This is a genomic window from Bradyrhizobium sp. Mp19 (assembly GCF_029952935.1).
Classification (GTDB): Bacteria; Pseudomonadota; Alphaproteobacteria; order Rhizobiales; family Xanthobacteraceae; genus Bradyrhizobium; species Bradyrhizobium elkanii.
Genome location: NZ_JASAUT010000007.1, coordinates 1 through 115,343, shown reverse-complemented (window position 1 = coordinate 115,343; position 115,343 = coordinate 1). Strand labels below are relative to the sequence as shown.

Below are 115,343 nucleotides of genomic sequence, written 5' to 3'. Positions count from 1 at the left end.
GGCATCATGCCGCGTGTGCTTTTCCGGGGATGGTCGTCTCGCCGTGCTGCGTCAGCGGCTTCATCCCGGTGAGGCTGCGCAGCAGCACATAGAACACCGGCGTCAAAAACAGGCCGAACACCGTGACGCCGATCATGCCGGAGAACACCGCGACGCCCATTGCGCGCCGCATCTCCGAGCCCGCGCCGGTCGACAGCACCAGCGGCAGCACGCCCATGATGAACGCCATCGAGGTCATCAGGATCGGCCGCAACCGCAGCCGGCTCGCCTCGATCGCGGCACGGATCGGTGACCGCCCGGCGAATTCGAGCTCGCGCGCGAATTCGACGATCAGGATGGCGTTCTTGGCCGACAATCCGACCAGCACGATCAGGCCGATCTGGGTGAAGACGTTGTTGTCGCCCTTCGACAGCCAGACCCCGAACATCGCGGCCAACAGCCCCATCGGCACGATCATGATGATCGAGAGCGGCAGCGCCAGGCTTTCATAGAGCGCGGCGAGCACCAGGAACACCAAGAGGATCGCCAGCGGAAACACCCAGATTCCGGAATTGCCGGCGATGAACTCCTGATAGGTCAGATCGGTCCATTCGAAAGCGAATCCGGGCGGCAGCACTTCGGCCGCGATCCGCGTCGCCGCCTCCTGCGCCTGGCCGGAGGAATAACCCGGCGCGGCGGCGGCGTTGATGTCCGACGACAGGAAGCCGTTGTAGCGGATCGCACGCTCCGGACCTGCGCTCTGGCGGACCTTCAGCAGCGCCGACAGCGGCACCATGTCACCCGACGACGAGCGCACCTTGAGCTGCCTGATGTCGTCGGCACGCGCGCGGAACGGCGCGTCGGCCTGCACATAGACCGAATAGGTGCGGCCGAATTTATTGAAGTCGTTGACATAGTAGGAGCCGAGATAGATCTGCAGCGTGTTGAAGACTTCCGTGACCGGCACGCCGAGCTGCAACGCCTTGGTACGGTCGATGTCGGCGAACAGCTGCGGCACGTTGACCTGGAAGCTCGAGAACACGCCGGCGATCTCCGGCGCCTTCTGCATCGCCGCCATGAATGCCTTGGTCGCGTCGTTCAGCGCCTCATAGCCGAGGCCGGCGCGGTCCTCGATCTGCAGCTTGAAGCCGCCGATGGTGCCGAGACCGTTGACCGGCGGCGGCGGGAACATGGCGATGAAGGCGTCCTGGATGCCGGCATATTTCTTGTTCAGCGCCGCCGCGATCGCCGGACCGCTGAGCGAGGGATCCTTGCGCTCGTCGAACGGCTTCAAGGTCGAGAACACGATGCCGGCGTTGGAGGAGTTGGTGAAGCCGGAGATCGACAGGCCGGGGAACGCCACTGAGCTTTCGACGCCGGGCTGGGTCAGCGCGATGTCGCTCATCTTGCGGATCACTTCCTCGGTGCGGTCAAGCGTCGCGCCGTCGGGCAGCCGGGCAAAGCCGACCAGATACTGCTTGTCCTGGCCCGGCACGAATCCACCAGGCACCTGCTTGAACAGCACGCCGGTGAGGCCGATCAGCAGCACATAGAGGCCGATCACCACGGCCTTGCCGTAGATCACCTTGGTGACGGTGCGGCCGTAGTTCTCGGAGGATTTCGTAAAGACCTTGTTGAAGCCACGGAAGAACCAGCCGAGCGACCTTTCCATGACCCGGGTCAGCCAGTCCTTCGGCTCGTGATGGCCCTTCAAGAGCAGCGCCGACAGCGCCGGCGACAGCGTCAGCGAATTGATCGCCGATATCACGGTCGAGATCGCGATGGTCAGCGCGAACTGCTTGTAGAACTGTCCGGTGAGGCCGGAGATGAAGGCGAGTGGCACGAACACCGCGATCAAGACCAGCGCGATCGCGATGATCGGGCCGGACACTTCGCGCATCGCCTGGTTGGTGGCGTCGCGCGGCGACAGGCCGGACTCGATGTTACGCTCGACGTTCTCGACCACGACGATGGCGTCGTCGACCACGATGCCGATCGCCAGCACCAGGCCGAACAGGCTGAGCGCGTTGATCGAGAATCCGAACACATGCATCACCGCGAAAGTGCCGACGATCGACACCGGGACCGCGATCAATGGAATGATCGAGGCGCGCCAGGTCTGCAGGAACAGGATCACGACCAGCACGACGAGCGCGACCGCCTCGAGCAGCGTGTGGATGACGGCCTCGATCGACGAGCGCACGAATTGCGTCGGATCGTAGACGATCTGGTACGACACGCCTTCCGGCATGTTCTTCTTGATCTCGGCCATCGTCGCGCGGACATGGTCGGAGATCTCCAGCGCGTTCGAACCGGGCGCCTGGAAGATCGGGATCGCGACCGCCTGCTTGTTGTCGAGCAGCGAGCGCAGGCCGTATTCGGAGGCGCCGAGCTCGACCCGCGCGACGTCGCGCAGCCGCACCACTTCGCCGGCCGAACCGGTCTTGACCACGATGTCGCCGAACTGCTCCTCGGTCGACAGCCGTCCCTCGGCGTTGACGGAGAGCTGGAGGTCGATGCCCTTGACGCTGGGCGAGGAGCCGACCACGCCGGCGGCGGCCTCGACGTTCTGGGCCTGGATCGCGCGCACGACGTCGCTCGCGGTCAACGAATGCTCGGCGGCCTTCTGCGGGTCGACCCAGACCCGCATCGAATAGTCGCCGGCGCCATAGAGCTGGACGTCGCCGACGCCGTCGATCCGCGCCAGCCGGTCCTTGACGTTGAGCACCGCGTAGTTGCGCAGATACGTCATGTCATAGCGGTTGTTTGGCGACAGCAGATGCACGACCATGGTGAGGTCGGGCGAGCTCTTCTTGGTGATGATGCCGAGCTGGCGCACCACGGCCGGCAGGCGCGGCTCGGCCTGCTGCACGCGGTTCTGCACCAGCTGCGTCGCCTTGTCGGGGTCGGTGCCGAGCCGGAACGTCACCGTCAGCGTCATCGCGCCGTCGGTGGTCGCCTGGCTCGACATATAGAGCATGCCCTCGACGCCGTTGATCTGCTCCTCGATCGGGGTCGCGACGGTCTCGGCGATCACCTTCGGATTGGCGCCGGGATAGGTCGCGCGCACCACGACCGACGGCGGCACCACGTCGGGATATTCCGAGATCGGCATCGCCAGCAGCGAAATCAGGCCGGCCAGGAAGATCAGGATCGAAAGCACGCCGGCGAAGATCGGCCGGTCGATGAAGAATTTTGAGAGATTCATGGCTCCGCCCCCGTGCGCAGCGCCTAGCGCTGCACGACGTGCTGGTTGGTTTCAGTGGATGCCTGCTGCATGTCGCGTGCGCCCATTTCGGCGACTTCCATCTTCAGAAGCGCACCCGGACGCACGCGCTGCAGGCCGTTGACGACGATGCGGTCGCCGGATTTAAGGCCGGCGGTCACAATCCGCAGGCCATCGACCGCGCCGCCAAGCGTGACGGAGCGATAGACCGCGCGGCTGTCGTCGCCGACCAGCATGACGAACTTCTTGTCCTGGTCGGTGCCGACGGCGCGCTCGTCGATCAGCACCAGCGTCTGCTGCTTGGGCTGGCCCATGCGCACGCGGGCGAATTGCCCCGGGATCAGCCGGCCGTCATCGTTCTTGAACACGGCGCGGACGCGGATGGTGCCGCTCTGCCCGTTGACCTGGTTGTCGATCAGCTGGATGTGCCCCTTGGCGCCGAGGCCGCCCGACGTCACCATGTCGACCGGAATCTGGTCGAGATTGCCGCGCTTGCCGGAGGCGTCCGCGATCGAGTTCAGCGCGCGCAGCACGACTTCCTCGTCGGCATCGAAGCTCGCATAGATCGGATTGACCGAGACCAGCGAGGTCAGGACCGGCGAAGACGTACCTGCCGCGACGAGATTGCCGACGGTGACCTCGATCCTGCCGACCCGGCCGTCGACCGGTGCCCGCACCTCGGTGTAGTCGAGATTGAGTTTGGCCGTCTGGAGCGCGGCCTCGGCGGCCTTAACGTTGGCGACTGCCTCGCGATTGGCGTTGTCGCGCTGGTCGAAATCGCGCTTGGTCACGATGTTGTTGCCAACCAGCTGCGCGCCGCGCTCGACTTCGCTCGTGGTGAACACGACGCGGGCCTTGGCGGCCTCGAGCTGCGCCTGGGCGCGATCGACCTCGGCGGCGTAGGGCGCAGGGTCGATCTTGAACAGAATATCGCCGGACTTCACCAGCGCGCCCTCGGTGAAGTTGGTCGAAAGGATCGCACCGGCCACCCGCGGCCGGAGCTGGACACGATCGACGGCTTCGAGCCGGCCCGAAAAGTCATCGAACAAGGTGGTCGGCCGCGGCTGGATCACGGCAACGGTGACCGGGACCGCCGGCTCGGGAGCCGCGGCAGTCGCGGTCGCCTGTGCGGCATGAAAATAGTGGCCGGTCGCGATCGAACCGGCCACCGCGACGGCGCCAAGGATCACGATACCGCCGACGACACGTCGGAAGCGGCCGGAACGGGGATTTTGGGTTGACGAGGGCATTCACGCGCTCCAGATATCTGTAGTGTTCGCTACAGATGTGGAGCTGGACGCCGGTTCGCAAGATACTTATGTATCGAGCACTATGAATTTCTTATCTCATTCATGGGGAAATGGGAAGTCGCGGAAAAACATCACGTGCAACAAGAGGATAAGCCAGGGACAATCCGTCATAGAAACGGCACCCGGCTTACGGAGCAACGAAATATGGGAATGGGACGCCCCCGCGCTTTCGACGCGGACGCCGCTTTGGACCAGGCCATGGATGTGTTCTGGCGTCACGGTTACGAGGGCGCGACGATCGCCCAGCTCACCGAGGCGATGAACATCAATCCCCCGAGTCTCTACGCCGCCTTCGGCAGCAAGGAGGGTCTGCTGAAGGCCGCGCTCGACCGCTACACCGAGAAACGCGACGCCTGGATGGAAAAGGTTTTGGGCGCCGCCACCGCCCGAGAGGTAGCCGAACGATTTCTGATGGAGCACGCGGACGCCCAGACCGATCCCGCCAACCCGCCCGGCTGTCTGCTGGTCCAGGGCGGCCTTGCCTGCGGCACCGGCTCGGAGAATGTTCCATTTGAACTGGCAGCGCGCCGCACCCGAACCGAGGACCAGTTGCATGAACGTTTTGTCCGCGCAAAGGCCGAACGCGACCTGGGTGAAAGCGCCGATCCGGCCACCCTTGCCCGCTATCTCTCCGCGGTAACATCAGGCATGTGCGTGATGGCCTCCTCGGGCGCCGACCGCAACGCGCTGCGCGAGATTGCAGCGGTGTCGCTGAAAGCGTTTGATGAGCAGGCGAAGGGGTAGAGCGGTTCACGTCAAGCGCCTGCGAGCCCCAACGAAGTTGGGAGTGACCGGGGATGAATCATTGGACCGGCTGGCTGCCGGGTCTCGACACGCTGCGTCGATATCAAGCGGCTTGGCTCCCACACGACATCGTCGCCGGGCTGGTGCTCGCGACCATGCTGGTCCCGGTCGGCATCGCCTATGCGGAAGCATCCGGCCTGCCCGGCATCTACGGGCTCTATGCGACGATCGTTCCGCTGCTCGTGTACGCGTTGTTCGGGCCGAGCCGCATCCTTGTCCTTGGACCGGACTCGGCGCTTGCGGCCATCATCCTCGGCGTCGTGGTTCCGCTGTCGGGCGGCGATCCCCTGCGCGCGGCAACCTTGGCCGCCATGATGGCCGTCGTCTCCGGAACGATATGCATCGTGGCGGGCATCGCGCGGTTGGGATTCCTGACCGAGCTTCTCTCCAAGCCGATCCGCTACGGCTACATGAACGGAATAGCCCTGACCGTGCTGATCAGCCAGCTGCCAAAGCTGTTCGGCTTTTCCATTGAAGGCGATGGACCTCTGCGCAGCCTCTGGGCGGTCGTCGGAGCAATCGTCGACGGAAAGACGCATTGGGCGACCCTCGGGATCGGCACAGCGACGCTGGCGGTGATCCTGCTGCTCGCCCGGAACAAGCGGCTGCCGGGCATTCTGATTGCCGTCGTCGCGGCGACGGTCATCACCGGCGTTTTCGATCTCGGGGCACGCTTCGGCGTGACAGTCCTGGGTTCGCTTCCCCAGGGCCTGCCGGGATTTGCCATTCCCCGGATCAGCTATGGCGACATCGTGCAGGTGCTGATCGGCGGCAGCGCCGTCGCGCTGGTGTCGTTCGCCGACACCAGCGTGCTTTCGCGCGCCTATGCGGGACGATTGGGCGATCGTGTTGATCCCAACCAGGAGATGGTGGGGCTCGGCGCGGCCAATCTGGCGGCCGGCTTTTTTCAGGGTTTTCCGATCAGCAGCAGCGGATCGCGCACGCCTGTAGCGGAAGCTGCCGGAGCGCGCACTCAATTGACCAGCGTCATCGGCGCGCTGGCCATCGCCTTTCTGCTGCTGATGGCGCCGAATTTGCTGCAGCACCTGCCCAACGCCGCATTGGCCGCCGTCGTCATCGCCGCCGCGCTCGGCCTGTTTGAGATCGGCGACCTCAGGCGAATCTACCGCATTCAGCAGTGGGAGTTCTGGCTATCGATGGTCTGTTTTGTCGGTGTGGCCGTGCTCGGCGTGATTCCCGGAATAGGCCTCGCCATCGTGCTCGCCATCGTCGAGTTCTTGTGGGACGGCTGGCGGCCGCATTCCGCGGTGCTGGGCCGCGCCTCCGGCGTGAAGGGCTATCACGACATCACGCGATACCCGGATGCGCGCCAGATCCCCGGGCTGGTGCTGTTCCGGTGGGATGCGCCGCTGTTCTTTGCCAATGCCGAGTTCTTCAAGGAACGCGCGCTGGATGCGGTGGCGAAATCTCCGACCCCGGTGCGCTGGCTGGTGGTCACGGCCGAGCCGGTCACCAGCGTGGACGTGACCGCGGGCGACATTCTCGCCGAGCTGGACGAGGCGTTGCACGCACAGAAGATCGAGCTGTGCTTTGCCGAGCTCAAGGATCCCGTCAAGGACAAGCTGAAGAAATTCGGCCTGCTGGCGCAACTCGGCGAAAACAACTTCTTCCCGACGATCGGCGTCGCCGTTGCGCGCTACCTCGAGATCAACAACGACGTGACCTGGGAAGACTGGGAAGACCGGGCTGAAGCCTAAAGCGCGATGGGTTCAATCGTCAGCGCGCTATAGCGCTTTTGTTTGAGCATGATCTCCGCGCAAACGCTTCGCGTTTGTCGCAGGGAAAACCGCTTCGCACTTTTCCGGATCATGCTTCCCAGCCATCCGCGCGGATTACCACATCGTCTGCCGCGCGCGCTCCGGCCATTCCCGATCGTATTTGTCGCCGCCGACCGTGTGCTCGCTCATCTCGGCGAGGATCTGGCCCGGCGTCGGCAACGCCTCCGGATCGACCCGCTTGTCCGGATTCCAGAGATCGGAGCGCACGATCGCGCGCGCACACTGGAAGTAGATCTCCTCCACATGCATTACGATCACCGTGCGCGGCGCCTTGCCTTCCATCATGAAGGAAGCGAGCAGTTCCGGTTCGGCCGTGACATAAGCGCGGCCGTTGATGCGCAGCGTGCTGCCCGAGCCGGGAATCAGGAACAGCAAGCCGACGCGGGGATCGCGAACGATGTTGCGCAGCGAATCGCAGCGATTGTTGCCGCGGCGATCCGGTATCATCAGCGTCTTCGCATCATGGATGCGCACGAAGCCCGGCAGGTCGCCGCGCGGCGAGCAATCGAGCCCTTCGGGGCCTGCGGTCGCAAGCGACACGAACGGCGACTTCTCGATGAGCACACGATAGAGCGGAGTCACGTGATCGGCGACCTTCACGGTCGACGCGTCGTTCGGGAAGCCGTAGATCGCCTCAAGTTGCTCGACCGTTTCGATCACCGACATTCGTGCCGTTCTCCTCTGCTTCCTTTTCGACGCGTTTTCTTCACGCGAACCGGGATCCACTTCGCTCGAAAACGCTCTAGTCGTCCCAGCGTTCGCCCTTGATGATGCGGACAAGTTGTCGCGCATGATAGTCGGCGGTGCCGGAATTGACGATGGTGAAATCGGGCATCGACGTGCTCTCGTCGACGGTACGGGCCAGCCGCTGCTCGAGAAGGCCGTCGCTGCTGCGCGCCCGCATTGCGAGCCGCGCGGCCAGCACATCCGGCGGCGCCGTGACCAGCACCACGACAGCATTGGCATAGTTGCGGCGCGCCGCCGCGATCACGGTGCGCGAGACGTTCGCGATCACGGTGCGTCTTGCACCGATATCGTCGTTGATCGACCGCGACAGCGCGTAGCGATGGCCGTGCGCTTCCCAGTGCATGGCGTAGTCACCGGCGGCCACCGCGCGCTGGAAGCTTTCCGCGCTGACCTCCTCATTGTCCTCCGACGCCGAGGCCTGGCGGGTGATCAGCCGGCGGGGAAACACGACATCGCGATCATCGCGACAGGCCGCCTTGGCGAACCCAAGCAGCGTATCCTTGCCGGCACCGCTCGGGCCGACCACCAGGATCAGCCGGCCGGGACCGATTCCGGCGCGCCGATCGGCGACGACGGATGCATCGGTCATGCGACCCTCCCCCCTTCGCGCCAGACGCTGCGCACGACAGGCAGATCGCGCGCGACGTGCACGCGGATCAGGTCGGCGCGCCGGCCGATCGCGATCTCGCCGCGGTCGTTGAGCCCGACCGCCTCGGCCGGTGTCTTGGTCACGGTGCGCACGGCGGAAGCGAGATCGATCGCCGGCACATGCCGCGGCAATTGCAGCGCCGCCATCAGCAGGCTGGACGGGATGTAGTCCGACGACAGGATATCGAGCATGCCCTCATTGGCGAGATCGACGGCCGCGATATTGCCGGAGTGCGAGCCGCCACGCACCACATTCGGCGCGCCCATCAGGATGTCGATGCCGGCGGCATGCAGCCCGCGCGCGGCTTCCATCGTTGTCGGGAACTCCGCCACCGCGACCTTGTCGTTGACGGCGTCGACCACGTTTTCATCCGTGGTGTCGTCATGGCTCGCCAGCGGGATCCTGTACTCATGCGCCAGCGCGACGATGGCGCGGGTGTTCGCAACAGCATATTCCTTCTGATAGGCGAAGCGGCGCGCGAACAGCACGTCGAGCTGGGCGTCGGTCATGCCGCCGCCCTTGCCGCGATAGTAGTCGCGCAGCTTCACCTCGTCGCGGAACTGGCGCTGGCCGGGCGTGTGGTCCATCAGCGACATCAGCCGCACGTCCGGCCGGTCGATCAGTTCCTTGGCCTCGGCGACGACATCAGGCATCGGCACCTCGCAGCGCAGATGCAGGAAGTGATCGGCGCGCAGCAGATTCTCCTCGCGCGCCGCCGCGATCGCCGCCGCCAGCACGCCGGCGCGGCCGTCGACATCCTCGGCACCGTCCTCGCGCCAGACCCGCAGCGAATCCAGCACCGTGGTGATGCCTGAGGTCGCGAGCTGACCATCATAGGAGATCACGGCCGCGACCGGATTCCAGAACACCTTCGGTCGCGGCACATAGTGCATCTCGAGATGGTCGGTGTGCAGCTCGATCAGCCCGGGCATCAGGAGGTCGCCGCCGGCATCCTCGGCGGCCTCGGGCGCCCTGCCCTCGCCGAATTCCGCGATCCTGCCGTCTGATATCGCGACCCAGCCCTGCTCGATCACGCGATCGGCGAGGACCAGCCGGGCGTTGCCGATGATGGTGTCTTGCTTGGCGGTCATTTCAAACGGTCCTTCAGGCAGCAGCGGCGAACGAGGTCACATCGACGATGCGGTCGGCAATCAGATGACGGATTTCGTCGTCATGGACAATCGCGACCATCGCGACGCCCTTGGTTTTCTTCTCCGCGATCAGCTCGACCACCACGGCGCGATTCGCCGCGTCGAGCGAAGCGGTCGGCTCGTCCAGCAGCAGGATCGGCAGGTCCGAGATGAAGCCGCGCGCAATGTTGACCCGCTGCTGCTCGCCGCCGGAGAAGGTCGAGGGCGGCAAGGTCCACAGCCGCTCCGGAATGTTGAGCCGGCGCAGCAGCTGGCCGGCGCGCGTGCGGGCCTCCTCGCGCGCCACGCCGTTGACGATCAAGGGTTCGGCGACGACGTCGATCGTCGCCACCCGCGGCACGGCACGCAGGAACTGGCTGACATAGCCGATGGTCGAGCGGCGGATGCTGAGCACCTGGCGCGGCTCGGCGGTGGCAAGGTCGACAACCTTGCCGTGATGGCGGATGCCGATCCGGCCGTTGTCACAGCGGTAGTTGCCGAAGATCATCTTCAGGATCGAGGATTTGCCGGCGCCCGACGGGCCCGACAGCACCACGCACTCACCCGGATCGGCATGGAACGAGACGCCGCGCACCACGGGCAGTTCGACGCCGCCCTGCAGATGCATGGTGAAGGTCTTCTCGGCGTTGGCGAGTTCGATCATCGCGGTCATTGGCACGCTCATGGCGGAAGAATCGAGGAAACGAGCAGCTGCGTGTAAGGCTCGCGCGGATCGTCGAGCACCTGGTCGGTGAGGCCGGTCTCGATGACGCGGCCGCCCTTCATCACCATCACGCGATGCGAGAGCAACCGCGCCACCGCAAGATCGTGGGTCACGACGATCGCGGCAAGTCCGAGCTCGCTGACGAGGTTGCGCATCAGGTCGAGCAAACGCGCCTGCACCGAAACATCGAGGCCGCCGGTCGGCTCGTCCATGAACACCAGCCGCGGCTCGGTGACGAGGTTGCGTGCGATCTGCAGCCGCTGCCGCATGCCGCCGGAATAGGTCTTCGGCGCGTCGTCGATGCGGCCGGTATCGATCTCGACCCGCTCCAGCCAGGTCGACGCGGTGTCGCGGATGCGGCCGTAATGATTCCAGCCGACCGCCATCAGCCGCTCGCCGACATTGGCGCCGGCCGACACGCCCATGCGCAGGCCTTGCGCCGGGTCCTGGTGCACGAAGCCCCAGTCGGTGCGAAACAGGAAGCGCCGCTCGGCCTCGCCGAGCTCGGCGAGATCGCGCAGCACGCCGTCGCGCATCCGGTAGCACACCCGGCCGGCGCTCGGCGCGAGCTGCGCCGAGAGCAGCTGCAGCAGCGTCGACTTGCCCGAGCCGGACTCGCCGACGATCGCCAGCACCTCGCCCGGATAGAGCGCGAACGAGACGTCGCGACAGGCGGCAAGCCGGCCGTAATTCTTGGCAAGCCCCTCGGCCACCAGCAGCGGCTCATCGTTGTCGAGGCTCGAGAGCTCAGACATGCGCCTTCTCCTTGTGCGGCGCTGCGCTCTCGGTGCCGTGATGGCCGGCGGCCTGGCGCTGCTCGCAGAAGTCCGTGTCGGAGCAGACAAACATCCGACCGCCCTTGTCGTCGGTGACGATCTCGTCGAGATAGGAATTGTCGGCGCCGCACAGCGCGCAGGGCGCGTTGAAGCGGTAGCGCGTGAACGGGTGATCCTCGAAATCCAGCGAGACCACGGTGGTGTAGGGCGGGATCGCGTAGATGCGCTTTTCGCGGCCGGCGCCGAACAGCTGCAGCGCCGAGCAATTGTCCATCTTCGGATTGTCGAATTTCGGTGTCGGCGACGGGTCCATCACGTAGCGTGCGTTCACCTTCACCGGATAGGCGTAGGCGGTGGCGATATGGCCAAAGCGCGCGATGTCCTCGTAGAGCTTGACGTGCATCAGCCCGTATTCGGCGAGCGCGTGCATGCGCCGTGTCTCGGTCTCGCGCGGCTCGAGGAAGCGCAGCGGCTCGGGGATCGGCACCTGATAGACCAGCACCTGTCCGGCATGCAGCGACGCCTCGGGAATGCGATGCCGGGTCTGGATCACGGTCGCGTCCGTGGTCGAGGTCGTGGTCGCGACACCCGCGGTCTTGCCGAAGAACTTCCGGATCGAGATCGCATTGGTGGTGTCGTCCGAGCCCTGGTCGATCACCTTCAGCACGTCGTCGGGACCGAGGATCGCCGCCGTCACCTGCACGCCGCCGGTGCCCCAGCCATAGGGCATCGGCATCTCGCGGCTCGCAAACGGCACCTGGTAGCCGGGGATCGCGATCGCCTTGAGGATCGCGCGGCGGATCATCCGCTTGGTCTGCTCGTCGAGATAGGCGAAATTGTACGTCGGCGCGTTCATTCCGCGGCCTCCTGCATTTCCACGGCCTCGTTTGCTTCCGCAAACTCCTGCCGCAGCTTGCGCAAGAGGCCGAGCTCGGACTGGAAGTCGACATAGTGCGGCAGCTTGAGATGCTCGACGAAGCCGGTCGACTGGACATTGTCGGAGTGCGACATCACGAACTCCTCGTCCTGCGCTGGCGCCGCCGCCTCCTCGCCGAGCTCGCGCGCACGCAGCGCACGATCGACCAGCGCCATCGACATGGTCTTGCGTTCGCTCTGCCCGAAGGCGAGGCCATAGCCGCGGGTAAAGCACGGCGCCTCGGTGGTCGAGCCCTTGAACTGGTTGACCATCTGGCACTCGGTCAATTCGATCGAGCCCAGCGGCACGGCAAAGCCCGCGTCCTCGGCGAAGAACTCGACCTCGACCTCACCGAAGCGGATCTCGCCGGCGAAGGGATGATTGCGGCCGTAGCCGCGCTGCGTCGAGTAGCCGAGCGCGAGCAGGAAGCCCTCGTCGCCGCGCGCCAGGTTCTGCAGCCGCAAATCGCGATCTGCCGGAAAGCTCAGCGGCTCGCGCGTGAGGTCGCCGACCGGCGTTTCGCTATCTGCCTGCGGCGAGGGTTCGATCAGGCCGTCGCGGCCGAGGATGTCGGTGACCCGCGGCGTGGCGGCCTGCGAGGCCTCCGCGGTCGCCGGCTGCTCCGGCACAAAGCCTTCCGCGAGCTGCGGATCGAGCAGGCGATGGGTGTAGTCGAAGGTCGGCCCCAGGATCTGGCCGCCCGGAACGTCCTTGAAGGTCGAGGAGATCCGCCGCCGCACCTGCATCTCGCCGGTGTTGATCGGCTCGGCGGCGCCAAAGCGCGGCAACGTGGCGCGAAAGGCGCGGACCAGGAAGATCGCCTCGATCATGTCGCCGCGCGCCTGCTTGATCGCGAGCGCCGCGAGCTCGCGGTCGTAGAGCGAGCCTTCGGTCATCACGCGATCGACACCAAGCGCGAGCTGCTCGGAGATCTGCGCCAGCGTCACCTCGGGCACGTCGCGGTCGCCGCGCCGCTCATGCGCGAGCAGACGATGGGCGTTCTCGATGGCGCGCTCGCCTCCCTTGACGGCTACATACATCGCTCACACTCCGCTTGCGATCAGCCGCGTGGTGCGCGGGATCGCCACAATGGCATCGTCATGGACCAGCACGACATCGATGCCGCGCGGGAACAGGGTTTCGTTGATCGCAAGCCGCTGGAACAGGTCGCGCGGCTTGATCATCGCCTGCAGCACGGCGCTGCCGTCGATGCCGGGCCCTTTCAGCTCGAAGGCCGGGCCCTGCGACAGGCTGTCGACTTGCAGGATCAGCGTGGTCGACCGGTCAGGATATTCGCTGCTGCCGAATGCGAAGCGATCCAGCGCCGGCAGGCTCGCGGCATCGCCGATCAAAGCGAAGCTCGCGATCGAGGAATCGGCCACCACCGGCGCGCTGGCGTGAAACTTCAGCCAGCGGGCGACGTCCGGCGTCGCCGACATCGCAGCGTCAAGCCAGATCGGCGTGTCGTGATCGAACAGCGTCAGCGCGATCGCGGCCGAGCCGCGCATCATGCCGGCGGGCGTTCCCACGCTCGCGGCGACGTGCTGCACGCTACCCGGGCGCGCCATCGCATCCATCACGGAACGGAAAGTCGACTGCGCCGACAGCACCTTGTCGGCAAAGCCCGCGGGCATTTCGGCAATCGTCGTCATTGCATCATCCCTCACCGCGCACCATCGTGTAGAAATCGACCCGCGTCGCCGCGGTTTCCGCCGCCTTGCGGTCGCGTTCGGCGTTCATGGCGACGCGCAGCGGCGCGATCACCTTGGCCTCCACCTCGCCGGACAGCTCCGCCGACTGCACCATGGCGTCGCACAGCGCGATCATCTGCGCCTTCCGCGCGTCGCGGCCGAGCGTGTAGCCGAAGCCGACCTCGCCGGTCGCGAGCCGCACCGCCGCGCGCGACACCGTCGCCTCGCCGAGATTGAACGGCGCACCGTCGCCGCCGATCCGTCCGCGCAGCATCACAAGGCCATTTTCCGGCTCGCGCAGGTTCTCATGCGCGGGCACCGCGATCGCTGCCAGCCTGCCTGCGATGTCGGTCGCGGCGGCGTGCGCCAGCACCGTCATCGCGGCCTTGCGCTGGGCCTGTTTGCTGTTTGGTCCGGTCGAACTCATGAGCAACCTTTGGGCAACCTTGCTTGCATCAAGTTGTCTATGATACTAGACAACTTGATAGCGGAGCGCCATGACTGTTTCGTGACAAACCAAAGATTTCTGGTATCACCGCGCCATGAGCATGCAGGAAAGTTCCGGCGTCGCCTTGTGGCGGCAGGTCGCCGACGGCATCGAGCGCGGCATCGCTGACGGCCGCTTTGCCGCCGGCGAAAAGCTGCCCGGCGAGATGGAGATCGCCGAGACGTACCGGGTCAACCGCCACACCGTGCGGCGGGCGCTCGCCGCATTGGCCGAGCGCGGCCTGGTGCGCGCGGAGCGCGGCAGCGGCACCTATGTCGAAGCCCAGCGCCTCGCCTATCCCTTGCGCTCACGCACGCGATTTTCCGAGATCGTCGGCGCCGGCGGTCACGAGCCGCGCGGCCAGCTGATCGAGGCAGGCGACGACATTGCCAACCGCGAGATCGCACGCGAACTGGGCCTGAAGATCGGCGCGCCACTGATCCGGATCGAAGCGGTGCGGCTCGCCGACCGGACGCCGATCTGCGTTTCCACCACCTGGCTGTCGGCCGAGCGGTTTCCCGATGCCGGCAGCGTGTTCGCCAACGTTCGCTCGATGACCAAGCTGCTCGGACATTACGGCGTCAAGGACTACCACCGCGCCTCGACCCGGATCACCGCGGCGATCGTCGATGCGACCGACGCCGCGCGGCTCGACCTGCCGCTGGGACGGCCGGTGCTGGTGGTCGACGCCACCGACGTCGACATGCTGGACCGGCCACTGGTGACCAAGCGCTCGCGCTTCGCTGCCGAGCGCGTCGAGTTTCTGGTCGAGAATGGTTGACGTGCTTCTGCTCCCTCGCCCCGCTCTTGCGGGGAGAGGGTTGGGGTGAGGGGCTGTCTCCGCGACTTCGAAAGCTTTGAGTGTGCGGAGAGTCCCCCTCACCCGGAATTTGCGCTGCGCGAAAATTCCCGCCTCTCCCCGCACGCGGGGAGAGGCGAAGAAGAAGCTACACCACCGCCCTTTGCCCGATGATCGCAAAGCGCAGCTTGCTGGAGATGAAATCGATCGCGGCAACCGCGATCAGGATCATCAGGATCAGGAACGACACCTTCTGCCATTCCAGCACGCGGATCTGCTCGGCGAGCTGCAAGCCGATGCCGCCGGCGCCGACGATGCCGATGATGGTCGCCGAACGCGTGTTCGACTCGATGAAGTAGAGCACCTGCCCGGCGATCACGGGCAACACCTGCGGCAGCAGGCCGAAGCGGATCTCGTGCAGCGCGTTGCCACCGGAGGCGCGGATACCCTCGACCTGCTTGCGATCCGCCGCCTCGATCGCCTCCGAGAACAGTTTTCCGAACGCGCCGAAGTCGGACACCATGATCGCGAGCACGCCGGCGAACGGGCCGAGACCGACGACGTTGATCCAGACCAGCGCCCAGATCAGCGTGTCGACGCCGCGGATCGAGTCCAGGAAGCGGCGCACCGGAAAGCGGATCAGATTCGAGGGGATGATGTTGCGCGCCGCCAGCAGGCTGACCGGCAGCGCCAGCAGCGCGGCGAGCGTGGTGCCGAGCACCGCGATCGACAGCGTCTCGCCGAGCGCTTGCATGTAGAGCGGGAACGACGAGCCCGGATTCGGCGGGAGCATCAGCATGGTGATCCAGCCGAGCTGGCCGAGGCCCGCGATCAGCCTGGACGGCGAGAAATCGAGATCGACCAGTCCGAACACGAAGATCGCGAGCGCCGCCGCGATCATGGCCGGCATCGCCAGCCGTGCCGATGCGGGACGTTCGAAGACGCCGGGGTACTTCGCGCGCAGTTCCGTGGTGTCCGGCCTCGGCATCTTGCTCATCGACGGGTCTCCTTGCCGAACAGCCGGCCGCGCAGCCAACCGGTCGAGATGTCGATGATGAAGACGGTGACGATGATGGTGATGAGGATGGCACTGACGTCGGAATAGTAGAACTTGCGGATCGCGACCACCAGCTCCTGGCCGATGCCGCCGGCGCCGACGAAGCCCATCACCGACGCCTCGCGGACGTTGATCTCGAAGCGCAGCAGCGCATAGCTGGCATAGCCGGCCGAGACCTGCGGCAGCACGGCAAAGCGCATGCAGGACAGCCAGCTCGCGCCGGTGGAGCGGATGCCCTCGACCGGCTTCATGTCGGCGTTCTCGACGATCTCGGCGAACAGCTTGCCGAGCGCCCCGGTGGTGTGGATCGCGATCGCCAGTACGCCGGCCATCGGCCCGAGGCCGAACGCGATCACGAAGATCAGCGCGAACACGATGCCGGGAACGGTGCGCGCGAATTCCAGCAGGCGGGGGATCGCGAAACGTACCCACGGGCCCGGCGACGTATTCTGGGCCGCGAAGAAATTGAGCGTGAAGGCGAGCACGGCCCCCGTCAGCGTGCCGACATAGCTGATCAGGATCGTCTCGCCGAGCATCTTCAGCCATTTATGCCAACCCCAGAACCATTCGGCGGGATCGGTCCAGACCCGCGCGCCGGAATCCAGCGTCAGGATGCGATCGAAATAGCTGACGAAATTGCCGAAATAGGTGAACAGCGTGCGCAGGTTCACTTCCGCGCCGAACGCCGCGATCACCAGCACCGCACAGAATGCCGCCGTTGCCAGCGCGGCCTTCAGCCGCTTGCGTGCGACGGACTTGCGGTAGGCGTCCTCCAGCGTCGCCAGTTGCTGCGCTGGAAGAATGGATACGGCGGTCGCCATCGACGCGTGCCAGTCCGGTTCGGAGTTGAGTGGAGAGAAAGGGCCGGGCTATGCGCCCGGCCCTCGTGACGTCAGGCGTGCGATCAGCTCGCCTTCTTGCGCAAACCGTCGACGAACTTGATCAGCTCGATGGTGCCGTCCCAATCCTTGGTGGCGGCGGGATGGAAGCCCTTCTTCTGGCCGTCGGACAGACGGTCGAAGGCGGCCTTGTCCTTGGTCGGGGCGTCGAAAAAGGCCTTTGCGATCGCAGCCTTCAGATCCTCCGGAAGATCGGTGTTGTACGCATAGGGGCCGTTGATGATCAGCGCCGACTTGTGGATGATGCGGAAATCATCCTTCTTCATCGCCGAGCCGTCGGCATTCTTCAGCATGCCCTTGGTCAGCATCTGGGCGAGCGTGGAATCGTCCTCGTTGGTCCACTGGTTGGCGGCCACATCAACGGTTCCCTGCGACAGCGCCAGGACGGCGTTCTCGTGGCTGCCGGTGAACACGACCTTGCCGAAATAGCCCTCGGCGTTCGCGATGCCCATCTTGTTGAGTTCGAAGCGCGGCACGTTGTTGCCGGATGTCGAGTTGGGATCGACCAGGCCGAGATTCTTGCCTTTCAGGTCCTCGACGGTCTTGTACGGGCTCGACGCCTTGACGAAGAACACCGAGTAATAGCCGGTCGAACCGTCAGCGTTCATATCGTTGGCGAACGCGTCGGTCTTGACGCCGGTCAAGCGCGCGCGAGAGAACGAGGCCGAGCCGTAGCTGGCGAGCTGGATGTTGCCGGCGCGCTGGCCTTCGATGACGGCCGCGTAGTCGTTGGCAATGCGCAGCGTGACCTTCACGCCGAGTTCCTTCGACAGGTATGCGACGAACGGCGTCCAGCGCTCGGTGACGCCGGAGGCGTTCTCGGCCGGCACCACCGCGAAGGTGAGCTCCGGATATTTTGCTTTCCAGTCCTGCGCGAATGCCGAACCGGTGAACGCCAGCACGGCGGCGCCAGCCAGAATGATGCGACGAGTGAACATGACTACCCCTCTTTTGTCGTAGTTGCACCTGTTGGCCGGGCAAAATGCTCGGCCTCCCAGATTGAAAAGTGCGCGACGCTCAGGCCGCGGCTGCGGCCGGCGCAGTTGCACCGTCGGGCGCGGGCAGCGGTGCCGCGCCGATGACGTCATTGGCCTCGAGGTCATAGAGCTCGCGGGCGATATGGTCGGTGAGCGCCGCGGGGGCGCCATCGAACACCACGCGTCCCGCCGCCATGCCGACCAGGCGGTCGCAATAGGTCCGCGCCAGGTCGAGCGAGTGCAGATTGCAGAGCACAGTGATGCCGAAATGCTTGTTGATGCGCAGCAGCGCATCCATCACGATCTTGGTGTTGCGCGGATCGAGCGAGGCGATCGGCTCGTCGGCGAGAATGATGTCGGGCTCCTGCACCAGCGCGCGGGCAATCGCGACACGCTGCTGCTGGCCGCCGGAGAGCTGGTCGGCGCGCTGTGCCGCGAGCTGGGCGATGTCGAATTGCTCGAGCGCCGACAGCGCCAGCGCCCTGTCCTGCTCCGGCCAGACCTGCGCCAGCGAGCGCCATGACGGAATCTGGGCCAGCCGGCCCATCAGCACGTTGGTCAGCACATCAAGGCGACCGACCAGATTGAACTGCTGGAAGATCATCGCCGAGCGCGCGCGCCACCGCCGCAGTTCCTTGCCTCGTAAAGCGGTGACGTTGGTGCCTTCGAACAGGATACGGCCGGAGGTCGGATCGGCGAGACGGTTGATCATCCGAAGCAGCGTCGACTTGCCGGCACCGGAACGGCCGATCACGCCGACAAAGCTGCCCGGCGCGATCGAAAAGGACGCGTTGTCGACTGCGGCTTTCGTGCCGAACCGGCACGTCAAACCTTCCACCACCAGCATGTAATGCTCCAACCGCGCCTCGTTGGGCCATCGCTATCCCCGGCGTTTTACAGTTATGTGACGACAGCGCTGCGGTGCGGCGATCGTCCACACCCCTCCCTTGTCGCTCCCTTGCCGTCATCGCAACGTCATGATGTTGTCATCAAGCGTCCCGATGACGAGCACACATCCCCGGAAGCCAAAGATTCTTGAAGATTTGCGGAGGCCCTGATGCCCGGAAAAACACTCTCGGTTGTGCCGACCGTCGACCCGACTGCGTCGGTCCGTGAGAGCAAGCTCGGCAAATATACCGAGGTCGGCGCGCGCACGATCCTGCTTGAAGTGAGCATGGATGACTATTCCTACGTCGTGAACGACAGCCAGATCACCTACACCTCGATCGGCAAGTTCTGCTCGATCGCGGCGATGACCCGCATCAACCCCGGCAACCACCCGATGCATCGCGCGACCCAGGCGCATTTCACCTATCGCGCCAGCGCGTATTTTCCCGGAGAGAGCGACGACACCGACTTCTTCAACTGGCGACGTGCGCATCACGTGCATATCGGCCATGACGTCTGGATCGGGCATGGTGCGATCCTGTTACCAGGACGGAACATCGGAACCGGCGCTGTCGTCGCCGCCGGCGCGATCGTGACCAAGGACGTCCCCGCCTACACCATCGTCGCCGGTAATCCGGCGCGGCCGGTGAAGCGGCGTTTCTCCGAGACGATCGCCGACCGCCTTGCCGCGCTCGCATGGTGGGACTGGGATCACGAAACACTTCGGCGTGTCCTGCCCGACTTTCGCAAGCTTGCGGTCGAGGAATTCCTCGACAAGCATGAGGCCGAGGCCGTATCCCAATCACAAGCCAAACAACGGAGCGCCGCATCGTGACGGACATTTTCATCGAGGGCGGGCGCACGCTGGTTGACGGCGCCTTGGTCGAGACCTCGCTGCGGACCGCGGGCCGCGACATCGGCGCGCTCGACGCCGAGCAGGGTCGCGCCGCGCTTCACATCGATGCCACCGGCCTCCTGGTGCTGCCCGGCATCATCGACCTGCACGGCGATGCGTTCGAGCGGCAGATGATGCCGCGCCCAAGCGTCGACTTCCCGACCGACGTGGCGCTGATCGACAGCGACCGGCAGGCGATCGCCAACGGCATCACCACCGTGTTCCATGGCACGACCTGGTCGTGGGAGCCCGGCCTGCGCAGCGCGGAGAATGCGCGCAAGCTGCTCGACGCGATCGAGGCGCTGCGGCCGCAGCTCGGCGCCGACACGCGCTTCCACCTGCGTCACGAGACCCACAATCTCGAAGCCGAGGCCGAGATCATTCAATGGCTCACCGAAGGCCGCATCGACCTGTTCGCCTTCAACGACCACAGCAACGTCAAGCCGAAGAAGCGCAACCAGCTGGCCGAACGCACCGGGCTCTCCGTCGAGGCCGTCAACGACATGCTCGACCGGGTCGTGGCGCGCCGTCCCGAAGTGCCCGCCTCGATCGCGCGACTGGCCGCCGCCGCACGCGCGGCCGATATCCGCATGCTGTCGCATGACGACAACAGTCCGTCGATGCGCCAGGAGTTTCGCGCGCTGGGCGCTGTGATCGCCGAATTCCCCGTCAATGAGGAGACCGCGCGCGATGCCGCTGGCGCGGGCGACTTCATCGTGTTCGGCGCGCCCAATGTGGTGCGCGGCGGCAGCCACACCGGCTGGACCAAGGCATCCGACATGATCGCACAGGGCCTCTGCTCGGTGCTGGCGTCGGACTACTATTATCCGGCGCAGCTGCTCGCGGCGTTCCGCCTCGTCGCCGACGGCATCCTGCCGCTCGCCAGGGCCTGGGACCTGATCTCGTCGGCACCGGCGCGCGCGGCAGGGCTCGCCGACCGCGGCGTGCTCGCCGCCGGCCGCCGTGCCGACATCGTCGTCGTCGACGACAAGGTGCCGCTGCGGCCGCGCATCGTCGCTGTGATCTCAGCCGGACGGCTGGTGCATCTGGCGGACGCGAGCTGCCTCGTTCATTCGCTCGCGCCGCGCAGGACGGTTGCGGCGGCGTAGCCCAGTCCCATGGCCAGCACTCCGCGCTACGCGATCTATTATGCACCGTCACCCGACAGCGTCCTGCACCGCTTCGGTTCGACACTGCTCGGTTACGATGCGGTGTCGGGCGACGACCTGCCGTTTCCCGAAGGCGTCACGCCCGACTGGCGCGAGATCACCGAAGATCCGCGCAAGTATGGATTCCACGCCACGCTGAAAGCGCCCACCGCGCTCGCCGACGGTCGAAGCGAGGCCGAGCTTCTCGACGCCTGTGCCGCCTTCGCCGGCCGCGCGCGGCGCATTCCGGTGATCGAACCGGTGGTCGACGCGATCAGCGGTTTCATCGCGGTGATCCCGGCCGGCCGCTCGGACGATCTGCAGCAGCTTGCCGCCGATTGCGTCACGGAATTCGACGCGTTCCGCACCCCGCTGACGGCCTCGGGTCGGGCGCGGCGCAAGCCCGAGCGGCTCACCGCGCGGCAGTGCGACAATCTCGATCGCTGGGGCTATCCCTACGTCATGGAGGAGTTCCGCTTCCATATGACGCTGACGGGGCGGCTGAGCGACGAGCGGCGCGGCCCGATCGTGGCGCAGCTGCGCACACGGTTCGCGGCGGTCGACCTCACGCGGCTCGCAATCGACCGCATCGCGCTGTTCAGGCAGACCGACAGCGCATCGCGCTTCCGCATCATCGGCAGCTGGCCGCTGCGGGCGGATCGGGATTAGGCCTCACACACCGGTGTCGTCCCCGCGAAAGCCGGGACGACGTGGGATAGATATCGCTATTCGTCGATCCGGGTGCGGGCGATGATCTCGGCGGCGCCCTTCTCGAGCAGCTCCATGCCCACGGCGCGGCCGAGTTCGCGCGGACGATCCGCCGGCCCGCGCCGCGTCACCTCGATGAAGCCGGCGCCGGCCTCGTCGAGCACGGAGGCGCGTAGCGTCATCTCGCTGCCCGCGAGCGTGGCGTGGCCGGCGATCGGCGAATTGCAATGGCCGTTGAGCACCCACAGCACCTCGCGCTCGGCCTCGGCGGCAAGCCGCGACGGCGCGTTGTCGATCCCGGCAAGCCGCGCACGCGTCGCCCAGTCGGTCTCGACGCATTCCACCGCGACAATGCCCTGGCCGACCGCCGGCAGCATCTCGCCGACCGAGAAATCATGCGCGATGCGCGCGGTCATGCCGATGCGCTCCAGACCCGAGCGCGCCATCACCAGCGCATCCGCCGGCCCGACCTCGCCGCCGCCGGGCAGCCGCTGCTTGTCGCCGCGATCGAGCTTGGCCACCCGCGTGTCAGCGGCGCCGCGATAATGGATCACGGTCGCTTCCGGAAACAGCCGGCGCAGATAGGCGGCGCGGCGCACCGCGTTGGTGCCGATCATGAATCCCTTGCCGCGTGCGGCGCGGAGGGTCTCGAGCGACAGCCCGGGACGCAGCACGAGGCTGTCGTTGGCGGCATCGCGCGCCAGCATCGCGGCGATGACGAGACCCGGCGTCTCCTCGTTGCCCGGCACGTCCTTCAGCGAATGCATCGCCGCCTGCAAGGTGCCGGCGCGCATGGCTTCGCGGATCTCGGCAACGAAGGCGCCGCCCTTGCCGCCATGGCGCAACAGCTTGCTGGTCTGGTCCTGGTCGCCGCGGGTCTCGAACTTGACGATGTCGACGGCAAGGTCCGGCGCCGAAGCGCGCAGCAGGCGCGCGACCTCATCCGTCTGCGCGAGCGCCATCGCGCTCTTGCGCGTCCCAATCCGCAAAACCTGTCCCGACACGAAAGCTCCGCTGCGCGTGATCATCAACGGCTGGGGATTAGAACAAAAAGCCAGTCAAAACAACGGTTTTTGCCCCTCCTTGGCCCCGCTCAGACGAGCTCCTCAACAAGCTCCACCCCGGCCTCGCGCATCGCCGCGGCGGCGACGGCAAGCGAGCCGCCGAGATCGATGGCGCGGCAGCCCGCCAGCACGACACTGGTCTCGAAACCGAGCCGGCGCGCATCGAGCGCCGAATACTGCACGCAATAGTCCGTGGCGAGCCCCGCCATCACGACGCGCCTGAGGCCACGCTCGCGCAGATAGCCGGCGAGCCCGGTCGGCGTCTTGCGGTCGTTCTCGAAGAACGCCGAGTAGGAATCGATCGCTGCCCGGAACCCCTTGCGGATCACGAGCTCGGCCCGCTCGGTCGCAAGGTCGGGATGAAACGCCGCGCCCGCGCTGCCCTGGATGCAATGATCCGGCCACAGCGTCTGCGGCCCATACGGCATGGCGATCTCGGAGAACGGCGCCGCGCTCGGATGCGAGGTCGCAAACGAGCTGTGGCCCGCCGGGTGCCAGTCCTGGGTCAGCACGACATGGTCGAAGCGGCCGGCCAGCCGGTTGACGACCGGCACGACGGCATCGCCGTCCGCGACCGCCAGCGCAAGTCGGATCGTAGCCATGTCGTTCTGTGAGCCAAGGAGTTGCCAGACATATTTGTCTTCCTAAGACCGCTTGGCCTCCGACTTCAATCCGCAACGACGCGCGCAGCTTGCGCAGGCAGGCGATGACCGACAGCGCGGTGATGCGGCCGGTCTTCGGGTTCTCCGAGGGAATGTTCTCGATCATCATCGAGAACCGCGCGGAATCGGAATCGACCTCGATCCGGTGGGTGTTGCGGGTCACGGTCGGATCCGCCCAGATCTCGACTCTTGTGCGGTCGGGGCCGATGCCGGCCAGCGACAGCGCCACCGCGACGTTGAGGTTGGCCGGAAAGCCCTTTGCGGCGTCGCGCGCACTGCCCTCGAAGATGCGCAGCGGCTCGGTGATCCCCTCGATCCGGATGTTGTTCTCGACCAGATGCGGCGCGCCGACGAGGCCCGCGACCGGCTTGCGCGTCACCAGCTTCGCCGAATGAATGGTTCCGATCGCCGCGGCGGTCACGGCATCGAGCCCGATCAGCGCGCCGGTCGGCACGATGATCTGGCCGCCATGGGCTCTCGCAAGATCGACGAGGTCCTCGTTCTGCAGCAGCGCGCCGACGCTGAGCACGAGCGCGGTCTTGCCGCGCTCGACCACCGGCGCCACGATCGAACGGACCACCTTGCTCGGCGCGCACTCGACCACGATGTCGGCAACCTCGGCCAGCTGCTCGATCGGCACCAGCTTCGGCGCCGACTTGAGCTCCGCCACCCAGCCGCGGTGCTTGTCCGGATCGTTCGCCGACACCGCGACCAGCGTCAGGCCCTCGATGCCCTGATCGAGCGCCTTGACGACGTCGATGCCGATCGCGCCGAGGCCGGCGACCGCAACCCGTGTCTTTGCCTTGCTGTCAGCCATCATTTCCCGCCGGCGAGCATCTTGACCAGGCGATAGAGATACTCCTCGCCCTCGTAGAACGACTTGACGAGCACGCGCTCGTCCTTGCCATGGATCCGGTTGTCGTCGACATCGGCGGCCAGCCCGGAATGACCATAGGTCGGAATGCCCGCGTTCCGCAGATAGCTGCCGTCGGTCGCGCCGGTGCTCATGACCGGAACGATCGACGCATCCGGCCAGAACTCCTTCGACAGCTTCTCGATCGAACCCATGATCTCCTCGTTGAGGGGCGACGGCGGGCTCAGCACGGCCTTGCCGGTCGGAGCCACCGCGATCTGCTTGTCGGCGAGCACGCGCTCGATCGTCGCCTGCACGCCCTCGACCGGCTCGCCGGGCAGGATCCGGCAGTTCACCTTGGCGGTCGCCAGCTGCGGCAGCGCGTTGATGGCGTGGCCGCCCTCCAGCATGGTCGCGACGCAGGTGGTGCGGAGCTGCGCATTATAACCCGGATTCTCCGACAATCGCGCCAGCGCCGCCGGATCGGGCTGCGGCGCCAGGATCGCCCTGATGTCGTCGGCATGCGACGTCTCGACCTCGGCGGTCTTGGTGAAATAGATCCGCGTGGTCTCGTTGAGGTTCATCGGGAAGCTGTAATTGGAGAGCCGCACGAGGCCTTCGGCGAGGTGATAGATCGCATTTTCCTTGCGCGGCAGCGACGAGTGGCCGCCGCGATCCTTCACCGTGAGCTGGTAGCCGATCGAGACCTTCTCGCTGGTCTGCACGCTGTTGCGGATCGCCTTGCCGTTCTTCAGGCCGACGCCGCCGCCTTCATTGAGCGCGAACTCGGCATCGATCAGGTCGCGGTGGTTCTTGATCAGCCACTGCATGCCGAGACCGTTGGCGTCGAGGATTTCCTCGTCGGTCTCGAGCGCCACGATGATGTCGCGATCGGGCTTGTAGCCCTCCTTCCTGTAGCGGATCAGATTGGTGATGAAGGCGGATGCCATGTATTTGTCGTCGCTGGAACCGCGGCCGTAGAAATAGCCGTCCTGCTCGGTGAGCTTGAACGGATCGACCGACCAGTCCTCGCGGTTGGCGGGGACGACGTCGATATGGGCGACCAGGAGGATCGGCTTGCGCGCGCCGGAGCCGTGCAGCCGCGCCACCAGATTGCCCTTGTGCGGCGCCGGCGAGAACACGTGCACGTCGGCCTCGGGGAAACCCGCCGCGCGGAGCCGCGCGCCCATCGCCTCCGCCGCCTTCTGGGTATCCCCGGTCGCGGTGGTCGTGTTGATCTCGACCAGCTCCTGGTAGATGCCGCGGGCGAATTGCTGCTGCTCGGTCAATCCCTGCGCCGCGGCGCCGGTTGCGAGCAGCGCCGGTCCAAACGCCGCCGCGAGCCGCAGCGATCGAACCGTGTCTCTAGCCTTGTGCGACATCGTACTCTCCCAGAATTCCACCGCCTGATTGGAGCGAATTCAGACAGGCGACGTGCGCTTTGGCAAGACGGCGAGCCCTTCAATTTCCGCGCGCGTGCTCCGCAGTTTCGCGCACGCTATTTGCGGTCCTTATTTCGAATCCTTGTTGGTATCCTTGGCCGCGATCACCTCGATCTCGACCAGGAATCCGGGATTGGCGAGGGCGGCGACGCCGACCACCGAGCGCGCCGGCAGGTTCGGCTGGCTGCCGCCGAAGAACTGGGTGTAGCCCTCCATGAAGGCCTTGAAGTCCATCGGCGCCGATGCGTTGTGCACCAGGAACACCTGCATCTTGACGACGTCGCCCATGCCAAGGCCCTGGCCTTCCAGAATGGCCTTGATGCGGTTGAGCACGCCGACGGTCTGCGTCCTGGTATCGCCGTAGGCCTGCGGGCTCGACGGATCGGCGTCCTTGTTGATCGCCGGCGGCACCTGGCCGCTGACATAGACGGTCGTGGTGTTGCCGGTGACGGTCACGGCCTGCGCGATCGGGAATGTCGAATTGGGAATCGGATGCCTGACCACGTCAGCCGAGGCAGCGGTCGCCATCGCCGACAACGCGGCGCCCAGTGCGATACCGATGAATTTCATCAAACTCTCCCCGAGTGTTCTTGTCAGCGGCGGGCGTCCTGAACATCCTTGGTCGTCACCGCGTCCTCATAGCTGTTGCTGAAGTGCGTCCGCAGATAATTCACAACGGCGGCGATCTGACCATCGGTCATCATGTCGCCGAACGCCGGCATGCCGCGGCGGCCATTGATGACCAGGAAGACCGGATAGCTGCCGGCCTCGAGATTCTTGTTGCCGGCCAGCGACGGGTAGCTGCCCGCCCCGCTCGCGCCCGTCGCATCCGGCATGTGGCAGCCCTGGCACACATTGGCGAACAGCTCCTCGCCGGTCATCTCGACGAAGCGGTAGCCCGAAGAGAAGGTGCGCTTGCCCGCGCCACTGTCCTGCCCAAGGGCTGCCGTCGCCGACAGCAGCGCCAGTGCAGCGATGGCGGATGTTGCGGTCCGCATCATCATGTCTTCACCACGCGTTCGTGCAGCCGGGAGATGACGTCGAGCGCGGACAGGATGGCGCCCTCCTGCCAGGCCGGCAGCTGCGAGGCGTGCTCGCCCGCCAGCACGATACGGCCGTCGATCTGGCAGAGATTGCGGTAATGCTGCGCGCGGGCGGCTTCGGTCCATTCGCCGGCGCAGCCGAGCGTGAACGGCACGCGATGCCAGGCCACCGCGACACCGTTCTCGAATTCGTTTCTGTACTGCGGATGGATTGCGGCGCCGAATTCGACCGCGCTGGCGACCCGCTCGGCCGGCGTCATCGCGGTGAACTCGAAGGAATTGGCACCGCCATACATGTAGGCGCCGAGCAGGATGCCGCGGCCGCCGCGGTTGAAGCCATAGTTCGGATAGGCGATCTGCCGGATCGGCAGGTCGGTGTAGCTGATGCCGCCATAGATCGCGTCATCCTCCTCCCAGAACCGCCGCTTGAACTGCAGGCCGATCTTCACCGAGGCGGCATAGGGCACGGAGTCGATCGCACTCTTCATCGGCGCGCTGACATCGACCGGTAACTGGCTCAGGATCGGCAACGGGATGGTGCAGATGCACCAATCGGCGGTCGCCTGCTGCACCGTGGATGGACTGGCGGTGTCGACATAGCTGACGGTGACGCCGGAGCCGTTCTGCTGGATCTGCGTCACCTTGGCGCCATAGCGAATGAGATCGCCGACCTCGCGCGCGAACGCCTTGCCGATCATGTCCATGCCGCCGACCGGCTGGAACATGGTGGTCTGGAAATCGTAGCGCGCAAAGGTCTGCAGATAGCGCCACATCCGCGACCGCAGCAGCTCCTGCAGCGGGATCGGGTCGCTGGGCAGCGGATCGCCCATCAAGCCGCCGCCGGGATCGCGCGCATAACCGCGGAACTCGGCCGACACGAGGTTGGCATTGTACTTGTAGTCGCGATCCAGCGCGCCCCAGTCGCGCAGCGACTGCAGCAGGATCTCCTGATCTTCCTTGCCGACGATCTCGTCAAGCCGGCCCTGCTGGGTGATCTTTGCGAGCAGCTCCGAGACCCCGCCCTGGAAATCCGCCTTGATGCTGCGAAAGCGCTGCGGCTTGCCGCCGAATGCACGCGTCGCGTGCAGATAGGCGTTGTGATTGAGCTGGATGAAGGGTTCCAGCGTCACATTGAGCCGGCGGCAGTAATCGAGCAGCGCACGGTGATGATAGGGAATCCGCCACGGGCCGGGATTGAGATAGAGCCCCTGCTCGAACTGGCTGGTCTGCCTGAAGCCGCCGAGCTCGACAAAGCTGTCGCCGCCGCGGATCGACCAGTTGCGGCCGCCGGCGCGGTTGTTGAATTCGAGGATCTGGACCTTGTAGCCGGCCTTGCGCAGCTCCAGCGCCGCCGTCATCCCGGCAAGCCCCGCGCCGAGAATCAGCACCGAGGCGCCCTTCACGTCGCCCGCGAGCTTCAGCGGCCCCTTGTAGGCGGATTCGGACGCGAAGCCGAGGCTCGTCATCGCGTGATACATCGCCGAACTGCCGGCAATGGTGCCAATCAGCGCCAGCAGATCCCGCCGCCTGATCACAGATTCGTTCTGCACCCGCGCTCACCCAGCCGCTGACGTCGATGGCGAAGGGAAACGGTTGACGCGATCCGTGTCAAGAAAGGGCACACGCTTCCACATGCACCCACACGCGCTTTTGATGCATCACGCGACCGACACATCACACCACGCGCTCGCGATGCACGCGCCGGCAATCCATTTCGAAGTCGAGGCCAACCACCGGCGGCCTGTCGAAATGCCAGGTCAAGCCGTTGCGAAGCACGCCGCGGCGGCCGAGCTCGCTTTCCAGCACCGAATAGGCGTCGTACACGGTGTAGAGCTGCACCGCGGTGGTGTCCTGCCAACGGCCGCCGAACGCGCTCATCCGGCGTTCCATCTCGTCGGCCACGAATTTCGCCTTCGCCAGGAGGCCGGCCGGGCTGGTGTCGCCAAGGGCGACGGTGTGATCGCGATAATTGGCCTTGCCCTCGACCGACTCGCCGCTGCCGGCGACGACAAAGCTGGTTGGTGCGTCCTTGGCGGCCGGCACCGTGTAGCAGAAGGCGTGGAAGCTCGGCTCGCCGGGCGGATCGAGTTTTGGACAGACATTGCTGCGCGCCACCGGATTGACGCCGTCCCGCATCACACCCCAAGCCACCAGCGTCTTGATGTAGATTTCGTTGAAGGCCCTGAACCCGTCCTCGGTGAACGGCGCCGGGGAGCGCAGCTCGCAGGCGCCGAACGCCGTCAGCGGACGCCCCGCCGCTTTGATGATGTCGGCAATCCTAGCAAAACCCGCGCCCAGCGGCACCGGTTCAGAGAACCTGACGCGCTCGATGGCAAAGCCGGGCAGCGCACCGATGCCGCAGGAATACTGGCTGACGCCGGGCATGAAGCGGTAGCCGCAGTCGGAAGCCTCGATGGTGTTGGTCATGGTGCCTCGTGAACACGGTGATGGGGCCGCCGCGATGACGTCTCGCTTGATTTCACCACAGCTGTCGTCCCTGCGAAAGCAGGGACCCATACTCCGCGGCGGCTGTTGTTAAGGGGACTCGTCATTCCGGCGTCGTGAAACAATGACCATCGGTGGTTATGGGTCCCTGCTTTCGCAGGGACGACACTGAACTTGTTGCACGATCACCGGCGGAGGGCTCCCTTCCCCTCACGGTCGTCCCGCGACGAGCCGGGCGGTCGTCGGCCGACAGCGATCGTTAGTCGGCGGGGATGAAGCGGAGTGTGCCGGCCCGGCGCGTCGGCTTGCCGGTGTCGTTCGTATGATTGACGCCGTCCATCACAGGCACCTCGGGGAAATCGAATGGGCTTACGTCGTCCAGGCAGGCCACGTTGACGGCATACAGGTTCTGGTTGGATCGTCGTTGATGATGGGTGTAGATCCCGCAGCGCGAACAGAAGAAGTGCTGCACCGATCCGGTATGGAAGCGGTAGCTTGTTAACGCATCTTCGCCGTGCAAGACCTTGATCCCGCCCATTTCCGCCATGGCAACGACGGCGCCCCGCATCCGGCAGTAAGAGCAGGTGCAGCGGCGGATCGAATTGAAGCCGTCGCTGAGCGTCGCCTCGAAACGCACCGCGCCGCAATGGCACTGGCCAGCCCGAACACCCGTGTCGCCCGTCATGTTGCTGCGTCTCCTGTCCAGATCGCTTCTGCGCCCGGCCTTGCAGCACGGACGAGAAGGTCTCAGCGAGCTCAACGCGCCGCACGCCGCAGTTCGCTCGGAACTGCGCAGGAGCATGATCTGCCGACTGGGACCGATCTCAATCCGAACGTATCGTCAGGATCGGCGCCGGACAACCGATCAAAACTCGCGCATGATAGGAGAAAAACTCACGCGAGGGCTCGATCCAAAATCTTGACGACGCTAATGCGATTTGGCGACGTAAGGGCAGCCGCCTTCATCGAGCGGACGGAAGGCCTGGTCGCCCGGCACCGTCGCGAGATACTCGTAGAGATCCCACTTGCTCTTGGACTCTTCCGGCTTCTTGATGCGCATCAGATACATGTCATGCACCATCCGGCCGTCCTCGCGCACGACGCCATTCTGGGCAAAGAAATCATTGACCGGGGTCTTGCGCATCTGCGCAATCACGGTCTCCGAATCGACCGAGTTGGTCGCGGCGACCGCCTTGAAATAGTGCCGGAGCGCCGAGTTGACGCCGGCCTGATAGGCGGTCGGCATCGCGCCATGACGCTTGAAGAACTCCTGGGCGAAGACGCGCGTCTCCGGCGTGCGATCCCAATAGAAGGAATCGGTGAACAGCAGATCGTGCGCATGCGCGAGGCCAAGCGCAGGCACGTCGGTGAGCGTCACCTGCAGTGCGACGACCTGCATGCTGGCGCGGATGTTGAACTCGTCGGCCTGCGACACCGCGTTGCGGAAGTCGGAGCCGGCATTGGCAAGCGCCAGGATCTTGGCGCCGGAGGACTGGGCCTGCAGCAGGAAGGACGAGAAATCGGCGGTGTCGAAGGGATGGCGGACCGCGCCGAGCACCTTGCCGCCGGCCGATGTCACGGCCTTGCTCGCATCGCGCTCCAGCGCCTGGCCGAACGCATAATCCGCCGTCAGGAAGAACCAGGGCGTGCCGCCGCGCGCCACCACGGCCTTCGCCGTCGCGTTCGAGGAGGCATAGGTGTCATAAGTCCACTGCACGCTGGTCGGCGAGCATTGCTTGCCGGTGAGATCAGACGAACCGGAGCCCGAAATCAGGAACAGCTTCTTGCGTTCGCGCGTCACCGTCTGGATCGCGAGCGCCACCGCGGAATTGACGCCTTCGGCGACCACGTCGACACCCTTGTTGTCGATCCAGTTGCGCACAATGCCGGTCGCCACGTCAGGCTTGTTCTGGTGATCCGCCGAAATGATCTCGATCTTGCGTCCGGCGACCGTGCCGCCGATTTCCTCCGCCGCCATTTGTGCCGCGATCACCGATCCCGGGCCATTGCCGTCGGAATATTGCCCGCTCATGTCGGTGATGATGCCGACCCGCAGCACGCCATCCTCCGCGCGGGCAGCGCCGGCTGCAAATGAGAGACACACGGCGGCCATTGCGACCAGGACATGCGAGCGTTTCGTGATGGACATTTCGTTCCCAGGGGTTTCGACGTTTCGGACGATCTCCTGAAGCAATCAGGGATCGCCGACAACCCCGTCGCCGGCATGGCGCTCTGCGATTCCGTTCAGAAATTCCGGGAGAAGGAACACAGCCATTGCGTCGACACGCGCAAGGCCGATCGTGCGAACGCCGCGACGAAATTTCGCCGCGGCGTGCGCTGAATCATACGAATGGATAATGCGTGGCGCCGAGATCGCTCAGCGCCGCTGCCACAATTGTCGTGCCAGAATGCCGGCCTTGCGTTCGATCACCTCGGCGGCGTCGAGACACATGTCCTCGCGATAGCGCGAGCCGACGATCTGGACGCCGACCGGCAATCCCTCATCGAGGCCGACCGGCACCACGGCCGCCGGCAGCCCCAGCACGTTCATCGACGAAATGAAGCGCAGGTCGTTCCAGAACAAATCCTTGACGCGCTGATCGCCGCCGAGATCGGCATTGACCTCCGGCGTCTTGCGCACCGTGGTCGGCATCACGACCAGCGGATACTGCTCGAGGAAGGTCATCCAGTTCCTGATGTGGCGCGAGCGCTCCGCGATCGCCTTCATGTAGCCGGCTTGATCGAGCTGGTTGGCCAGCGCGATGAAGCCGCGGAACGTCTTCTGGAAGTCGGCGCTGGTGGTCGCCAGCATCTGGTCCTGCTGCAGGACGCGAACCTCGGTCATGATCAGGTCGCACCAGAGCTGCCAGACCTTGTTGAGGTCGGGAACCTCGACCTCACTGACCGCATAGCCGGCATTGGCGAGATGATCGGCCGCCTTGCGCTGGAGCGCGATAACGCCGCGATCGGTCGCCATGTCCTCGGGGATCTTTGCGAGCGCGACCTTGATCGGCCCAGCCGGCTTCGGCCCCGTCAGCGGCGCCGGCACATACCAGGGATCGCGCGGATCGCGCTGCGCCATCACCTCGAGGCCGAGGCGCACGTCGGCGACGTGGCGCGCCAGCGGCCCTTGCGACGACATGAACTGCGCCATCAGCGGCCGTTCTGCCGTGGCGCTGGGATTGAACGCGGGAATGCGGCCTTGGGTCGGCTTGATGGTGGCAATGCCGTTGCAATGCGCCGGCCAGCGCAGCGAGCCGCCGATGTCGTTGCCATGCGCGATGGTGCCGATGCCGGCGGCGATCGACGCGCCGGCGCCGCCGGAGGACCCGCCGCAGGTCACATCGGCATTCCAGGGATTGCGCGTCAGGCCGTGCAACGGGTTGTCGGTGAAGCCGCGCAGCGAGAACTCCGGCGTGTTGGTCAGGCCGATGATGATTGCGCCGGCCTTCTTGAGATTCGCCGTCACCGGCGAGTCGCCCGGCGCGATGTTGTCCTTGAATGCCACCACGCCGTTCGAATTGGCCTGGCCCTCGACGTCGATATTGATCTTGATCGTAACCGGCACGCCGTGCAGCGGCCCGACGGCGCCGCCCCCGCGCTTGCTCGCAGCCAGCGCCTCGTCCGCGGCCTTGGCGGCCTGCATCGCTGACGCGCCGAGATCGACCACGACGGCGTTGAGCGCCGGATTGGCTTCCTGCATGGGGTCGAGATGGGCGCGGACCACCTCCTCCGACGTCACTTGGTTGTTTCGGATCGCCGCGGCCGTGTCCACGGCGGACCATTGCCAGATCGGTGCGTTCGTCACGTGATGTTCTCCCATGATGTTCAGTGCTTTGTTGTTGTTGGTTCAATCTCGCGGGTCGATCGGCGTCAGCTTTGATGCACGCGCCTCGATCAGCTCGGCCACTGCGAGACAGACGTCTTCCCGGAAACGGCCGGCGATCACCTGCACGCCGACCGGCGCGCCGCCCGCGGTCCCGGTCGGCACGACGACCGACGGAAAGCCGAGCGCGGGCACCGCCAGCAGCGGCCGCTGCGCGTCGAGCAGCGCACGGACCACGGTCGCGTCTTCCTGGTCCTGATCGAAACGGAACGGCAGTTGCGCCGAGACCGGCAGGATGATGACGGGATAGCGCTCCTGGAACAGCTGCCAGGCCCGCACGATCGCCAGCCGCTGCTCGAAGCAGGAGAGCACCTGATCGCCGTCGAGCTCGGGCGCGTAGGCGATATGGCACTCGAGATTGTAGCGGCTCCGATCGTCGCCGAACTTGCGGATCATCGGCGCCAGCACGCGCCGCTCCTCGTTGATGACGAGGCGATGCCAGAGATCGGCGGCCTCCGCGAGCCGCGGCGGCAAGCTCTCCTCCACGGCAAAGCCGGCCTCCGCGAGCCAGCGCCCGGCGGCGCGCACCGCCGCGCTCACCTCGCCCGCCTCGTCGCCGAACGGCGCCGCTGCGATCGCAACGCCGATCGGACGCTTGAGCTCTGGACCCTGCAGCGGCACCGGCAGCCAGGTGCCGTCGCGCGCGTCCGCCTGCGCCATGGCGGCGAGGCCGATGCGCAAGTCTGCGACCGAGCGGGCAAGCGGCCCCTGCACCGACATCACCTGCGCGGTGATCGGGCGATCGCTGGTTGCCGACGGATTGAACGCGGGGATCCGTCCCGGCGTCGGACGCAGGCCGGCGACGCCGCAGGCGTAAGCGGGATAGCGGATCGAGCCGCCGAAATCATTGCCGTGCGCGATCGCGCCCATTCCGGAAGCAACGGCCGATGCGGCGCCACCGCTGGAGCCGCCCGGCGTCAGCCGACGGCTCCACGGATTGTAGGTCGCGCCGTGCAGATCGTTGTTGGTGAACCAGCGGTGCGAAAAGGCCGGCGTGTTGGTGCGCCCGACAATGACGGCGCCCGCCTTGCGAAGATTCGCGACCACAGGGCTGTCCTCGGTGGCGATCACATCGCGGAAGGCAACGACCCCGTTGGTGGTGGCGCAGCCGCGCTGGTCGACATTGACCTTGATGGTGACCGGAACGCCGTGCAGCACGCCGAGCTCCGCGCCTGACTTCACGGCGACGTCCGCCGCGTCCGCGGCGGCCAGCGCCTCGTCGGCGAGGACGGCGACAATGGCGTTCAAGGCCGGATTGACCTCGGCGATGCGATCGAAACTGGATTGCACGGCTTCCCGGCTGGAAATCGCGCGCGTCGCGATCGCACGGGCCAGATCGACGGCCGACCAGCTCCACAACTCATTCTCGCGCCGCGTGTCCATTGTCGTTTTCTCCAAGGCGTGATGCAGCAGTCGGCCGATGCGGTTCAATCGAGCCGCAACGGCTGGTGAAAGACGGGCAGATCGATGCGCCGGTCTTCCGCGGGAACGACCACCGCCTCGGCGCTCAGCACATGATCGAGCATCACGCGCCGGGCGCGCGCGGCATTGCCGGAGCGGAACGCAGCCAGCAGACGCTTGTGAAACTCGATATTCTCGCAGGTGAAGCTGGATGCGAATTCCTGTACGCCGAGCCTGCCGATCAGATGCCTGATCGCCTCGTTGACGAACCGGCACATCAGGCCGAGCAGCGGGTTGGGACAGGCCTCGATCAGGATGTCGTGGAAATCGATCTCGGCGTGGCGATGATGTTCCCAATCGGCATCGCCGTCGGGATGATGCTCCTGGACCGCGATCGCCTTTTCCAGTGCGGCGAAATGCTCCGCCGTGAGGTGTCCGACCACGCTGAACGCGAGCTCCGGCTCGATCAGCCGGCGGATCTGGTAGATCTGCGCGGTGCTGGTCGACTGGAAATAGAAGTAGTTGCTGAGCAGGCCGACGATCCGGTTGATCGAGACCGGCGCCACCCGCGCGCCGCCGCCGGGGCCGGTGGTGTTCTGCACCAGACCCTGCACTTCCAGCGATTTGAGCGCCTCGCGGATGGTGGAGCGGCTGCAGCCGAACATCTCGATCAGCTCCCCCTCCTGCGGCAGCCGGTCGCTCGGCTGCAAGCCGGCCTGGAAGATGTGGCTGCGGATCAGGTCGGCGACCGCGTCCGAGCGCTTGCGCTTGATCGAGGCGCGGCGCGAAGGGTCGAGGGACGGGAGAGCCGATTTATCCATTTTATGATCATAAATAGGATCGCGATCATTTTGCAAGCCATGTCGGTGTTCTCGGGATGCCGAGGGCCGCCATGATGGGGATACCCCGCTCGCCTGTCAGCGGTCCCGGGGGCGTAGCGCCTACGCGGTCAAAGGGCCGACCGGATGCGGGAGATGGTGATGATGATGAGGAGCCCGCGGAGCCGAGGCGGCGTCTCGCTCAAAGCGGACTATGGTTCACGGTGTGGCGCATCTGGCGACAGAAGCCCTCCACGAACTGCGCAAGCGCCTCGAAATTGACCAGCAGCCTTTCGGCCTGCTCACGGTCAGCCGAACCAGGGGCAAACGATTCCGCCAGACGCCGCTGGCGATCCGCGCGATCCCGGCAGGCTGCGGCCCTGCTTTCGGCAAACTCCAGTTGCTCGAGTCGGCGCCCGAGCTTGTCTTCTTCCTCAAGCAGCCGCTTGTTGAGCATCGATCTCGTGTTGGTTGGAACGTCCGGGCGCTTCAGCAGATCCAGATAGTGGTCGATGTTTGCGCGCGCGGTATACTCGTTCACGTATGTGCCTCCGGCCAGTCGCAGTCTCGGTCGGCGAGGCACAGCTTCAACACTCAGGAATTGCTCGATCTCCGCCAGGAGTTGGCGAAGCTCATCGGTCGAAAAGCCTTGCAGGGCATCGTGGACCTGGCTTCGGGTGCTTTCCGGATAGACGGCGTTGTCTTCGGCCATTGGCGTAAGGCAAAAATCAAAAAGTAAAGCCCTGTCAGGCACACACCAAATCAACAAATCAACGGCAGCTCGAACGATGCCGACGCGAACAATGATTCTGTCATCGCGCGCGCTCGCGAATCCAATGGCGTTCAAGATAAGTTACGGGCGGAACATCGCCTAGTGCACTCTGTGCCAGCCGCGCCCTGAGCCTGCCATCGGCCAAGTCTTGGTTGCCGCATCGTTAAGGCCAGAACAGGCCGCTCCAAAAATCAAAGCAGACGGCTGCGGATGCGAACAGGCGGGCACCGAAGGATGCAGCATGTGAGGGCAAGCGACGGAGAATCCGGATCGCTCAGCCGGAGGTGCGCTGCGCCTCGAGGCCGCGGCTGTAGCGCGACATCGCAAAGCAGAACACGAAGTAGATCACGCCGACGAATGCATAGACCTCGACGCTGAAGGCCCGCCAGGCCGGATCGACGATCGCGGTGTTGGCGGTGGTCCAGAGATCGAAGATGCCGATGATCAGGACCAGGCTGGTGTCCTTGAAGAAGGCGATGAAGGTGTTGACCAGCGGCGGGATGACGTGGCGGATCGCCTGCGGCAGCACGATCAGCGCGTTCTTCTCCCAGTAGGACAGCCCGAGCGCGTCGGCGGCCTCATATTGTCCGCGCGGCACCGCCTGCAGACCGCCGCGCACCACTTCCGCAAGATAGGCGCCGGCATGGAAGGTGGCGGCAGGCGAGCGATGGGCCGCTATTGTGAAAACGCCCAGTAAAGGTGCTTTTCGTCTTCCGACAACAGCCTCACATGGTTGATAAAGTCCCAGACCATTTCTCCGAAGGCACTGCCGCCGCCCTGGCTCGACTTGGCGGATACCATATCGAGCTCGTGCCAGCCCCTGTACATTTCCTCGTCGATGCTTTCCAAGCGGTCCTTCATGGCCTGAGCATTGAAAGCGCCGCAAGATTCGGTGAACAGGCTTCTGACCGGATGGATTTGCCACATGCCGCGATGGCGCTCTTCGCTGCCCTGCTGCCCGTAGACACCCGACTCTCCACTGAACGGAAACGCGCCGCGCGTCGCCTTGATCATCTCGCGGCGCTTGGCGTTGCCTTCCTTGATGTCGACATACACCGATATGACCATATCGTTGTAGTACCAGAGGTCCAGGCACGCCGGATATCCAGCGTTCAGGATCACTTGCACGAGCTTTTTGATACGCTGCCCCTTGTAGCCCTTCATGCCCTGCGCAAGCGCAAGCAGGCGCATCAGAAACGTCTTGGCATCATTTGGAGTCCAGACGCAGATATCCTCGGCCTCGAAATCGATCGGATCATGATCGACGGGCGGGATGTAGATGATGCCGGGATTGGCCGAATTGCTGAACATCCAGTTGTTGCCGCTGGGGCTGACCTTGACGCATCCCACATAGTGGCTGAGGTACCAGTTCACGACATCGGGGTCGTCGGTCATGAAGTTGAAATAGATCAGCTCCTTGACTCCGACACTGAACTTCTCGGCGACGGTGTACCAGTCTTCCTGCGGCCGGGTATCTCCCGGTCGGACGGGGCCGTGCGGCCGGTAGGGAATGCCGCCTTGCATCAATCCCCAATTGCGTGGGACGGGCATGCCCTTTGGCGGTCGCTCGATCGGGTGAGGCGAGCGTTTCGGGGGCGCCATGGCATCGATCTCCTCATATGCGGCGTGATCGCATCACATGAGTGCAAGTTGCCGCTGCCGGGGTTCACGCGCTCACGGAGATGTTTTCCACTTTCTCAAGCTTGTCCGGATGGGGCATCTCAGGTTCCGCGCAGAGCGGATCGATTCATCACGGCAGGCTCCAAAACGTCCCATGCGACGAAGGAAAATGCGATGCGACCCAGACAAACGCATAGAGGTCGAGGCTTCGCGCTCGAACGTGATCACCGCCTCAGCCGTGGGCGCGCTGCGCTTCGAGGCCGCGGCTGTAGCGCGACATCGCAAAGCAGAACACGAAGTAGATCACACCGACGAACACATAGACTTCGACGCTGAAGGCCTGCCAGGCCGGATCGACGATCGCGGTCTTGGCGGTGGTCAAGAGATCGAAGATGCCGATGATCAGCACCAGGCTGGTGTCCTTGAAGAAGGCGATGAAGGTGTTGACCAGCGGCGGGATGACGTGGCGGATCGCTTGCGGCAGCACGATCAGCGCGTTCTTCTCCCAGTAGGAGAGCCCGAGCGCGTCGGCGGCCTCATATTGTCCGCGCGGCACCGCCTGCAGGCCGCCGCGCACAACTTCCGCAAGGTAGGCGCCGGCATAGAGGATGAAGGCGATCTGGGCGCGCAGCAATTTGTCGATGTTGACGCCGTCCGGCATGAACAGCGGGAACATGACGCTCGCCATGAACAACAGGCTGATCAGCGGCACGCCGCGGATCAGCTCGACATAGAGCACGCAGAGCGAGCGGATCGCCGGCAATTTCGAGCGGCGGCCGAGCGCCACCAAAATTCCGAGCGGGAAGCCGAACGCCAATCCGAAAGTCGCGAGGATCAGCGTCACCGGCAGCCCGCCCCAGCGGTCCTGCGTGACAAAGGACATGCCGAGAAAGCCGCCCCACATCAGGCACCCGATCGCGATCAAGGAAGCGGCCCACACCAGGAACAGCTCCTTGCGCCAGAAGCTGCGGCGGCTCGAGACCACGAACAGTGCGATGAAGATCACGACCGCGAGCGCCGGCCGCCACTGCTCGCTGAACGGATAGGTGCCGAACAGGATGAAGCGGTACTTCTCGGGGATCACCGCCCAGCAGGCGCCGACGCCGCGCAGCGCGCGGCAGGCGCTGGTGTCGTTGCCGGAGACGATCCAGATCGCGTTGGCGATGCCCCATTGCCAGAGGCCGATGCACGCCTTGGCGAGCACGAACAGCAACAGCAGCGTCATGATGCTCGACGTCACGGACGCGAACAGGTTGGCGCGCAGCCAGGCCACGATCTGGCCGCCGAGCGTGCGCTGCACGCGGCGCCGGCCGATCGGCAGCGGATCCTGCGGGAGATGTGCGACCGAGCTCATGTCAGCGCTCCACCAGCGCGATCCGCGCGTTGTACCAGTTCATGAACAGGCTGATGCCGAGGCTGATGGTGAGGAACACCATCATGATCAGCGCGATCGACTCGATCGCCTGCCCGGTCTGGTTCAGCGTGGTGTTGGCGATCGAGACGATGTCCTGGTAGCCGACCGCGACCGCGAGCGAGGAATTCTTGGTCAGGTTCAGGTACTGGCTGGTCATCGGCGGGATGATGACGCGCAGCGCCTGCGGCAGCACGATGTGCTGCAGCACGAAGCTGCGCTTCAGCCCGAGCGCCTTGGCGGCGTCCGACTGGCCGCGCGGCACCGCCTGGATGCCGCTGCGCACGATCTCGGCGATGAACGCCGAAGTATACGTGACGAGCGCGATCAGCAGCGCGAAATATTCCGGCGCCAGGGTCAGCCCGCCGACGAAGTTGAAGCCGCGCAGTTCGGGCAGCATGACGCTCCAGCTCGCGCCCAGCAGCCACGACACCAGCGCCGGCAGCGCGATGATGAGGCCGAGCGCGTAGGGCCAGGCCGGCCGCGCCTTGCCATCGAGCATCTGCTGCGCGATCAGGCGGCGCCTGACGATGAGGAAGACGATCACGCCGGCGACCAGCGCAACGAGCGTCCAGCCATTGGCCTCATGCAGCGGCACCGACGGCAGCACCAGGCCGCGGTTGGACAGATAGACCCCGTCGACCGGCTTCCACGCCTGGCGCGCCGCCGGCAGGCCCTGCATCAGCACGTACCAGAACAACAGCTGTAGCAGCAGCGGCAGGTCGCGCAGCACCTCGACATAGACCGCGGCGAGCCGCGCCAGCAGCCAGTTCGACGACAGCCGCGCGATGCCGACCAGCGTGCCGATCACGGTCGCCAGCACGATGCCGATGACCGCGACGCGCAGCGTGTTGACGACGCCGACGATGAACGCGCGCAGATAAGTGTTCTTCGGCGTGTAGTCGATCCAGCTGTCGGCGATCGGCATGCCGGCCTCGCGGCCGAGGAAGGCAAAGCCGGTCGAGATGCGCCGCACCGAGAGGTTATGGACCGCGTTCGACCACAGCCAGGCGACGACGGCGACCGCGATGGCGACCACCAGGATCTGCCAGAACAGGCCTGCGACGCGGGGATCGCTGAGCGAAAGCCGCCAGGGCCGGGCGGGAGGGCGTTTCGGCGTCGATGTCGTCACAGCACAAGGACCCCAGTGAGAAGCGATCTTCTGCCATGCGCAAGAGCGTTTTCGGGCGAAGCGGATACCGGTTCGCGTGAAGAAAACGCGTCAACCTCAAATCCTGCGCGCGTCATATGTTGCACCAAATTAATATTTGTGCAACATATGTTTCATGGCCCAGGCTCAGCCGAAACCATCGCCCCTGAACGAATTGTGCAGCGCACTGCCGTCGCTGCCGATGCGCTTGCAGGAGGTCGGCCGGTTCGTCGCCGCCAATGATTACGACGCCACCACCCGCTCGATGCGCGAGCTCGCCTCGGTCGCCGGCGCCGATCCTGCCTCATTTACCCGTCTTGCCAAGGCACTCGGCTATTCCGGCTGGGACGAATTGCGCGCCGCGCTCACCGAGGCGCGCCGGCCGGCACAGGGCTCGCCGTTCTCCGGCCGCGCCAGGAGCCGCCGCGCCGGGCCGAATGCCGATGTCAAACTGGTGCACGACAAGTTGGAGGCCGAGGCCGCGGGCCTTGCGCGGATTTCAGCGAGCGCGATCGCGGAAGCCGCGCGTGCGCTGCACTCCGCTGACCGGATCTGGATATCGGGGTTTCGCAGCTGCCGCAGCGTCGCGGAACTGCTGACCTATCAGCTTCGCCTGTTCCGCCCCGATGCCGTGCAATTGGTCGGCGGCTCCGGCCCGTTCGATCTCGACCACGGCGCCTTCCGCTCAGGCGACGCCGTGGTCGTGATCGGCTTTGCGCCCTACACCCTGGTCAGCGTCGAGACGGCGCGCGCGGCGCATCAGGCGCGCGCCGCGCTGATTGCGATCGCCGACACCATCACAGCTCCGATGGCCGAAGGCGCCGATCATCTGCTGCTGTTCGAGGCCGCCTCCTCCCCCGGCTTCTTCCCGAGCCTCACCGGCGCGATCGCGGTCGCCCAGTCGCTGGCCGCCGTCGCTTTCACGCTGGGCGGCGCCGGGGCAAAGCGCAAGCTGGAGGAGACCGAGGGCCGGCTTGCCGAGATGTCGCAATATTTTGTCGAGAAAGGATGAGTGTCATGGCCGCCAACAAGAGCCGCGTGATGCATCGCAGCCTGCGCGAGACCCCACCGAAGGCGGTTGGCGGTGACGGCGTCTGGCTGATCGCGGAGGATGGCCACCGCATTCTGGATTCCTCCGGCGGCGCCGCGGTGTCGTGCCTCGGCCATCAGCATCCGCGGATCCTTGCCGCGATCGGCAAGCAGGCCTCGAAGATTGCCTATGCGCATACCGGCTTCTTCTCCTCCGAGCCTGCGGAAGAGCTCGCCGAGCGGCTGGTCGGCCACGAGCCCGGCGGCCTCGGCTATGTCTATTTCGTCAGCGGCGGGTCGGAGGCGATCGAGGCCTCGATCAAGCTGGCGCGGCAATATTTCATCGAGCGCGGCGAGCCGAAGCGCGCGCGCTTCATCGCGCGCCGCCAGAGCTATCACGGCAATACGCTCGGCGCGCTGTCGGCCGGCGGCAATGCCTGGCGCCGCGAGCCCTACGCGCCGCTGCTGTCGCCCTCGTTCAGCCATGTCACGCCGGCCTTCGCCTATCACGAGAAGCGCGACGATGAATCGGAGGCGGCGTTCGTGGCGCGGCTTGCCGCGGAGCTCGAGGCCGAATTCCAGCGGCTCGGCCCCGATACGGTCGCGGCGTTCATCGCCGAGCCCGTGGTCGGCGCCACCGCCGGCTGCGTGCCTGCGCCTGAGGGTTACTTCAAGGCGGTGCGCGAGATCTGCAACCGCCACGGCGCGCTCCTGATCCTCGACGAGGTGATGTGCGGCATGGGCCGCACCGGCACACTGCACGCATGGGAACAGGAGGGCATCTCGCCCGACATTCAGGCGGTCGCCAAGGGCCTCGGCGGCGGCTATCAGCCGATCGGCGCGATGCTTGCCAGCGGCACGATCGTCGACACGGTGCGCAACGGCTCCGGCGCGTTCCAGCACGGCCACACCTATCTGGCGCATCCGCTCGCCTGCGCCGCCGCGCTCGAAGTGCAGAAGGTGATCGCTGAGGAGAAGCTGCTCGACCAGGTCAAGGAGCGCGGCCGCCAGCTCGAGCAGCGGCTCACCGAACGGTTCGGCAATCACCGCCATGTCGGCGACATCCGCGGCCGCGGCCTGTTCTGGGGTATCGAGCTGGTCGCCGACCGTGCGACGCGGCAGCCGTTCGACCCCAAGCTGAAGCTGCATCAGCGGATCAAGTCCGCGGCCTTCGCCGGCGGGCTCGGCTGCTATCCGTCGGGCGGCACCGCCGACGGCCAGCGCGGCGATCACGTGCTGCTCGCCCCGCCCTATATCGCGACTTCCGGCGACATCGACATGATCGTCGAACGGCTAGGCGCTGCGGTCGACGGCGCGTTGAAGGATGTTGGTCACGGAGCATGATCCGGAAAAACGGGCACCGGTTTTCCCGCGACAAACGCGAAGCGTTTGCGCAGGGGTCATGCTCAAACGTTTGGAGGAGGAGGAAGACATGCTGAGGGGTATCATCACTCTAACCGTTCTCGCCGCAGGCATCGCGGGCGCGAGCGCGGCGACGCTCGACACCGTCAAGCAGCGCGGCACGCTGGTGTGCGGCGTCTCGACCGGCTTTGCCGGCTTCTCTGCGCCGGACTCGCAAGGCAACTTCAAGGGCCTCGACGTCGACTATTGCCGTGCGCTTGCCGCCGGCGTGCTCGGCGATCCCGCCAAGGTGCGCTACGTCGCGCTGACCGCGCAGAACCGCTTCACCGCGCTGCAGTCGGGCGAGATCGACGTGCTCTACCGCAACTCGACGCAGACCTTTCTGCGCGGCACCACGCTCGGGCTGCGGCAGGGACCGGTCAATTTCTACGACGGTCAGGGCTTTGTCGTGAAGAAGGACCTCGGCGTGAAGGAGCTGAAGGACCTCAAGGGCGCCACCGTGTGCGTCGCCCAGGGCACCACGCATGAAGTGACGCTCGGCGACTACGGCCGCGCCAACGGCATCGACTGGAAGCCGCTGGTGTTCGACCGCGTCGACACCATGTACCAGACCTTCTTCGGCGGCCGCTGCGATGCCATGACCCAGGATGCTTCCGCGCTCGCCGGCGCGGTCGCGACCGCAGCCCCGAAGGCCGATGACTATGTCGTGCTGCCGCAGACCATCAGCAAGGAGCCGCTCGGTCCGTTCACGCGCAACGGCGACGAGGTCTGGAGCGACATCATCACCTGGCTGCATTACGGCCTGATCGAGGCCGAAGAGCTCGGCGTCACCCAGGCCAATGCCGACGAGATGGCGAAGTCGCAGGTCCCGGCGATCCAGCGCCTGCTCGGCGCGTCGGGCGATCTCGGCTCGCGCCTCGGGCTCGACAACAAATGGCTGGTCGCCGCCATCAAGTCCGGCGGCAATTACGGCGAGATCTTCGAGCGCAATGTCGGCAAGGCAAGCCCGCTGAAGCTCGAGCGCGGCCTCAACGCCACCTGGAGCAAGGGCGGGTTGATGTACGCGATTCCGTTCAAGTGATGACCTGAGAAATCTCGAATCTATCCCTCCCGTCATTGCGAGCGAAGCGAAGCAATCCATCGCGCCACAAGTAGAGAGATGGATTGCTTCGTCGCTATCGCTCCTCGCAATGACGGGGTTGATAGGTTCATAGCCTCCGACCTCGCCCTGATTGCGGGGAGAGAGCCCCTCACCCCACCCCTCTCCCCGCGAAGGGCGGGGAGAGGGAGAAAAAGGAAGAGGCGGCAACAATCCCATGCGCATCACCCTGATTCACGCCCTGAAGCACTCGATCGTGCCGATCGAAGCATCATTCGCACGACATTGGCCGGAGGCGCGGCTGATGAACCTGCTCGACGACAGCCTGTCGGCGGACCTCGCGCGCGACGGCAAGCTTGACGAGCGCATGACCGAGCGGTTTCTGACCATGGGCCGCTATGCTGTCGGCACCGGCGCCAATGGCATTCTGTTCACCTGCTCGGCGTTCGGGCCGTGCATCGAGGCGGTGGCGCGCGAGCACGCGCCGATGCCGGTGCTGAAGCCGAACGAGGCGATGATCGAACAGGCGGTGGCGAAGGGCCAGCGGATCGGCCTGCTCTCGACCTTTCCGCCGACGCTGGTCTCGATGCCGCCGGAATTCCCGTCACGGGTCACGCTGGTGCCGAAGCTTGCCGAGGGCGCGCTGGCGGCGCTCGACCGCGGCGACCGCGCCGAGCATGACCGCATCGTGGTCGAGGCGTCCAAGGAGCTGCGCGACTGCGATCTGATCGCGCTCGCCCAGTACAGCATGGCCCCGGCCGCCGAGCGCGTCGCTGAAGCGACCGGCCGCGAAGTACTCACGACGCCCGACAGCGCGGTCAAGAAGCTGAAGGCGATGCTCGGAATCGCGTAGGCGCGTCCATGATCGCCAGGTTCGGCGGTAGTGGCTTTTGGCCCGTAGCCGACAAACAAGTCTATCGATAGTGTGCCTCGCGGCCTCGGCGGAGGCTCGTGTGACGTCTCCTTCTGCCGTCACATAAGCTTTCCAGGCTGAGGCGGCCAACTTCCGGCCGAGACGAGGGCAAACTACCGATGCGAAATACCCCTTTCCTTGCGATTGCGGCCATCGTTGCTTTCCTCGAACCTGCCGCCGCCCAACAGGCCCCGCCTGCATCATCGGCGAGCGCCTCCGCCGCGCAACTGACGCACAAGCTGAACGCCTATGTCGGGTGCATCAACCGTCTCTCGGCGCGCTCGTACGAATCCCGCGAACGTTACTTTTCCTGGGCCGCCAAGAACGGTCCGACCGGCAAGGAACGGATCATCTACGGAACCTACACGATCTACGACACGTCCGACTGCAAGACGAGCGTCGCGGCCGCCAATGCAGCGGACCCGCACGACGCCGAGCTTGAAGCCGCCGCGAACGCGTATGTTGCGGCCGTCACCACGCTTGAGCCGCTGTTGAAGGAGGCGGACGATTACTACACCCAGGAGAACTACAAGGACGACAAGATGGCCAAGGGCAAGGCGCTGCATCCGCGGCTGGTCGCGGCCTGGGATGCGTTTGCCGGCGCCGACACGGCGCTGCGCGCCGGCGTCGAGGCCATCAATGACAAGCGCGCCGCCGAGCAGCTGGCCGCGATCGAGGCCAGCGAAGGCCGCAAGTCGCACTACTATGTCGAGGCCCTTATGATCCAGGCCAAACGCGTGCTTCGCGCGCAGCAGGCCGATAAACCCGACCTCGACGCGATAACCCAGGCGCTCAACGAGTATGAGGCCACGGTGAAGGCGATGGACGAGGCCTCGGGCAAGGACGGCGACGCCAAGCTCGGCTCGATGTTCATCGGCAGCGCCAAATCATTCCTCACCACGGCGAAGCAGCTCATGCGCCGCGTTCGCGACAAGGTGCCTTACAGCTCCGGTGAGAAGATGATGCTGAGCAACGCCGGCGCCGGCTGGATGGTGGAAGGATCGCCGGCGCGGCTGATGCGCGACTACAATCAGCTCGTCGACGGCTACAACCGCGGCGCCCGCATCTGAATGGCCGCGCCGGACGTTGCGGTGCGGTGCCGGAATGGCAGGCGATGCTTCCCGTCGTTGCGAGCGCAGCGAAGCAATCCATCGCTCCGCATATCCGGATAATGGATTGCTTCGTCGCTTCAGCGCAAAATTGCTTCGCAATTTTGTCGCGAGCTCCTCGCAATAACGGAGCCGCCAATCTTCGTCAGGCCGCTCACGCCCCCGCGTCGTGCACGTTCAGATCGACGCCCTGCGGATCCCTAATCGTCGACACCGTGATCAGCGAGATCAGCGACAGCACCGCGATGTAGACGCCGACGCGCCAGGACTGGCCGTAGGTGCCGATGATCCACTGCGCGATCATCGGCGCGAAGGCGCCGCCGAAAATGGCGCCGAGCGCATAGCCGATCGAGACGCCGGAATAGCGCACCTTGGCTGGAAACAGCTCGGCATAGAGCGCCGCCTGCGGGCCGTAGGACAGGCCGAGCGCAATGGTGAGCCCGACGGCACTGACGAAGAACAGCAAGAGGTTCTTGCTGTCGATCAAGAACCACATCGGCACCGCCCACAGCACCATCAGGGTGTAGCCGATCTGGAAGCAGCGCACGCGGCCTATCTTGTCGCCGAGGATGCCGCCGAGCAGCGTGAAGATGAACCAGCTTACCGCCGCGAGCGTGCCGATCAGCAGCAGCTGCTCGGACGGCATCTTCAGCGTGTTGGCGCCGTAGCTGATGATGAACGCGATCAGGATGTAGCCGGCCGCATTGTTGGCCATGAAGATCAAGGCCGTGCGCAGGATCTCCTTGGCATGATTGCGCATCAGCTCCTTGAGCGGCGCGGAGGATTCCTTGTGCCGCCGCTGCATCGCTTTGAACACCGGAGACTCTTCGACCGTGCGGCGGATCACGATGCCGACGACGATCAGCACGATCGACAGCAGGAACGGAATCCGCCAGCCCCACTCGATCATCGCCTGCTTGCCAAGCGTCGCGGTGAGCACCCACAGCACGCCGGTCGCCAGGATCATGCCGAGCGGCGTGCCGATCTGCGGGAACGAGCCGAAGAAGCTGCGCTTGTCGACGGGAGCCGATTCCACCGACATCAGCGCCGCCCCGCCCCACTCGCCGCCGGCCGAGAAGCCTTGCAGGATGCGCAGCAGAATGAGGAGCGACGGCGCCCAGGCGCCGATCTGCGCGTAGGTCGGCAGCAGGCCGACCAGCGCGGTCGCCGCCCCCATCAACAGCAGCGTGACGACGAGCATGTTCTTGCGCCCGAAGCGGTCGCCGAGATGGCCGCAGACGATGGCTCCTAACGGGCGGAACAGGAATGACAGGCCGAGCGTCGCGAACGACACGATCTGCGCCAGCAGCGGATTGTTCGCATTCATCGGCGCGAAGAACAGCGCGCCGAACACCAGCCCCGCCGCCTGGGCGTAGACGAAGAAGTCGTACCACTCGATGGTGGTGCCGACGAGCGTTGCGGTGAGGACCTTGCGCTCCTCATCCGACAGTTCGGCGCCGCGCGAGCGCGCGGACAATTCGATGGACATGTCGCCTCCCCAAACCCGTTCTTGAACCTGTTCTTGGCCGCGCGGGCGTGGTCGGCGGCGATGCGCCTGCCCCGCACGGATGCTGGCCCCGGGATTAGCAGAGGTTTCCGCGCGGCACGAGAAAAATAGTTGCAGACGCAACGATATTCGACGAATTGTGCTTTTGGTCCCGGTTCCCGACCCCGTTACCTCGACCGCGACCGGCGGGCAGCCATCCCGAAACGCCGATTGTGCATCGCAGCAAGATCGCTACGATGCGAGGATTCCCAAGAGGTTGCTAAGTGTCTGACATCAATGCCGATGCCTGGGTTTCTTCAGGCCACCGCCCGATGGGCTTCCCGGAATTCGTCGTCGTCATCGCCTCGATCATGGCGCTGAACCCGCTGGCGATGGACATGATGCTGCCGGCGCTGCCGAACATCCGCTCCGCGTTCCAGATCGCCGACGCCAACCGCCCGCAGATGGTGCTGTCGATCTTCCTGGTCGGCTTCGGCGTCGGCCAGTTCGTGATGGGCCCGCTGTCGGACCGCTTCGGCCGCCGCCCGGTGCTGCTCGGCGGCATGACCGTCTACACCATCGCCGGCCTGCTCGCGATCATGGCGCCCTCGTTCGAGACGCTACTCCTGGCGCGCGCCCTGCAAGGGCTCGGCACCGCGGCGACCCGCGTGATCGCGACCTCGATCGTGCGCGACTGCTACGCGGGACGCCGGATGGCGAGCGTGATGTCGCTGGCGATGATGGTGTTCATCGCGGTCCCCGTGATCGCGCCGTCATTCGGCCAGGCGGTGATGCTGCTGACGCACTGGCGCGGCATCTTCGTGCTGCTGATGATCTACGGCGTGATCGCACTGGCCTGGAGCGCGATGCGGATGCCGGAGACGCTGCCCAGAGAGCTGCGCAAGTCGCTGGCGATTCCAGAGGTCTTGTCCGCGTTCCGTCAGACCATCACAAACCGCCAGACGTTCGGCTATGCGCTTGCCGCCGGCGGCGTGCAGGGCTCGCTGTTTGCCTTCGTGTTCTCCTCGCAGCAGATCTTCACCGAGATCTTCAAGCTCGGGCACTACTTCCCGGTCGCGTTCGCGGCCTGCGCGGTCGGCGTCGCGATCGCCGGATTCCTCAATTCGCGCATCGTCGGCCGCATCGGCATGCGGGTGATTTCGCACGCCGCGCTGACCGGCTTTGCCGTCGTCGCAGGCGCCCTGCTACTGGCGGTGAAGACCGACACGCTGTCGCTGCCGCTGTTCATGGTGCTGTCGGGCCTGATGATGTTCGCGTTCGGGCTGATGATGGCGAATTTCACCGCGCTCGCGATGGAGCCGCAGGGCAAGATCGCCGGTACCGCCTCGTCGCTGTACGGCACGATCACGACGTTGCTTGGGATCGGCGTCGGCACCACGATCGGCCAGGATTACGACGGCACCTTGCTGCCGTTCGCGACCGGCTTCTTCCTCTGCACGCTGGCCGCGCTCGCCGTTGTATTGGTGACGGAGAAGGGCCGGATGTTCCGGCCGCATCATCATCCGATTTGATCGTCGTAGCCCGGATGAAGCGAAGCGAAATCCGGGACGGTATCGCCTGCGGCACGAACCCCGGATTGCGCTTCGCTCCATCCGGGCTACGATTTTGAGATCGCGTCAGGCTTCGCGAGTCCGTCCGACGCTGCTTTGCGCCCGGGCGGGCGCCACCGCACGCCGCGTTACCGCAAATCCCTCCATCCCGAGCTGCCACTGCAGGCCCACGATCGCGCCCTTGGTCGGCTGCAGCAGCGCGAGCGCGCTGAACAACGTCACCGGCAGCCAGATCGCAAGTTGCAGCCAGGCCGGCGGCGCGTAGTTCATCTCGAGCCACAGCAGCGCCGGCACCACGACGTGGCCGACCACGACGATCACGAGATAGGCCGGGAAATCGTCCGCGCGCTGCGGGGTGAAGTCCTCGCTGCAGACTTCACAGTGATCGGCGACTTTGAGGAAGCGGCCGAACAGATGGCCGCGCCCGCAGTTCGGGCACTTCATGGTGAAGCCGCGCCACATCGCCTTTGGCAGGGAAACCGTCTCGGTCATCGTCGTTTTCCTTTGGCCGTTGTCCTTGACCTGATCTGATGATCCATACAATATGGATTATAGCACCTACAATCAAAGACAAAGCGTCAGATTGCATGGATTGGATCCCTACAGTTTCGGAATGGCACGGCCCGATGTTCCTGCGCATCGTCGATGCGCTAGCCGCCGACATCGCGAGCGGCCGGCTGGTCCGCGGCCAGCGGCTGCCGACCCATCGCGCGCTGGCCTCGGCGCTCGATATCGATCTGACCACGGTGACGCGGGCCTATGGCGAGGCGCGGCGGCGCGGACTGCTCGACGCCCGTGTCGGCCAGGGTACATTCGTCTCGGAGACCACCGCGCGCGCCGCCTCCGACCTGCCTGCGCCCGTCAACATCGACCTGTCGATGAACCTGCCGCCGCAGCCGGTCGAGGCCAATCTCGACCTGCGCATCGCGCAGGGACTTGCGACCATCCGCTCCGAGGCCGGGTTCTCCGCCTATCTCGGCTATGCGCGGCCCGGCGGCACCACTGAGGAGCGCGAGGCCGGCGCCGCGTGGCTCGCGCCGCGCGTGCCGCAGGCCTCGGCCGACCGCATCGTGATCTATCCGGGTTCGCAGGCGATCATCTTCAACGCGCTGCTGGCGCTGACATCGCCGGGCGATGTCGTGGTGACGGAGGCGTTGACGTTTCCCGGCATCAAGGCCGCGGCGGCGCGGCTCGATGTCCGCCTGGTCGGGGTTGCGATGGACGCCGAGGGCGCGCGGCCCGAAGCGCTCGACGAGGCCTGCCGCAAGCACAAGCCGAAGGCGGTCTATCTGGTGCCGACACAGCAAAACCCGACCACGGCGACGATGAGCGCGATCAGACGCAGGGCGATCGCCGATATCATCAGCAAGCGCGGCTGCGTCCTGATCGAGGACGACGTCTACGGGCCGCTCGAACCACAAGCGGCGCCGATCGCAACCCTGATTCCGGAGCGCACCTACTTCGCCGCGAGCATCGCAAAATGCATCGCGCCGGCCTTGCGCGTCGCCTATCTCCTGGCGCCCGATGCGAGCGCCGAGCAGCGCATGCGCGCCGGCATGCAGGCCACCATGCAGATGCCGCCATCGCTGATGGTCGCGCTGGTCACGCAATGGCTGCGCTCCGGCGTCGCCGCCGACATCATCCGCGCCATCCGCAACGAGGCGGCCGCGCGCCAGCAGCTTGCGGCCCGCGTCCTCAAGGGCGTCACTTACGCGGCACGGCCGGCGAGCCACCATCTCTGGATGCCGCTGCCGAAGCATTTCGACGGCACGGACCTGTTGTCGCATCTGATGCGCAACGGCCTCGCCGTGGTCGGCGAAGACGCCTTTGCGGCGGGCGAAGCCGCGCCGCGCGGCCTGCGCGTCTCGCTGGGCGCCGCGCGCAACCGCGCCGAGCTGAGCCAGGCGCTGCAGGTGCTGTCAAATGCGGTGCGCACGCCCGTCGGCGCTACCCAAATCGTATAATTCCGGCGATCGCCGGGAATAAATTCGCTCCAAAATGATTATGGTGCGCGGGGGCGCACGCCGTTAAAACTCTGCGCTCAGGGCATCAGGCAGGGGCGAGCTTTTCAATGTCGTGCGGATATGATCGGGCAGTCCACCGTGCTGTGCTGACGCTTCGCGGGGCAGTGACCGCGATCGGTTGTCTTGCAGTTGTCATATCAGGCGGGGCGCGCGCCTCCGATGCCCCTGCACCGGCACCGGAGAAACTCGAACGCATCACCGCGTTCTTTGACAACGAAGTTGCGACAGGAAAAATTCCGGGCGCAGTCATCCTGATCCAGCAGCACGGCAAGCCGGTCTATCTGAAGACCTTCGGCTATCGCGACGTCACGACCAAATCGCCGATGCGGCCGGACACGATGTTCGCGCTGCACTCGATGACCAAGCCGATCACCAACACCGCCGCGATGATGCTGGTCGACGAAGGTAAATTGTCGCCGCAGGATCCGCTGTCGAAATACATCCCGGCCTTCGCCGACGTGAAGGTCGCCATCGAACCGGATGGTGGAAACGATCCGGCCAAGGTTGAGCTGGTGCCGCCGATCCGGCCGGTGACCATTGAAGATATCATGCGCCACACTTCGGGCATCACTTACGAATATATCGGCGCCGACTGGATACAGAAGATCTACCGCGCAGGCCATCTGTTCAACGGCAAGTTCGACAACAAGGAATTCGCGGCGCGGCTGGCCAAGCTGCCGCTGTCGCGGCAGCCCGGCACGCTGTGGCGTTACGGTCATTCCACCGACGTGCTCGGCAGGGTGATCGAGATCGTCTCGGGCAAGACGCTCTATCAGTTCGAGAAGCAGCGCATCTTCGATCCCCTGGGGATGAACAACACCACATACGTGCTCGACGCCGAGACCGAACGGACGCGGCTGGCGGAGCCGCTGCCCTCGGACACGATCCTGATCGAGGGAGAGAATGACCGGCGCGCGCATCCGGAGTGGGAATCCGGCGGCGGCGGCCTGGTATCGACCATCCTCGACTACGCGCGCTTCGCGCAGATGCTGCTCAATGGCGGCGAGCTCGACGGCAAGCGCTATCTCAGCCCCGCAGCCTTCAAGGCCATGACGACGGACCATATCGGGCCGGGCTCCGGCGTCGGCCGCGACTACTGGTACTTCCCCGGCGACGGCTTCGGTTACGGCTACGGCATTGCCGTGCGCACCGATCCCGGCATTGCCAAGCCGCCACCGCCCGGCTCGATCGGCGAGTTGAAATGGGACAGCGGCAGCGGCACCTATTTCGGCGTCGATCCGAAGCTCGACATGATCTACATCATGCTCGAGCAGACCCAGAACGAGCGCCAACGCATCACGCCGGCATTCCGCAAGCTGGTCTACGACGCGTTCAGCCCGGATTGAAATCCCACCGTCATTGCGAGCGCAGCGAAGCAATCCATCTCGCCGCATGGGGATAGATGGATTGCTTCGTCGCTTCAGCGCAAAATTGCTTCGCAATTTTGTCGCGAGCTCCTCGCAATGACGCGGAAACCTCCCCGCCTTACGTCTTCCGCCGAACCGTTTCCTGCCTGCGCCGTGCTGCGGCCGCGATCAGGCTCGCGGTGCATTCGTTGCAGACGAACGCACACTCATCCGTAAACAAGCAAATCCGTGCATCGAGGCCAACCGCATCATCGTCGACGATCCCCTCGATAATGCCACCGCAGCACACGCATTGGTGGTGCGACGTCAATTCTCGTTCCATGACGCGCTCTCCAGCCGTCGCAGCTTCCCTCTCGCAGCTTCCCTCACGCTATATACTATCGTATATATCGAGACGACAAGGCAGGCGGGTGAACAATCCGGTCGGGAACCCTGCAGACAACAACCATCGACCGGAGACGATCGCCGAGAAAATCCTGCCTGGTCCAACCAGGTTCATTGAGGATACGCGATCATGATAAAAAACAATGGCGACGCGGGACGTCCGCGCGCAACGGGAGAACTGCTCAAGATCCGCCGCGCATCGCTGGAGCGTTTTCGAGCGAAGCGGATACAGGTTCGCGTGAAGAAAACGCGTCAAACCAAGTATCTAGCGAGCGCTGCGGCCATCATCCTCGCGCTCGGTGCGGCCGGCGCAGTGCGTGCCGAAACGGCTCCGGTCGGCGTTCCCGACAAGAGCTTTCCGGAGAGCGTGACCTCGACCTCCGACGGAACGCTTTACGTCGGCAGCTTCAACCATGGCGGCGTGACGAAGATCTCGGGCGGCAAGGCCGAGCAACTGGTCAAGCCGGGCGCCGCCGACAGCCGCTCGACGCTCGGCGTCCTCGCCGACGAGAAGAGCGGCACGCTCTATGTCTGCTCCAACGACATCAGCGCGATGGGCGTTGCGGGGCCAAGCGACGTTAAGGGCGCCTGGCTGAAAACCTTCGATCTCAAGAGCGGCGCGCCGAAGGGCAGCTTTGCCTTGAGCGATCCGAAATCGTTCTGCAACGACATCGTGGTCGGTGCGGACGGCACCGCCTATGTGAGCGATTCCTTTGCGCCGTTCGTCTACAGCCTGAAGCCGGGCGGCACGGCGCTGGCGACGTTCGCGACCGATCCGCAGCTCGCGCCCGCCAAGGACGGCGTCGGGCTCGACGGCATCGCGATCGGCGCCGACGGCAATCTTTACGTCACGACCTTCATTCCGGCCAAGCTGTTCAAGATCGAGGTGAAGGACGGCAAGGCCGGCGCCGTGACCGAGCTGAAGCCATCGCGGCCGCTCGACCACGCCGACGCGCTGCGGGCCCATGGCGGCGGCTTCCTGCTGATCGAGGGCAACGGCAAGCTCGACAAGGTCACGGTGAAGGGCAGCGAGGCCACCATCGACACCATCAAGGATGGCCTCGCCGAACCGGTCTCGGTGACGCAGGTCGGTGATGTCGGCTGGGTCGCCGAGGGCAAGCTGTCCTACGTGATCGGCGACAACAAGGGCAAGGACCCCGGCCCGTTCAAGCTGACGCCGATCGCGCTGCCGAAATAGCGGCGGGCTGAGTTACGCTTCGCAGCAAACTCGGTGTATCTCCCCGGCTGTTAGGTCGGGTCGCATCGACAGATGCGATCCGACTCCTCACGGCGTTCGTGCTTAAAGGCCGCGCCGTACTGGATGCCTGTGCGGGGCATGGCACCGGAGAGATGAGAGCCCGCGGCTCCTCCAACACGTCGTCCCTGCCTAGTGTGCAATTGCGCACGGGAGCAGGGACCCATACTCCGCGGCGGACCTTGTTGAAGGAATTCGTCGTTCCAGCATCGCCCAGCAATTGGCATTTGTGGTTATGGGTCCCTGCTTTCGCAGGGACGACCATGCCGGCACGATTTCTGAATAATGGAAGAATACCGCTGATTTGCCCGACGAGTCAAGTTGCGGTGTCGAACGCCGGCGGCGCCGGCTACTTTGCATGGGGTTGTTTTCGATATTTTGGCAGTGTGCCCCTGCGGCCTCGGCACCGACCGATGCGGTCGCACCGCCGTCATCACTGATCCGCTAGATCACATAGAACCCGTGCGTGCCGTCGCGGCGAAGCTGGTCGACGAGGCCGTACTCCCAGTCGAGATAGGCTTGCATCGCCTGCTCCGCGACGCCGGTGCCTTCATAGGGCCGCCGGTAGCGGTGCGCGGGATCGGGCCGCGGCACGACGCGCGGCGATCCGACTTCGAGCCTGCCGTCATAGCCGCCGTCGAGCACATAGACCTCCCAGCCCATCTGCGCCAGCCAGGACGCCGTCATGTCGGCGCGGATGCTCTTGTCGTCGGTCAGCACGATGCGCGCGCCGCGCACGGGCGCGGCCATGTCGATTTCCTGCACCAGCTGGCCGCCGGCATGGTGGCGAAAGCCGGCAAGGTGGCCGGCCGTGTATTCCTCGGCATCGCGCACGTCGAAGCGATACAGCGTACGGTGCGCGTCCTCGTCCAGCGCGGCGAGTTCATCGATCCCGATGTGACGGACGCCGGCGCGATAGGCGACGTCGCGCGCATTGTCGCCTGCGCCCTCGAACGGACCGATGCCGCCGCGCTTGCCGGCGCCGTGCTCGAGATCGTGCTTCGCCAGCGTCCAGCCGATCGTGCCGTTGCGCAGCGCCCGCACCCTGTTGGGCAGTCCGGCATTGATCAGCGACTGCGTGCCGATGATCGAGCGGGTGCGGCCGGCGCAGTTGACGATGATGGTGGTGTCGGGATCCGGCGCCGCGCCGCCGGCGCGCAGCACCAGCTCGGCGCCAGGCACGCTGACCGAGCCCGGGATGTTCATGGTGGCATATTCGTCGAAGCGGCGGACATCGAGGATCGCGATGTTGGCCTTGTCCGAGATCAGCGCGGCGACCTCGTCGGCGCTCAGCGACGGCGTGTACCTGCGCGACTCGACCAGCTCGCCAAACGCCTTGGCGTAGGAATTGACGTCCTCGAACACCTCGTAACCGGCCGCCTTCCAGCCCTGCAAGCCGCCCGCAAGCGCAGCAACGTCGCTATAGCCCAGCGCCCGCAACTGGTCGGCCGCGGCGACGACCAGCCCCTCGCCGTTGTCGTAAAGGACGATCGGCACGTCCTTGCGCGGCAGTCGCAGCTCGGCTTCGAGCGCGATCCGGCCGGCCGCCATGTTGGCGGCGAACAGCGGATGGCCGGTGGCGAACTCCGCCTCATGCCTGACGTCGAGCAGCGCGATCTCCCGGCGCAGCAGCAGCGTTGCGCGGATGGTCTGGGGCGTGACGGAAACAAGTGTCATGGAATGCTGGCCTCGGCAGGAAACGGGCAGGCTTGCTCTAGGCCGAAATCGCGCCTCGTCAATAGCTTTAACCGGCCCGCAACCCCGATCTCCGGGAGACGGGGGTCGGGGAACGAAAGCTCGCCATCCGCTTTGCTCAACCGGGGTGCACTTGCTACGTTCCCAATCGGCCCCGTTGGCGCCCGATCAGGCCTTCCGGACAAGAGAAGGCAGCGGGGCCGCGCCTGAAGTTCTGGGAGGATGACCATGAGATCAGTCGGAAATGAACCCTTGTCGCGTCACGCGCTCGCCTATGTGCTGGCCGGCGGACGCGGCAGCAGACTTCAGGAGCTCACCGACAGGCGCGCCAAGCCGGCCGTTTATTTCGGCGGCAAGTCGCGCATCATCGACTTCGCGCTCTCCAACGCGGTGAATTCCGGCATTCGCCGTATCGCGGTGGCGACCCAGTACAAGGCGCACAGCCTGATCCGGCATCTGCAGGGCGGCTGGAACTTCTTCCGTCCGGAACGAAACGAGAGCTTCGATATCCTGCCCGCAAGCCAGCGCGTCTCGGAGACCAACTGGTATCTCGGCACGGCGGATGCGGTGTACCAGAACATCGACATCCTCGAGGCGCATGGCACCAAATACATTCTGGTGCTCGCGGGCGACCACATCTACAAGATGGACTACGAGGTGATGCTGAAGCAGCATGTCGAGAGCGGCGCCGACGTCACGGTCGGCTGCCTCGAAATGCCGCGCACGGAATCCAGCGGCTTCGGCATCATGCATGTCGACGAGACCGGCCTGATCCAGTCCTTCCTCGAGAAGCCGGTCGATCCGCCGCCGATGCCCGGCAAGCCCGACAAGTCGCTCGCCAGCATGGGCATCTACGTGTTCGACTCGCAATTCCTGTACGATGAATTGCGCCGCGATGCCGCCGATCCGAATTCCAACCACGATTTCGGCAGGGACATCATCCCCTATATCGTCAAGCACGGCCGGGCCGTGGCGCATCAGTTCAACGATTCCTGCGTCCGCTCCGGCGACGATCCGCGCTCCTACTGGCGCGACGTCGGCACCGTCGACGCCTATTGGGGCGCCAACATCGACCTCACCGATGTCGTGCCGGAGCTCGATCTCTATGACCGCACCTGGCCAATCTGGACCTATGCCGAGATCACCCCGCCCGCCAAGTTCGTGCATGACGAGGACGGACGGCGCGGCCAGGCGGTGACCTCGCTGGTCTCGGGCGCCTGCATCATCTCGGGCGCGGCGCTGCGGCGCTCCCTGCTGTTCACCGGCGTGCACGTCAATTCCTACGCCAATATCGAGAATGCCGTGATCATGCCCTATGTGAATGTCGGCCGCGGCGCGCGGCTCAGAAACGTCGTGATCGATCGCGGGGTGCGGATTCCGGAAGGGCTCGTGGTCGGCGAGGATCCCGAGTTCGACGGCAAGCGCTTCCGCACCACCGAGAACGGGATTACGCTGATCACGCAGGCGATGATCGACAGGCTCGAGACATGACGCAACTGCGCGTCCTCGCGGTCGCTTCGGAAGTCTACCCGATCGTCAAGACCGGCGGCCTCGCCGACGTGGTCGGCGCGCTGCCGGCCGCGCTGCAGCAGCACGGCGTCGCGACGCGGACGCTGGTGCCCGGCTATCCCGACGTGCTCAAGGCGCTGGCTTCGGCGGAGACGCTGCTGCACTGGCCGGAATTCTACGGCGGACCGATCCGCGTGCTCGGCGGCACGCATGACGGCCTCGATCTGTTTGCGCTGGACGCGCCGCATCTCTATGCGCGGCCCGGCAATCCCTATGTCGGCCCGGACGGACGCGACTGGCCGGACAACGGCATCCGCTTTGCCGCGTTGTCGCGGATGGCGGCGGAGATCGGCCAGGGCGCGATCACATCCTTCGTCCCCGACATCGTGCATGCGCATGACTGGCAGGCGGGCCTCGCACCTGCCCTCCTGCATTATGCCGGGCAACCGCGCCCCGGCACGGTGATGACCGTGCACAACCTCGCCTACCAAGGCCAGTTCTCGCCGGACATGCTTGCCGCGTTCGGCCTGCCGGGCGAATCCTACGCGCTGCACGGCGTCGAATATTACGGCACCATCAGCCTGTTGAAGGCCGGCCTGCAATTCGCCGACCGCATCACCACGGTGTCGCCGACCTATGCGCGGGAGATTCAAAGCGACGAGGGCGGCATGGGGCTCAGCGGCCTCTTGCGCGAACGCGCCGACGTGCTGAGCGGCATCCTCAACGGCATCGACATATCGGTGTGGAATCCGGCGACCGATCCCGACATCGCGGCACGCTTCAGCGCCGAGCAGCCGGCGGAGCGCGCTGCCAACAAGGCGGCGCTGCAGCGGCGCTTCGGGCTCGATCCCATGCCGGATGCGATGCTGCTCGGTATCATCAGCCGGCTGTCATGGCAGAAGGGCCTCGACCTGCTGCTGGAGAACATCCCGACGCTGCTTAGCGAAGGCATTCAGCTTGCGCTGCTCGGCAGCGGCGATCGCGACCTGCAGGATCGCTACGCCGCGCTGGCGCACGACAATCCCGGACGGATCGCGGTCGTGATCGGCTACGACGAGGCGCTGGCGCATCTGATCCAGGCCGGCGCGGACGCGCTCGCGGTGCCGTCGCGCTTCGAGCCGTGCGGCCTCACCCAGCTGTGCGCGCTGCGCTACGGCGCGGTCCCTGTTGTCGCCAATGTCGGCGGCCTTGCCGACACCGTGCTCGACTTCGACGACGTCGCGATCACCGGCGATGCGCCGACCGGCGTCAAGTTCGCACCCGTGACCTCGGATGCGCTTGCCCATGGCTTGCGCAAGGCAAACCTGCTGTTCAACGACAAGGTGACGTGGCGCCGGCTGCAGCAAGCCGGCATGGCCACCGATGTGTCCTGGCACAATCGCGCCGGCCGCTACGCCGCCCTCTATCGCGAGCTCGCGACGACGCGGCGCTAAACCGCCGCGATCAATTCAGGAGATCGCAGGACGCGACGCGGTTGATGTCGGCCAGGCGCCGGTCAGGATTTCCCTTGAGATCAAGGCTTGCGACGAGATCGAGCAGCCGGCCATAGGCGCGGTCGGCGACCGCGACGGGCAGCGGCTCCTCGTCGAAAGTTTCGACGTAATTGCCGACGAGACCGCTCAGCAACCGGCAAACGCCGCGTTGCTCCGGGTCGTCCCTGCCGAGGATCTCGAGTTTTTGCTGGAAGGTCCTGAAGGTTCGCAACCCATGGGGCTGTTGCGAAAGCCAATTGTGCAAATCAGGATACAGATCGGTCATATCAGCCTCTTCAAAATGGAGAAGAAGCTATCGGCTTATACAGCCGATCACGGTTCCGCGCCATCGCGATTTTTGCATGCATCCCCTGCCCTGCCGCGCAGGCCGTGTCATTGAACCGGCACGTCCTGCGATTAAAGTCGCGCGAGGGCCGGCAGAATCCTGTAGCGCGCGATCTCGTGCGGATAGTCGCCGCGATTGGCGAGCAGCACGATGCCGAGCCTGCGCGCAGGCACCAGCCCGACATAGGCTGAGGCGTTATTGAGACCGCCCGGCTTGTCGATCACGGTGACGCCGTCCAGCCGCACATGCTCCCACGCCATCGCCTGGCCGAACTTCTCGTCGACGCGAAAACTCTCCCGCTCGGTCATCTGCAACGCCGCGCGCAATTCGGGATCGATCACCGCGCCGTCGAGGCAGGCGCCCAGCAATGTGCCGAGATCGCGCGCTGTTGAGAACATCTGGCCGGTGCCTGGAAAATCATAATAGCGCTGCTGATTGCCGGGCTGACCGATCGCCGTGCCGTCGTGGGAATAGCCCTGAACCACACGCTGCATCATCTCGGGCGCCATCCCCACGCGGTCGTCTCCGCTGCGGTCCGGAACGAAGGTCGACGTCATGCCGAGCGGCTTGAGGATTCGGCTCCCGATCAACGTCGCGATCGGCATGTCATAGCGCCGCTCCAATACCAGTTGCAGCAAAACATAGCCGGCATGGCTGTAGATGCGCTGCTTGCCCGGCTGCTCTCCTGCCGGTGGCGTCCATGCATTGAGCATCGCGATGAACTGATCACGGCTGAAGGTCCCGACCGGCCATGGCGGATGATCGGTCGGCAGCAGCAGCCCTGACGTATGATTGACGAGCTCGCCGATGGTGACGCGGCTGACGTAGTCCCCGTGCAACTCGGGCAGATATTTGTTGACAGGATCGTCCAGCCGCAATTCGCCGCGCTCCGTGCCGAGCGCGACCAGCGTCGCCTCGAACAGCTTGCGCAACGAGGCGAGGTTGAACAGCGTGTCCGGGGTGACCGGTCGCTTCGCGGCTGCGTCAGCGAAACCGTAGTTGAAGAAGGTGACCCGGCCGCCGGCATAGACCGCCGCGGCGAGGCCGCCCGGGTCGGCCGCAGTCGCGGTCGGCGCGAGTTCCGTCGTGACGATGTCCCTGATCTGCGCGTCCATGTCGGAATCCGCGCGCGCCATCCCAAGCGCGCTAACAGCGACGACGAGCAGGACGGCCGCGATCCGGACGGTGAGCCATTGTCTCATGAAGAACGAAGTCGGGACGGTGTTGCGATGTGACCCGCGAGCGAGTCTGTTCACCATCGAGAGATGGCGACATCACGATCCTAGCGATGGAACCGACGCGTCCGAATTCACGATTACGCGTCTTGCGCCGTTACCATCCCAGCTGGGGACGGGGCGGCCCGATCGCTGTTCCGGTGGTCACTTCCGGAAGCCGCGATCGCGACCGCCCTCCCACTCCAGCCACGGTGCGGGAACTGCAATCGAACTAAAAAATGCGGGACGTTTGAAAATGACGGGAGTGGGCTTCGACGAAAAGGCAAGATCGGCGCTTGCCGATCGGGCCGAGGATATTTCTGACTTCGTCACATTCCGCTCCCAACCGGGGACGTTTCGTCCTAGCAACAATTCGTCAATCGAAGGTTGCATAAGCCGATTGGATTCGATTTTCAAGACATAGTCGTCCGCGACGAAATGTCCTGTTCCAGATGCCGGATGCGCGCAATGCTTCGTTAAACATCGATTAACCATCGATCGCGCCGCGCGAGGCCTGTGTGGCGCGCGCGCGGACGATCGACCGCGGCAGCGACGCCAACAGCAGCACGAGGCAGACGCACAGCAGCACGATGTCCTTGAACAGGAACTCGCCGGCCAGGTTCCAGGCCATCGGATCGGTCGACAGGCTCCATTTGACCACCCCCGGCGTCGTGAAGAAGAACGACCACGTCACTGCGAAGGTGATGACGCCCATCAGCGCGCCGATCGCCGAGAGAAGCGGGCTGAACGCGCCGGCGACGAGCAGTGCCGCAATGCCGAACTCGGCCACCCCGAGCACGTAGGCCTCGCCCCGGAGACCGAACACCGACAGCCACGAGATGAACGGGCTGTTGCTGATGAACTGCGCGATGCCTTGCGCCGATTGCAGCGTGAATTTCTGCATGCCGAACGACACGAAGATCACGACCATGACCCAGCGCAGGATCGCGAGCGCTCGATAAGACCCCTCGCCCCGTTCGGCGATGTTGAACGACAGATTCATGTGGATGTATCTTCCCTCGCTGCGATGCCATCATCAGCCGCTGTTGCGGTGCTTGTCGGCTGGTCTACGCAGCGCGCCGCACAGGCGTTACGCGCGGGACAACGTCTCGGCCTTCACGATGATGTGCAGACGAGATGAGGAATAATCGATGCGAGAGATGCCTTCGGCGCGAAGCCGCAAAGTGCGCCGCATCGGCCTCAGGCGCGCTGGCGCAGCGGCCGCGCGGCGTCCTTTGCCGGCACCGGCATGGTGAAGCCGTACAGGAACAGGTCCACCACCATGTCGGCGAACTCCCCTGGATCGATCCCGCCCTTCGGATCGTACCAAGTGTGGCTGAAGTTCAGGATACCGAACAGCATCATGCTGTAGATCTTCTTGGTCCGCTTGACGATCTTGCCTTCCTTGTCGAGCTTGACCAGCAGATCCGAGACCGTGTCGACCAACTGGCGCTCCAGCGCCTTGATCGCATCCTGCTCGGTCTCGCCGAGGAACGAGAGGTCGTTGAGGATCACGCGCTGCTCGTCGCTCGAACGCGCATTCAGCGCGACGATGGCCTGGATCGCGGCGCGGAACTGCTCCAGCGTCGTCGCCTTTTCGGCCATTGCGGCCTCGACGTCGATGATCATCTCGCGGATATGGGCGTCGAGGATCGCGAACAGGATCGCTTCCTTGGAATCGAAATAATGGTACAGCGCGCCGCGCGACAGCTTGCAGGCATCCGCAAGGTCGGCGATCGAGGCACGCATATAGCCCTGCCGCGCGAACAGGCCGCAGGCGGTGGTGAGAATGTTCCGGTGAATCTCGTTGTAATTCTCTGAGCGCGTCCGCGCCATTGCCGTCTCTTTCATGCACCATCGGCGCCGCCGGAATCGGGCGACTGCCATCTCTCTATACTACCGCCGCCGCACGCTCTCCTCCCCTTTGCGGGCACCATCCACCAGAACTCTTATCGCCCTTGATGACGCGACCTGCGTCAAAAAATAATTTGAACGACCGGTCGGATTATATTAGACTGCCTTCCATCAAGCAAGCGGATTGCGCACGCCGGGACCAAACCCGGCGGCATCGAGGGAGGTTGTGCGTGGATTCTCAGAGGATCGATGCTGTCGTGATCGGAGCCGGTGCCGGCGGGCTGTGCGCCGCGGCGCGCCTTGCCCATGGCGGGCTGCATACGCTCGTCGTCGACGACAAGGACCGGCTCGGCGGCCGCGCCTCGACCGAGGAGATCGACGGCTTCAAGGTCAATATCGGGGCGATCGCGATCGAGTTCGGTGGCGTGTTCGAGGAAACCTTCCACACCGTCGGCGCTCCGCTCGACATCCGCGCGCCGGAGCCCGCAAGCTCGTTCTTCATCGACGGCAAGGTGATCGATGTCGGCCGCGGCGGCTGGTCGCTGCTGCTCGGCCAACTGACCAAGCAGGCCTCGCGCATCCTGGAGAAATTCGCCGACGCCCGCTCCGGCAATCTGCCCGACGGGCGGCAATCGACCGAAGACTGGCTGAAGGGCTACACCAGCAACGCCACGGTTCACGCGCTGTTCCGCAATCTCTGCGCGGCGATCTTCGCCTGCAACGCCGCCGAGCTGCCGGCCCGCGCCTTCCTCACTTATTTCACCAGCAAGGGTGCCTTCAAGAAATTCGGCTTTTGCCCGCAGGGCACGATCGGGGTCTGGAATAGTCTCGGCAACGCTGTCAGGCGCAATGGCGACATCTGGCTCGGAACGCCGGCGACGACGATCCACACCGCCAACGGCCGCGTCGAGGGCGTCACCGTGCTCAGGAATGGCGAGCGGGTACAGATCGACACCGATCTCGTGATCAGCAATGCCGGGCCAAAGGCCACGGTCGCGCTTGCCGGCAGCGAGGCGTTCCCGGCGGATTATATCGCCCGGGTGAAGAACGACCTTCGCCCGGCCGCCAACATCGTCATCAATGTCGCGAGCCGCGAGCCACTGATCAATCATCCCGGCATCGTCACCTTCGGCAAGACGCGCCGGCTCTGCAACATGGCCAACCTCTCTGCCACTTGTCCGGAATTGGCGCCGCCCGGCTGGCACCTCTACGTCGCCTATGCCGTGCCGGTGCCCGCGCTCGGCGATTTCGATGCGGACGCGGAGGTCGCGCTCGCGCTCGAGGACCTGCGCGAACAGTTCGCGAATTTTGACCAGGCCAGGATCCTGTCGATCCGGGTGATGCGCGACGACTGGCCGGCGCAACGCAGCTGCGCCGGCTACGATCTGCCGCGCGAGACCGGCATCGAGGGCCTGTGGTGCGTCGGCGACGCGGTGAAGCAATATGGCAATGGCGGCACGCAAGCTTGCGCCGAGACCGCGAAGCTCGTCACCGATGCCATCCTCGCCGCGCGTCCGCGCTTATCGGCCGGCCGGGTCTGAGCCCGATGCCGACGACCATCCCGCATCCGATGCCGCAAGCAGCGCCAGGGGCCATGCCGGCGCAGGATTGCCTGCTCGAATTCCGCAACATCCGGATCGTCTACGACAATGCGATCGAGGCGATCCGCGACGTCTCGATCGCGGTGCCCGAGGGCAGCATCGTCGCCCTCCTTGGCTCCAACGGCGCCGGCAAATCGACGCTGCTGAAGGCGATGTCCGGCATCCTCTATACCGAGGAAGGCGTGATCGAGAACGGCAGCATCCGCTTCCGCAATGACGAGGTGCATCGCCTTGCGCCGGACGAGCTGGTCCGCCGAGGCATCGTGCAGGTGCCGGAGGGCCGCCGCGTGTTCGCGGCACTCACCATCGACGAGAACCTGCAAATGGGCGGCTACACCAGGACCAGCGCCGAGGCGCGCGAGCGCCGCGACAAGGTGTTCGCGCTGTTTCCGCGGCTATATGAGCGGCGCGACCAGATCGCCGGCTACATGTCCGGCGGCGAACAGCAGATGCTCGCGATCGGCCGCGCGTTGATGACCAATCCCGTGCTGCTGGCGCTCGACGAGCCGTCGCTCGGCCTCGCGCCACTGATCATCGACCGCATCTACGAGGTGATCGTCCGGCTGCGCGACGAACTGAAGATGACGGTGCTGCTGGTCGAGCAGAACGCGCAGCGCGCACTCGATATCGCCGACTACGGCTACATCCTGGAGACCGGCCGCGTCGTGCTCGACGGCACGGCAGCGAGGCTCACCGCGCACGAGGACGTCCAGGAATTCTATCTCGGCGTCTCCTCCGCCGGTCGCAAGAGCCTGCGCGACGTCAAGCATTACAAGCGCCGCAAGCGGTGGCTGTCGTGACCGCGCTGCTCACGGTCGAGAACCTGTCAAAGCGCTTCGGCGGCCTGCAGGCAGTCGCCGATGTCAGCCTGCGCGTCGCGCCCGGCGAGATCTGCAGCGTGATCGGTCCGAACGGCGCCGGCAAGACCACGCTGTTCAACATGATCTCGGGCGTGCTGCGGCCGAGCGGCGGCCGCATCAGCTTCGACGGCATCGACCTCTCAACGATCTCGCCGTGGAAATTCGCCGCGGTCGGTATCGGCCGCACCTTCCAGAATCTCGCGCTGTTCAAGCACGGCACCGTGGTCGAGAACATCCTGACCGGCCGCCACACCCATCTGCGCTCGACCGTGGTCGATGCGGTGTGGTTTTACGGGCGTACCCGCAAGGAGGAAATCGCGGCACGGCGGCGTGTCGAGCACATCATCGAATTCCTCGAGATCGAGCACATCAGGGACGCTGTGGTCGGCACGCTGTCCTACGGCCAGCAGAAGCGCGTCGAGCTCGGCCGCGCGCTGGCCTGCGAGCCGAAGCTGTTGCTGCTCGACGAGATGGTCTCCGGCATGAACCAGGAGGAGACCGAGGACATCGCGCGCTTCGTGCTCGACATCCGCGACGAGCTCGGCATTACCGTCGTAATGATCGAGCACGAGATGCGCATCGTGATGGACATCTCCGACCGCGTCCATGTGCTGAATTTCGGCCGCAAGATCGCCGAAGGCACGCCCGGTGAGATCAGGCGCGATCCGGCGGTCGCGGAGGCCTATCTCGGCGGTCAGCGCACTGAAGCGATGGCAAAGGCAGGCGCGTGATGTCGACGCTGGACAGCCTGCGCACCGCTCATCCGCCGCTGCAAGCGAGCACGCCGCGGAATCCGCCGGTAACCGGCGCCGACGCGTTCCAAACCGCGCTTGCGGATGCGGCCATCACCATCCCGCAATTGCTGCGGCAGCGCGCCACCATGCACGGCGAGGCGCTGGCACTGCGCGAGAAGGATTACGGCATCTGGAATCCCTATTCCTGGCGCCACTATTACGACACCGCGCGGGCGGTGGCGCTCGGCCTGCTCTCGCTCGGCATCAAGCCGGGCGACCGGATCGCCATCGCCGGCGAGAACACGCCGGAATGGTTTTATGCCGATCTTGGTGCGCAGATGATCGGCGCGGTCGCGGTCGGCATCTATCCGACCAACCCCTGGGTCGAGCTGCAATATATCGTCAAGCATTCGGGTGCCCGCATCGTCGTCACCGGCGACCAGGAGCAGACCGACAAGGTGCTGGATGCGATGGCGGGCAATGGCGGCCTGCCGGACCTCGAGGCCATCGTCTGCATCGACATGAAGGGCCTGCGGCATTACCGGCAATCGGAGCTGATGTCGTTCGCCGCATTGTGCGAGCGCGGCAGGGCCTACGCGCAGCAGAACCCGGAGGCCGACGCCACGCTCGACCGCCTGATCAGCCAGGGCGCGCCCGACGACGTCTGCATCCTCGTCTACACCTCGGGCACAACCGGCCCGCCCAAGGGCGCGATGCTGACCCATCGCAATCTCGTCTACGCCGCCTATGCCTATGCCAAAACCGTCTGGATCGCCGACAAGCCGTTCGAGGCGGTGAGCTATCTGCCGCTGTGCCACGTCGCCGAGCGCTGCTACGGCACCGTGACCCATCTCGTACTCGGCGGCACCGTGTCCTTTGCTGAGTCGATCGACACGGTCGCGATCAACATCCGCGAGATCGCACCGACCTTCTTCGTCGGCGTTCCCCGCATCTACGAAAAGCTGCAGCAGGGCTTTCTGTTCCGCCTCGGCGAGAGCGGTCGCCTGCGCCAGAGCTTCACCAGGGCCTGTCTCGCCTGGGGCCGCACGCTGTCCGACCGCCGGCAGGCCGGCAACGATAATTGGCTCGATCGCGTGGCTTATGGGGTGCTCTATCTCCTGATGTTCCGCAATTTGCAGCGCCATCTCGGCTTCGCCTACAGCCAGCACCGGCTCTGTGCCGGCGCCTCGATCTCGCCGGAGACGCTGCGCTTCTTCGACATCATCGGCCGCCCGGTATCACAGGGCTACGGCCTCACCGAAAGCGGCGGCGTCGCCTTCATCCAGACCGAAAACCATCACCGGATCGGCGGCTGCGGCGTGCCGCTGCCGCAGACCGAATGGAAGTGTGATACCGACGGCGAGATCCTGCTGCGCAACCCGGGCGTCTTCAAGGGCTACTTCCTCGACGAGAAAGCCTCGACCGCCTCGCTGGAGCCCGGCGGCTGGCTGCGCACCGGCGACATCATCGATGTCCTCGACAATGGCGAGATCGCCGTGGTCGACCGCAAGAAAGCGATCATCATCACCGCCGGCGGCAAAAACATCGCGCCATCCGAGATCGAGAACGCGCTGAAGGATTCCGAGTTCATCAAGGAAGCGATCGTGGTCGGCGAGGCCAAGAAGTATCTCGGCGCCATCATCCAGGTCGACTACGACAATGTCGGCCGCTGGGCGCGCGACCGGGCGCTCGCCTACACCAACTACAAATCGCTGTCGCAGCTTCCCGAAGTGAATGAGCTGGTCGAGCGCGTCGTCAACGAGACCAACAAGCGGTTCGCCCGGGTCGAGAACATCAGGCGATTCGCCATCCTGGAAAAGGAGCTCGACCATGACGACGGCGAATTGACCGCCACCCAGAAGGTACGCCGCGCCATGATCGAGAAGAAGTTCGCCCGCGAGCTCGCCATCATCTACCGGGCGGAGGGCTGAATGCAGTATCTCATCCAGCTGCTGATCTCGGGGCTCGCGATCGGCGCGATCTACGGCCTGATCGCGATGGGTTTCGCGGTGATCTACAAGTCGACCGGGCTGGTCAATTTCGCGCAGGGCGAAATGACCATGATCACGGCTTACATCGCCTGGACGATCTCGACCACGGTCAGCGGCAATGTGTTCGTCGTCGCGGTGGGCTCGATTCTCGCCGCCATCCTGCTCGGGCTGATCATCGAGCGGCTCGTGATGCGGCCGATGCTGGGCGAGCCGGTATTCGCGACCGTGATGGTGACGATCGGGCTCGCCGTGATCCTGCGCTCCGCCATCAACTTCATCTGGGACGCCTACCCGCACGGCCTCGATATCGGCATGGGCCGCGGCATCGTGCATCTCGGCGGCATCGGCGTGCGCACCGGGCAGATTGCCGTGATCGCGACGCTGCTTCTGCTGCTTGCCGCGATCTGGGCGTTCTTCCGCTACAGCAAGGTCGGGGTCGCGATGCGGGCGGTCGCAGCCGACGACCGCACCGCGCTGCTGATGGGCATCAGCGCAACAAGAGTTCATGCGCTGGCCTGGGCCGCCTCCTCCGTGATCGCCGGCATCGGCGGCGTGTTCTTCGCGCTGTCCTATGATCTATCGCCGGCGATGTTTCAGCTCGGGCTGAAAGCGTTTCCGGCCACCATCCTGGGCGGCCTCGACGCCGTGCTCGGCTCCGGCCTCGGCGGCCTGCTGATCGGGATCACCGAAAACCTGGCCGGCGGCTATATCGGCTCCGGCATGAAGGAGGTCGCGGGCTTTGCCATGATCATCATCGTGCTGATGATCCGCCCGTTCGGCATCTTCGGCGAACGCGACATCGAGAGGGTGTGATGCGCACCGGCGATTACAAGCAGAGCTACGGCGAACTGGTTGCGCTGATCGATTCCCCGCCGGTGTGGCTATGGTCGGCCGTGCTGCTGCTGGCGCTGATCGCAGCGCCTTATGTTCTGAACTCTTACGCGCTGTCGTTCCTGATGATCATCCTGATCACGGTCACCGGCGCGCTCGGCCTCAACATCCTGACCGGCTACACCGGTCTGATCTCGCTCGGCCATGTCGGTTTCCTCGTCACCGGCGCCTATGCCTATGCGGTGCTGGTCTCGAAATACCACATGCCGCCGTTGGTCGGCTTCCTCGGCGCCGGCGTGGTGCCGGCGCTGGCGAGCCTGATCGTCGGCGCGCCGTCGCTGCGGCTCAAGGGACTTTACCTCGCCATCACCACGCTCGCCTTCTCCTTCATCATCAACACCGTAATCCTGGAGATGCGCTGGCTCACCAATGGCGCGCGCGGCATTCAGGTGCAGCGGCCCGAGATCTTCGGCATCAGCTTCGACAGCGATGCCGCCTTCACCTATCTCTGCCTCGGCATCGCGGGGCTGACGCTGTTCGCCACCCTCAACATCCGCCGCAGCCGGGTCGGCCGCGCCTTCGTCGCGATCAGGGACAACGACACCGCGGCGCGCGTCATGGGCATCAACCTGCATGCCTACAAGCTGTTCGCCTTCATCACCTCGGCGTTCATCACCGGCATCGCCGGCGCGCTGTACGGCATCTATCTCTCCTTCGTCAGCGTCGAGGGTTTTCCCTTCCTGCTCTCGATCGAGGCGCTGGCGATCCTGATCGTCGGCGGGCTCGGCTCCGCGCTCGGCGCGGTGCTCGGCACCATCCTGATCGTGCTGCTGCCGGAGGCGACACGGATCATCTTCAGCCTGTTCAGCGCACAGATGGACGCGACCTTCACGACCGGCGCACAGGAGCTGAAGAGCATGCTCTACGGCCTCGTCATCATCCTGTTCCTCCGCTTCCAGCCGAGGGGGCTGGTCGGCGCCTGGCACGACATCAGGCGGGCCTGGGTGCACTGGCCGCTGCGCTACTAACAAAAAAAGCAACACCATGAGGAGGAGACAATGATCAAACACCTGGCAGCGGCCTCGCTGCTGCTCACCACGGCCTGTCTTGCGGTCGGCCCGGCCGCTGCCGCCGATCCCGGGATCACCGACAGCGAGATCCTGATCGGCGACGTCGAGCCGCTGACCGGCCCGCCGGCGCTGCTCGGTGTCGCGGCCTCGATTGGCCACAAGATCGCGATCGCCGAAGCCAATGCCGCCGGCGGCATCAACGGCCGCAAGATCAAATATGTGCTGGAGGACGACGGCTACGTCACCGCGCGCACCATCCAGGGCGTCAAGAAGGTGATCGACGTCGACAAGGTCTTTGCGGTGCTCGGGATCTCCGGCTCGGGCCAGTCGATCGCCGTAATGCCGGTGCTGGAGAAATCCGGCATCCCGACCGTGATCGACGTCGCGCCGGTCAAATTCCTGTGGGAGCCGCCGCGCAAGAACGTGTTCGTGGTCGGCCAATCCTACGAGGAGGGCATCATCCACCTCGTCAACTTCCTCGCCGACAAGAACCCCGGCAAGAAATGGGGCCTGATCACCCAGGACGACGATTACGGCATCACCGTGCGCGACGGCTTCGATTCCGTGGTCAAGGCCAAGAAGCTGAACGTCGTCTACAGCGGCAACTACAAGAAGGGCCAGCAGGACTTTTCGTCCGACATGCTGCAGCTGAAGGATTCCGGCGCCGAGGTGTTTTTGGCCGGCGGCATCATCGCCGAGAACATCGCGATGACAAAGGAGCTCGAGAAATTGAACATCAAGCCGGTGACCGGCATCTTCTGGCCCGGCCGGATCGAGCCGGTGCTGAAGCTGATGGGCCCGGCCGGCGACGGCATCTACGCGGTCGACTATGTCGAGCCGTTCGCCGGCGAGGCGGGCAAGGCGTTCCTCGAGAAGGCCAAGCCGCTGGTGTCGGAGGCCGAGTTCAAGGGCATCAACCGCTACACCATGACCGGCTATGCCGCCGCGAAGGTCTTGATCGCGGCAATCGAGCGCTGCGGCAAGCAGCCGACCTGGGCCTGCACGATCTCGGAGCTGGAGAAGACCAGGAACGTCGAGACCGGCGTGATGGCGCCGATCAGCTTCGGTCCCGGCGTCCGCTTCTCCAACCAGAAGCTGCAGATCATGCAGGCCGACGCCGCGACGCTCAGCTTCAAGCCGGTGCAATGAACAGCTTCCGCAAACTCGTTCCACCTCTCCCGCTTGCGGGGGAGGTCGTATCGCATCGCAGATGCGATACGGGTGGGGCTCTCGCCACGCGAAGAGTGTAAGTCGGATCGTAGCCATGTCGTTCTGTGAGCCAAGGAGTTGCCAGACATATTTGTCTTCCTAAGACCGCTTGGCCTCCGATATGTGAGCCAAGGAGTTGCCAGACATATTTGTCTTCCTAAGACCGCTTGGCCTCCGACTTGCAGTCGTTCAACGCTGCACTGCTGGCGCGGTCGGTGGCGGAACTGACCACGCTCGGGCATACGGTCAGGATCTCCGATCTCTACGCCATGCGGTTCAACCCGGTGGCGACCGCCGAAGATTTTGGCGCGCGGCGGTTTCCCGACCGATTGCAATATGACCGCGAGCAGAAACACAATCTGCAGCACGGGGCGCTCAGCGGCGATATCGCCGCCGAGATCGAGAAGCTCCTGTGGTGCGACCTCTTGATCCTGCAGTTTCCGCTGTGGTGGTTCTCCGTCCCCGCCATCATGAAAGGCTGGATCGACCGCGTGTTCGTCAACGGCGCAATTTACGGCAGCGGCCGCCGCTACGACACCGGCGGCCTCAGCGGCCGCCGCGCCATGGTCGTGACCTCGACCGCCGCCTATCCCGGCATGTGCGCGCCCGACGGGCTGGTCGGCGCGCTCGATGTGGTGCTGTGGCCGATCCAGAACGGCATGCTCGCCTATGCCGGCTGCAAGGTGCTGCCGCCGTTTGTGTCGTATTCGGTGAATTTCGTCGACGAGGCCACACGGCACCGCTATCTCGACGGCTACGCCGAGCGACTGCGGCAGCTCGAGACCACCGAGCCGCTGTTCTTCCATCCGCTCGCGGATTTCGGCGAGGACTGGCGGCTGAAGCCGGGGATCATGTCGCAAACGGTCGGCCAGGTCCGGCCTTCACGCTAAGAGGCAGGTATCGTGAACGCGAACATGGACAATTGAATCTCGGGCGAAAATACGAAAGGCGTCATGCCGATCTTGATGGCGCCGAGACGGTCGTAGAATTCGACTGCGCGTGGGCTCGAATAAATCAGGATGACACTTCCTGCCATCTTTCTCGACAGTTGTACTGCGGTCTCGAAAAGCCGCGTACCAAAGCCGCTCCGCGCGCATGTCGGATCGACATAAATGCCTTCGAGCAGAATGAGGCCGCCCATGCCCGTAGGTCTCAAGGCCGTGTAGCCTCGCTGACTGCCCTGCTCGTCCTCGGCCACAAAGACCAGTCCGGCCGCGATCAGCGCAGGATTGACCTTCAGTCCCGGCATGAACCGAGCGACGGCCGCGTCGTCATAACCACTGCGCATCGTCGCGCGCACCGCGATCTGGGTCAGTTCATCGGCTTCGTCGACGCGCGCTGGCCGTATCCGGCTGCATGTCATTGCCGTCTCCAGTCCCTGCCGCAATCACATAGCCGGAGATCACAAGAATTCAAGCCCGGTTGCGCACGCGCGCACTCTCCAGGATACCGATCGCAAGAGCGGACAAGGCTGCGTCGGCAGCTTCCGCTCCAGGCGAGGCGTTCACATCCGCTTCGCCACTTCTTCCAGCATCACCTCGGTGGCACCGCCGCCGATCGTCAGCACCCGCGCGTCGCGCACCATGCGCTCGATCGGGGTGCCGCGCATGAAGCCTGAGCCGCCGTGCAATTGCAGGCAGCCATGCACGACCTCATGCAGCACCTCGGGCGACAGTGCCTTCACCATCGAGACCTCGCGCAGACACTCCTGCCCGGCCGCCGCGAGTTCGGCGGCCTGATAGGCCAGCGCCCGCGCCGCCGCCGCCTTTGCGGCAAGCTGGGCGAGCTTCAGCCGCACGCCCTGCTGATTCCAGAGCGGGCCGCCGAACGCCCGCCGCGTCTTCACGTAATTCGCCGTCAGCTCGATCGCCTTGGCGGATTCCCCCGCGCAGATGCCGCCGATGCAGATGCGCTCGTTCTGGAAGGTCTCCATGATGCCATAGAAGCCCTTGTTCTCCTCGCCGAGCAGGTTCTCCGCCGGCACGCGCACGTCCTGGAACGCGAGTTCGGCGGTGTCCGAGCAGAGCCAGCCATGCTTGTCGAGCTTGGTTGCCGAAATGCCCGGCGTGTTGCGCTCGACGATGAACAGCGAGATGCCGCGGCTGCCCTTGGCATGCGGATCGGTCCGCGCGGCGACGATCAGGAGGTCGCCATAGACCGCGTTGGTGATGAACATCTTGGCGCCGTTGATCACCCAGACATCGCCGTCGCGCCGCGCCCGCGTCTTCAAGCCTGCAACGTCGGAGCCCGCATCGGGCTCGGTCACCGCGATCGAGCACACCGTCTCGCCGCGGATAATCGCCGGCAAATACTTCTGCTTCTGCTCCGGCGTGCCGCGCAAGGAGATGTGCACCGCCGACATGTCGGTATGCACGAGGATCGACGAGGTGAAGCCGCCGAAGCTGGAGCGCCCCAGCTCCTCGGCGAACACCATCGAGGCCAGCGGCCCCATGTCGGTGCCGCCATATTCGACCGCGTGGCGCATGCCGAGAAAGCCGAGCGCGCCCATGCGGCGATAGATCTCGCGCGGGATCTTGCCGTCGCGCTCCCACGCCTCGGCATGCGGCACCACTTCCTTCTCGACAAAGCGGCGCACCTGCTCGCGCAGCATGCGCAGCTCCTCGGGCAGATTGGGCTGCTCCGAAAAGTGGAACTCGGTCTCAGTGAGCTGGCGCGGATGCGACGTCATGACGTTCATTGTGGCGCCCTCTCATGGCCGATGTGAAGATGGTTGCGCAGAAAAGCTGCCAGCGATGCGATCGCCTCTCGCGCCTGCGGAATCTCCGGGAACATCTGGAAGACGTGGATCATGCCGTCCCACACCTGCAGCTCGACGTCGATACCGGCAGCCTTCGCCCGTGCGGCCAGTTCCGTCGCATCGTCGCGCACGGTCTCGCGGTCGCCGACCTGCACCAGCAGCGGCGGCAGACCGGTGAGATCGGCAAAAAGCGGCGAGGCGAAGGGATCGCTGCCATCGCCGTCCTTGCCGAGATAGTTCTTCGCCAGCGCCAGGATCATCGCGCGCTGGTGGATCGGATCGGCCTCGGCCCGGCTCTGATAGCTCGCGCCGCTCGCGGTGAGATCGGTCCAGGGTGACATCAGCGCGCCGGCGGCGGGCAGCGGCAGGCCGCGATCGCGCGCCGCCAGCATCGTGCACAGCACGAGATTGCCGCCGGCCGAATCCCCGGCGAAGGCGATATTCGCCGGATCCAGCCCCTGGTCGCGCAGATACTGATAGGCAATCAGCGCATCCTCCAGCGCCGCGGGGAAACGATGCTCCGGCGCCAGCCGATAATTGATCGAGAGCACGCGGCAGCCGGATGCGTCGGCAATCCGTGCGGCCAGGTCGCGATGCGACGCGACCGAGCCGATGCGGAAACCGCCGCCGTGAAAATAGAGGATCGCCTTGTCGCGAGGCGCGTCTGTCGGCACGAGCCATTCGCCGTCGACCCCGCCGGCGGAAACGGGCTCGCGCGCCACCGGCACCGAGCAGCCGGCAAAAGCCAAGTCCCAATCGCTGCGCATCTGCGCCACGGTCGTATCACGGGTCCAGCCGCGATAGATCGCGCGCAAACGCTCGATCGCGCGATCGACCGGCGTGATTGCGATATCGTCGTCCGCGCTGCCCATTTCAACCACCGATGCCCATGCCGCCGGAAACGCCGAGCGTCTCTCCGGTGATATAGGCGGCCTGGTCGGAAGCCAGGAACAGCGCGGCAGCCGCGACCTCCTCCGGCTCGCCGAGACGGCCGAGCAGCGTTGCGCCGGTCATTGCTTGCAGGATCCTGTCGCCGCCCTTTGCCACGGCCTGCTCCAGCATCGGCGTGCGGATCGGTCCCGGCGCGATCGCGTTCGCGGTGATGCCATAGCGTGCGTTTTCCCGCGCGATGCTCCGGGTGAACGAGATCACGCCGCCCTTGGCCGCGGAGTAGACCGCACCGCCCTTTGAGCCGAGCCGAGCCGCTTCCGAGGTGACGTTGATGATGCGGCCAAAGCGCGCCGCCTGCATCGCCGGCAGCGCGGCGTGGGTGCAGGCCAACACCGAGGTGAGATTGACCGCGATCAGCCGCGCCCAATCCTCCGCCGTGGTATCGGTGAAGAAAGCGTGCTGATCGACGCCGGCATTGTTGACGACAATGTCGAATGGGCCATCCTGCGCCATCACAGCCTGCACGGCCATGGCATCGCTGACGTCTAATCCTGCAACATCAGCACCCGTCTCGCGCGCCAGCTCCGAGGCCGCGGCGACGTCGAGATCGGCGATCACGACCCTGGCGCCTGCGCCGGCAAAACTGCGAACAATCGCGGCGCCGATGCCCCGCGCGCCGCCGGAGACGAAGGCGCGGCGGCCATCGAGACGTCCGAATGGCAAGGTCGCCACCTCAGCGCCCCGTGAATACAGGCTGGCGCCGCTCGATCACCGCGGCGAGGCCTTCGCGTGCATCGGCCATCCCCGAGAGTTCGGCGACAGTGCGCGCCTCTTCCGACAGGCACTGCTCGATGCTGGTCCCGGTACCGGCCCAGACCAGACGCTTGGTCGCCGCCAGCGCCTTTGGCGCGCCGGCCGCAAGCTCGCGCGCCAGCGCGAGCGATGCCTCGGCAAGCTCGGCATCGGGCACGACCTTGGTGACGATGCCCATCTGCAACGCTTCGGCCGCCGGGATCACCGGATTGGTCAGCAGGATCGACATCGCCCGCCGCAGGCCGACCAGCCGCGACAGCGTGACGGAGACGCCGGCATCCGGCGCCATCGCCACCCGCGTCGCACCGGCGAGGAATTTTGCCGATTCCGCCGCGATCACGATGTCGGAGGCGCAGACCAGACCGAAGCCGCCGCCGCCGGCCGCAAAGCCCTGCACCGATGATATGACCGGCGCCTCCAGCCGCAGCAGCCCAGTCACCGCATTCTGCAGATAGGCGGTGGCCTGCCGGATATAGTCCGGCAACTTCTCGCCCTTGGAGGCAAAGGCGCGGACGTCGCCGCCGGCGCAGAAATTCGTGCCCTCGCCGCTCAGCAGCACGACGCGCAGATCCGGATGACCATGACAGACCATGATGGCGTCGCACAGGGCGCGGAGCAGCTCGGCGCTCATGCCGTTGGCCGCATCAGGGCGGTTGAGCCGCAGCCGCGCGATGCCGTCGGTGATGTCGAGCAGAACGGGGCCCTTGTCGATCATGGCGCGTTTTCCTCTAGACCAGGAACGAGAGCGTATAGATCGCCTTGTCGTTGTTGACGAGGATGACCTTCTTGGCGGCCATCCGCAATTCGTCATCGACATGGCGTAGCCGGTATTCATTGCGCGCCGCCCACAGCGTGTCGTCGCGCAGGCTCGATTCGAAAATGAGGCTGTTGCTGGCGACCGCCATGTCGCCGTCGTCAGGCTGCTCGTCCATCAATTCGATGTTGGAGATCAGCCGGCGCAGGTTCGACTGCGGCGTCTGGGTGAAGTGCTTGCCGGTCATCAGCTGCCGGACGCGCAGCGCGATCCGCGAGCGGTTGTCGTAGATGATCGACATCTGCCGTTCCGGGTCGATGTCGGCGCCGTTGGCCGGCACCCAATAGACGCCGTCGTCGGTCCAGAGCTTTTCCCAGGCCTCGTATTGATGCTCGTCCTGCAACCGCGCCTCGCGATAGAGGAAGGCGGTGATGGCACTCATCAACGTGGCGCTGCTCTCGCAAGACAGCATCAGTTCTGCTCCATCAGCTTGCGGTAATGGGTCCAGATCCCGCGCGACGGCACCTCGTCGGTGACGTGCCCGACCGTGAAGCCGAGTTCGTCCTGCCGCTCGCGCTTCTCGCCGCGGCCGAGGAAGATCCACTCGGGATTGCGCGCCAGCACGCCGCGATGGCAGCGCTCGTACATTTCGGAATCATCCGCCAGCAGGAAGCCGGCCGGGCCGACCGAGCCCATGGTCTGCTGGCGCAGCCTTCGGTTCAGATCGGGCGCGCCCTTGAACTGCAACGCGGTGACGTGCTGCACGCTGTCGTCGACGCCGAGCGGCTGGATCACGAACATCTGAATCTCGGCGATGAACAGGTTCGGGAAGATCATCACATGCGGCGTGCCGTCGATCATGATCTCCCGCGCTGCGGTGTCGCCATGGGCGGCCTTCATGCGCGCCGTGTAGTCGGGCAGCCGGTCCTCGCTGGTGCCGAACCAGCTCATCGGTGCATCGCGCTTGCGGAACTCGGGCCGCAGGTCGATCTCGGTATGGCCGTTGCCATAGTCGCGCGTCAGCGCGGTCGAGGCACCGCCATAGAGCTTGCCGATCATGCTGTCGGCAACACCGAAGATCGAGGTATGCACGAAGGCCGGGTGATAGCCGTCGCACTCGTTCTCCAGGATGAACTTCCAGTTCGCCTTGACGCGATGCTTGAGAAAGCCCGCCGTGATCTCGACCTCGCCCTCCGGCGAGGTGCGCACCAGGCGATCGATGGTCTCGGCGGCGCCGCCGAGATGCTCCTTCAGCGTCGGGCCGTCGGCTGCGAACGAGCCGAACACGAAGCCGCGATAGGAGGCGACCCGCGTCACCCGCCCGAGCGCGAGTTGCGACTTGTCCTGCCCCTCATAGCCGTCCGGGAAGGCATAGCCGACCAGGCGGCCGTCATTGGCGAAGGTCCAGGAATGGAACGGACAGGTGAACGAACGGGCATTGCCGCGCTCATAGGAGCAGACCTGGTTGCCGCGATGCGAGCAGCGGTTGAGCAGCAGATTGACCTTGCCCTGCTCGTCGCGCGTCATGATCACGGATTGCGGGCCGATCGACTTGACGACGTAGTCGTTGGCGTTCGGCACCTCGCTCTCGTGCCCGACATAGACCCAGGTCCGGTACCAGATGTTCTTGAGCTCGGCCTCGAAGATCTCGGGATCGGTGTAGAGCGATCCGTGCACCCGGTCGGGCCGGATCAACCGTTCCCATGGCGAGGCGCCGGTCATCATGTTCATCGTTCCGTCTCCCTCACCGATCGCCTGCCGCCGACGTTTTCGTCGACGGTCAATAATAATCCGAACGACCGTTCGGTGAATTAATAGCACGGGCACCGCGGGCCGGCAAGCTTCTTTCCCGGCGCTACCAATGATTCCCGGAACACTGCGCAAAGATGCAATTCCGGGTAGCCGGCGATGCGACGGGCTCAGTCCTGCGCCGCGCCACCGTCGCGTTCGCCACCTGCGATCTGCTGCAGCATCGACTTCGGCGTTGTCGCGAGCTCGATCTTCAGCTGGTCGCAGGTCGCCCGCCGCAGCAGGCGTTCGATCTCGGTCGCGGCATTGCGATTGGCCAGACGCGTGCCCTCGCCGGTCGCCCAGAGCAGAAGCTGCCCGAGCCGCCGGTCGCCATCGTCGCGCAGCGCCTCGATCGCGGCAGCGTCGGACATGTCGCCCCGGACGCGGGGCGTCGCTGGAATCTCCGGATGCGTCATGCCGTCAGCCAATCGCTTGACTGCCACGAATGCATCGTCCTGCAGGCGCACCTGCTCGAGCAGCGGCGCGGCCTTCCAATCGGCGGCGAGCTTCATGCTGTTCAGCGCGTAGATCGCGGAGAACACCTGGCCGCGGACGAAATCATCGCTGCTGTTCGGCACGACATGGCTTTGCAGCGCATCGATGATGCCGTCGATCAACCGCTCGAAGGATGCACTCATGCCGCGGCCTCCAATGCGCGCTCGAAGGCCCGCACGATCGAGGGCATCTGGCTTGCCATCACCGCAAGCCGCATGTCGTTGAAACGATCGACCTCGAAGGCGCGCACCGCGCACATCTGGATCGCGGCCGCCTGATACAGCGCATAGGCCTCATAAAAGGCGAGACTCTTGTCCGAGACGGCAACGCCGGAGGCACGCTGATAGAGATCGATCACCTCCGCGCGCTCGAGCACGCCATAGAGCTTGCGGCTCCTGGCATTGAAGGTCGGCATCAGCGCCCATGCCAGATCCTCGTGGGGATCGCCGAGATGAGTCAGCTCCCAATCCAGAATGGCGGCGATCCGCCCCTGGTGCTCGATGAAGTTTCCGATCCGGTAGTCGCCATGCACAATGGTTCGGCGGGGCGGCTGCGGGCAGTTGTCGTGCAGCCAGCGTCCACCCCAATCGAGCAGCGGGTAATAGCGCGCAGTGGGACGCGCGAGAGAGGCGCGCCAGCCGGCGATCGCACGCAGCTCGGCGCGTTCCCCGCCCTGCTGCAGCGAAGCGAATGGTGTCGCGCCTGGGTCGATCCGGTGCAGCGACGCGAGGATCTCGACGAATTGCCGGGCGATCGCGCGCTTGTGGTCGGGATCGAGCTCGCTCGCCGCCCAGGGCGCAGGAACATCGCCCTCGACATGCGCGCAGATGAAGAACGGAAAGCCGATCTCGGCGCCATCCTGCTCTGATGACACCAACGCCGGCACCGGTACGCCGCTGCCGGCCAGCGACTGCAGCGCATAAACCTGGGGCAGCACCGAGTAAGGCGCAAACAGCCCGCTCGGTGGACCGACGCGCAGGATCAGTTTGCGGTCGCCTTCAGCCGCAGTGCGGGCCACGAACGCATAGGTGATCCAGGAGAAACCCGATGATTTGCGGCCGAAGCCGACAATCTCCGTCCGGCTCCCGGATATCCGCGACAAATGCCGCACGAGTGCTGGCCGCACCGCGTCGTCATTGACCACGATCGGGCGAACAGGCGCCGGCACATCACCCGGCACATCTTGATCGGATCGTTTCGCAGCCTCCGGCATCAATTGACCGACCTCGTATAGCCTTGCCACTTCTCCTCGCGCAGCGCCGACTTCATGATCTTGCCGGAGCCGGTCAGCGGCAATGGCTCGAGGCGGATATCGACAGAACGCGGGCACTTGTAACCGGCGATCAAGGTGCGGCAGTGCGCAATCACCATTTCGGAATCGAGACTCCTGCCGTCCTTCGGCACGACGATCGCATGTACCGCCTCGCCCCATTGCGGATCGGGCACCGCGATAACGGCGCATTCCTTGACGTGCTCGTGCTGGAAGATGGCGTTCTCCACCTCGCCGGAATAGACGTTCTCGCCGCCCGAGACGATCATGTCCTTCAGTCGGTCGACGATATAGACAAACCCGTCCTCGTCCATCCAGGCGCCGTCGCCGGTGTGCAGCCATCCGTTGCGCAGCACGCGGGCGCTTTCCTCGGGCTTGCGCCAGTATCCGAGCATCACGCCGGCGCCGCGGATCGCGATCTCGCCGACGGTGCCGCGCGGTACTTCGTTGCCCGCGGGATCGATGATGCGGATTTCGACGCCGGGCGCCGCCCGTCCCGCCGATTTGCGCTTGCCCGCCAGCGGCCCTTCCAGCGCGTGGTACTCCCAAGGCAGGATCGTCGCCAGCGCCGCGCTCTCGGTCATGCCGTAGCCCTGATGGAAACGCCAGCTCGGCAGCACGCGCATCAGCTTGACCAGCAGCGCATCCGGCATCGGCGACGCGCCATATTCGCAATCCCTCACGCTGCTCAGATCATACGTGCCGAAGGACGGATGATTAAGCATCATGTTGAGCATGGTCGGCACGAACAGGCAGTAATCCACCTTGTGCTCGGCGATGGTCTTCATCGCGAGCTCGGGTTCGAATTTCGCGATGGTCACGTGCGTGCCACCGACCAGGGTCAGCGCGATCATCGGCGAGGTGCCCGCCAGGTGGAACATGCCGGCCGAGTGCAGATACCGCGTGTCTTCGCGGAAACGGAGCGCATAGATCCAGACCAGCGATTCATAGATGATGTTGGCGTGCGACAGCATCACACCCTTGGGAAATCCGGTGGTGCCGCCCGTGTAGAAGATGCCGGCGAGATCGTTGTAGGCGCCGGATGCATCCGCGATCGGCGCGTTCGCAACAAGCTCATCATAACCCTGCATGCCGTCGGGGACCGGTCCCTCGTTCAGATAGACCATCGCGGTGAGCGATTTTGCACCACGCAGCGCCGACGCGATTTCGGCGAAGGTCTTGTCGACCAGCAGCAGCTTTGGCGTGGAATCGTCGATCGCATAGGCGTTCTCGGCAACTGCCCAGCGCGTGTTAAGCGGCACCGCGACCGCGCCCGCCCAGGCGATGGCATAGAGCGCCTCGATATAGAGGTCGCTGTTGTGCGCGAGGATGGCGACACGGTCGCCGGCCTCGACGCCGAGCCGCCGCAACCCGCCCGCGGCGCAGGCAACGCGGCGGCCGATCTCCTTCCAACTCCGTGACCGTCCGGCATGGATGGTGCCGGGTGCGTCCTTGCGCAATTGCACCGCCGCGATCAGCGCCTGCGTCAGCTTCATGTTTCCTCCTCAACCGCCATGCGGCCGCGCACGCGCGCGGATGTTTCCGTCGCGCGTGAAGCCGATACGCCGCCCGGAGATTCCAGTTGATAATCCGGACAGACGGTCTATTATTGCACAACCGACGCGACGGGTAAAGCCTCTGTAGGCACCGCCGCCGGGATCAACGAGCCCCGCAAAAGAGGGCGTCATGGGAGGGGAAGATGCGGAAGCCAATCGTCACGCTTGCGATGTGGGCGTTCGCGCTCACCGGCGCGCTGGGAACAGCGAATGCTCAGAAGGCCTATGGTCCCGGCGTCAGCGACACCGAGATCATCCTCGGCGCCAATGCGCCCTACAGCGGCCCGGCATCGATCTATGCGAGCTTCCCGAAAACCATGCTCGCCTATTTCACGATGCTGAACGAGAAAGGCGGCATCAATGGCCGTCGCATCAACTTCCTGACCCGCGACGACGCCTATAGCCCGCCCAAGACCGTCGAGGTGACGCGCGCGCTGGTCGAGAACGACAAGGTGCTCGCGATCATGGCGCCGTTCGGCACGCCGACCAACGCCGCGATCCAGAAATATCTCAACAGCAATGGCGTTCCGCATCTCTTGGTGCAGAGCGGCGGCACCCGCTGGAACGATCCCAAGCAGTTCCCCTGGACGACGCCCTACTCGCCGACCTACGTCAACGAGTCCCGGATCATCGCGCGCTACGTGCTGCGCGAGAAGCCGGATGCCAGGATCGGCGTGCTGCTGCAGGCCGACGACATCGGCAAGGACTTTGTGCTTGGCCTGAAGGAAGGGCTCGGCGCCAGGGCCGACACGATGATCGTCAAGGAGGCGATGTACCAATCGACCGAGCCGACGATCGATTCCCAGATCGTGAACCTGAAGGCATCAGGCGCCGATACCATCCTAATCGCCGCGCAAAACAAATTCGCCTCGATGGCGATCCGCAAGATCCACGAGCTCGGCTGGAAGCCGCTGATCTTCCTCGGCTCGACCGCGAATTCGATCGCCGGCGTGCTGGTGCCGGCGGGCATCGAGGCCTCGACCGGTATCCTGACCACGACCTCCTACAAGACACCGAACGATCCGGCCTGGGCCAATGACAAGGGCATGACCGACTATCTCGCCTTCGCCGCCAAATATATGCCGGGCATGGACCCGAACGACGTGATCGCGGTGACCGGCTACACCACGGCCCAGCTCGGCGCCATCATCCTGCAGCGCTGCGGCGACAATCTCACGCGCGAGAACGTGCTGAAGCAGGCCACCAATCTCAGCGGCATCGAACTGCCGATGCTGCTGCCGGGCATCACGATCCAGACCACGCCGCAGGACTACGCAGCGATCACCGAGCGCCATTTCGCCCGCTTCGACGGCAAGACCTGGGTGCTGTTCGGCGACATCGTGGGCGCGGGCCCCGCCAAGGACTGATCCCGCGCCACCCATCCGACCGAACCGGCTCAAACACAAGGACAAGAACAATGCTGACAGCCCAGGACGATCTCATCGGCCACCAGACGCCGCAGCCGTTTGCCAAGGCAGGCGGCGGCGATGCCAGGTTCACCGAACGCTACTGGTACACCGCGCATCCGATCGACGGCAGCGAACTGCTGATCGACATCGGGCTCGGCTATTACCCGAACCGTAACGTGATGGACGGCTTTGCCGGCATCACCATCGGCCGGCGTCAGCACAATTTCCGTGCCTCGCGCCGGCTCGGGACCCGTCCGCTAGAGACGGAAGTCGGCGGGCTCAGGATCGAGATCGTCGATGGTAACAGCCTGCATAGGATCTCGCTCGCCGACAATCCGTCCGGCATCAGCTTCGCGCTCGAATTCAAGGCGAGCTTTCCGGCGGCGCAGGAGAAGCAGAATTTTCGCGAGCGCAACGGGGTCGTCGAGGAAGACCTCGCGCGCGTCTCGCAATTCGGCCGCTGGCGCGGCTGGATCGTCGCCGACGGCAAGCGTTACGACATCGAGCCCGAGCTGTGGTGGGGGCAGCGCGACCGCTCCTGGGGCCTGCGCTCCGAGATGCGCACCGACGAGACCAGGCCACCGGTCGCGACCCATCGCAATTTCTTCTGGACCTGGTCGATGTTCCAGTTCGAACAGTCGGCGCTGTCGATCTTCATCAAGGAGCGCACGCCGGGTAAGCCGCATTACCTCTCGGGCACCGAGTTCCGCCGCGAGACCGACGGATCGGTGTCGCATCGCGAAGTCACCTCGGTCGAGCACGCGATCGAATGGGCCGACGATCCGCTCGGCCAGACCATCGCTGTGGCCGACTTCACCTTCGCGTTCGAGCGCGGCGAGCCGCGCCGCGTCAGGATGCATGGACTGCCGACGCGATTCTATCTGAAGGCCGGCATGTATGGCGGCCTGCAAGGCTGGACCCATGGCGACGACCGCGGCGAGAGCCATGCCGGGCACGACATCTGGAACCTCGACGATGCGGCGACGCGCGCCATCGCACGGACGCTGTCGGATCATGTCGTCCGGCTCGAGAGCGGCAACGAGACCGGATTTGGCATCAGCGAATACGGTGTCGCCGCCGGCTATCCGCTCTATCCGGGCCCGCAGAAATTCCCGGCGATGTGATCGGAATGGACGGGCAAGGCAAGCGCGTCGCGGAAGCCAGCGAATCCACGTGCGATCAATGGGACAACCGAGCAGCCGAGGCGCTGGTCTCGCTCGAGACGATCGCCCCGCTCCGCTATCGCAGCCGCTTCGGCGACGGCAATCTCAATGGCCGGTCCTATGGCGGCCAGATCCTTGGCCAGGCGATGATGGCCGCGACCCTCAGCGCGCCCGAAGATCGTCCCGCCGCGATGCTGCAGCTCCTGTTCCTGCGCGGCGCCGATCCTGTCAGGCGCATCACGTTTGACGTGGAGGTTCTGCAGGACGGCAAGCGATTTTCCTCCCGCCATATCGTCGGCACGCAAGGCGACGGGCGTACCGTGCTCAGCGCGCAGGCCACATTCTGCGCGCCGCAGCCGGGCCCGCGGCACGCGGTGCCGTTCGCACGACCGGAGGATCCCGAAAGCCTGCCCGATCTGAGCATGATCCCCGACGCACTGATGGCGCAGTTGCGGCCGCTCGGCCCATATTCCCAGCACATCAAGCCCAGCATGGATTTCCGTATTCCGGAGATCGAACGCCAGCTCTCGGCCACGACGGCAGGGCCATGTCTGCGCTTCTGGATCAGATCCAGGCAGCCGCTCACCGCCGGTTCCCGCGCACAGGCCGCGGTGTTCGCCTATCTCTCGGACTGGTGGCTCAACTTCTCCAGCATCGGCGGCCATCTCGACGCCTTGCAGGCGCGCGCGCCGCTCTATCTATCGAGCCTCAACCATTGCATCTGGTTTCATCGCGTATTTTCGCCGGACGCCTGGATGCATGTCGAAACCGAGAGCCCCTGCGCCGATGGCGGCCGCGGGCTGTCGATCGCGCGCGTCCACGACCGTGACGGCGCGATGCTCGCCACCGCGATCCAAGAGACGCTGATGGTCCATCCAGAGGGCGACGCGTAGACGCCACGACGGTTGAGCTGATGCCGCGATCGCGGCTTAGTTGCAATGACGCGCTACAGCAAGTTCCACCCGGTGTTGAATCCTGGCAACACCGGCCAACAAAATGAACAAACGTTCAGCTTAGCTCGATCGCGACCACGACTGTGCCGCATCCCTGTCAAATCCTGCCTGCGGGTGGCGCAACAAAAACACTTTGGGGAAAACCTACATGCAGCAGGCACCGCTGGCCGCACGGAGTGCGGAATCGTCTGGATATGTTCTCTACTTCCAGCTCGCCAGCAACGGCACGAGACGCGCGTGCAGTCTGACGATCCAGGCGGAAAGCGCCAACGAGGCGGCGCGGATCTTTCGCGAGAACTGGGGCACGATCGAATCGATGGCCCGCGACGGCGTCAGCACGGGAATGGTCGGCTCTGCACCGGTCAGCCTAGCGATGTCGTGAGTACATCGCGCGGCATACGGCGAACCATACACCTGAGATGTGACAGGACGACGGCTGCAGCCTCGGGCAACGATGGCACGGCCATTTGACGCGCAGACGCGACAAGCAAGTTACGGGGTTCAGGGCTCGCGCACACGCGCGGGCCCTGTCGCGTCTTAGAACGATTCAAATCCATTCCGGTTAGAGAGATTCAAGTTTGCTCCGGTTCTTTTCGCGCGCGCCGACTGCTAGAGGCGCGGCGTGACCAAGTGCGCGTGAATCGGAAGTCCAAGAGTGCCTGTGAATGCTGGTGGCCGGGTTGTCGGCGACCGTCGAAATGCCGCCGACAAGGGCCGCACCCATCTGCTGATCGGCGCAGCATTCCTGCTCACCGATGTCGCCTCCGCGGCAACGCCGGCAAACGCCCAATCAAGCGTCCCGTTGCCGCCTGTTTCGGTCGACCAGCCGACGCAGAAGCGCAAGCCGGCGGCCGCCGCGGCAAAGCCGGCGCAGCGGACGCAGGCGGCCGCCGCGGCACGGCAGCGCAGCCGGAATGCCCAACCGGCGCCGCCGACACCGTCGGAGCGCGCGGCAGCTGCCGCCGCGGTGCTCAACGAAGCCAAGCTCCACTATCGCGCGATGCCAAGCTCAACCACGCTGCGCAGCGGCGCCTCGCCGCTCGACACCTCGCAGACGGTCAACGTCGTGCCCGAGCAAGTGCTGAAGGATCAGCTGCCGCGCAACCTCGATGACGCGCTGGCCAATGTCAGCGGCGTCACCCAGGCCAATACGCTGGCCGGCACCCAGGATGCGGTGATGCGCCGTGGCTTCGGCGACAACCGCGACGGCTCGATCATGCGCAACGGCATGCCGCTGGTGCAGGGCCGCAGCCTCAACGCCGCGGTCGAAAGCGTCGAGGTGCTGAAGGGCCCGGCGTCGCTGCTTTATGGCATCATGGATCCCGGCGGTATCGTCAACACGATCAGCAAGCGCCCCGAGCTCTATCAGCATGGTTCGGTGACCCTGCTCGGCTCGACTTACGCCAACTCCAGGACCGGAGCCGACGGCACCATCGACATCACCGGCCCGATCGGCGATCGCGGACTCGCCTATCGCTTCATCGGTTATGGCGTGAGCGAGGACTACTGGCGCAATTTCGGGCGCCATCGCGAAATGCTGGTCGCACCGTCGCTGGCCTGGTACGGCGAAAACACCACCGTCCAGCTCAACTATGAGCACCGCGAATTCATCACGCCGTTCGACCGCGGCACCGCATTCGATTCCGCGACCAAGGCGCCGCTGGCGATCCCCGCGACGCGGCGGCTCGACGAGCCCTTCAACAACATGTGGGGCACCTCCGACCTGATGCAGGCGTCGGTCGAGCACCGATTGAACCAAGACTGGAAGCTGTTCGCGGCCTACAGCTACAACACCGAAACCTTCAGCGCCAACCAGCTCCGCATCACCGGCGTCAACGCCAAGACCGGCGTCGAGACCCGCAGCAATGACGGTACCCAGGGCTCGCTCAGCAATGCCAGCTACGGCACCTCCTATTTGCAGGGCAATGTCTGGCTCGGCGATATGCGCAACGAAGTGCTGTTCGGCGGCGACGGCCAGTACCGCACGATCTATCGCGACAACCTGATCCGGCAGGCGACCCCGAGCTTTAACTTCTACAATCCGGTCTATGGGCTGATCACGCCGGGCACCACGGTGTCCGCGGCCGACAGCGCCCAGACCGACAAGCTCGGCCAGTGGTCGCTGTTCTTCCAGGACACGCTGCATCTGACCGAGCGCTTCGCGCTGGTCGGCGGCGTGCGCTACATGGAATACGACCAGATCGCCGGCAAGGGCCGCCCGTTCATCACCAATACCAACGTCTCGGCGGACAAGGCGCTGCCGCTCGGCGGCGCCATCTTCAGGCTCACCGACCAGGTCTCGCTCTATGCGAGCTACACGCAATCACTGAAGCCGACCTCGACCATCGCGCCGCTCACCGGCGGCGTCGTGATCGGCTCCAACATCGCGCCCGAAGAGGGCACCCAGTGGGAGACCGGCGTCAAGTTCGACTTCAACAAACGGATCTCCGGCACGCTTGCGCTCTACGACATCGACAAGAAGAACGTTCTGGTTTCGCAGCTCAACCCCTCGACCGGTATCGTCGAGTACCGCACCGCCGGCAAGGTTCGCTCGCGCGGTGTCGAACTCGACGTCACCGGCAGGCTGACTGACAACTGGAGCATGATCGGCAGCTATGGCTATACCGACGCACGCGTCACCGAGGACCCGACGCTCGCCGGAAACGCCCTGCAGAACGTTGCGCTGAACACCGCGTCGCTCTACCTCGTCTATGATTTCGGCACCACCCTGCCCGGCCGGCTTCGCCTCGGCGGCGGCGCGCGCTATGTCGGCGACCGGCCCGGCGATGCCGCGAACAGCTTCGTGCTGCCGGCCTACACGGTCGCGGACGTGTTTGCGACCTACGAGACCAAGGTCCAGTCGTTCCCGGTCATCTACCAGTTCAACGTCAAGAACCTGTTCGACACGGTCTACTACCCTTCAGCCAACAGCATCCTGACGGTCGCGATGGGCGACGCGCGGCGCTTCTCGCTCTCGGCGACGGTGAAATTCTGATGAGTGACGTTCGGCGCCCGATCAAGGCTGCACTGCTGCAGGTCCATTCCCTGGTCGGTCTTGTGCTGGCGCTGCTGTGGGCCCTGGTCGGCCTCACCGGCGCGACGATGGCCTTTGAGGACGAGATCGAGGCCAGCCTGAACAGTCAGATGATGCGCGTCGAGGCCAGTGCGGCCCGGCGGCTCACGCCGGACGAGTTGATCGCGCGGCTAGCGGCGGCGGGCGATTTCGGCAAGGTCTCGGCCGTGACGATGTCGAGCGATCCATCGGCCGCGCACCGCATCCGTTTTGCTCGCAGCGAAGGCGGCACGCGGCCGTCCTCGGTCTATGTCGACCCCTATGATGGGCACGTGCTCGGCTCGCCGCGCGGCGAGGACTTTTTCGCAACCGTCCGCAAGCTGCATCGCTGGCTGCTGTTGCCGGGCGACGGCAATGGCATCGGCCGCAAGATCACCGGCTCAGCCGCGATCTGCCTGATCGTAATGCTGATCACCGGCCTCGCGCTGCGCTGGCCGCGTCGTGCGCGCAGCGTCAAGATGTGGCTGAAGCCGAATCTGGGACTGCGCGGCCGCGGCCTGCATCGCTCGCTGCACGCCGTGATCGGGACCTGGGTGCTGCCGGTCTATCTGGTGATGACGCTGACCGGCCTGTGGTACTCGTTCGAGTGGTACAAGGCCGGCGCCAACTGGCTGTTCGCGCGGCCTCAGGCCACAGCCGCGGCGATGCCATCAAAGCCGCCGCGCAGCGCGTCGGCTGCCGAGAGCAAAGGTGACGCCAAAGCCGAAGCCAAGACCGAAGCGAAGCCGCTTGCCTTCGATCACGTCTGGTCGGCGTTCCTGCAGCAGGAGAACAACAGTTACGGAAGGGCCCTCATAACGCTGCCGCTCGGCGCGGGCACGGCCGTGCGCGTGCGGTCATGGCCGCAGGATTCGACGCTCGAGAGCGTGCGTGACGAATTCCGTATCGATGCCCTCACCGGCCGCGTCATCTCATCGGATCGCTACACCGACAAGACGTTTGGCGAGCGCGTCCTCGCCAGCGTGCTCGACATCCACCGCGGCGCCATCCTGGGATGGCCCGGCAAGCTCGCCTTCATGCTGGCCGCCGCCATGATGCCGCTGTTTGCCGTGACCGGCCTGCTGCTTTATCTGTCCCGTCGCAGGCACCGGCGGCTCGCGCGGCAGCCGGTCGGCCACCTCGTTCCGGGCGAATGAAGCCGTTTCATCAATTTGGCGATCAGCCGAAATCGCACGCCGCGAGCCGGGCATGTAACTCGGCGTCCGGTTCGGCCGCGAGCTCAAGCAATCCACGATAGGGATCGCCCGATATCCCGAGCACGGTAGCGAACGCAGGCTCGGTCTTGAGACCGCCTGCCCTCAATTCGCTGACGGCTCGCCGCAGCCGTCCATCATCAAGTGCAAGCAGCCGCCGTTCGACCTCGAAGTGGATCCAGCCTCGTTGCTGCTCCACCGGACGTTGATCACCGAACAGTTCGAACGGCCAGCCGTCGCACACAAAGCGGGCAATCACCGGCCGCGTCCTCGAGGTCCACCGGAAGAGGACGAAATCATCGCACGCTTGGTAGTGCGCCCAAACGTTGTCCGCGAATGCGTTCGGGTCGGACGCATGGCAGACGATATCGATGTCGCTGCCGGGCACGGCGAGGCCGAGCGGCAGCGTTCCGACGATACGGGGATCGAACGGCTTCAGCCGTTCCATCACGGCGGAGCTGGTGACAGCGGATGCGTAGTGCCCGACACTCATCGCGTGGCATGCCCTCAAGATCGCAGCGACGCATTACCACACGCGCGTGGAACGTGCGAACCTCTGCAAGTGGGCGGGCTTGAGGGGATCGTGGCCAAAAACGTTACGGGGCGATCTCGACCGCGTCACCGTGGTCGAAAATCGCCCCGCCGCCGGCGGACAGGCCAGGCTGCTCGCGCGCCAGACCGTCCAGCCGATAGTCGAATGATCCGTTCGATCGATTAGCCGAACTGGTTCATCGTGTTGTGGGCGCCGCCCGCCTTGAGGGCAGCCTCACCGGCGAAGTACTCCTTGTGATCGTCGCCGATGTCGGAGCCCGCCATGTTCTGATGCTTGGCGCAGGCGATGCCCTGGCGGATCTCCGCGCGCTGCACGTTCTTGACGTAGCCAAGCATGCCCTGCTCGCCGAAATACTCCTTCGCGAGATTGTCGGTCGACAGCGCCGCCGTGTGATAGGTCGGCAACGTGATCAGATGGTGGAAGATGCCGGCGCGCTTGGCCGAATCCGCCTGGAAGGTACGGATGCGCTCGTCGGCTTCGATCGCCAGCGGCGTCTCGTCGTATTCCGGCTTCATCAGCTCGGCACGGTTGTACTTGCTGACATCCTTGCCGGCATCCTTCATCGCGTCATAGACCTGCCAACGGAAGTTGATCGTCCAGTTGAACGACGGCGAGTTGTTGTACGCCAGCTTCGCGTTCGGAATGACCTTGCGGATGCGATCGACCATCGAGGCGATCTGCTCGATATGCGGCTTCTCGGTCTCGATCCACAAGAGGTCGGCGCCGTTCTGCAGCGAGGTGATGCAGTCGAGCACGCAGCGATCCGCACCGGTGCCGGGACGGAACTGGTAGAGGTTGCTGGGCAGACGCTTCGGACGCATCATCTTGCCGTTCTGGTTGATGATGACGTCGCCGTTGCGCGCATTGGCCGCCGTCACTTCCTCGCAGTCGAGGAAGCTGTTGTACTGATCGCCGAGGTCGCCGGGCTTATGGCTCACGGCGATCTGCTGGGTCAGGCCGGCGCCGAGCGAGTCGGTACGGGTCACGATGATGCCGTCTTCGACGCCGAGCTCGAGGAACGCATGGCGGCAGGCGCGGATCTTCGCGATGAACACCTCGTGCGGCACGGTCACCTTGCCGTCCTGGTGGCCGCACTGCTTCTCGTCGGAGACCTGGTTCTCGATCTGCAGCGCGCAGGCGCCCGCCTCGATCATCTTCTTGGCAAGCAGATAGGTCGCCTCGGCATTGCCGAAGCCGGCGTCGATGTCGGCGATGACGGGCACGACGTGGGTCTGGAAGTTGTCGATCTTCTCGATCAACGCCTTTTCCTTGGCCTTGTCGCCTTCCTTGCGCGCCGCGTCGAGCGCGCGGAAGATGTCGTTGAGCTCACGCGAATCCGCCTGGCGCAGGAAGATGTAGAGCTCTTCGATCAGCGCCGGCACCGAGGTCTTCTCGTGCATCGACTGATCGGGCAGCGGGCCGAACTCGGAGCGCAGCGCCGCGATCATCCAGCCGGACAGATACAGATAGCGGCGGTCGGTATTGCCGAAGTGCTTCTTGACCGAAATCAGCTTCTGCTGGGCGATGAAGCCGTGCCAGCAGCCGAGCGACTGGGTGTACTTGGTGCTGTCGGCGTCATAGGCCGCCATGTCGGCGCGCATCAGCGCGGCCGTGTAGCGGGCGACATCCAGACCGGTCTTGAAGCGATTCTGCAGGCGCATCCGCGCCACGGCTTCGGCGGTGACGCCGTTCCAGGTGTCCTTGCCCTTGAGCAGCGCTTCGGCCGCCTCGATCTCGCTCTGATACGAAGCCGGTCCCTGGATGGCCCGGTCGCTGATCCCGCGCGGTTGGAAGTTCATGTCCGTGATCCCTTCGGTGACGAAATAACTGCACCGTTTGTGACGCGCGGCGCCATCGGGAGCTAGACCTGGCGCGGAAAACTTGTCATAACTTACAAGAAACCGATGTATTGTTGTAAGAATCTTACAAATCTTGGATATGGCGATGGTAACCTCAAGCGCCCGTTCCGTTTTCATGGGTCCGCGACTGCGCCGGCTGCGGCGCGACCTCGGGCTGACCCAGGCCGACATGGCCGCCGATCTCGAAATCTCGGCCCCCTATGTGGCGCTGCTGGAACGCAATCAGCGCCCGGTGACGGCCGATATGCTGCTGCGGCTCGCCCGAACCTACAAGATCGATCTGGCCGACCTCGCCGGTGACGGCGGCGCCGATCATACCGCCCGCATGCAGTCCGTCCTGAAGGAGCCGATGTTTGCCGACATCGACATCCCCGCGCTCGAGGTCAGCGACCTCGCGGTCAGCTATCCCGGAATGACCGAGGCGTTCCTGCGCCTCTACACCGCCTACCGCGAAGAGCAGCTGGCGCTTGCAGAGCGACGAGCTCCGGACCTAGCGATCGCTTCACCGGGTCAGGAGAACTTTGACGCCAACGATCCCGTCGCGGAAGTCCGGCGCTTTCTCGCCGCGCGCCGCAACAATTTTGCCAGCCTCGACGATGCCGCCGAGCGGCTCGTCCACGAACCTGCCGGGCCGGCCGGATTTATCGAGCGGCTTCGGGAGCGGCATAAACTCCAGGTCCGCTATCTGCCGCCGAACGTCATGCTGGGTTCGATCAGGCGACTGGACCTGCATCGCAGACAATTGCTGCTCGAGGACTCGCTCGATACCGCGGGCCTGAATTTTCAGCTGGCCAAGCAACTTGCCTATCTGGAACTGGAAAACGAAATCGGCGCCGCCGTCGAAGCCGGCAAGTTCACGACCAAAAGCGCCGAGTTGCTGGCCCGCCGTGCGCTTGCGGCCTATGCCGCCGCTGCACTCATCATGCCGTATTCCGCGTTCGCGAAAGCGGTAGAGGCGCGCCGCTACGATCTGGAGGCGCTGGCGCGGCAATTCGGCACCAGCTTCGAGCAGATCGCGCACCGCGTCACGACCTTGCAACGGCCGGGTCTGGAGAAGGTCCCGTTCTTCCTGATCCGGGTCGATCCGGCCGGCAACATTTCCAAGCTGCTTGACGGCGCCGGCTTCCCGTTTGCAAAGCACGGCGGCGCATGTCCGCTTTGGTCAGTGCACGATATCTTCAAGACGCCGCGCCAGATCGTCACGCAATGGCTGGAATTGCCCGACGGGCAGCGGTTCTTTTCGATCGCCCGTACCGTGACCGCCGGCGGCGGCGCGTTCGGCGCCATCCGCGTGGAGCGGGCGATCGCGATCGGCTGCGCCGCCGAACATGCGGGCCAGTTGATCTACACGCGCGACGGACAGGGGCCGAACGCCGACGAGCCGACGCCGATCGGCGTCGCATGCCGGGTCTGTCATCGCCCGAGATGCGCGGCACGGTCGGCGCCGCCGATCGGGCGCGAGATTCTTCCCGACGATTTCAGGACCTCGAGCGTTCCGTTCGGGTTCTCGGCTGATTGACGAAGTCGATCACCCCTGCGGCCGGTTCTGGTCGTACAGCACCCGCACGCGGATCGTGCCGTCAATGGCTCTCAAATCGGCCAGCAGTCCCTCGCCCTCGCCGCCAACCACGTCGGTCTCGAGCACGACATAGCCGACTTCCGGATCGGTCTGCAGATATTGCGCCAGGATGTTGATCCCGTGCCGGGAGACCGCGTCGTTGACCTGGCGCATGACGCCGGGAACGTTGCGATGAACATGGATGAAACGGGTGCCGGTCGGTCGCGCCGGCAATTGCACCTGCGGAAAATTGACCGCGCCGAAGGTCGACCCAACATCGGAATAATCGATCAGCTTGCGTGCAACTTCGCCGCCGATCCGATCCTGTGCCTCTTCCGTCGAACCGCCGACATGCGGCGTGAGGATGACGTTAGGGAGACCTTGCAGCGGCGAGACAAAGCGCGCCTCGTTCGACACCGGCTCGACCGGAAACACATCGACCGCGGCACCCGCCAGCCGGCCCTCACGCAGGGCGCTCGCCAGCGCATCGAGATCGACCACGGTGCCGCGCGAGTTGTTGATCAGATAGGCCTCAGGCTTCATCAGCTGGAGCTGGGCGGCGCCAATCATGTTGGCGGTGGCCGGCGTCTCCGGCACATGCAGCGATACGACGTCGCTGGCTGCGAGCAACGCGTCGAGCGATTCGGCGGGCTCGGTATTGCCATGGCGGAGCTTGTCGGTCTGATCAAAATAGATCACGCGCATGCCCATGGCTTCGGCGAGGTTCGACAGCTGCGAGCCGATGTTGCCGTAGCCGACGATGCCGAGCGTCTTGCCGCGCACCTCGCGGCTGCCTTCGGCGGACTTGTCCCAGCCGCCGGCATGCGCGGAGACCGAACGCGGAAAGATCCGGCGGAACAGCATCACGATCTCGGCGATGGTCAGCTCCGCCACACTGCGGGTGTTGGAGTATGGCGCGTTGAAGACGGGGATTCCGAGCTTCCGCGCGGCGTCGAGATCGACCTGATTGGTGCCGACCGAGAAGCAGCCGACCACGAGCAATCGGTCGGCAGCCTCCAGGATTTCCGCGGTCAACTGGGTCCGCGAGCGAATTCCCAGCATATGGATACCCGACAGCGCCTGCCGGAGTTCTTTCGGACCCAGCGCCTTGGGCAGACGTTGCAGCTCGGTGTAGCCGTTCGCCTCGAACATCCGGGCCGCGGATTCGTTCACGCCCTCCAGCAGCAGCACGCGTATTTTGGTCTTGGGAAGCGACAGCATCATCGAGATCCGGATTCGTAAGGTTCGGGCAGATCCTGCCACGAGCGCAGTTTCGACGGATCGCGTGATAGCATAGAAAACGATCGGGTCAGAAGCCGCCGTGGGCCGCCCGGGTCTGCGATTCCCGATAAATCCGCTCGATCCGCGCATCCAGGCGCAGCGCGGGAACCCGTTCAGTCAAAGGTCCTGGCCAATTCGCCGCCAGAAGCCACGTTGCGGCTCCTGGGGCGCTCGAACGCCTGCTCCGGCTCACTGGCCGGAGCTCCATTCGTGCTCAGCTCGGCGCCGAGGATTATTGCCTGGAGCGGCGGTTTCACTCCGCCGTTCCGGTGCCGCAAGCCTGCTGCAGGCTCACTGGCAGGGATACCGCCGGCCGTCCTTTGCCTGGAACGTATTCGACGCCGCATCGTACGAGCGATAGCGCTGGGCGCAGGACGCCGCGTGCTGCTGGGCGGCGGCAGCTTCCTGCTGCGCGGCCGCGTTGGCTGCACCGGCCGCGATGACGCCGCCGATCAGACCACCGACCAGTCCGCCGACGGCAGCGCCGCCGCCATTGTCATAGCACTGCCCGTAACGGCACCAGACCTTCTCGGTCAACGACGGCACTGCCGCCGCAACGCCGGCACCGTGCTGCAACGGAGCCGAAATGGCGGAGGCCGAAAACACCATGGCACCGGTGGCGGCCATCAAAACAACTTTCGCAAAGCGAGCCCTACGCATCATATCTCCTGCTTCATTGCTGTGGGCGCAGGCCGGCACCTGCGTCCCGGTTCCCTCGACATGGATGGGCTCGCCCGGTCCCGGACCGGACGACACCCGGACACGCGCGGCCGGTTACAATTCGCGCGTCAGCCTGCTTCACAGATGGATGGAGCTCATTGGCCGGCTGCGTTGACGACGCGGCAGAGGTTATCGCCGACACCTGGAGCCAACTGTCCCGGCGGCAAGCTGAAGGTCGCATCGACGCGGCTGCCCTTGCCGTCCTTGCGGACGACGACCTGCAACGTTTGTGGCCGGCCGGATCCGGTGGTCTCCTGTTGGGTGGTCAGCGTGCCGAGTTTCTTGTCGACGTTCACACCGACAAAACCCTCCGCCAGAACGGCGCGGGACACCTTGTCGAGGGCGGCACCGGGATTGACCGACGGGAAGATCATCCAGGTCTTGTGCGTCATGCCCGTTACCATGGGAACGCCGGTGCTCTGGACGTGATCTGCGCAACCATCGGCCAGCGCAGGCATGGACGAAAGAACTGTAAGCGCGAGTACGCAAGTAATCCTTGTAAGCATGCTTTCATAACCCGTTTGAGTTGGTCGTGACCATTTAGGCCAAATGGGCTACGAGTCCATGGACGACGTCGCATTCCGGATGGGGGCGTTCGGATTGTGGCTAGGACAGTCGATCGCGAATGCTGTGCATCCGTTCGTGCTCCCGGACGTCGGCGCGGCGGATTGAATCGGAACGTTCGCTGGATGCAGGCGAGCGGATTAGATCAAATGCTAGCTTTCGCGGCTCGATTGCGCGATCTGGATATTCTGTTCGCTATTCGGATATTGAAGAAATTGTGAGAAAGGGCACGCGACCTGAAATCACCAAAGCTGTGCTAGTGTGGTGATGCGGTCTATGCGTGCGGGCGGACGCCCCTGAACAGCGGAAAGCCGGTCTGATGGATCGGGCAATCCGCGAAACAGCAATTATCCGATGGTTGGGATTTGATGGTCGACGTACTCGCTGCACCTCCCGCGCGATCGGGATCTTCGTTTGAAGAACTCCTTGAATTGCTCCAGCCCCACGGGATCAATGCGCATTCCTCGCCGCGATCTGACGAATCGTTTCGCTGGCATGCGGATATAGCCATCGGCGCGGAAATTGACGTCGTACGGGCCGATCTGTCGGCCGGTTGGGATTGGCGCTATTCATACGAGAATTCTGCCGGAGAGCTCGCAATAAGCCTGCTGAATGCCGGCCAGGCCGAAATGCTCATTGCAGGAAAGAGCATCCAGCGGACCCCCTCCGAGATCGCCATCGTGCCCCTTCCGACGATGCAGGCACAGCGGGTCGAAGCGGTCGATGGACGATACTCAAGCGTCACGCTCACCTTGCATACGGGCGTAGTTACAAAGGTGCTGTCTGCGACGTTCGGGAGCACGGCGCTGGAAGATCTCAATCTGACGCCGATCGTCGACTTGTCTACCGGCATTGGACAGACCCTCCTTCAGCTTGTCCGCACGAGCACCACCGGTTTGTATGACGGGATCCTGGTACGCTCTCCGAAAGCCAGCGCGCTGCTATCGGAAGCAGCGATACAGCTCATCCTTGAGAACGTTCCTCATCGGTTGACGGACCGGTTGAGCCGCCACCCGCTGGATGCACCGCCGCGCTACATTCGCCGTGCGGTCGAGTATATGCGGGCCAATCCGCATCTGCCGCTGACGATATCGGATATTGCCGCAACGGTTGGGGTTAGCAGCCGGTTGCTGCAATTGGGCTTTCGTAAAATCCACGGCACGACGCCGGTCGCCTATTTGCGGCAAATTCGGCTTGAGGCCATTCACGATGAGCTGTCGCGACCGGAGAACATGCTTCCGGTCAGCGAAGTTGCCCTGAAGTGGGGCTTTACGCATATGGGCCGTTTCGCTGCGGTGTACCGCTCGGCCTTCGGCCTGTATCCGTCCGATACGGTCCGGCGCGCGCGAGGGTTCTTAAGCTAGGCAGGCGGTTGTCGAGCCAGGCTGCGGCGGATCAGCAAATAGCCGTCCCAGACGCCTTGTCGAACAAGTGCGTTCGCTCAAGATCGAGCGCGACGTCGATGACATGATCCGGTTCCGCGGCGACGCCGACCGGCATTTGCGCCGTGAACGCGAATGGGCCCACGGTCCCGATCACCAGCGTGTGCGGCCCGAGCGGCTCGACGTCTTTCACAAGGATCCGGACGGAAGAGCCCGCCGGCGCGTCTTGCCGCAACACATGGTCGGGCCTGACGCCGAGCACCACGGGCTTACCGACGCTGCCTGCATAGGCCGCCTCGCGTGACTTCGGCACTCTCAACGCCGTGCCCGACGGCTCGGTGAAGGTGAGCGCGCCGTCGCGGGCAACGATCTTGCCATCGATGAAATTCATGCTCGGCGCGCCCATGAAGCCGGCGACGAAGAGATTGCTGGGCTTCTCGTAGATCGTGATCGGATCGGCCGCCTGTTCGATACGGCCGCGGTTCATCACCACGACGCGGTCGGCCATGGTCATGGCTTCGACCTGGTCGTGCGTGACATAGACGATCGTCTTGGCGAGACGCCGGTGCAGCGCCTTGATCTCGGTCCGCATCTCGATGCGGAGCTTGGCGTCGAGATTGGACAATGGCTCGTCGAACAGAAATACATCCGGGCTGCGCACAATGGCACGGCCGATCGCCACGCGCTGGCGCTGCCCGCCAGAGAGCTGCTTGGGTCGGCGCTGCAGATATTGTTCGAGGTCCAGCACGCGCGCCACGTCATTGACGGCTTTCTCGACGCTGGCGCGCGATTCGCCCCGCACCTTCATGCCGTAGCCGATGTTCTCTCCGACCGTCATATGCGGATAGAGCGCGTAGTTCTGGAACACCATCGCGCAATTGCGCAGGCCGGGACGCAATTGCGTCACGTCGTGATTGCCGATGCGGATGGTTCCGCTCGTCACCGCCTCCAGTCCCGCGATCATGCGCAACGTCGTCGTCTTGCCGCAGCCGGACGGGCCGACAAGCACGACAAACTCCTCGTCGGCCACGTTGAGGTCGAGCCCTTCAATGATCTTGTAGGGCCCGTATGCCTTGCTGACGTTCTCGATCTCGACGTGCGCCATGGAATCCTTTTCCGCCCCTTCGTCGACGGCAAGTCAAGTCCCGGACGATGCTCGCGCATCATCCGGGACCTCTCACTGGAAAGCTAGTTCTTCGGCGGAAGGCCCATCGCCGCGCGATAGGCCGCGAGCTGCTTGGCCCGGCCGAACTCGTCGGTCAGCCGATTCCACTCCTTGGCCATCGCGTCGAGCGCCGCCTGCGGCGTGGTCTGGCCGGCCAGCGCCTTGCCGAGCTCGATCTCCACCACCTCGGTATAAGAGAAGTAGCCGGGCAGGCGCATGTCGAGCGCGACGTTCTTGGCATTGATGGAGTCCGATTGCGCGCCGAGATATTCCTTGGCCTCTTCCGGCGAGAAGATCTTGCTCCACAGTTGCAGATTGGCTGTGTGCGATTTGCGATAGGGATTGACGCCGCTGCCGCCGGTGATCGCCGCCTGGCCCGACACTTCAGGACTTGTCAGTGTCTTGACGAAATCCCACGCCGCCTTCTGGTTCTTGCCGGCCTTCGGCACCGCGATCTGCCAGCCGCCGAATGCCATGAACGGGCCCGGAAGCACGCTCGGGAACTTGTCCCACTTCTTGGTCTTGGCGTTCCAGATCTCGTCCGAACCGGGCAGCATCGCCGAACCGACCTTGCCCGAGATCTTCGACTGCTTCGGGTCGGCGGCGATGACGCCGGTGTCGCCCCAGCCGATCGATTCCGCAACCTGGCCGCCGGCCACGGCCGCGTTCACCTCACCGAACGAGAAATTCAGCGCGTTGGGCGGCCCGAGCTTCGATGCTCTGATGTATTCCTCGAGCCCCTTCACCCATCCCGGGTTGTTGATCTGCGCGTCCATCGTCTCGGGGTCGAAGAACATCGCGCCAGGATAGTTCGGATTGTTGGTGTAGGCCGCCGCATGGCTGAAGAAGAACCAAAATTGCTGACCGCCGCGGCGGAAGGCTTCCGCCGTTCCCCACAGCCCCTTGTCGGGCCGCTGGAAGAACTCGGCAATGTCGAGATACTGCTTCCAGGTCTTCGGCGGCGCGAGGTCGTAGCCGTATTTGGCCTTGAACGCGTCCTTCTCCTTGGGATCGCTGAACAGGTCGGTGCGGTAGGTGTAGGTGTGGACGTCACCATCCATCGACTGCGAGTAGATCTTGCCTTCCCACACCATCAGCCGTTCGCGATAGGCCGGCTCGATATCGTCCCAGTCCTTGCCGGACTGCATCTCCTTCGGCATCTCGCTGAGATAGGGCACGAAATCAGGCAGCCAGGCCGGCGCGAAGCTGACGAGGTCGAAGGTCGCGTCCGACGCCGTCAGCGATGTCGCGATCTTCGGATAGAGCTCGGACCACGGGAATTCGACGACATTGACCTTGCCGCAGGTCTTCTTGGCCCATTCGTCCGCGCCGAGCTTGAGCGCGGAGGCGATATACGGCCCGGTCTGCGACGCCACCGTCAGGGTGACGCCGGTATAGTCCGGACTGCAGGCAGCATTCGCCTGGCTCGCGGCACAGGCCATCGCGAGCGAGGTGGTCAGCATCAGGAACGTCCGTCGCAACATCGTCTAGTCCTCCCTACAAGGTTTTTTGCTATTTGATGGCCCCGAGCAGCAGGCCCGACCGCATCATCCGGCTGAGCAGGCCCGCCATGATCATCATGGGACCGATGGCGACGAGCGCCGCAGCCGATATCGCCCACCATTCGTCGCCGCGCTGGCTGTTCTGTCCCGCCACCAGGATCGGCAGCGTCTGCCATCTGGAATTGGTCAGGAACAGCGCGAACAGAAACTCGTTCCAGACGAAGGCCAGCGTGATCATGAACGTCGCCAGCAGCCCGTTCATCGACATCGGCACCACGATGCCGAGGAAGATGCGCCAGCTCGGCACATTGTCGACCATCGCCGCCTCCTCGACCTCGATCGGCACAGCCTCGAAGAAGTCGCGCATCAGCCAGACGACGATCGGCAGCGAGAAGGCGACGTAGCACAGCGTCAGGCCGACAAAACTGTCGATCAACTGGAAGCCGAGCCGGCCGATCTCGCTGTAGAGCAGATACAGCGCGAAGGCCGTGACGATAGGCGGGAACATGCGCTGGCTGACGAACCAGAACAGGATGTCCTCATTGCCGAGGATCGGTCCCGGCAACGGCAGGCGATTGGCGGCGACGGCCACGATCAGCGCGATCGGAAAGGCCAGCAACAGGGCCTGCGGGCGGGTGAACCCGAACGTCGTGTTGAACAGCAGGTAGCCGCCGAGCGCGAGCAGGAAGAACGCGAGGCCCGCGCCGAGGCGGACCTTGAATTCGAAGCGCACCAGCGCATAGGCCGCCATCGCGCCGATCGCCGTGGCGATGGCCGCCGCGGACAGGCCAACGATGGTCGAGTTCAGGAAGGTCCGGAAGAACTCGCCGCGGATGCCCTGATAGAGATCGATGAAGGGCTGCAAGGTCGGCGTGAAGTCGATGAACGGCAGATAGGTCGGTCCGCCGACGACGCCGGGCGGCGTCTTGAAGGCGGTCACCATCACCCAATAGAGCGGAAACACCGTGATCAGGCACCAGACGAGAACGCCGACTGCGACCAGGCGGCGGCTCCATGGCGACAGTCCCGTCAAGCCCTGCCCGCTCATCGGCGCTTCTCCAGATGCGGCCGCAGCAGCGCCAGGTAAGTCACGCCGATGATCGTGATCGCAATCAGGAACAGGAAGCTGAGCGCCGATGTGTAGCCGAGATTGAACTTCTTGAAGCCTTCCTGATAGGCGAACAGCGTCAGCGTCTCGGTGTCCACGCCCGGCCCGCCGCCCGTCATCACGAACACTGTGTCCATGATCTTGTAGCTCTCGATCAGGCGAATGAAGACGACGGCGGCCGAGATCGGCAGCAGCATCGGAAAGGTGATGCCCCAGAACTGCTGCCAGGCGCTGGCATTCTCGAGCTCGGCGGCCTCGTAGACATCTTCGGGAAGCGTTTGCAGGCCGGCCAGCATCATCAGGATGACGAACGGGGTCCACTGCCAGACCTCGACCGCGATGATGCAGGCGAGTGCCCAATGTCCATTGGTCAGGAACGGCAGGTTCACCAGGCCGAACTTCGACAGGAATTGGTTGAGCGGTCCCATCGTCGGATTGAAGATCATGCGCGCCACCAGCGCGACCGCGACCGGCGCCAGCAGCATCGGCAGCAGCAGGGCGACACGGAACAGCCGCTCACCCGGCACCCGCGCGTTCAGGGCCAGGGCGACGCCGAACCCGATCGCGTATTGCAGCCCGACCGCGATCAGCGCAATCAGCGTCGTGGTGAAGAGCGCATTCCAGAACCGCGGCTCCTGCAACAACGTCGCATAATTGCCGAGCCAGACCACGCGCGGCGGGATCGGCGGAATCAGGCGGTAGCTGAGGAAGCTCGTGGTCAGCGAATAGATCAGCGGAAAGATCGAGATCGCCAGCACGACGAGCACCGCCGGCCAGATGAAGACATGCTTGATCGGATCATTCCGCATCATCGCAGCATCATCCCCTCAGCAGCGCCTCGATCTCCGCGCGCCGCGGCATTGCGGGCGCGGTGCCCGGCCGGGTCACCGAGATTCCCGCCGTGGCCGAACCGAAGCGCGCAGCCTCGAGCGGATCGACGCCGTCGGCGAGCGCCGCCGCGAAGCCGCCGACGAAGGCATCGCCCGCGCCGGTGGTTTCGACGACTTTGCCGGCCGCGAAGGGCGGCACGTGCAGCGAGCGATCCCGCGCATGGAATAACGCGCCGCGCTCGCCGAGGGTGATCAGCGCCGTCCCGGCGCCTTTGGCCAACAGGGCGTCGCCGGCGCGGCGAGCACCGGCGAGGTCGCCCACCGCGATGCCTGTGAGCGCTTCGGCCTCGGTCTCGTTGGGAACGACATAATCGCACAGCGCAAACAGGCCATCGTCGAATTGGATCGCCGGCGCCGGATTGAACACCGTGATGCTGCCGGCGGCGCGCGCGATCTCGAGCCCGCGCCGCGCCGCATCGACGGGCTGCTCGAGCTGCGTCACGAACACGCTGGAGTCGCGGATCGCATCCGCCACCGCGTCGACATCGGTCGGACCGATACCACCCGCTGCACCCGGCACCACGATGATGGCGTTGTCGCCGCGCGTCTCGTGGACATAGATGAACGCCGCGCCGGTCGGCGCTTCCGCCGTCCTGGCCACGCGCGGCCGGATTCCCTCTGCCTCCCAGGTCTTGATCGCAAGCTCGCCGAAGGCGTCGCTGCCGATCCGCGAGATGAAGCTCACGCCGGCGCCGGCCCGCGCGGCCGCGACAGCCTGGTTGGATCCCTTGCCGCCGGGCCCCATCGCGAATCCCGAACCGGCGATGGTCTCGCCGATCGCCGGCATGTTGCCGGCGCGGAACGCGAGGTCTACGACGAAGACGCCGAGGACGGCGACGCCACTCTTGTTCATCTTGTCACTCCCCGTCCGGCCCGATCACGCCCTTGCTGAACAGGAAGCAGCCGTAGAAGCGCCGCTCGCCCGTCGCGATCACGCAATAGGCCGTCTTGGCCTTCTCGTAGAAAGCGTGGCGCTCGACGCCGACCAGCGGCCAGGACCGTCCCTCCGCGCGATCGATCGCGGCCTGCACCTCGCGCTGCACGGGGGGCACTTCCTGAGTCTGGCCGACGATCTCCATGCGGATCGCGGCATCGTCGACAAACGTATCGAGCGGCATCACCGAAAGAACGGCTTCGACCGCCTGGGCGGCACTCACATTGTCGATGCGCAGCAGCCTGCCGAGCACGCTCTGGCGCGCGATCGAGTCGGCCGGAAAATTGGTGTCGCACATCACCAGGCGATCACCGTGTCCCATCGCCCGCAGGGCATAGAGCACGTCGGCATTGAGCAGTGGATTGATGCCCTTGAGCATGTTGCGTCCCTCCCTCGTCTTCAAATTCGCCGGACTCTGACGGTCCGAACCCCCAATCGATATCACCGCAAGGTGACGTCGCTAGTCACCGTACGGAATCCAGATGTTCTTCACCTGCACCGCGTGGCGGAGCAGGATCGGGCCCTCGCTCGCGGCCTTGTCGTACCAGTCGAGCGCGCGGCCATGATCGACCAGCGTGCGCTTGAGATTGCCGATCGAGTGCCGCTCGGCCGTCACCGAGGCGTCCTGCGATCCGAACGCCCAGAGCGCGTCGACATCGTCGTGCTCGGCAAGCACCTTGACCAATTCGCTGTGATCGCCGGTGACGATGTTGACCACACCGCCCGGCACGTCCGAGGTCTCCAGCACCTGATAGAAATCGGTCGCGGCGAGCGGATGCCGCTCGCTGGGCACGGCGACGACCCGGTTGCCCATCGCAATCAGCGGCGCCACCAGACTGATGAAGGCGAGCAGCGGCGCCTCGTCCGGACAGGCGACACCGACCACGCCGATCGGCTCATGCATCGCGAGCGCCACGCCGCGCAGCGGCGGCGCGTGGATGGATCCTTCGAATTTGTCGGCCCAGGCGCCATAGCTGAACAGCCGCTCGATGCTCGCATCGACTTCCGTGCGCGCCTTCGCAGCCGACACACCGGTCATGTCGGCGATGCGCAGGGCGAACTCGTCGCCGCGCGCGGAGAGATTCTCGGCAAGGTAATAGAGGATCTGGGCGCGATTATGCGCCGTCGCCCGCGCCCAGGATTCGGCGGAGCGCGCCGCGGCCACCGCATTGCGGATATCCTTGCGATTGCCCTCGCCTGCCTCGCCCAGGCGCCGGCCCTTCGGCGACAGCACCGGACGCGAATAATTGCCGTCCGGGCGCACCTGCTTGCCGCCGACGAACAGTTTTGCCGTTCGATCGATCGGCGGCACATCGAATCCGGCACTGGCGCCGGAAGCCGTCGGCAGCGGCGATGCCTTGGCCCGCGCCTTGCGCCCGCTCCAGGCCTTCGGCTTGAGATACTCATACATGCCTTCACGGCCGCCCTCGCGGCCGAAGCCGGACTCGCGATAGCCGCCGAAGCCGACGCTGGCGTCGAACAGATTGGTGGCGTTGACCCAGACCACGCCGGCCAAGAGCTTCGGCGCGATATCGAGCGCCAGACCGATCGTCTCGCTCCACACGCTGGCGGCAAGGCCGTAGCGCGTGTTGTTGGCGAGCATCACGGCCTCGTCGGGGGTGCGAAACGTCATCGCCACCAGGACAGGGCCGAAGATCTCTTCGGTCGCAACCGTCGAGGACGGATGCACGTTCCAGAGCAAGGTCGGCGGATAGAAACATCCTTCCGCCGGGATCGCACCGGACGCCTGATATTTCTCGGCGCCTTCCTTCACCCCGGTCTCGACCAGCGACTTGATCCGTTCGAGTTGCACCGGCGCGACCACCGCGCCCATGTCGATCGCCTTGTCGAGCGGCATGCCGACGCGAAGCGTCTCCATGCGACGGATCAGGCGCCTGCGGAAAGTATCCGCGATCCCCTCCTGCAGCAGCAGTCGCGAGCCGGCGCAGCAGACCTGCCCCTGGTTGAACCAGATGGCATCGACTACGCCTTCCACCGCGCCATCGATGTCGGCATCGTCGAACACGATGAATGGTGACTTGCCGCCGAGCTCGAGCGTCAGCGATTTGCCGGTGCCCGCGGTCGACTGGCGGATCAGCCGCCCGACCTCGGTCGAGCCGGTGAACGCGATCTTGTCGACGCCGGGACTTTCGACCAGCAGCGCGCCGGTGGCACCGTCGCCGGTCACGACGTTCAACACGCCCGGCGGCAGGCCGGCTTCGGCCGAAAGCTCGGCGAACAGCAGCGCGGTGAGCGAGGTGAACTCCGCCGGCTTCAACACCACCGTATTGCCCGCGGCCAGCGCCGGCGCGATCTTCCACGCCAGCATCAGCAGCGGAAAATTCCACGGAATGATCTGTCCGATCACGCCAACCGGCACCTGATCGGCAAATTCGCGCTCCTGCAACTGCGCCCAGCCGGCATGATAAATGAAATGGCGCGCGGCAAGCGGCACGTCGAGATCGCGGGTTTCCCGGATCGGCTTGCCGTTGTCGATCGCCTCCAGCACGGCGAACAGCCGGGCGTGACGCTGCAGCATGCGCGCCAATGCATAGAGATGACGCGCACGGCCGTGACCGCCGAGCTTGGCCCAGGCTGTCTGCGCGGTGCGCGCGGCGCCAACCGCCACCTCGACATCGGCGGCGGCACCCTGCGCGATGCGCGCCAGCGTCTTGCCGGTGGCGGGCTCGGTCGTCGTGAGGTGTTTGCCGGCATGCGGCGCCGTGAACTCGCCGGCAATGAAATGCCCGAACGTGGCGCCATGCCGCGCCAGCCAGGCGCGTGCCTCGCCGTCCGCCTCCGGCGCGGGGCCGTACTCCATGGTCTCGAAATAGTTTGCGACGCTCATCGCTGGAGTCTCATCCCACGGGGTGGCGATTGAAGGCCGAATAGTGGCCGGTCACGTGATGCTCGAGCTGCCGCTCGATATCGGCGAGCAGGCTGGAGGCGCCGATGCGGAACAGGTCTGGCTCGAGCCAGTCGCGTCCCAGTTCCTCCTTCATCAGGAACTGATAGTTGAGCACGTCCTTTGCCGTCGAGATTCCGCCGGCCGGCTTGAAGCCGATCTGGTAGCCGGTGCGCTCCTGATAGACGCGGATCATCCGCAGCATCGCGAGCGTCACCGGCAGCGTCGCGTTGACGCCTTCCTTGCCGGTGGAGGTCTTGATGAAGTCGGCGCCGGCCATCATGCAGACCATCGACGCCTTGGCGACGTTGCGCAGCGTCTTGAGATCGCCGGTGGCCAGGATCGTCTTCAGATGCGCGTCGCCGCAGGCGGCGCGGAAATCCCGCACTTCGGCGTAAAGCGCCCGCCAATCGCCGGTCAGCACATGCTCGCGCGTGATGACGATGTCGATCTCCTCCGCGCCGTCGCGGACCGACGCCTCGATCTCCTTCAGCTTCAGATCGTGCGGCACGAGACCTGCGGGAAATCCGGTCGAGACCGCAGCGACCGGGATGCCCGATCCGTCGAGCGCTTCGACGGCCGTCGCCACGAACCGATGGTAGACACAGACCGCGCCGGTATGCAGCTCGCGGCCGGCAAAGCCGAGCCGCTCGAGAACGTCGCCGCGCACCGGCGCTTTGGCCTTGGCGCAGAGGCGCTTCACCCGTTCGGTCGTATCGTCGCCATTGAGCGTCGTCAGGTCGATGCAGGTGATCGCCTTGAGAAGCCACGCTGCCTGCGCGTCCTTCTTGACCGTGCGCCGGCCCGGCAAGCTTGCAACGCGACGTTCGGCGGCCGACAGATTGATCCTGATCCCGTCGACCCAATCCATCTCGAGCGCGCGACCACTGTTGCGCGGGAGCTGATGCCCGCCGCCCGGGGAAGGCGGCTGCGCGGCCAATGGGGATGAACTCTGTATGAAGACGCTCTGCGTCATGGAGGCGCCGTGCGGTCCTAGCGAATCGACGAGATCGCCAGATAGACTGAATGTGTCGATCGCAACATGTGATCCTCCCTTGACCTTGCCGCGGGGTTTACCGACCGCCTGAGGACGACATCGTCCCCGACCTTCGATCAGCCCGTCAGACTGGATGTTATTATTGTAACAAATCGACGTTGATAAACTCACAACATTGTAAGATCATTGTCAATCGGATAAGCAAGCCCGGCGATTAAAATGGCTGAAACATCGAACGCACGACCAAGCGAGACGCGCGTGCAGCGCCTGCAGAGGCTGCGCCGCGCCGTCGAATCGAGCGGCACACTGCATCTGAAGGACGCCGCCGAGCTTCTCAAGGTTTCCGAAATGACGGTCCGGCGCGATCTCGCCGGGCCCGACGCCGCGCTGGCGCTGCTCGGCGGCTACGTCGTCAATGCGGCGTCGCCGACCGGGATCAAGTACGCGTTCGAGCAGGAGATCGATCAGCACACCCAGGACAAGCGCCTCGCCTGCCGGTCTGCCGCGGCCTCGATCAAGGAAGGCGATACGATCTTCATCGATTGCGGCACGACGATGCAGTCGCTGGCGGACTGCCTGCCAGAGGACCTGCCGCTTTCGGTGATCTGCTATTCGATGAACGTGGCGTCGATCGTGACGCGACGGCCGGCCACGCAGGTGATGCTGATGGGCGGCCTCTACCATCCGTCGTCGCAGTCCTTTGCGTCGGACGACGGCCTGTCCTATCTGCGGCGGCTCGGCATCAATAAGGCCTTCATCTCCGCGGGCGGCGTGCACTGGACCCGCGGCGCGAGCTGCTCGAATTTTCACGAGGTCGCCGTCAAGCAGGCCGTCATCGAGACCGCGATGGAGAGCATCCTGGTGATCGACGCGAGCAAGCTCGGCAGTCTCAAGTCGGCATTCTTCTCCGATATCGGCGCGTTCTCGCGGATCATTGTCGGCGGCACGGCGTCAGCGGACATGCGCAAGCACTTCCGCAGCCTCCCCGTCGAATATGTGACCAGCGCAACCTGATCCGAGCGGGGGCTGGCACGCCCGGATCAGGCTGCTCACGATACGCGGGCTCGCGGGACCACGCATCGAACTCCCGCCTGCTTAGTTGCAGGCAGGCTTCGCCTTGTTGCAGGCGTCGGTCAGCTCCGGTGGCGGCTCCTTCTTGAACACCGTCTTGTAGGACTCCAGCACGTTGGACTGCGTCACCGGCAGCGACTGCACGCCGATCCAGCCCGGCGTTTCCTTGCCGAGCAGCGCGTTCATCATGGCCATCGCTTCGGCGACACCCTGGTCATAGGGGCGCTGCGATCCGGTCGCCTTCAAGGGACCACCCTTGGCGATCTCGATCGCCGATTGCAGGCCGAGGTCGACGGTGGTGACCGGAATGTCGATGCCCTGCGCGCGCATCGAGCTCAGCGTATCGAGCGCCGGCTGATCCCAGACCGCGAACAGGCCCTTGATATCCGGATTGCCGGTGAGGAAGTCGCCCGCGATCTGCGACACCTTCGGCGGGTCGGTGAAGTCGACCTGCTTCATCTTGATGTCGGGACGGTTCTTCTGCATCCACTCGCGGACACCCTTGGTGCGCTCGTTGGTGCTGAAATAGTCGACGCCGAAATTGACCAGACCGATGGTGCCGCCCTGCGGCATGCAGGAGGCCAGGATCTGGGCCGCGATCTGGCCGTTGCCCTGGCTATCCGCCGAGATCATGGACGCATATTCCTCGGGATGCTTCAGTCCGGTCGGGATGCTGTCCATCAGCACGAGCTTGATGCCGGCCTTGGCGATCTTCTTGTAGGTCGGCGCGGTCGCGGTGAAATCGACCGGGATCGAGATGATGCCGTCAGGATGCTGCTGGATGGTGTTCTCGATATCGGCGATCTGCTTGTCGACCTGATATTCGGCGGACGCGACGCCGGTGACGGTCACGCCATACTTCTTCAGCGTATCGGTGATGCCCTGGATCTGCAGTTGCGCCCAGTCGAGATTGACGGTCTGCATGGAGATGCCGACCTTGAAATGCTTCTCCTTGATCTTGGCGGCGTCGGCGTCCGACAGCGCCAGCACCTCGGGCGAGGCGGCCTTCTCGCCATGCGGCCCCTGACCGACGATCGATTTCGGTCCAAGCGTCGCGAGATCGACGCCCTTGACGCAGGTTGCAGGCACTTCGGCGCGGGCCGAGGGGGCGATCGAAATGGCCGTCGCCGCGATCAGCGCGGTCAGCGGCAGGGTTTGTCGCAAGATTGGCTTCATTGTTTCCTCCCGTTTTTGGTCGCCGATTGACCGGAGGCCGGCGACCTTGCCCCTACCCTTGCAACGCCTGACCGTGCGGCCATGCGCTGCGCCATCGTGCTCTAGCGTTTCGTGAAGGCGACCGCGGCCACGATGATCGCTCCCTTGATGACGAGCTGCAGCGGCGAGCTGACGCCGAGCAGCACGAGGCCGTTGTTGAGTGTGCCGATGATGAGGCTGCCGAACAGCGTCCCCAGGATGTAGCCGCGCCCGCCGAACAGGCTGCAACCACCGAGGATCACGGCGGCGATGACGTCGAGCTCCATGCCCTGCACGACGTCGGGCCGCGCGGCGTGCGAGCGCGCGGACAGCACCAGCGCCGCAAGCCCGGCCAGCGCGCCGGTCAGCACAAAGGCCGCGGTCGTCACCCATTTGGTGTTGATGCCGGAATACAGCGCCGCGGTCGGATTGCCGCCGACCGCATAGATGCGGCGGCCGAACACGTTGTAGTGCAGCAGCAGGATGCCGACGATCATCGCCACCAGCGTCCAGGCGATCGGAACGGGTATGCCCAGGAACGAGCCTTCGCCAAAGATCGCGAAATAGGTCTCGTTGGTGATGATCACCGGCTTGGTATTGGTCACCATCATCGCCAAACCGCGCGCCATGCTCAGTGAGCCGAGCGTCACCAGGAACGACGGGATCGAGAGCTGCGTGGTCAGGATGCCGTTGAGCAGCCCGACCAGCGCGCCGGTGCCGAGCCCGGCGGCAGCGCCGACGATCCAGCTGTTGTTGAGCTGGCTCATGGCGAGCGCCGCGGCCATGCCCGACAGCGCCAATGTCGATGCGACCGACAGATCGATCTGGCGCGCGATGATCACAAAGGTCATACCGACCGCGATGATCGAGACCAGCGTGGTCTGGCGTCCGATGTTCAGGAAATTGTCGACCGACAGGAACCAGGGCGAGGACAGGCTGAACACGACCAGCAGCACCAGAAAGGCGATGTACAGCATGTAGGGCCGCTCGCCCCGCAGCAGATTCTGCAGCAACTTGCGGCGACGATCGGATCGGGTCGACGAGGCGACGAGATTGGGCGCGGTCAGTTCGGTCATGCTTGCAATACGCCTTGTTCGGAAGCCTGGTAGATCTGCAGCAGATGATGGACCTCTTCGGCATCATCGATCTCCCCGCGCACCAGCGTTCGCGCCACGCGTCCATCGACGATCACGGAGATGCGGTCGCAGAGTTCGATCAGTTCGACGAGGTCCGACGAGACCACCAGGACGCCGGTGCCGTCGCGGGCGGCATTGCGGATCACGCCGTAGATCTCCTCGCGCGCGCCGACGTCGACGCCGACCGTCGGCTCGTCCAGCAGCAGCAGGCGCGGCCGCGGATCATTCCATTTTCCGAACACGACCTTCTGCTGGTTGCCGCCGGACAATGTCCTGACCAGGCTTGAGGCGCCTTGCGCCTTCACCGACAGCCTCGCCACCGCAGCGTCGGCACGCCGGGCGGCGGCGCGCTGCTGCACGAAGCCCCAGCGCGAGAAATGCGGAATCCGCGGCAAGGTGATGTTGCGCTCGATCGAATGATCCAGCACCAGGCCCTGCATGTGCCGGTCTTCCGGCACCAGCGCAACGCCATGGTCGATCGCATCGGCCGCGCCGTTCGGCAGCCACGGCCGGCCCTCGATCGCCAGTGTGCCGCCCTCGACCGGCCGAAGGCCGAAGATGGTCTCCAGGACCTCGGTGCGCCCGCTGCCGATCAATCCGGCAAGGCCGTGGATCTCACCCTTCATCACGGACAATTCGACGGCCGACAGGCGGTCGTTGGACACGCCCGACAGCGACAGAACCGGCGACGGATCGAATGAACGCGCGGCCGCAGGCTCGGCGCGCGACACCGCGGGCGCCAATCGATCGGAGCCGATGATGGCGTTCACCAGCCGCTTCATGTCGGTCTCGGCGGTGACGAACGTGCCGGCATTGGCGCCGTCGCGGAGCACCGTGACACGCTGCGAGATCTCGAACACCTCGTTGAGCCGATGCGTCACATAGATCACGCCGACGCCGCGGCGCGTCGCCTTGCCGATCGCGTCGAACAGGATACGAACTTCATCCGAAGTCAGGGACGACGTCGGTTCATCGAGGATCAACAGGCGCACCTCGCCCATCAGTGCCTTGGCGATCTCGGTCATCTGGCGGTAGGCGAACGGCAGCGAGCCGACCGTCGCCTTGGTATCGAGGGGAATGCCGAGCTCGCTCAGGAACGCCTCGGCCCTCGCCATCAGTTCGCGCTTGCGGACAAAGCCGAACCGCGTACGCGGCTCGCGGCCGAGCAACAGGTTGTCGGCGACGCTCAGCGACTCGACGAGACTGAGGTCCTGATAGACGACGGCGATGCCCGCCTCCCGCGATCTAGCCGGACTGTCGAACGTCGCTGGTTTGCCGGCGATCTCGATCGCGCCGCTGTCGGCCGCATGGACGCCACTGAGGATCTTGATCAGCGTGGACTTGCCGGCCCCGTTCTCGCCGAGCAGCGCGTGCACCTCGCCGGCTCGGACCTCGAGGTTGACGTCGCGCAACGCCCGCACGCCGCCGAAGCGCTTGTTGATGCCACCGACCATCAACAGCGCCGTCGACGGCCGAGGCTCGGCTGCGATCGAACCGGACAATTCCAAATTTTCCTCCCGTCGCCCGCGCGAGGCGCTGGTACGATGGTGACATGTTGTTATTTTTGCAACTTATTGTGTTATAATTCTATCACATCGGCCGACCTGTCAATGGGAGATCGCGCCGGCGGGCGCTCGAATTGGAGGCGGCGGCGATCGGATCCTGCACCGCCATACGTGCTGCCGGCCTCCGCCAGGCACGATGGAGCCGGAAGGTTGTGTTACGCTGCAATCACTCTCTTCATCAAAGCCAACGCCGGTGAACCACGATGAAACTGAGTGCTGCGATTGCCGTCGCCCTGATCTCCTCTTGCCTGCCTGCAACAGCGCAGCAAGGCGGTGCCGACCTCTACGCGCAACGCTGCGCGCAATGTCACGACAGCAGCAATACGGGTGTTCGCGCGCCGAGCCGCGCCGCGCTGCAATCCAGATCGTTCGACGAGGTGCTTGGTGCGATCACCACGGGCCCGATGGCGTCCTTCGCGCAGGGACTGAGCAGCGACGAGCGCGCCGCGATCGCCTCACTCATCACCGGAAAGGCCGCTTCGCATGCGGCGGCCGAGAATGCAGGCCAATGCACGCAGAACGAGACCGGCTTTCCGCAGCCGATCGACGGGCCGCGGTGGAACGGTTGGGGCGCGGATATCAACAACAGCCGGTTTCAGCCGACGGCCATGGCCGGCCTCGCGCAAGACCAGATCCCGCGACTGCGTCTGAAATGGGCGTTCGGGTTTCCCGAGACGTCCAACGCCAACGCGCAGCCGGCTGTCGTCGGCGGCTTGCTGTTCGTCGGTGGCGGCGACCGCAAGCTCCACGCCCTCGACGCCAAAAGCGGCTGCACGCGCTGGGCGTTTCCGACCGAGGCGCCGGTGCGGACGGCCATCAGCTTTGCCCCGCTGGACAACGGCCAGCCTGCCATCTTCTTTGGCGATGTGCGTGCCAACATCTACGCCCTGAATGCCGCGACCGGCAAGCTGATCTGGAAGAGCAAGGTCGACGATCATGTGGCCGCCCGGATTACCGGTGCGCCGGTGTTCTATTCCGGCGTCGTTTATGTCGGCGTTTCATCGATCGAGGAGGCCATCGGGTCTCGTCCCACCTACCAGTGCTGTACGTTTCGCGGCAGCGTCGTTGCGCTGAAGGCCGAGACCGGCGCACAGATCTGGAAGGCCTACACGATCCCTGAGGCACCACATCCGACACGGGCGAACGCGATCGGGACCCAGCTGTTCGGTCCGGCCGGCGCGTCGGTCTGGTCCGCGCCGACGATCGATGTGCAGCGCCAGGCGCTCTATGTCGCGACCTCGAACAGCTATGCCGATCCGGCAACCGACACCAGCGATGCCATCCTCGCGTTCGATCTCACGACCGGCCGAATGCTGTGGCATCAGCAAGCCACGCCGAAGGACAGTTTCGTCGTTGCGTGTTTCGGCACCGATCAGAGCAATTGTCCGGAAGACCGCGGCCCCGACCATGACTTCGGTCAATCGCCGATCCTGGTGAGCCTGCGTGATGGACAGCGCGTGCTGGTGATCGGCCAGAAATCCGGCGTGGTCCACGCGCTCGATCCCGATCATGAGGGCAAGATCCTGTGGCAGACGCGGATCGGCAAGGGGGGCGCGTTGGGCGGGACCGAGTGGGGCTCCGCCGCCGACCAGGACCGAATCTATGTCGCCAATTCGGACGTACGATTTCTAAGGGACGGCACGCGACGTCTGAATTCAAGCGAAGGTGGCGGCCTGTTCGGGCTCGATCTTGCGACCGGAAGGATCGCGATGCAGGTGGCGCCGGTGGCCTGTGGCGACCGCCCCCAGTGTAGCCCCGCGCTCTCCGCGGCGGTCACCGCCATTCCCGGCGTCGTGTTCTCGGGCGGCGTGAGCGGCTTCCTGCGCGCCTACGCGACCGATGACGCACGGCTGCTCTGGGAAATCGACACCGCCCGCGACTACACCACGGTCAACGGCGTTGCGGCCCATGGCGGCGCAATGGACGGACCCGGCCCTGTCGTCGTCGACGGCATGCTGTACGTCAATTCCGGCTACGCGCAATGGAGCGGGCTGCCCGGCAATGTTCTGCTGGCCTTTGAAGTCGGCAACCCCTGACAGGTATTTGCGCCGGCAAGCTGAGCACTACTCGCGGCGGGCTATTCGTGCTTTGATGCCGGACAGGATCAGTCGAGAGGTCCGAAGGGAGACCGTGTGGTGATTGGTGACGTGCTACGCAACATCACGTCAGGGGCCGTTACCCTCGCGCGCTCCAATGGTCCCGAATCGCCGATAGGAGGGACCGGCGTCCCGAAATCGACCGACATGGCAGCCGCGCTTCAAATCGATGCGCATGTCGTTGCGCACGAAAAACACAGAAACTATAAGTGCTTGAAAGAATGGTCGGAGTGGCAGGATTCGAACCTGCGACCCCTGCGTCCCGAACGTAAGTAGCAAACGAAAACATCAACGAAAACAATGAAGTCTGTTCGCAATTGACCACCCTTATCGCCGTTTGTTCACGGCGTTTCGGTGGTCAATCGGTGGTTGGCCTCGATGCGTTAACGTTCAGTGCAAGCGCTAAGCTACTAATTGGTCGGGGTCGAGCCGCTCGGCGTCGGGGGTTCGAGTCAGGGGAGCGTTACCGCCTTTCCCCACACCAACCAAACCTACGATACATCATCCAATCCTTCGCATAGGGCAGTTCATGAGCCCGTGTGGCGAGCACAGATTTATCCCAACAAAGCGGAACGTTGAAAGACCTTCGCCTGTAGGTCAGGCGAAATCGACCTCTGTCGCGGAATATCGAAAGCCCGTATTCGGTGCCGGCATCGTGCCGTAGGCGCGTGGTGCCCCTCGTCTGCTTCCTTCCGACCACCTCCGGCCAATTTCTCAACTTGACCTACCAGATCGCGCCAGACCTCTCGTTGTCGCGTTTCCCGAACAATACGTGGGTTTATGGTGCGCCCTCCGTATCCCTCCAGCGGCGACCGCCTTGTGTAGTTTGAGAGGCGGCCCGAGGATTTGACCTTAAGTCTAGCAGACCGTGTGAAAAGTCCCTGAGGCGGATTCCAATGACAGGGCCGTTGCGTTAGAATCGCGCATGGCACACATTTCTGGCTCGGATCGCTCGCAGCTGCTGCTTTTGCCCGAGGCGATCGACGATTACGTCGACGTCGAGAATCCGGTCCGCTTTATTGATGCCTTTGTCGATGGGCTTGATCTCAAGAGTTTAGGCTTTGCGCGGGTGGAGGCGAAGGTCATAGGACGACCGGGTTACGATCCGGGTGACCTGCTGAAGCTTTATATTTACGGCTATCTCAATCGTGTTCGTTCGAGCCGACGGCTGGAAGCCGAATGCCATCGGAACATGGAAGTAATTTGGTTGCTACGAACTCTCAAGCCGGATTTTAAGACCATCGCTGATTTCAGGAGCGACAACCGTGCCGCGTTCAAATCGGTTTTCCGCGAGTTCACGGTCTTATGCCGACGTCTCGATCTCTTCGGGCGAGAGCTCCTAGCGATAGATGGCACGCGCATCAAGGCCGTAAACAACAAGGATAGGAACTTTACGAAGGCATCACTAGATAAATTCATCGCCGCCGCCGACAAGAAGCTTGATGACTATCTAGCACGGCTCGACACAGACGATGAGATCGAGCACGCGATGGCGGGGGCGCGCACTAGGAATCTTGCTGAGAAGATCGAGGCCCTCAAGAGAAAGCGCGCGGAATATGCAGCTTATTTGAAGATCCTGGAGAGGAGCGGCGATGATCAAGTATCGATGACCGATCCTGACAGCCGCGCCATGGCTGCGCATACCAAAGTGGGCGTCGGTTACAATGTTCAGATCGCGGTGGATGCAAAGAACAAGATGATCGTCGAACAGGCGGTATCAAACGATGTCCTGGACATGGGTCTTTTGCAACGAACCGCCGAGCCCGCGCGAGCTATACTTGATGTCGAAAAAATCAACGTCGTTACCGACAAAGGCTATTACAAGATAGAGGACATTGAGGCGTGCGAGCAGGCAGCTCTGACGCCCTATATGCCGCGGCCGCAGCGAGGGGCGGCAGTGAAGAATGGATTCTTTCGCAAGGACGAGTTCCGCTACGATAGTGTGAGCGACACCTACATCTGTCCGGCCGGGCAGACGCTGAAACGGATACGTGAAAGCCGACTGCGCGAACTGAAGAAGATCGAATACGGAAATCCAAAGGCGTGCCGCGCGTGTCCCCTGCGCTCACGCTGTACGAGGGATATTCGCCACATCTCGCGTCTTGACAATGAAGGCGTACTCGACCGCATGGCGGAGCGTGTGTCGGAGAACCCAGAAATCCTTAACCGGCGCCGCGAAATCGTCGAACATCCTTTCGGTACGATCAAGCAGTGGATGAACCAGGGCGCCTTCCTTATGCGCGGGCTCGAACACGTGCGCGCCGAGTTCAGCTTAACGGCGCTCGTCTACAATCTCCGAAGAGCGCTCAACATCCTTGGCACGAAAGCACTTCTGGCAGCCGTGCGCGCGTGAAATTCGGGCGACAGCACGAAAAATGCGGCTTCATGCAGTCCTCCTGAACGGTAAGGACAGCGTTTGTCGGTCAGATCATCAAATATTTGCTGAAGCGAGCGCAAGCCAATACGGGTCGGAAATACCTCGGACTTCTCACACGGTCTGCTAGCATTAAGGTCACGTCGGGAATGCAGGTCAATGTGTTGGGCGCCGAGCGTCGGCGGCGATGGAGTTACGACGAGAAGGTC

At 64.8% G+C, this 115,343-nt stretch carries 100 protein-coding genes and 3 pseudogenes; 36 read left to right on the top strand and 67 right to left on the bottom strand.

From position 1 onward, the window contains the following. Nucleotides 1–4: 4 nt before the first annotated feature. Together QJT82_RS11560 and QJT82_RS11555 are read right to left on the bottom strand one after the other, a co-directional pair. Nucleotides 5–3,187 (bottom strand): multidrug efflux RND transporter permease subunit, encoded by a 3,183-nt coding sequence (locus tag QJT82_RS11560; protein WP_028339536.1) that lies wholly within the window; start codon nt 3,185–3,187, stop codon nt 5–7. A gap of 23 nt (nt 3,188–3,210) precedes the next feature. Further along, nucleotides 3,211–4,455 (bottom strand): efflux RND transporter periplasmic adaptor subunit, encoded by a 1,245-nt coding sequence (locus tag QJT82_RS11555; protein ID WP_028339537.1) that lies wholly within the window; start codon nt 4,453–4,455, stop codon nt 3,211–3,213. A gap of 204 nt (nt 4,456–4,659) precedes the next feature. On the opposite strand from QJT82_RS11555, the gene QJT82_RS11550 reads away from it, so the two are divergent. Both QJT82_RS11550 and sulP read left to right on the top strand, forming a co-directional pair. Then, nucleotides 4,660–5,259: a TetR/AcrR family transcriptional regulator gene (locus tag QJT82_RS11550; RefSeq protein WP_028339538.1), complete on the top strand. Its 600-nt coding sequence runs from the start codon at nt 4,660–4,662 to the stop codon at nt 5,257–5,259. 53 nt (nt 5,260–5,312) lie between these two features. Then, nucleotides 5,313–7,037, top strand: a complete 1,725-nt coding sequence (sulP, locus tag QJT82_RS11545; protein WP_028339539.1) for a sulfate permease — start codon at nt 5,313–5,315, stop codon at nt 7,035–7,037. Nucleotides 7,038–7,172: 135 nt separating this feature from the next. Here the strand turns inward: sulP and QJT82_RS11540 are convergent, their stop codons facing one another. From QJT82_RS11540 to phnG, 9 genes are all read right to left on the bottom strand, one after another. Beyond that, a complete protein-coding gene (locus QJT82_RS11540) occupies nt 7,173–7,784 on the bottom strand; it encodes a pyridoxamine 5'-phosphate oxidase family protein (RefSeq protein WP_028339540.1) in 612 nt (203 codons plus the stop codon). A 76-nt stretch (nt 7,785–7,860) separates the two neighbouring features. Further along, the gene (phnN, locus tag QJT82_RS11535; protein ID WP_028339541.1) at nt 7,861–8,454 is read right to left on the bottom strand and encodes a phosphonate metabolism protein/1,5-bisphosphokinase (PRPP-forming) PhnN; all 594 of its coding nucleotides are present in this window, start codon (nt 8,452–8,454) and stop codon (nt 7,861–7,863) included. After that, nucleotides 8,451–9,605, bottom strand: coding sequence for an alpha-D-ribose 1-methylphosphonate 5-triphosphate diphosphatase (locus QJT82_RS11530; RefSeq protein WP_028339542.1), 1,155 nt, complete (start codon nt 9,603–9,605; stop codon nt 8,451–8,453). Before QJT82_RS11530 ends, phnN begins: the two co-directional genes overlap by 4 nt. 13 nt (nt 9,606–9,618) lie before the next feature. Then, a complete protein-coding gene (phnL, locus tag QJT82_RS11525; protein ID WP_028339543.1) occupies nt 9,619–10,317 on the bottom strand; it encodes a phosphonate C-P lyase system protein PhnL in 699 nt (232 codons plus the stop codon). Nucleotides 10,318–10,325: 8 nt separating this feature from the next. Next, on the bottom strand, nt 10,326–11,123 hold the full coding sequence (gene phnK / locus QJT82_RS11520) for a phosphonate C-P lyase system protein PhnK (RefSeq protein ID WP_028339544.1): 798 nt from the start codon (nt 11,121–11,123) through the stop codon (nt 10,326–10,328). Beyond that, nucleotides 11,116–12,000: an alpha-D-ribose 1-methylphosphonate 5-phosphate C-P-lyase PhnJ gene (locus QJT82_RS11515; RefSeq protein WP_028339545.1), complete on the bottom strand. Its 885-nt coding sequence runs from the start codon at nt 11,998–12,000 to the stop codon at nt 11,116–11,118. Before QJT82_RS11515 ends, phnK begins: the two co-directional genes overlap by 8 nt. Beyond that, nucleotides 11,997–13,100 carry a carbon-phosphorus lyase complex subunit PhnI gene (locus QJT82_RS11510; RefSeq protein ID WP_028339546.1) on the bottom strand — a complete coding sequence of 368 codons (1,104 nt, stop codon included), beginning with the start codon at nt 13,098–13,100 and terminating at the stop codon, nt 11,997–11,999. The genes QJT82_RS11515 and QJT82_RS11510 overlap by 4 nt, the downstream gene beginning before the upstream one ends. A 3-nt stretch (nt 13,101–13,103) precedes the next feature. Then, nucleotides 13,104–13,712 (bottom strand): phosphonate C-P lyase system protein PhnH, encoded by a 609-nt coding sequence (phnH, locus tag QJT82_RS11505; RefSeq protein WP_028339547.1) that lies wholly within the window; start codon nt 13,710–13,712, stop codon nt 13,104–13,106. 4 nt (nt 13,713–13,716) lie between these two features. After that, nucleotides 13,717–14,178, bottom strand: a complete 462-nt coding sequence (phnG, locus tag QJT82_RS11500) for a phosphonate C-P lyase system protein PhnG (RefSeq protein WP_028339548.1) — start codon at nt 14,176–14,178, stop codon at nt 13,717–13,719. 115 nt (nt 14,179–14,293) lie between these two features. Here phnG and phnF point away from each other — a divergent pair, with 115 nt between their 5' ends. Beyond that, a complete protein-coding gene (gene phnF / locus QJT82_RS11495; protein WP_028339549.1) occupies nt 14,294–15,019 on the top strand; it encodes a phosphonate metabolism transcriptional regulator PhnF in 726 nt (241 codons plus the stop codon). 166 nt (nt 15,020–15,185) lie between these two features. Here phnF and phnE (QJT82_RS11490) read toward each other — a convergent pair whose 3' ends face one another. The 4 genes from phnE (QJT82_RS11490) to phnC form a co-directional block, all read right to left on the bottom strand. Beyond that, nucleotides 15,186–16,034: a phosphonate ABC transporter, permease protein PhnE gene (gene phnE / locus QJT82_RS11490; RefSeq protein ID WP_028339550.1), complete on the bottom strand. Its 849-nt coding sequence runs from the start codon at nt 16,032–16,034 to the stop codon at nt 15,186–15,188. Further along, entirely contained in the window at nt 16,031–16,915 is an 885-nt protein-coding gene (phnE, locus tag QJT82_RS11485; protein ID WP_028339551.1) for a phosphonate ABC transporter, permease protein PhnE, read from the bottom strand. The genes phnE (QJT82_RS11490) and phnE (QJT82_RS11485) overlap by 4 nt, the downstream gene beginning before the upstream one ends. An 83-nt stretch (nt 16,916–16,998) precedes the next feature. Continuing rightward, nucleotides 16,999–17,931 (bottom strand): phosphonate ABC transporter substrate-binding protein, encoded by a 933-nt coding sequence (gene phnD, locus QJT82_RS11480; RefSeq protein WP_028339552.1) that lies wholly within the window; start codon nt 17,929–17,931, stop codon nt 16,999–17,001. A gap of 79 nt (nt 17,932–18,010) precedes the next feature. Beyond that, nucleotides 18,011–18,817, bottom strand: coding sequence for a phosphonate ABC transporter ATP-binding protein (gene phnC, locus QJT82_RS11475; protein WP_028339553.1), 807 nt, complete (start codon nt 18,815–18,817; stop codon nt 18,011–18,013). Between the two features lie 210 nt (nt 18,818–19,027). Here phnC and QJT82_RS11470 point away from each other — a divergent pair, with 210 nt between their 5' ends. The 3 genes from QJT82_RS11470 to QJT82_RS11460 are packed head-to-tail and all read left to right on the top strand — an operon-like array spanning nt 19,028 to nt 21,570. Further along, nucleotides 19,028–19,693 carry a chloramphenicol acetyltransferase gene (locus tag QJT82_RS11470; RefSeq protein ID WP_028339554.1) on the top strand — a complete coding sequence of 222 codons (666 nt, stop codon included), beginning with the start codon at nt 19,028–19,030 and terminating at the stop codon, nt 19,691–19,693. Continuing rightward, nucleotides 19,690–20,862 carry an alpha-D-ribose 1-methylphosphonate 5-triphosphate diphosphatase gene (locus tag QJT82_RS11465; protein WP_028339555.1) on the top strand — a complete coding sequence of 391 codons (1,173 nt, stop codon included), beginning with the start codon at nt 19,690–19,692 and terminating at the stop codon, nt 20,860–20,862. The genes QJT82_RS11470 and QJT82_RS11465 overlap by 4 nt, the downstream gene beginning before the upstream one ends. A 9-nt stretch (nt 20,863–20,871) precedes the next feature. Then, nucleotides 20,872–21,570: a DUF1045 domain-containing protein gene (locus tag QJT82_RS11460; RefSeq protein ID WP_028339556.1), complete on the top strand. Its 699-nt coding sequence runs from the start codon at nt 20,872–20,874 to the stop codon at nt 21,568–21,570. A 56-nt stretch (nt 21,571–21,626) separates the two neighbouring features. Here the strand turns inward: QJT82_RS11460 and hemC are convergent, their stop codons facing one another. The 18 genes and pseudogenes from hemC to QJT82_RS11370 all read right to left on the bottom strand — a co-directional run bounded on the left by hemC (nt 21,627) and on the right by QJT82_RS11370 (nt 40,083). Continuing rightward, nucleotides 21,627–22,637, bottom strand: a complete 1,011-nt coding sequence (hemC, locus tag QJT82_RS11455) for a hydroxymethylbilane synthase (protein ID WP_051447764.1) — start codon at nt 22,635–22,637, stop codon at nt 21,627–21,629. Nucleotides 22,638–22,702: 65 nt separating this feature from the next. Beyond that, nucleotides 22,703–23,284 (bottom strand): annotated as a pseudogene (pncA, locus tag QJT82_RS11450) (bifunctional nicotinamidase/pyrazinamidase); the annotation flags it as partial. A 64-nt stretch (nt 23,285–23,348) separates the two neighbouring features. After that, nucleotides 23,349–24,152, bottom strand: a pseudogene (locus tag QJT82_RS11445) (aspartate dehydrogenase); the annotation flags it as partial. Further along, nucleotides 24,152–25,570, bottom strand: coding sequence for a M20/M25/M40 family metallo-hydrolase (locus QJT82_RS11440; protein WP_028339560.1), 1,419 nt, complete (start codon nt 25,568–25,570; stop codon nt 24,152–24,154). The gene QJT82_RS11440 and the pseudogene QJT82_RS11445, both read right to left, overlap by 1 nt. A gap of 129 nt (nt 25,571–25,699) precedes the next feature. Beyond that, nucleotides 25,700–26,200: a RidA family protein gene (locus QJT82_RS11435; RefSeq protein WP_028339561.1), complete on the bottom strand. Its 501-nt coding sequence runs from the start codon at nt 26,198–26,200 to the stop codon at nt 25,700–25,702. Between the two features lie 23 nt (nt 26,201–26,223). Next, the gene (locus QJT82_RS11430; RefSeq protein WP_259266142.1) at nt 26,224–26,628 is read right to left on the bottom strand and encodes a cytochrome c; all 405 of its coding nucleotides are present in this window, start codon (nt 26,626–26,628) and stop codon (nt 26,224–26,226) included. Between the two features lie 2 nt (nt 26,629–26,630). Then, nucleotides 26,631–28,223: a flavin monoamine oxidase family protein gene (locus QJT82_RS11425; RefSeq protein ID WP_035631118.1), complete on the bottom strand. Its 1,593-nt coding sequence runs from the start codon at nt 28,221–28,223 to the stop codon at nt 26,631–26,633. 124 nt (nt 28,224–28,347) lie between these two features. Further along, the gene (locus QJT82_RS11420; RefSeq protein WP_028339564.1) at nt 28,348–29,100 is read right to left on the bottom strand and encodes a hypothetical protein; all 753 of its coding nucleotides are present in this window, start codon (nt 29,098–29,100) and stop codon (nt 28,348–28,350) included. A 277-nt stretch (nt 29,101–29,377) separates the two neighbouring features. Continuing rightward, entirely contained in the window at nt 29,378–29,803 is a 426-nt protein-coding gene (locus tag QJT82_RS11415) for a GFA family protein (RefSeq protein ID WP_028339565.1), read from the bottom strand. Nucleotides 29,804–30,046: 243 nt separating this feature from the next. Next, entirely contained in the window at nt 30,047–31,267 is a 1,221-nt protein-coding gene (locus QJT82_RS11410) for an ABC transporter substrate-binding protein (RefSeq protein ID WP_035631119.1), read from the bottom strand. A gap of 228 nt (nt 31,268–31,495) precedes the next feature. Then, a complete protein-coding gene (locus tag QJT82_RS11405; RefSeq protein ID WP_035631120.1) occupies nt 31,496–32,941 on the bottom strand; it encodes an amidase family protein in 1,446 nt (481 codons plus the stop codon). A 27-nt stretch (nt 32,942–32,968) separates the two neighbouring features. After that, nucleotides 32,969–34,387, bottom strand: coding sequence for an amidase family protein (locus QJT82_RS11400; RefSeq protein WP_028339567.1), 1,419 nt, complete (start codon nt 34,385–34,387; stop codon nt 32,969–32,971). A 44-nt stretch (nt 34,388–34,431) separates the two neighbouring features. Further along, nucleotides 34,432–35,226, bottom strand: coding sequence for an FCD domain-containing protein (locus tag QJT82_RS11395; protein WP_051447765.1), 795 nt, complete (start codon nt 35,224–35,226; stop codon nt 34,432–34,434). 199 nt (nt 35,227–35,425) lie between these two features. Further along, nucleotides 35,426–36,070 carry a hypothetical protein gene (locus tag QJT82_RS11390; RefSeq protein ID WP_245288668.1) on the bottom strand — a complete coding sequence of 215 codons (645 nt, stop codon included), beginning with the start codon at nt 36,068–36,070 and terminating at the stop codon, nt 35,426–35,428. A 199-nt stretch (nt 36,071–36,269) separates the two neighbouring features. Beyond that, a pseudogene (locus QJT82_RS11385) lies at nt 36,270–36,638 on the bottom strand (amino acid ABC transporter permease); the annotation flags it as partial. A 32-nt stretch (nt 36,639–36,670) separates the two neighbouring features. After that, nucleotides 36,671–37,597 carry a hypothetical protein gene (locus QJT82_RS11380; RefSeq protein WP_155258384.1) on the bottom strand — a complete coding sequence of 309 codons (927 nt, stop codon included), beginning with the start codon at nt 37,595–37,597 and terminating at the stop codon, nt 36,671–36,673. A gap of 250 nt (nt 37,598–37,847) precedes the next feature. Beyond that, nucleotides 37,848–38,969 (bottom strand): amino acid ABC transporter permease, encoded by a 1,122-nt coding sequence (locus tag QJT82_RS11375; protein WP_028339571.1) that lies wholly within the window; start codon nt 38,967–38,969, stop codon nt 37,848–37,850. 1 nt (nt 38,970) lies between these two features. Beyond that, nucleotides 38,971–40,083 (bottom strand): ABC transporter permease subunit, encoded by a 1,113-nt coding sequence (locus tag QJT82_RS11370; RefSeq protein WP_245288674.1) that lies wholly within the window; start codon nt 40,081–40,083, stop codon nt 38,971–38,973. Nucleotides 40,084–40,312: 229 nt separating this feature from the next. Here QJT82_RS11370 and QJT82_RS11365 point away from each other — a divergent pair, with 229 nt between their 5' ends. The 5 genes from QJT82_RS11365 (at nt 40,313) to QJT82_RS11345 (ending at nt 45,649) form a co-directional block, all read left to right on the top strand. Further along, nucleotides 40,313–41,188, top strand: a complete 876-nt coding sequence (locus QJT82_RS11365) for a MurR/RpiR family transcriptional regulator (protein WP_028339573.1) — start codon at nt 40,313–40,315, stop codon at nt 41,186–41,188. A gap of 5 nt (nt 41,189–41,193) precedes the next feature. Beyond that, nucleotides 41,194–42,549: an aspartate aminotransferase family protein gene (locus QJT82_RS11360; protein WP_028339574.1), complete on the top strand. Its 1,356-nt coding sequence runs from the start codon at nt 41,194–41,196 to the stop codon at nt 42,547–42,549. Nucleotides 42,550–42,637: 88 nt separating this feature from the next. Continuing rightward, nucleotides 42,638–43,648, top strand: a complete 1,011-nt coding sequence (locus QJT82_RS11355) for an amino acid ABC transporter substrate-binding protein (protein WP_028339575.1) — start codon at nt 42,638–42,640, stop codon at nt 43,646–43,648. Nucleotides 43,649–43,883: 235 nt separating this feature from the next. Further along, nucleotides 43,884–44,519: an aspartate/glutamate racemase family protein gene (locus QJT82_RS11350; protein ID WP_028339576.1), complete on the top strand. Its 636-nt coding sequence runs from the start codon at nt 43,884–43,886 to the stop codon at nt 44,517–44,519. Nucleotides 44,520–44,698: 179 nt separating this feature from the next. Further along, entirely contained in the window at nt 44,699–45,649 is a 951-nt protein-coding gene (locus tag QJT82_RS11345) for a YiiG family protein (RefSeq protein WP_035631121.1), read from the top strand. 193 nt (nt 45,650–45,842) lie between these two features. On the opposite strand, the gene QJT82_RS11340 is transcribed toward QJT82_RS11345, so the two are convergent. Next, nucleotides 45,843–47,177 carry an MFS transporter gene (locus QJT82_RS11340; protein ID WP_028339578.1) on the bottom strand — a complete coding sequence of 445 codons (1,335 nt, stop codon included), beginning with the start codon at nt 47,175–47,177 and terminating at the stop codon, nt 45,843–45,845. A 281-nt stretch (nt 47,178–47,458) separates the two neighbouring features. On the opposite strand from QJT82_RS11340, the gene QJT82_RS11335 reads away from it, so the two are divergent. Next, complete coding sequence (locus tag QJT82_RS11335) at nt 47,459–48,706, top strand: multidrug effflux MFS transporter (protein ID WP_028339579.1); 1,248 nt, start codon at nt 47,459–47,461, stop codon at nt 48,704–48,706. A gap of 105 nt (nt 48,707–48,811) precedes the next feature. Here the strand turns inward: QJT82_RS11335 and QJT82_RS11330 are convergent, their stop codons facing one another. Continuing rightward, the gene (locus tag QJT82_RS11330) at nt 48,812–49,288 is read right to left on the bottom strand and encodes a DUF983 domain-containing protein (RefSeq protein WP_028339580.1); all 477 of its coding nucleotides are present in this window, start codon (nt 49,286–49,288) and stop codon (nt 48,812–48,814) included. Nucleotides 49,289–49,332: 44 nt separating this feature from the next. Between QJT82_RS11330 and QJT82_RS11325 the strand changes: the two genes are divergently transcribed. Both QJT82_RS11325 and QJT82_RS11320 read left to right on the top strand, forming a co-directional pair. Further along, a complete protein-coding gene (locus QJT82_RS11325; RefSeq protein ID WP_028339581.1) occupies nt 49,333–50,709 on the top strand; it encodes a PLP-dependent aminotransferase family protein in 1,377 nt (458 codons plus the stop codon). 164 nt (nt 50,710–50,873) lie between these two features. Next, on the top strand, nt 50,874–52,115 hold the full coding sequence (locus tag QJT82_RS11320) for a serine hydrolase domain-containing protein (RefSeq protein WP_035631138.1): 1,242 nt from the start codon (nt 50,874–50,876) through the stop codon (nt 52,113–52,115). Between the two features lie 139 nt (nt 52,116–52,254). Here QJT82_RS11320 and QJT82_RS11315 read toward each other — a convergent pair whose 3' ends face one another. After that, nucleotides 52,255–52,458: a hypothetical protein gene (locus QJT82_RS11315; protein ID WP_155258385.1), complete on the bottom strand. Its 204-nt coding sequence runs from the start codon at nt 52,456–52,458 to the stop codon at nt 52,255–52,257. A gap of 192 nt (nt 52,459–52,650) precedes the next feature. Between QJT82_RS11315 and QJT82_RS11310 the strand changes: the two genes are divergently transcribed. Further along, complete coding sequence (locus QJT82_RS11310; RefSeq protein ID WP_028339583.1) at nt 52,651–53,718, top strand: hypothetical protein; 1,068 nt, start codon at nt 52,651–52,653, stop codon at nt 53,716–53,718. A 501-nt stretch (nt 53,719–54,219) separates the two neighbouring features. Here the strand turns inward: QJT82_RS11310 and QJT82_RS11305 are convergent. Then, complete coding sequence (locus tag QJT82_RS11305) at nt 54,220–55,452, bottom strand: rhodanese-like domain-containing protein (RefSeq protein ID WP_028339584.1); 1,233 nt, start codon at nt 55,450–55,452, stop codon at nt 54,220–54,222. Between the two features lie 246 nt (nt 55,453–55,698). On the opposite strand from QJT82_RS11305, the gene glgC reads away from it, so the two are divergent. Together glgC and glgA are read left to right on the top strand one after the other, a co-directional pair. Further along, on the top strand, nt 55,699–56,961 hold the full coding sequence (glgC, locus tag QJT82_RS11300; protein WP_028339585.1) for a glucose-1-phosphate adenylyltransferase: 1,263 nt from the start codon (nt 55,699–55,701) through the stop codon (nt 56,959–56,961). Beyond that, nucleotides 56,958–58,412 (top strand): glycogen synthase GlgA, encoded by a 1,455-nt coding sequence (glgA, locus tag QJT82_RS11295; protein ID WP_028339586.1) that lies wholly within the window; start codon nt 56,958–56,960, stop codon nt 58,410–58,412. The genes glgC and glgA overlap by 4 nt, the downstream gene beginning before the upstream one ends. Before the next feature lie 10 nt (nt 58,413–58,422). On the opposite strand, the gene QJT82_RS11290 is transcribed toward glgA, so the two are convergent. The 4 genes from QJT82_RS11290 to QJT82_RS11275 form a co-directional block, all read right to left on the bottom strand. Continuing rightward, nucleotides 58,423–58,737, bottom strand: coding sequence for a hypothetical protein (locus QJT82_RS11290; protein ID WP_028339587.1), 315 nt, complete (start codon nt 58,735–58,737; stop codon nt 58,423–58,425). 131 nt (nt 58,738–58,868) lie between these two features. Beyond that, nucleotides 58,869–59,999 (bottom strand): serine hydrolase, encoded by a 1,131-nt coding sequence (locus QJT82_RS11285; protein ID WP_028339588.1) that lies wholly within the window; start codon nt 59,997–59,999, stop codon nt 58,869–58,871. Nucleotides 60,000–60,498: 499 nt separating this feature from the next. Further along, nucleotides 60,499–61,014 (bottom strand): DUF417 family protein, encoded by a 516-nt coding sequence (locus QJT82_RS11280; protein ID WP_028339589.1) that lies wholly within the window; start codon nt 61,012–61,014, stop codon nt 60,499–60,501. 197 nt (nt 61,015–61,211) lie between these two features. Then, nucleotides 61,212–61,847, bottom strand: coding sequence for a TetR/AcrR family transcriptional regulator (locus QJT82_RS11275; protein ID WP_028339590.1), 636 nt, complete (start codon nt 61,845–61,847; stop codon nt 61,212–61,214). A 248-nt stretch (nt 61,848–62,095) separates the two neighbouring features. Here QJT82_RS11275 and QJT82_RS11270 point away from each other — a divergent pair, with 248 nt between their 5' ends. The 8 genes from QJT82_RS11270 (at nt 62,096) to QJT82_RS11235 (ending at nt 71,051) form a co-directional block, all read left to right on the top strand. Then, entirely contained in the window at nt 62,096–63,406 is a 1,311-nt protein-coding gene (locus QJT82_RS11270) for an FAD-dependent oxidoreductase (protein ID WP_245288669.1), read from the top strand. Nucleotides 63,407–63,411: 5 nt separating this feature from the next. Continuing rightward, on the top strand, nt 63,412–64,266 hold the full coding sequence (locus QJT82_RS11265) for an ABC transporter ATP-binding protein (RefSeq protein WP_028339592.1): 855 nt from the start codon (nt 63,412–63,414) through the stop codon (nt 64,264–64,266). After that, a complete protein-coding gene (locus QJT82_RS11260) occupies nt 64,263–65,057 on the top strand; it encodes an ABC transporter ATP-binding protein (protein ID WP_028339593.1) in 795 nt (264 codons plus the stop codon). Before QJT82_RS11265 ends, QJT82_RS11260 begins: the two co-directional genes overlap by 4 nt. After that, nucleotides 65,057–66,991 carry an AMP-binding protein gene (locus QJT82_RS11255; RefSeq protein ID WP_028339594.1) on the top strand — a complete coding sequence of 645 codons (1,935 nt, stop codon included), beginning with the start codon at nt 65,057–65,059 and terminating at the stop codon, nt 66,989–66,991. The genes QJT82_RS11260 and QJT82_RS11255 overlap by 1 nt, the downstream gene beginning before the upstream one ends. Then, nucleotides 66,992–67,864, top strand: coding sequence for a branched-chain amino acid ABC transporter permease (locus tag QJT82_RS11250; RefSeq protein WP_028339595.1), 873 nt, complete (start codon nt 66,992–66,994; stop codon nt 67,862–67,864). Beyond that, nucleotides 67,864–68,910 carry a branched-chain amino acid ABC transporter permease gene (locus tag QJT82_RS11245; RefSeq protein ID WP_028339596.1) on the top strand — a complete coding sequence of 349 codons (1,047 nt, stop codon included), beginning with the start codon at nt 67,864–67,866 and terminating at the stop codon, nt 68,908–68,910. The genes QJT82_RS11250 and QJT82_RS11245 overlap by 1 nt, the downstream gene beginning before the upstream one ends. Before the next feature lie 30 nt (nt 68,911–68,940). Further along, nucleotides 68,941–70,101 carry an ABC transporter substrate-binding protein gene (locus QJT82_RS11240; RefSeq protein ID WP_028339597.1) on the top strand — a complete coding sequence of 387 codons (1,161 nt, stop codon included), beginning with the start codon at nt 68,941–68,943 and terminating at the stop codon, nt 70,099–70,101. 227 nt (nt 70,102–70,328) lie between these two features. Then, a complete protein-coding gene (locus QJT82_RS11235; protein ID WP_281446638.1) occupies nt 70,329–71,051 on the top strand; it encodes an NAD(P)H-dependent oxidoreductase in 723 nt (240 codons plus the stop codon). Here QJT82_RS11235 and QJT82_RS11230 read toward each other — a convergent pair. From QJT82_RS11230 to QJT82_RS11185, 10 genes are all read right to left on the bottom strand, one after another. After that, nucleotides 71,048–71,524: a GNAT family N-acetyltransferase gene (locus tag QJT82_RS11230; protein ID WP_028339598.1), complete on the bottom strand. Its 477-nt coding sequence runs from the start codon at nt 71,522–71,524 to the stop codon at nt 71,048–71,050. The two genes, QJT82_RS11235 and QJT82_RS11230, sit on opposite strands and share 4 nt — an antisense overlap. Before the next feature lie 141 nt (nt 71,525–71,665). Further along, nucleotides 71,666–72,859, bottom strand: coding sequence for an acyl-CoA dehydrogenase family protein (locus QJT82_RS11225; RefSeq protein ID WP_080686670.1), 1,194 nt, complete (start codon nt 72,857–72,859; stop codon nt 71,666–71,668). Beyond that, nucleotides 72,856–73,791: an alpha/beta hydrolase gene (locus QJT82_RS11220; RefSeq protein WP_035631123.1), complete on the bottom strand. Its 936-nt coding sequence runs from the start codon at nt 73,789–73,791 to the stop codon at nt 72,856–72,858. The genes QJT82_RS11225 and QJT82_RS11220 overlap by 4 nt, the downstream gene beginning before the upstream one ends. Before the next feature lies 1 nt (nt 73,792). Next, nucleotides 73,793–74,542, bottom strand: coding sequence for an SDR family oxidoreductase (locus tag QJT82_RS11215; RefSeq protein WP_028339601.1), 750 nt, complete (start codon nt 74,540–74,542; stop codon nt 73,793–73,795). Between the two features lies 1 nt (nt 74,543). Further along, on the bottom strand, nt 74,544–75,338 hold the full coding sequence (locus tag QJT82_RS11210; RefSeq protein ID WP_028339602.1) for an enoyl-CoA hydratase-related protein: 795 nt from the start codon (nt 75,336–75,338) through the stop codon (nt 74,544–74,546). A 13-nt stretch (nt 75,339–75,351) separates the two neighbouring features. After that, nucleotides 75,352–75,819, bottom strand: coding sequence for an aromatic-ring-hydroxylating dioxygenase subunit beta (locus tag QJT82_RS11205; protein ID WP_245288670.1), 468 nt, complete (start codon nt 75,817–75,819; stop codon nt 75,352–75,354). A gap of 29 nt (nt 75,820–75,848) precedes the next feature. After that, nucleotides 75,849–77,108, bottom strand: coding sequence for an aromatic ring-hydroxylating dioxygenase subunit alpha (locus QJT82_RS11200; protein ID WP_028339604.1), 1,260 nt, complete (start codon nt 77,106–77,108; stop codon nt 75,849–75,851). Between the two features lie 188 nt (nt 77,109–77,296). Further along, nucleotides 77,297–77,806 (bottom strand): hypothetical protein, encoded by a 510-nt coding sequence (locus QJT82_RS11195; protein WP_028339605.1) that lies wholly within the window; start codon nt 77,804–77,806, stop codon nt 77,297–77,299. Further along, a complete protein-coding gene (locus QJT82_RS11190; RefSeq protein ID WP_155258386.1) occupies nt 77,803–78,906 on the bottom strand; it encodes a phosphotransferase family protein in 1,104 nt (367 codons plus the stop codon). The genes QJT82_RS11195 and QJT82_RS11190 overlap by 4 nt, the downstream gene beginning before the upstream one ends. Further along, nucleotides 78,876–80,429 (bottom strand): long-chain fatty acid--CoA ligase, encoded by a 1,554-nt coding sequence (locus QJT82_RS11185; RefSeq protein WP_028339607.1) that lies wholly within the window; start codon nt 80,427–80,429, stop codon nt 78,876–78,878. Before QJT82_RS11185 ends, QJT82_RS11190 begins: the two co-directional genes overlap by 31 nt. A 203-nt stretch (nt 80,430–80,632) precedes the next feature. On the opposite strand from QJT82_RS11185, the gene QJT82_RS11180 reads away from it, so the two are divergent. From QJT82_RS11180 to QJT82_RS11155, 6 genes are all read left to right on the top strand, one after another. Continuing rightward, nucleotides 80,633–81,856 (top strand): ABC transporter substrate-binding protein, encoded by a 1,224-nt coding sequence (locus tag QJT82_RS11180; RefSeq protein WP_259244525.1) that lies wholly within the window; start codon nt 80,633–80,635, stop codon nt 81,854–81,856. Nucleotides 81,857–81,906: 50 nt separating this feature from the next. Further along, complete coding sequence (locus tag QJT82_RS11175; protein WP_028339609.1) at nt 81,907–83,022, top strand: hypothetical protein; 1,116 nt, start codon at nt 81,907–81,909, stop codon at nt 83,020–83,022. Between the two features lie 5 nt (nt 83,023–83,027). Next, nucleotides 83,028–83,954 (top strand): acyl-CoA thioesterase domain-containing protein, encoded by a 927-nt coding sequence (locus tag QJT82_RS11170; protein ID WP_051447766.1) that lies wholly within the window; start codon nt 83,028–83,030, stop codon nt 83,952–83,954. A gap of 208 nt (nt 83,955–84,162) precedes the next feature. Beyond that, on the top strand, nt 84,163–84,396 hold the full coding sequence (locus QJT82_RS11165) for a hypothetical protein (protein ID WP_028339610.1): 234 nt from the start codon (nt 84,163–84,165) through the stop codon (nt 84,394–84,396). Between the two features lie 363 nt (nt 84,397–84,759). Next, complete coding sequence (locus QJT82_RS11160; RefSeq protein ID WP_245288675.1) at nt 84,760–87,009, top strand: TonB-dependent siderophore receptor; 2,250 nt, start codon at nt 84,760–84,762, stop codon at nt 87,007–87,009. Then, nucleotides 87,009–88,223 (top strand): PepSY-associated TM helix domain-containing protein, encoded by a 1,215-nt coding sequence (locus tag QJT82_RS11155; RefSeq protein ID WP_028339612.1) that lies wholly within the window; start codon nt 87,009–87,011, stop codon nt 88,221–88,223. The genes QJT82_RS11160 and QJT82_RS11155 overlap by 1 nt, the downstream gene beginning before the upstream one ends. 22 nt (nt 88,224–88,245) lie before the next feature. Here the strand turns inward: QJT82_RS11155 and QJT82_RS11150 are convergent, their stop codons facing one another. Then, the gene (locus tag QJT82_RS11150; protein ID WP_028339613.1) at nt 88,246–88,773 is read right to left on the bottom strand and encodes a DUF4269 domain-containing protein; all 528 of its coding nucleotides are present in this window, start codon (nt 88,771–88,773) and stop codon (nt 88,246–88,248) included. A 221-nt stretch (nt 88,774–88,994) separates the two neighbouring features. Continuing rightward, nucleotides 88,995–90,632, bottom strand: coding sequence for an isocitrate lyase (locus QJT82_RS11145; protein ID WP_028339614.1), 1,638 nt, complete (start codon nt 90,630–90,632; stop codon nt 88,995–88,997). Between the two features lie 145 nt (nt 90,633–90,777). Between QJT82_RS11145 and QJT82_RS11140 the strand changes: the two genes are divergently transcribed. Then, complete coding sequence (locus QJT82_RS11140; RefSeq protein WP_028339615.1) at nt 90,778–92,211, top strand: helix-turn-helix transcriptional regulator; 1,434 nt, start codon at nt 90,778–90,780, stop codon at nt 92,209–92,211. Nucleotides 92,212–92,220: 9 nt separating this feature from the next. On the opposite strand, the gene serA is transcribed toward QJT82_RS11140, so the two are convergent. The 3 genes from serA to QJT82_RS11125 all read right to left on the bottom strand — a co-directional run bounded on the left by serA (nt 92,221) and on the right by QJT82_RS11125 (nt 94,643). Then, nucleotides 92,221–93,474, bottom strand: coding sequence for a phosphoglycerate dehydrogenase (gene serA / locus QJT82_RS11135; protein WP_028339616.1), 1,254 nt, complete (start codon nt 93,472–93,474; stop codon nt 92,221–92,223). A gap of 348 nt (nt 93,475–93,822) precedes the next feature. Continuing rightward, nucleotides 93,823–94,191 carry a BA14K family protein gene (locus tag QJT82_RS11130; protein WP_028339617.1) on the bottom strand — a complete coding sequence of 123 codons (369 nt, stop codon included), beginning with the start codon at nt 94,189–94,191 and terminating at the stop codon, nt 93,823–93,825. Nucleotides 94,192–94,346: 155 nt separating this feature from the next. Then, entirely contained in the window at nt 94,347–94,643 is a 297-nt protein-coding gene (locus QJT82_RS11125) for a hypothetical protein (RefSeq protein ID WP_244435956.1), read from the bottom strand. Between the two features lie 540 nt (nt 94,644–95,183). On the opposite strand from QJT82_RS11125, the gene QJT82_RS11120 reads away from it, so the two are divergent. Then, nucleotides 95,184–96,179, top strand: coding sequence for an AraC family transcriptional regulator (locus QJT82_RS11120; RefSeq protein WP_245288672.1), 996 nt, complete (start codon nt 95,184–95,186; stop codon nt 96,177–96,179). 31 nt (nt 96,180–96,210) lie between these two features. Here the strand turns inward: QJT82_RS11120 and ugpC are convergent, their stop codons facing one another. The 8 genes from ugpC to deoC all read right to left on the bottom strand — a co-directional run bounded on the left by ugpC (nt 96,211) and on the right by deoC (nt 105,677). After that, nucleotides 96,211–97,302, bottom strand: a complete 1,092-nt coding sequence (gene ugpC / locus QJT82_RS11115) for a sn-glycerol-3-phosphate ABC transporter ATP-binding protein UgpC (protein WP_028339620.1) — start codon at nt 97,300–97,302, stop codon at nt 96,211–96,213. Between the two features lie 83 nt (nt 97,303–97,385). Beyond that, nucleotides 97,386–98,825: an extracellular solute-binding protein gene (locus QJT82_RS11110; RefSeq protein ID WP_233475792.1), complete on the bottom strand. Its 1,440-nt coding sequence runs from the start codon at nt 98,823–98,825 to the stop codon at nt 97,386–97,388. Nucleotides 98,826–98,874: 49 nt separating this feature from the next. After that, nucleotides 98,875–99,912 (bottom strand): carbohydrate ABC transporter permease, encoded by a 1,038-nt coding sequence (locus QJT82_RS11105; RefSeq protein WP_028339622.1) that lies wholly within the window; start codon nt 99,910–99,912, stop codon nt 98,875–98,877. Beyond that, on the bottom strand, nt 99,909–100,784 hold the full coding sequence (locus QJT82_RS11100) for a sugar ABC transporter permease (protein ID WP_028339623.1): 876 nt from the start codon (nt 100,782–100,784) through the stop codon (nt 99,909–99,911). Before QJT82_RS11100 ends, QJT82_RS11105 begins: the two co-directional genes overlap by 4 nt. 7 nt (nt 100,785–100,791) lie before the next feature. Further along, nucleotides 100,792–101,715 (bottom strand): ribokinase, encoded by a 924-nt coding sequence (locus QJT82_RS11095; RefSeq protein WP_028339624.1) that lies wholly within the window; start codon nt 101,713–101,715, stop codon nt 100,792–100,794. A gap of 4 nt (nt 101,716–101,719) precedes the next feature. Next, nucleotides 101,720–102,175, bottom strand: a complete 456-nt coding sequence (locus tag QJT82_RS11090) for an RbsD/FucU family protein (protein WP_028339625.1) — start codon at nt 102,173–102,175, stop codon at nt 101,720–101,722. An 81-nt stretch (nt 102,176–102,256) separates the two neighbouring features. Beyond that, complete coding sequence (locus QJT82_RS11085; protein ID WP_028339626.1) at nt 102,257–104,644, bottom strand: aldehyde dehydrogenase family protein; 2,388 nt, start codon at nt 104,642–104,644, stop codon at nt 102,257–102,259. A 10-nt stretch (nt 104,645–104,654) separates the two neighbouring features. Beyond that, nucleotides 104,655–105,677: a deoxyribose-phosphate aldolase gene (gene deoC / locus QJT82_RS11080; protein ID WP_035631126.1), complete on the bottom strand. Its 1,023-nt coding sequence runs from the start codon at nt 105,675–105,677 to the stop codon at nt 104,655–104,657. Nucleotides 105,678–105,917: 240 nt separating this feature from the next. Between deoC and QJT82_RS11075 the strand changes: the two genes are divergently transcribed. Further along, the gene (locus QJT82_RS11075) at nt 105,918–106,712 is read left to right on the top strand and encodes a DeoR/GlpR family DNA-binding transcription regulator (RefSeq protein WP_028339628.1); all 795 of its coding nucleotides are present in this window, start codon (nt 105,918–105,920) and stop codon (nt 106,710–106,712) included. 81 nt (nt 106,713–106,793) lie between these two features. On the opposite strand, the gene QJT82_RS11070 is transcribed toward QJT82_RS11075, so the two are convergent. The 3 genes from QJT82_RS11070 to QJT82_RS11060 all read right to left on the bottom strand — a co-directional run bounded on the left by QJT82_RS11070 (nt 106,794) and on the right by QJT82_RS11060 (nt 110,607). Beyond that, nucleotides 106,794–107,945: a substrate-binding domain-containing protein gene (locus tag QJT82_RS11070; RefSeq protein WP_028339629.1), complete on the bottom strand. Its 1,152-nt coding sequence runs from the start codon at nt 107,943–107,945 to the stop codon at nt 106,794–106,796. A 101-nt stretch (nt 107,946–108,046) separates the two neighbouring features. Next, nucleotides 108,047–109,039 (bottom strand): ABC transporter permease, encoded by a 993-nt coding sequence (locus QJT82_RS11065; RefSeq protein ID WP_028339630.1) that lies wholly within the window; start codon nt 109,037–109,039, stop codon nt 108,047–108,049. Next, nucleotides 109,036–110,607, bottom strand: coding sequence for a sugar ABC transporter ATP-binding protein (locus tag QJT82_RS11060; protein WP_155258387.1), 1,572 nt, complete (start codon nt 110,605–110,607; stop codon nt 109,036–109,038). Before QJT82_RS11060 ends, QJT82_RS11065 begins: the two co-directional genes overlap by 4 nt. 260 nt (nt 110,608–110,867) lie before the next feature. Here QJT82_RS11060 and QJT82_RS11055 point away from each other — a divergent pair, with 260 nt between their 5' ends. Together QJT82_RS11055 and QJT82_RS11050 are read left to right on the top strand one after the other, a co-directional pair. Continuing rightward, nucleotides 110,868–112,700: a PQQ-binding-like beta-propeller repeat protein gene (locus tag QJT82_RS11055; protein ID WP_028339632.1), complete on the top strand. Its 1,833-nt coding sequence runs from the start codon at nt 110,868–110,870 to the stop codon at nt 112,698–112,700. Between the two features lie 985 nt (nt 112,701–113,685). Then, on the top strand, nt 113,686–115,113 hold the full coding sequence (locus tag QJT82_RS11050) for an IS1182 family transposase (protein ID WP_028339633.1): 1,428 nt from the start codon (nt 113,686–113,688) through the stop codon (nt 115,111–115,113). The last annotated feature ends 230 nt before the right edge of the window (nt 115,114–115,343 follow it).

Bases quoted from the DNA above. Each gene is read 5' to 3' on its own strand.
- phnE (WP_028339550.1), bottom strand. From the start codon at position 16,034: ATGAGCAAGATGCCGAGGCCGGACACCACGGAACTGCGCGCGAAGTAC.
- QJT82_RS11405 (WP_035631120.1), bottom strand. From the start codon at position 32,941: ATGGGAGAACATCACGTGACGAACGCACCGATCTGGCAATGGTCCGCC.
- QJT82_RS11435 (WP_028339561.1), bottom strand. From the start codon at position 26,200: ATGAAATTCATCGGTATCGCACTGGGCGCCGCGTTGTCGGCGATGGCG.
- phnC (WP_028339553.1), bottom strand. From the start codon at position 18,817: ATGCTGGTGGTGGAAGGTTTGACGTGCCGGTTCGGCACGAAAGCCGCA.
- QJT82_RS11075 (WP_028339628.1), top strand. From the start codon at position 105,918: ATGGCTGAAACATCGAACGCACGACCAAGCGAGACGCGCGTGCAGCGC.
- QJT82_RS11165 (WP_028339610.1), top strand. From the start codon at position 84,163: ATGCAGCAGGCACCGCTGGCCGCACGGAGTGCGGAATCGTCTGGATAT.
- QJT82_RS11555 (WP_028339537.1), bottom strand. From the start codon at position 4,455: ATGCCCTCGTCAACCCAAAATCCCCGTTCCGGCCGCTTCCGACGTGTC.
- QJT82_RS11085 (WP_028339626.1), bottom strand. From the start codon at position 104,644: ATGAGCGTCGCAAACTATTTCGAGACCATGGAGTACGGCCCCGCGCCG.
- QJT82_RS11100 (WP_028339623.1), bottom strand. From the start codon at position 100,784: ATGATGCGGAATGATCCGATCAAGCATGTCTTCATCTGGCCGGCGGTG.
- QJT82_RS11070 (WP_028339629.1), bottom strand. From the start codon at position 107,945: ATGAAGCCAATCTTGCGACAAACCCTGCCGCTGACCGCGCTGATCGCG.
- QJT82_RS11170 (WP_051447766.1), top strand. From the start codon at position 83,028: ATGGACGGGCAAGGCAAGCGCGTCGCGGAAGCCAGCGAATCCACGTGC.
- QJT82_RS11350 (WP_028339576.1), top strand. From the start codon at position 43,884: ATGCGCATCACCCTGATTCACGCCCTGAAGCACTCGATCGTGCCGATC.
- QJT82_RS11410 (WP_035631119.1), bottom strand. From the start codon at position 31,267: ATGTCCATCACGAAACGCTCGCATGTCCTGGTCGCAATGGCCGCCGTG.
- QJT82_RS11415 (WP_028339565.1), bottom strand. From the start codon at position 29,803: ATGACGGGCGACACGGGTGTTCGGGCTGGCCAGTGCCATTGCGGCGCG.
- QJT82_RS11400 (WP_028339567.1), bottom strand. From the start codon at position 34,387: ATGGACACGCGGCGCGAGAATGAGTTGTGGAGCTGGTCGGCCGTCGAT.
- sulP (WP_028339539.1), top strand. From the start codon at position 5,313: ATGAATCATTGGACCGGCTGGCTGCCGGGTCTCGACACGCTGCGTCGA.
- phnD (WP_028339552.1), bottom strand. From the start codon at position 17,931: ATGTTCACTCGTCGCATCATTCTGGCTGGCGCCGCCGTGCTGGCGTTC.
- QJT82_RS11440 (WP_028339560.1), bottom strand. From the start codon at position 25,570: ATGTCGCACAAGGCTAGAGACACGGTTCGATCGCTGCGGCTCGCGGCG.
- QJT82_RS11220 (WP_035631123.1), bottom strand. From the start codon at position 73,791: ATGGGCAGCGCGGACGACGATATCGCAATCACGCCGGTCGATCGCGCG.
- QJT82_RS11285 (WP_028339588.1), bottom strand. From the start codon at position 59,999: ATGAGACAATGGCTCACCGTCCGGATCGCGGCCGTCCTGCTCGTCGTC.
- QJT82_RS11155 (WP_028339612.1), top strand. From the start codon at position 87,009: ATGAGTGACGTTCGGCGCCCGATCAAGGCTGCACTGCTGCAGGTCCAT.
- QJT82_RS11090 (WP_028339625.1), bottom strand. From the start codon at position 102,175: ATGCTCAAGGGCATCAATCCACTGCTCAATGCCGACGTGCTCTATGCC.
- hemC (WP_051447764.1), bottom strand. From the start codon at position 22,637: ATGATCACGCGCAGCGGAGCTTTCGTGTCGGGACAGGTTTTGCGGATT.
- QJT82_RS11055 (WP_028339632.1), top strand. From the start codon at position 110,868: ATGAAACTGAGTGCTGCGATTGCCGTCGCCCTGATCTCCTCTTGCCTG.
- phnL (WP_028339543.1), bottom strand. From the start codon at position 10,317: ATGACCGCGATGATCGAACTCGCCAACGCCGAGAAGACCTTCACCATG.
- QJT82_RS11315 (WP_155258385.1), bottom strand. From the start codon at position 52,458: ATGGAACGAGAATTGACGTCGCACCACCAATGCGTGTGCTGCGGTGGC.
- QJT82_RS11230 (WP_028339598.1), bottom strand. From the start codon at position 71,524: ATGACATGCAGCCGGATACGGCCAGCGCGCGTCGACGAAGCCGATGAA.
- QJT82_RS11120 (WP_245288672.1), top strand. From the start codon at position 95,184: ATGGTCGACGTACTCGCTGCACCTCCCGCGCGATCGGGATCTTCGTTT.
- QJT82_RS11050 (WP_028339633.1), top strand. From the start codon at position 113,686: ATGGCACACATTTCTGGCTCGGATCGCTCGCAGCTGCTGCTTTTGCCC.
- QJT82_RS11205 (WP_245288670.1), bottom strand. From the start codon at position 75,819: ATGAGTGCCATCACCGCCTTCCTCTATCGCGAGGCGCGGTTGCAGGAC.
- QJT82_RS11510 (WP_028339546.1), bottom strand. From the start codon at position 13,100: ATGTATGTAGCCGTCAAGGGAGGCGAGCGCGCCATCGAGAACGCCCAT.
- QJT82_RS11420 (WP_028339564.1), bottom strand. From the start codon at position 29,100: ATGACCAACACCATCGAGGCTTCCGACTGCGGCTACCGCTTCATGCCC.
- QJT82_RS11225 (WP_080686670.1), bottom strand. From the start codon at position 72,859: ATGAACGTCATGACGTCGCATCCGCGCCAGCTCACTGAGACCGAGTTC.
- QJT82_RS11290 (WP_028339587.1), bottom strand. From the start codon at position 58,737: ATGACCGATCTGTATCCTGATTTGCACAATTGGCTTTCGCAACAGCCC.
- QJT82_RS11185 (WP_028339607.1), bottom strand. From the start codon at position 80,429: ATGAAGCTGACGCAGGCGCTGATCGCGGCGGTGCAATTGCGCAAGGAC.
- phnH (WP_028339547.1), bottom strand. From the start codon at position 13,712: ATGACGACGATTGCCGAAATGCCCGCGGGCTTTGCCGACAAGGTGCTG.
- QJT82_RS11365 (WP_028339573.1), top strand. From the start codon at position 40,313: ATGGCCCAGGCTCAGCCGAAACCATCGCCCCTGAACGAATTGTGCAGC.
- phnN (WP_028339541.1), bottom strand. From the start codon at position 8,454: ATGACCGATGCATCCGTCGTCGCCGATCGGCGCGCCGGAATCGGTCCC.
- QJT82_RS11180 (WP_259244525.1), top strand. From the start codon at position 80,633: ATGCGGAAGCCAATCGTCACGCTTGCGATGTGGGCGTTCGCGCTCACC.
- QJT82_RS11250 (WP_028339595.1), top strand. From the start codon at position 66,992: ATGCAGTATCTCATCCAGCTGCTGATCTCGGGGCTCGCGATCGGCGCG.
- serA (WP_028339616.1), bottom strand. From the start codon at position 93,474: ATGATGCTGTCGCTTCCCAAGACCAAAATACGCGTGCTGCTGCTGGAG.
- QJT82_RS11210 (WP_028339602.1), bottom strand. From the start codon at position 75,338: ATGATCGACAAGGGCCCCGTTCTGCTCGACATCACCGACGGCATCGCG.
- QJT82_RS11095 (WP_028339624.1), bottom strand. From the start codon at position 101,715: ATGAACAAGAGTGGCGTCGCCGTCCTCGGCGTCTTCGTCGTAGACCTC.
- glgA (WP_028339586.1), top strand. From the start codon at position 56,958: ATGACGCAACTGCGCGTCCTCGCGGTCGCTTCGGAAGTCTACCCGATC.
- QJT82_RS11325 (WP_028339581.1), top strand. From the start codon at position 49,333: ATGGATTGGATCCCTACAGTTTCGGAATGGCACGGCCCGATGTTCCTG.
- QJT82_RS11200 (WP_028339604.1), bottom strand. From the start codon at position 77,108: ATGAACATGATGACCGGCGCCTCGCCATGGGAACGGTTGATCCGGCCC.
- QJT82_RS11470 (WP_028339554.1), top strand. From the start codon at position 19,028: ATGCCCGGAAAAACACTCTCGGTTGTGCCGACCGTCGACCCGACTGCG.
- QJT82_RS11345 (WP_035631121.1), top strand. From the start codon at position 44,699: ATGCGAAATACCCCTTTCCTTGCGATTGCGGCCATCGTTGCTTTCCTC.
- ugpC (WP_028339620.1), bottom strand. From the start codon at position 97,302: ATGGCGCACGTCGAGATCGAGAACGTCAGCAAGGCATACGGGCCCTAC.
- QJT82_RS11065 (WP_028339630.1), bottom strand. From the start codon at position 109,039: ATGACCGAACTGACCGCGCCCAATCTCGTCGCCTCGTCGACCCGATCC.
- QJT82_RS11395 (WP_051447765.1), bottom strand. From the start codon at position 35,226: ATGGATAAATCGGCTCTCCCGTCCCTCGACCCTTCGCGCCGCGCCTCG.
- phnG (WP_028339548.1), bottom strand. From the start codon at position 14,178: ATGAGTTCGACCGGACCAAACAGCAAACAGGCCCAGCGCAAGGCCGCG.
- phnF (WP_028339549.1), top strand. From the start codon at position 14,294: ATGAGCATGCAGGAAAGTTCCGGCGTCGCCTTGTGGCGGCAGGTCGCC.
- QJT82_RS11430 (WP_259266142.1), bottom strand. From the start codon at position 26,628: ATGCGGACCGCAACATCCGCCATCGCTGCACTGGCGCTGCTGTCGGCG.
- QJT82_RS11355 (WP_028339575.1), top strand. From the start codon at position 42,638: ATGCTGAGGGGTATCATCACTCTAACCGTTCTCGCCGCAGGCATCGCG.
- QJT82_RS11310 (WP_028339583.1), top strand. From the start codon at position 52,651: ATGATAAAAAACAATGGCGACGCGGGACGTCCGCGCGCAACGGGAGAA.
- QJT82_RS11255 (WP_028339594.1), top strand. From the start codon at position 65,057: ATGTCGACGCTGGACAGCCTGCGCACCGCTCATCCGCCGCTGCAAGCG.
- QJT82_RS11245 (WP_028339596.1), top strand. From the start codon at position 67,864: ATGCGCACCGGCGATTACAAGCAGAGCTACGGCGAACTGGTTGCGCTG.
- QJT82_RS11550 (WP_028339538.1), top strand. From the start codon at position 4,660: ATGGGAATGGGACGCCCCCGCGCTTTCGACGCGGACGCCGCTTTGGAC.
- QJT82_RS11560 (WP_028339536.1), bottom strand. From the start codon at position 3,187: ATGAATCTCTCAAAATTCTTCATCGACCGGCCGATCTTCGCCGGCGTG.
- phnK (WP_028339544.1), bottom strand. From the start codon at position 11,123: ATGTCTGAGCTCTCGAGCCTCGACAACGATGAGCCGCTGCTGGTGGCC.
- QJT82_RS11265 (WP_028339592.1), top strand. From the start codon at position 63,412: ATGCCGACGACCATCCCGCATCCGATGCCGCAAGCAGCGCCAGGGGCC.
- QJT82_RS11460 (WP_028339556.1), top strand. From the start codon at position 20,872: ATGGCCAGCACTCCGCGCTACGCGATCTATTATGCACCGTCACCCGAC.
- QJT82_RS11110 (WP_233475792.1), bottom strand. From the start codon at position 98,825: ATGCTGACCACCTCGCTCGCGATGGCCTGTGCCGCGAGCCAGGCGAAT.
- QJT82_RS11375 (WP_028339571.1), bottom strand. From the start codon at position 38,969: ATGAGCTCGGTCGCACATCTCCCGCAGGATCCGCTGCCGATCGGCCGG.
- QJT82_RS11125 (WP_244435956.1), bottom strand. From the start codon at position 94,643: ATGACGCACAAGACCTGGATGATCTTCCCGTCGGTCAATCCCGGTGCC.
- QJT82_RS11175 (WP_028339609.1), top strand. From the start codon at position 81,907: ATGCTGACAGCCCAGGACGATCTCATCGGCCACCAGACGCCGCAGCCG.
- QJT82_RS11515 (WP_028339545.1), bottom strand. From the start codon at position 12,000: ATGAACGCGCCGACGTACAATTTCGCCTATCTCGACGAGCAGACCAAG.
- QJT82_RS11130 (WP_028339617.1), bottom strand. From the start codon at position 94,191: ATGCGTAGGGCTCGCTTTGCGAAAGTTGTTTTGATGGCCGCCACCGGT.
- QJT82_RS11360 (WP_028339574.1), top strand. From the start codon at position 41,194: ATGGCCGCCAACAAGAGCCGCGTGATGCATCGCAGCCTGCGCGAGACC.
- QJT82_RS11530 (WP_028339542.1), bottom strand. From the start codon at position 9,605: ATGACCGCCAAGCAAGACACCATCATCGGCAACGCCCGGCTGGTCCTC.
- QJT82_RS11145 (WP_028339614.1), bottom strand. From the start codon at position 90,632: ATGAACTTCCAACCGCGCGGGATCAGCGACCGGGCCATCCAGGGACCG.
- QJT82_RS11275 (WP_028339590.1), bottom strand. From the start codon at position 61,847: ATGGCGCGGACGCGCTCAGAGAATTACAACGAGATTCACCGGAACATT.
- QJT82_RS11150 (WP_028339613.1), bottom strand. From the start codon at position 88,773: ATGAGTGTCGGGCACTACGCATCCGCTGTCACCAGCTCCGCCGTGATG.
- phnE (WP_028339551.1), bottom strand. From the start codon at position 16,915: ATGGCGACCGCCGTATCCATTCTTCCAGCGCAGCAACTGGCGACGCTG.
- QJT82_RS11340 (WP_028339578.1), bottom strand. From the start codon at position 47,177: ATGTCCATCGAATTGTCCGCGCGCTCGCGCGGCGCCGAACTGTCGGAT.
- QJT82_RS11380 (WP_155258384.1), bottom strand. From the start codon at position 37,597: ATGGCGCCCCCGAAACGCTCGCCTCACCCGATCGAGCGACCGCCAAAG.
- glgC (WP_028339585.1), top strand. From the start codon at position 55,699: ATGAGATCAGTCGGAAATGAACCCTTGTCGCGTCACGCGCTCGCCTAT.
- QJT82_RS11280 (WP_028339589.1), bottom strand. From the start codon at position 61,014: ATGAATCTGTCGTTCAACATCGCCGAACGGGGCGAGGGGTCTTATCGA.
- QJT82_RS11105 (WP_028339622.1), bottom strand. From the start codon at position 99,912: ATGAGCGGGCAGGGCTTGACGGGACTGTCGCCATGGAGCCGCCGCCTG.
- deoC (WP_035631126.1), bottom strand. From the start codon at position 105,677: ATGACGCAGAGCGTCTTCATACAGAGTTCATCCCCATTGGCCGCGCAG.
- QJT82_RS11305 (WP_028339584.1), bottom strand. From the start codon at position 55,452: ATGACACTTGTTTCCGTCACGCCCCAGACCATCCGCGCAACGCTGCTG.
- QJT82_RS11240 (WP_028339597.1), top strand. From the start codon at position 68,941: ATGATCAAACACCTGGCAGCGGCCTCGCTGCTGCTCACCACGGCCTGT.
- QJT82_RS11195 (WP_028339605.1), bottom strand. From the start codon at position 77,806: ATGAGTGCATCCTTCGAGCGGTTGATCGACGGCATCATCGATGCGCTG.
- QJT82_RS11140 (WP_028339615.1), top strand. From the start codon at position 90,778: ATGGTAACCTCAAGCGCCCGTTCCGTTTTCATGGGTCCGCGACTGCGC.
- QJT82_RS11540 (WP_028339540.1), bottom strand. From the start codon at position 7,784: ATGTCGGTGATCGAAACGGTCGAGCAACTTGAGGCGATCTACGGCTTC.